Here is a 115,343-nt window from a genome sequence, read left to right on the forward strand (position 1 = left end):
AGGTTCGTTCTTATCAGCGTCTGTACTTGGATCTACGACTTTAACAGTCACATCAACAGTATCTGTTGAACCATCTGGGTACGTCACGACAACTTTACCTGGCTTGTCACCTGCTGTTGTGGTATCAATTGGTGTTTCAAACTCTACTTTAGTTCCATCTGGTAAATCTTTCAAGTTTTCAATTGAATCTTCTGCCTTAGGTGTTTCCCCAATGTTAACTGTTTGGTCTTTAACCTTAGGTTCGTTCTTATCAGCGTCTGTACTTGGATCTACGACTTTAACAGTCACATCAACAGTATCTGTTGAACCATCTGGGTACGTCACGACAACTTTACCTGGCTTGTCACCTGCTGTTGTGGTATCAATTGGTGTTTCAAACTCTACTTTAGTTCCATCTGGTAAATCTTTCAAGTTTTCAATTGAATCTTCTGCCTTAGGTGTTTCCCCAATGTTAACTGTTTGGTCTTTAGCCTTAGGTTCGTTCTTATCAGCGTCTGTACTTGGATCTACGACTTTAACAGTCACATCAACAGTATCTGTTGAACCATCTGGGTACGTCACGACAACTTTACCTGGCTTGTCACCTGCTGTTGTGGTATCAATTGGTGTTTCAAACTCTACTTTAGTTCCATCTGGTAAATCTTTCAAGTTTCAATTGAATCTTCTGCCTTAGGTGTTTCCCCAATGTTAACTGTTTGGTCTTTAGCCTTAGGTTCGTTCTTATCAGCGTCTGTACTTGGATCTACGACTTTAACAGTCACATCAACAGTATCTGTTGAACCATCTGGGTACGTCACGACAACTTTACCTGGCTTGTCACCTGCTGTTGTGGTATCAATTGGTGTTTCAAACTCTACTTTAGTTCCATCTGGTAAATCTTTCAAGTTTTCAATTGAATCTTCTGCCTTAGGTGTTTCCCCAATGTTAACTGTTTGGTCTTTAACCTTAGGTTCGTTCTTATCAGCGTCTGTACTTGGATCTACGACTTTAACAGTCACATCAACAGTATCTGTTGAACCATCTGGGTACGTCACGACAACTTTACCTGGCTTGTCACCTGCTGTTGTGGTATCAATTGGTGTTTCAAACTCTAATTTAGTTCCATCTGGTAAATCTTTCAAGTTTTCAATTGAATCTTCTGCCTTAGGTGTTTCCCCAATGTTAACTGTTTGGTCTTTAGCCTTAGGTTCGTTCTTATCAGCGTCTGTACTTGGATCTACGACTTTAACAGTCACATCAACAGTATCTGTTGAACCATCTGGGTACGTCACGACAACTTTACCTGGCTTGTCACCTGCTGTTGTGGTATCAATTGGTGTTTCAAACTCTACTTTAGTTCCATCTGGTAAATCTTTCAAGTTTTCAATTGAATCTTCTGCCTTAGGTGTTTCCCCAATGTTAACTGTTTGGTCTTTAACCTTAGGTTCGTTCTTATCAGCGTCTGTACTTGGATCTACGACTTTAACAGTCACATCAACAGTATCTGTTGAACCATCTGGGTACGTCACGACAACTTTACCTGGCTTGTCACCTGCTGTTGTGGTATCAATTGGTGTTTCAAACTCTACTTTAGTTCCATCTGGTAAATCTTTCAAGTTTTCAATTGAATCTTCTGCCTTAGGTGTTTCCCCAATGTTAACTGTTTGGTCTTTAGCCTTAGGTTCGTTCTTATCAGCGTCTGTACTTGGATCTACGACTTTAACAGTCACATCAACAGTATCTGTTGAACCATCTGGGTACGTCACGACAACTTTACCTGGCTTGTCACCTGCTGTTGTGGTATCAATTGGTGTTTCAAACTCTACTTTAGTTCCATCTGGTAAATCTTTCAAGTTTTCAATTGAATCTTCTGCCTTAGGTGTTTCCCCAATGTTAACTGTTTGGTCTTTAACCTTAGGTTCGTTCTTATCAGCGTCTGTACTTGGATCTACGACTTTAACAGTCACATCAACAGTATCTGTTGAACCATCTGGGTACGTCACGACAACTTTACCTGGCTTGTCACCTGCTGTTGTGGTATCAATTGGTGTTTCAAACTCTACTTTAGTTCCATCTGGTAAATCTTTCAAGTTTTCAATTGAATCTTCTGCCTTAGGTGTTTCCCCAATGTTAACTGTTTGGTCTTTAGCCTTAGGTTCGTTCTTATCAGCGTCTGTTAATTTCTTAACTGTAAACTTGAACTCTTCTGTAACTGGTTTGCCGTCAACACCCATAACTGGTTTACCATCTTTACCAAGAACAGCCACAGTAACCGTTGATTCACCTTCTTTTGTTGGTATCCCAGTGATTTGGCCTGTTGCTGGATCGTAAGTAACGCCATCTGGAAGACCAGTAACAGTAACTGAACCATCTGTTGGCACTTTGTCAACTTTCACAGTAACTGGTGTAATGGCTTCTCCGACAGTACCTGTTTGATCATCAAGTGGTGTGATAACAGAAGCTGCTGAATTTGGATCTTTAGAGTTTGTTCCGTCAATCTTTTCAGTATCGTCTGGAATACCGTCGCCATCATCGTCCGTATCTGTCACATCTGGCATACCATCACCATCCGTATCACGCTGAACAGTGATTGTAAATGTTTTTTCAACCGTACCTGTTCCATCAGTCACTTTAACAGTTACTGGGAAGTCACGTGTTTCTTCAGTATCTTTCCAGTCTGCTAACTTATCTGGTGTACCAGTGATTTGACATGTTGCTGAGTCATAAGTTAAACCGTCTGGAAGACCAGAAACTTCAACCTTAGCATTCCTATCATCGCTTGTTACCGTAACAGGAATCGGAGCGATTGGTTGACCTTCTGTAACAATTACATTGTCAACCGCTACGGCTGTCTTAGTGGCTGTTTTAGGGTTTTTATCATCCACATCTGGAATACCATCGCCATCATCATCTGGATCAGTAACGTCTGGTGTACCATTTTCATCAGTATCCAATTGGAATTTAGCTATTACTTTATCTTCTGATTTATCTGGATAAGTGACAATTACTGGTACCTCAATTTCTTCTGCTGTTGTACCGTCTGATTTTTCTGGAGCTGTTACAGTCACTGTTCCAGTAGCTTTATCAATGTCAACTTTATATCCGTCTGGTACTTTAAAGTTTTCATCAATCTTATACTCTGTACCATTTGGTGCTGTTTTACCTTCGCCGTAGCTTGGAGTTGATTCTGCTGGTTTCCCTGGAACGACCATTGTATCTTTGTATGAAGGGGCATTCTTTTCCGCTTCAGATTCTTTGATGGTTACTGTAACATCAACTTCGTCTGTTGTTCCATCTGGATAAGTGACAACAACCGGTACTTTAAATTCCCCTTTGGTCATACCATCCGGAATCACTGCACCCTCTTTAACCTTCATTGTAGGTTGGTCTTTAACTTCTTTAGGATAATCAGTTGTTACTTTTGATGTGATTTCATCAGTTGATGGTGCTTGACCAAATGGTTTTTCTAATTTTCCACCTGTCGCTGTGTATGTTGTTGTTGCATCATCTTTAACGTTTACAGTAGCAAAAGTATAAGCTTTGGAACCACCCGGATAAGTTACTTCTACTGGTACTACATATGTGCCTTTCTTAGTAAGAGCTTCCCCTTTTACAACAACTACTCCAGTTGTAGGGTCAATCGTTACCATATTTGGGTCAACAGACATTGCTCCCTCAGGATAAGAGGTTTTAACCGAATCTGGAACTTGACCTGCAACAGTTGTGAATTTTGTTCCTTCCGGTGGCGTTGTATCATTGCCATCTTTGTCTTTAAAGATTGGTTTAGCTGGCTCAGAATCCTTAGCTACAACACCATCTACTGGTTTATACTCGATAAATACAGCAATAAAGGAATCTAATGCTAAAGCGTTACCTAAGCTCTTTGTATTTTGACCTTGTTCAAATAGACCTAATGTAAAGTTTGTTGTCTTAGTGATATCATTTGGTACTGTAAACTTCTCAGGTGTCGCTGTTCCTTCAACGCTTGACTGAATAGTTTGAGGTTCACCTATTGCAACACCATCTCTGAACCATTGCACTTGGTATTCACGTGTTGGCAACAATCCGCCTACTGTTGAATTGGTAACATTACCAGAGACTGCTACCTTATTCGTAGTATCATAATCAACAATATCAAGCATTGGTTGAGGTGCTAAAATAGCAAAGTTCAAGCTGGTAATATTAGTTCCAGACCCCGCAACTACATTTGTAAATAGATTATTCGGATTACCAAACATAGCTTTAGGAAAAGCCGGACTCCAAATATTATAATTAGATAAAATAGGAGATACATATAGGTAGTTCTCATTAATGTGTCTATGTTTTTGACCAATGGTACCATTCCACTTAAGAAGACTACTATTATCTACATCTTCATCTCTAACAACCTTGCCGAATTCTTCGTCTGTAATTGTATGAGAAACTTTTAAACCACTGTTTGCTTTATAAGCACTAACACCATACAATCCCTTAAAAGGAATAGAGTAATTTCCATTTTTATCAACTGTCGTTATGACTGTCTCCGCAATATGAGAACCAACCCCATGTTGGGCCTGGTATTCTGTAAAGACTCTTTCTTGTTCAGCCTTAAAGTCTTCAATAGTATATCCTGGATGGTCTTTTTTCCACTGATCAAGTAAGCGAGTTACTTCATCATTTAAATAAGAAGCAGCTACTTTCACACCATTTGCTGGAACATCATTACCATCTTTTATCCATTGATTAGCAAGCGTCCCAGCAGAATCTCCATTATCAAACCAAGCTAAACCATTTACTCTACCATAGATTCCCCTGTCATGCCATGTACCATCTGCGGTACTAGGAATTTGCGACTCAGCTTCTGGTTTCTTCAACCAGTCTTTAGTTAATTTCTTTTCTTGTAAAATAACTTGAGAATTGACAATCCTATTGACTCCCGCAGTAAAATCCCAAGATTCATTTTTACGGTTAGTACGAGTATGGAAACCATAAATCTTATCCCCTGCTTGAATAATATCATACTTACTAGAATCAGGATTTTCAATCCAGGTTCTTACTGCGAAATTAGCATCTCCTGCTAATTGAAAATGATGTTCTTCACCGTTAGGATCAACTTCCGATTTAGATAAGTCAAACGCAAAGGTTCCATCCGCCAATGTAGTAGTATAGTAAACTTTTGAAACATAGCCTTTTCCGTTTACCCACTGCAAGTAAACTTTAACACCAGCTAGTGGAATATCATCTGAAGCTTGCCCATCAATGCTACCACCATTATCTATCCAAGCTTTACCTGAATAAGTTTGTTTAGCTGAGGAATCTCCGGGGCTATATATCGCATCTTTTTGTACTCTCTTCTGAAGCTCTTCAGACACTTCGCTGACACTATTTTTGTCAACATTAGCTTTTTCAACTGCACTATCTACAGAACGTGTTGTAATTGCAGGAGATACAATTACATTTTTTTCACTGGCTGTCTCTTCTAAAACAGCAACTTTATCTGTATCTTTTGATGAACTATTAGGATCTATGTTGGCACTAGACTCAGGAACCGTACCTCCAACATCAGTATTGACATTTTCTGTGTAATCTGCCAATGCTTCGACTTCTGATTCGGTTGTTTTGTCTACTGACGCTATTGCATCTGTCGCTAATTCTGATTTTGCTGGTTTTACTTCATCTACTATCCCTGCTGATGCAGATTGTTTAAGCTCAATACCTGTAGATGTTGTCTCATCAGCTAGAACAGTTGTCCCAGCCATTCCTAGAAATGTCAATCCAACCAGTACCGATGCTGCACCAAATTTAAATTTCTTAATCGAAAAGCGCTGTTTCGTATGTGCGACATCATAATTTCTTTGCTTATACTTCCTAAGCATAATTTCTCTCCTTTTCAAAAGTAAAATTAGATTAACTAGTAGAAGTTATCTTTCACATTTTACTTTTTTAAAGGTTTTAGTAGTTTACATTATCTTGATAAATGTGAACTATTATTTGAATTTGTATTGTATAATCACATTCGATAAGATTTATAAAGGTGATAATACGTTGGAGAGTTCAGATAACACTAATTTAAAATTTTTAAAGGCTTTCTCTGAATTATTAGAAACGAAAAGCTTTGAACAAATTACAGTTAGCGATTTAGCAAAAAAAGCTCAACTTAGTAGAAGAGCTTTCTATAATCATTTCAATTCAAAAGAAGACTTCCTTAGGGAGTCTATTTTAATAATCTTTGATGATATCACAAAAATTTTAAATAATGATTTATTATATGAAGAAGTAATCCTAAAGGAAATGCTTAGCTACATGTATACAAACAAAGAAATTATTAAGTCCTTTGTTTGTTTTTTTCCAAATATTGACAACATAATTAAAGACTATATCAAAGGAATGATTATACATTCCGATATACCAGACTTAGAGAAACAACTCGAAACAGCATATCAAATTCCATATTCTTTCGCTCTTGATATTTATATCTCAACAATTGAAAGTATCATTTTAAATTGGATAGATAATAATTTTACTGAAAGTCCTGAAAAAATAGCAAAATATATCACATCTGTCGTGAGAATTTAACATTTATAAAAGTTAGAAAAATAAAACTAATACTTCATTTCCTCATCTAATACTTTATAAGGGAGCGTAAAATACACTGTGGAGTTAGCCCAATCCATTATTGATACTTACCAGCCTGAAAGTGTAGAAGATATGCAAAATGCTTTAAAGCATATAGTGTTTATTTGTAAACAGTAGAAAATTAATTTCCTACTTACACACTCCACTTGACAATCCCCTTTATAAAGAAAAAGACGATAGTTTTTCTCCTATCGCCTTTTGTGACCATTTTTATGAAATTTTTTAAAGTTAAAAATAGCATAAAAATCTAGTTATCCGCATAAAAACTGGACTTATCACACTTTATCAAGGTCAAAACCACTCAATTTACTACTAATTTACTACTTATGAATGAGCTTTGATACGACGATTTATCCTTGAAAAGTGAAGATATAAAGATACTTCCAATAAAATTTGAATATTTAATAGGTAGACACTTCAAAAAATGAGGTGTCTATTTTTTTACCCGATTTTGAAAGGAAGTGAACTTATGAAAACAAAAAATCAAGAATCAAAAGGTCGTTCCCCACTCTTTAAGACCATCAAACATTCATTCAGCCAATAAAAAAGAAAGGATAGGTAAAAATATGGAACTTAAATTTGTGATTCCCAACATGGAAAAAACATTCGGCAATTTAGAATTTGCTGGCGAGGATAAAGTCGTTCAGCGAAGAATCAACGGACGGCTAACTGTCTTATCAAGAAGCTATAATCTCTATTCTGATGTTCAAAGAGCAGATGATATTGTGGTGGTGCTTCCTGCTGAAGCTGGCGAAAAACATTTCGGCTTTGAGGAACGTGTGAAGTTAGTCAATCCACGTATTACCGCAGAGGGCTACAAAATCGGCACTCGTGGTTTTACAAATTACCTTTTACATGCTGACGACATGATAAAAGAATAAAGAAAGAGAGGAAAAATGATGAGATTAGCAAATGGCATTGTATTAGATAAAGACACGACTTTTGGAGAATTGAAATTCTCTGCTCTACGTCGTGAAGTGAGAATCCAAAATGAAGACGGGTCGGTTTCAGATGAAATCAAGGAACGTACCTATGACTTAAAATCCAAAGGACAAGGACGCATGATTCAAGTAAGTATTCCTGCCAGCGTGCCTTTGAAAGAGTTTGATTATAACGCACGGGTGGAACTTATCAATCCCATTGCGGACACCGTTGCTACTGCCACCTATCAAGGAGCAGATGTTGACTGGTATATCAAGGCAGACGATATTGTGCTGACAAAGGATTCTAGTTCATTCAAAGCTCAACCACAAGCAAAGAAAGAACCGACACAAGACAAATAGTCGCTAGGTAGAAAGGAGACTTTTTCGCATGAAACAGCGTGGTAAAAGGATTCGCCCATCTGGTAAAGATTTAGTCTTTCATTTTACGATAGCGTCACTCCTGCCTGTTTTCCTGCTGGTTGTCGGACTGTTTCATGTGAAGACAATCCAGCAGATCAACTGGCAGGATTTTAACCTATCACAAGCAGATAAGATTGACATTCCCTATTTAATTATCAGTTTCAGTGTCGCAATTCTTATCTGCTTGCTGGTAGCGTTTGTATTCAAACGGGTTCGCTATGATACGGTTAAACAACTTTACCACCGTCAAAAACTGGCAAAGATGATACTTGAAAACAAGTGGTATGAATCTGAACAGGTCAAAACAGAGGGTTTCTTTAAAGATAGTGCTGGTCGTACAAAGGAAAAGATAACCTACTTCCCTAAAATGTATTATCGACTTAAAAATGGCTTGATACAGATACGGGTGGAAATCACGCTGGGAAAATATCAAGACCAACTCTTACACTTGGAAAAGAAATTAGAGAGTGGCTTGTACTGTGAGCTGACGGATAAAGAGTTAAAGGATTCCTATGTGGAATATACTTTGCTCTATGACACCATAGCCAGTCGTATTTCTATTGATGAAGTAGAAGCTAAAGATGGTAAACTTCGCTTAATGAAAAACGTATGGTGGGAATATGATAAGCTCCCTCATATGTTGATTGCTGGTGGTACAGGTGGCGGTAAAACTTACTTTATACTGACACTGATTGAAGCCTTGCTTCATACAGATTCAAAACTGTATATTCTTGACCCGAAAAATGCTGATCTTGCGGACTTAGGTTCTGTGATGGCAAATGTCTACTATAGAAAAGAAGACTTGCTTTCTTGCATTGAAACATTCTATGAAGAAATGATGAAACGTAGTGAGGAAATGAAGCAGATGAAGAACTATAAGACTGGCAAAAATTATGCTTACTTAGGTCTCCCGGCACACTTCTTAATCTTTGATGAATACGTCGCTTTCATGGAAATGCTGGGAACAAAAGAAAACACCGCAGTTATGAATAAGCTGAAACAGATTGTCATGTTAGGTCGTCAAGCTGGCTTCTTTCTAATACTGGCTTGTCAACGTCCAGACGCAAAATATTTAGGCGACGGAATCCGTGATCAGTTTAATTTCAGAGTGGCTTTAGGTCGTATGTCTGAAATGGGCTATGGCATGATGTTTGGCAGTGACGTACAAAAGGATTTCTTCTTAAAGCGAATCAAAGGTCGTGGCTATGTTGATGTAGGAACAAGTGTCATATCAGAGTTTTATACTCCCCTTGTACCAAAAGGATATGATTTCTTGGAGGAAATTAAAAAGTTATCCAACAGCAGACAGTCCACGCAGGCGACGTGCGAAGCGGAAGTCGCAGGTGTGGACTGATCTTGCTGGCTGGTGTGGCAATAGCCACGCCAGCACTTAACCCCCCGTATCTAATTCCGAGAAACTATTTGAAATAAAAAAGAATGCTGATAAATCAACATTCTCTAACTGTATTTTTTTTATGAAGATATTAACTTTTGTCTGTTTAGCTACCAAAAGGCTACCAATAAATTTGAATTATTTTTAATATGATTTTTAGTAATATACATTATTACTGAGTTTCAATCTTTTTAACAATAGCATAAGGTTATTGTTAAAAAGGTTTACCTCGACAAACTAAAAGATATTATTTAGTTTATAATCGTATTATTTTATTCGCTATATCTTCTACAAACCTCTTATCGTGTTCCACAAATATGAGTGTAGGATTTGCTTCTTTTATAATTTCCTCAATCTGTATTCTTGATATTACATCTAAATAATTCAGTGGTTCGTCCCAAATAAATATATGAGCTGGCTTTGACAAACTTACAGCAATTAAAACTTTCTTTTTTTGTCCATCGCTATAGTTCTTCATATCTATTTCAAATAATTCTCTTGCAAAATCTAATTTTCTAAGAATTGTTTTGCACAATGTTTCATCAACACCTTGCTTATGAATATACTCGTTTAGGCTACCTGTTAAATTGGATGTATCTTGAGGAACATATGATATTTTTAAATTACTTGCTAATTTTACATCACCTGAATACTCGTGATTTAGACCTAATAAAATTTTAATCAAGGTTGATTTTCCGCTACCATTACCCCCATATATAGCCACTATATCACCTTGCTTTATATCAAAACTTATATTACTTAATATCTGCTTTTTTCCATAATATGATGATAAATCGCAAACTGATATTAGAGGATTTTTGTGGTGATGTAACGGATGCAATAATAGACTTTCCTTTGTTTCAATATCTTTTAGTAAATTCTGTTTTTCTTCTATTGCCTTATTTTGTCTATTCTCCAAATTCTTAGATTTTTTCATCATCTTAGCTGACTGATGACCTATATGCCCCTTGTCTGGTTTTACACCTGATACTTTCACGCCGTTTTTAGTATTTTCAACTTTATCAGACCAAATTTGACTTTGTCTTGCAGCTTCTTTTAATCGTTTAATATCTTTTCTTAATTTCTCATTTTGACTAATCTCAAATTGGTCTTTCATCAATTTATTTTCATACCACGATGTAAAATTTCCTGATTGGACATCAATAGAATTCCTGTTAATAGAAATAATATGATTGATACAACCATCTAAAAAATCTCTATCATGTGATATAAGCAAAAAACCTTTTTTATTTTTCAGATATTCACTGACAATTTTTCTTCCGTCCATATCTAAATGGTTTGTTGGTTCATCTATAAGTAAAAAACCATCTTCTCTTGTAAACAAAATAGCTAAAAGGATTTTTGTTTGTTCTCCTTTAGAAAGCGTTTCAAACTTTCTGTAAATAAGACTCTCATCTACCTTTAGCAAATGAAGTTCTCTAAATAATTTCCATTCTTCCTCATCTGATATTAGTTCTCTATATAACTCAATCCCTAATTTTGAAGTATCACTTAAATTGGGTGGGAATTTAATAAAGTCAACACTTTTGCTGATTTTCCCCTTATAAACTTCTTGGTTTAGAAGCAGCTTAAATAGTGTTGATTTCCCAATTCCGTTTCTTCCTATTAGTCCTGTTTTCCAGTTCGTATCAAATGAAAATGATACATTTTCAAATACAGGTTTTACATAGCCATAATATGAGAAAGTAAGGTTTTCAATTTTAATTGTTGACATAAAAACACCCCCTCAAATTCAGATTTGAGTATTTCTTTTTCTAAACTCAAAATATATTCTTTCAATTAGACTCACCTCCTAACAAAATTCTAATTTGTTCTATTATACCAAATTTACTCCTGTCACATAAAGCTAAACAGAAAAATATTACAATCTTGTAATTACTGTATTTCTATTAAGCTTAACTTTGCCTTTTCTCTTGATATAGTCTTCAATATCAAACACATTCTTTTTATCAAAATCTTCAAGTAACTTATAATTCTTGTGCTTTGTAATATCGAACTTATCCGACAAAAATGGTCTGACGCCTCAAAGCTGGAAGATATCTTGCCTCTCGTTTCCTCTATTTTCCCAGCATTTAATAAATGCTTTAGCTTGCTTTTTTTGTTCCCGGCTATTATTCACTTTGTGCTCCCCAACTACCACATTATTTTGATTTATTTAATAAATCCTTTAAAGTGTTAATAATTTTGTTTTTATCTGTTTCTGTCAATTCATACTCTCTCAATAAACTAACAATTTCTTCTAGTCCGTCATCACGTCCTTTTAAAATCTCAAAAGATGTACCAAATATTTCAGCTAATTTTTCTACTGTTTCATCTTTCGGATTTCTCCCTCCGTTTTCCCACCTAGCGTACTGGGCTTGAGCTACACCTAACTTTTCAGCAACTTCTAATTGAGTAAGTCCTGCTTCTAGTCGGGCTTTTTTTATATTGTCTTTTAACATTTTAAAATCCCTTTCGTTTTTCTATTGACTTATAACCAAAATGGTTGTATTATGCTTATATATCCAAAATGGTTATATAAAAACAAAGCATACAAAATAAGTGATACTAGTTAACTTTATGAGTATGCAAAAACACCCCAGAAAGCTCTGCAAAGCGTTCTGAGGCTTTCGTTTTAAACCAATACAATTATACCAAAATGGTAATAAATAGTCCATAAGAAGCGAAATATGGCTAGATTGAGGATGTTATGACATCTATACAATTGGTATTTCCAATCAATAAAATGAACAATACTCATTCTTTTTATTCGCCTAGTTTAGAAGAATATATTCAAGTAAATGATAATGAATTTGAAGATATTAGAAGTGAAGAAATTGAGCTTCGAGCACTTGAACTGCTCTCGACTTTTCTAGACAAGTACTTTAGCTATTTTTTAAACCAATTAAATTGAAGGTTGGGAGGCAAGTGCGAGGGCGCAGGCCGAAGGCAAAGCGCCCGAAGCATGAAGTACTTCCAACCTTCAATTTAAAAGCTGGCGTTTCTAACAGCCAGCAAACCGATACACTTAAGACAACGTCCTAAGTAACGAGTCATTGGCAAAAATCAATAGTAGCAACGAATTACGCAGATTTTAAGTATAGAAAGGAGGCGTTACAGTTGAAAAATACCATTCAATCTCTACGAGAATATCAAAGTCAAGTAGATTTATCAAAACTAGAAAAATCTATTTATATCAGCATTGACAGATTAACAGTAATCTTTGATAGTGAGAACCAATCACTTAGACGAATATTTCGTGAATTACGAAAATCACTCGATAATATAATTCAAGAATTTAGTATTCAAGAAAATCTAAGAGAAGACTATTTTACTCTTTATAAAATGATAAACGAAGATAGTATAAATCTAATTTTCTTTCAACTATCGGATTATGGTGGTTATCAAGTCATACGCCTAGACTTCAACCCAAACTCACTAAAAGAATTTGAGGGGTTACAAGTGTGGAGGCAGATTATGAATTACGCTCGATTAAATCGATTAGAAATTAGACTGTCACGATTAGATCTTGCTTTTGATATCTTTAATAGGCCAGAAATAGTTTTTTTACAACATATCAAAGGAGGGGTTAGTCATAAAATATTCTACGGTAGAGGGGGAAATATAGAAAGTAAATACTGGGGTGCAAGTGGTAGCAACGTTCAAGTACGTTTGTACGATAAGAATATAGAGGTATTAAGTCACAAAAGAGATGATAAATTAAAAATAGAAAGCAAGCCCTTTTGGTGGCGGTTAGAGTTCCAACTTCGGACAAAGGCTATAAACGAAGAAACCATTTCAGAGATTTCTAAACGATTGGAGAATTTTAGCTTTTTTAGTCTTTCAAGTGTTCCAGATGATAGCAAAGCATTTGCTTATATCTTTCTCCATGAACCTGCACTCTTACCCGAATTATTCCCCTATCTGAAACCTAACACTATTAGAGTTAAAAAGACTAGGCTTAGAAAACATTTAAAAGCATTTGATAGTAGCTCATTTTCTTTAGAGCTACAAGATGCACTTAAAGAACAAACCCCACGATTAAATAATGAACTCAAACAATTAATAGGAGAATTCCTAGAACTTACTAGTAAAGGAGAAATTGATTTATGAACGATAAATTAACTATGACAGTACAAGAAATTATGGACTTAGGTTTTTCAAAATGGACTGCTTATAATATTTTACGGCAAGCAAAACATATTATGGTCGAGCGTGGTTTCGATTTCTATAACAATAAAGGACTTGGAACTGTTCCAGTATCAGTTGTAGCAGAGATACTTGGATTGGAGGAACTCCATGTCAAAAACTAGATATACCGGTGTTACGAAAGATGATAAGACTGGCAAATATACTTATTATTTTAAAGCTGGAGTTGACCTAGCTACTGGTAAACCTTATCAAGAACGTAGACGTGGTTTTCAAACCGCAAAAGAAGCCTTTGAAGCACGTACAAGAGCATTGAACAAGGTACAACAAAAAGGAGGAATTAAGCATACTCAATGGACTTTTAAGCAGTTTATGGAAGAAGTTTTTATGCCAAATTATTACGCTACAACAAGTCCGGATCTCGAACACAGACGTCAAGTTATATTCGATGAATTTATTCAATACTTTGGTAAGAAAAAACCTAGAGAAATTACTACTTATGATGTGATTAATTATAGAAACGGTTTATTAGAGAGATATTCAAATTCATATGCAAGAAACAAGATGACTTTGCTTAATCAAGTTTTGAAAACTGCAAAAAAATATGGATTGATTTTTCATGAAATTCCCACAAGTAATATCAGTCCAATTCCAATCATAAAAAAACATATAGATTTTTGGACAAAAGACGAGTTCCAAAAAGTAATACAATGTCTTGATAAAAAGAGTTATTTTGAGCACTTTGTTTATACGCTTTTTTGGCTTTATTATTTTACAGGAATGCGTGTAAATGAGGCGACTGCTCTTTATTGGGAAGATGTAGATTTTGAAAAGAAAACTCTAGCAATCAATCACAACTTACAGTATATAAACCGTGAAAATTGGGTTCGGCGTAACAAACTAAAAACTGAAAGCTCCAGACGAACCATTGGCCTTGATGATAATACTCTAAACGTACTTAAAGAATGGAAAGAACGACAAGCAAAAGTTGACAAGATACCATTCATTCTATCACTTGATGGAAATCCATATCGTAAACGTAGTATTAGAGACCAGATTCTAAAATATTCTAAACGAGCAGGAGTTAAATACATTCAACCAAAAGGTTTAAGACACTCCCATGCGTCATTACTTATTAATGAATATAATGTAAATGCTCTATATATTCAAAGACGATTAGGTCATTCTGATGTCAAAACTACACTTAGCATTTATAGTCATTTATACCCAAACGCTGATTCCGAATTAACAGATAAACTCAATCTGATATCAAGTGATTTTATCGACTAAATCTCTTTGGCTACCAAATTAGCTACCAAAAAAGGAAATACACCTCAAAAAGCCTCATTTTAAAGGGCTTTTTTTCATATTTTCCCACTATTTCTAACAGGGGGGTACAAATCGACAGGAAACAGTCAAAAAAACATTAGAAAATCCTTTGGTTACAAGGGATTTACAAAATTTCAGCGTATGTCAAATGGGCTTTAAAAGTTGACATACGCCTTTTTGATTGGAGGGATTTTTACTGAATGAACAAACTTGGTTACAGCATTTAAAAGAAAAACGCTTGGCTTATGGACTATCTCAAAACCGTTTAGCTGTTGCGACTGGTATTACAAGGCAGTATCTAAGCGATATTGAAACAGGAAAAGTCAAGCCATCAGAGGATTTACAGCAGTCCCTTTGGGAAGCTCTGGAACGCTTCAATCCCGACGCTCCCCTTGAAATGCTGTTTGATTATGTAAGAATTCGCTTTCCGACAACAGACGTACAGCAGGTGGTCGAAAACATCTTACAACTGAAACTGTCCTATTTTCTTCATGAGGACTATGGTTTCTATTCTTATTCAGAGCATTATGCTTTAGGCGACATATTCGTCCTTTGCTCCCATGAACTGGACAAAGGAGTTCTGGTGGAATTGAAAGGTCGTGGGTGCAGACAATTTGAAAGCTATCTTCTGGCACAACAAAGAAGCTGGTATGAGTTCTTTATGGACGTTTTGGTGGCTGGCGGTGTGATGAAACGCCTTGACCTTGCCATTAACGATAAGACAGGGATTTTAAATATCCCTGTACTCACTGAAAAGTGCCAACAGGAAGAATGTATCTCCGTCTTCCGCAGTTTTAAAAGCTATCGCAGTGGCGAACTGGTACGCAAAGAGGAAAAGGAATGTATGGGAAACACCCTCTATATCGGTTCATTACAAAGTGAAGTTTATTTCTGTATCTATGAAAAGGACTACGAGCAGTACAAGAAAAATGATATTCCCATTGAAGACGCAGAAGTAAAAAACCGTTTTGAGATTCGATTGAAAAATGAGCGTGCCTATTATGCAGTCCGTGATTTACTCGTCTATGACAATCCAGAGCATACCGCCTTTAAAATTATCAATCGGTATATCCGTTTTGTAGATAAAGACGATTCCAAACCTCGTTCTGATTGGAAACTGAATGAAGAATGGGCTTGGTTTATTGGGAACAATCGTGAACGATTAAAACTAACCACAAAACCAGAGCCTTACTCCTTCCAAAGGACGCTGAACTGGCTATCTCATCAAGTTGCCCCGACCTTAAAGGTTGCGATTAAACTTGATGAAATCAACCAGACGCAGGTTGTAAAAGACATTCTCGACCATGCGAAACTGACAGACCGACACAAGCAGATTTTGAAGCAACAGTCAGTAAAAGAACAGGACGTGATAACAACAAAAAAATAACTCAAATACAAATTCATTGAATATAGAGAGGAGAACATTTTTATGAATTTTGGACAAAACCTTTATAACTGGTTTCTATCAAACGCTCAATCACTGGTGCTTTTAGCAATCGTTGTGATTGGCTTGTATCTTGGCTTCAAGCGTGAGTTTAGCAAACTGATTGGCTTTTTAATTATTGCGATTATTGCGGTTGGCTTAGTCTTCAACGCTGCTGGAGTAAAAGACATTTTACTAGAGCTATTCAATCGCATTATTGGTGCTTAAATAAAACCGTTCTTTTGTGGAATATAAGTGGTTTTCTTATGTTCCGCAAAGGAATGGTACACCAAACGAAGTGCGGTAGGGATTTTTGAATCTCTACAAAGAAAGGACGTGAATATATGGACGATATGCAAGTCTATATTGCGAATTTAGGCAAATACAATGAGGGCGAATTGGTCGGTGCGTGGTTTACCTTTCCCATTGACTTTGAGGAAGTCAAAGAGAAAATCGGCTTGAATGATGAATATGAGGAATACGCCATTCATGACTACGAGTTACCCTTTACGGTTGACGAATACACTTCCATTGGCGAACTCAATCGACTATGGGAAATGGTATCGGAATTACCCGAAGAATTACAATCGGAGCTATCTGCTCTGCTCACTCATTTTTCAAGCATTGAAGAACTAAGCGAACATCAAGAGGATATTATCATTCATTCCGATTGTGATGATATGTATGACGTGGCACGCTACTACATTGAAGAAACGGGTGCTTTAGGCGAAGTACCAGCTAGTCTTCAAAACTATATTGATTATCAAGCCTATGGTCGGGATTTAGACCTTTCAGGAACGTTTATCTCAACCAATCATGGGATTTTTGAAATCGTCTATTAAATCTGTCGGTACATTACTACTGGCAGATTTTCTATTTTACGGGGTGGCTCAATCAGCTACCCCTATTTTTTATGAAAGGATTGATTACATGAAGAAAATACGAAGCTATACCAGTATCTGGTCTGTGGAAAAGGTACTGTATTCTATCAATGATTTTAGACTTCCGTTTCCCATAACCTTTACGCAAATGACATGGTTTGTCGTGTCACTCTTTGCAGTGATGATACTTGGCAACTTGCCCCCTCTTTCCATGATAGAGGGAGCATTTCTCAAATACTTTGGGATTCCTGTGGCTTTCACATGGTTTATGTCTACAAAAACTTTTGATGGTAAAAAGCCTTATGGATTTTTGAAGTCTGTCATTGCTTATGCACTGCGACCAAAGCTGACCTATGCAGGAAAAAAAGTAACGCTTGGCAGAAACCAGCCACAAGAAGCCATTACAGCAGTTAGGAGTGAATTTTATGGCATATCCAATTAAATACATTGAAAACAATCTCGTCTGGAATAAAGACGGGGAATGTTATGCTTACTATGAGCTTGTTCCTTACAATTACTCATTTCTAAGTCCAGAACAGAAAATACAAGTGCATGATTCTTTCAGACAGCTTATCGCACAAAATCGTGATGGCAAAATTCATGCTTTACAAATCAGTACAGAATCCAGCATACGTTCTGCACAAGAGCGTTCCAAAAATGAAGTCACTGGCAAGCTCAAAGCGGTTGCCTATGACAAAATCGACCAACAGACAGACGCTTTAATATCCATGATTGGCGAAAATCAAGTGAACTACCGTTTCTTTATCGGCTTTAAGTTGCTTCTCAACGATCAGGAGTTTTCTATGAAAAGTCTTACCGTTGAAGCAAAAAATGCTTTGTCTGATTTTGTCTATGATGTGAACCATAAGCTGATGGGCGATTTTGTTAGTATGAGTAATGATGAAATCCTGCGTTTTCAGAAGATGGAAAAGCTCTTAGAAAATAAAATCTCTCGTCGTTTCAAAATCCGCAGGTTAGATAAGGACGACTTCGGCTATCTGATTGAACACCTTTACGGACAGACAGGCACTGCCTATGAAGAGTATGAGTACCATCTATCAAAGAAAAAGCTGGATAATGAAACGCTGATTAAATACTATGACTTGATTAAGCCTACTCGCTGTTTGGTGGAAGAAAAACAGCGATATTTGAAAATCCAGCAGGAAGATGAAACCGTCTATGTAGCTTACTTTACCATTAACAGCATTGTCGGAGAACTGGACTTCCCGTCCTCTGAAATCTTCTACTACCAGCAACAGCAATTTACATTCCCGATTGATACGTCAATGAATGTGGAAATTGTAGCGAATCGTAAAGCCCTATCTACTGTCCGCAATAAAAAGAAAGAACTGAAAGACTTGGATAACCACGCTTGGCAAAGTGATAATGAAACCAGCTCCAATGTGGCGGAAGCTCTGGAAAGTGTGAATGAGCTGGAAACCAATTTAGACCAAAGCAAGGAATCTATGTACAAGCTGTCTTATGTGGTAAGGGTATCAGCAAATGATCTTGACGAACTCAAACGTCGTTGTAATGAAGTGAAAGATTTTTATGACGATTTAAGCGTAAAACTGGTACGACCATTTGGGGATATGCTCGGCTTACATGAAGAATTTTTACCTGCCAGCAAGCGTTATATGAATGATTATATTCAATACGTGACCTCTGATTTCCTCGCTGGTTTAGGTTTTGGTGCTACTCAAATGCTGGGGGAAAATGAGGGGATTTATGTTGGCTACAGCTTAGATACTGGACGCAATGTCTATCTGAAACCTGCTCTTGCCAGTCAAGGGGTTAAGGGTTCAGTAACCAATGCGTTAGCGTCGGCTTTTGTTGGTTCGCTGGGTGGTGGTAAATCCTTTGCGAATAACCTTATCGTCTATTATGCGGTGCTTTATGGGGCACAAGCAGTGATTGTAGACCCAAAAGCAGAACGTGGCAGATGGAAAGAAACCTTGCCAGAGATTTCCCATGAAATCAATATCGTCACTCTGACTTCTGATGAGAAAAACAAAGGCTTACTTGACCCTTATGTGATTATGAAAAATCCCAAAGATTCTGAATCACTGGCTATTGATATTCTGACATTCCTTACGGGGATTTCCTCTCGTGATGGGGAACGCTTCCCAATCCTTAGAAAAGCCATTCGTGCAGTAACCAATAGTGAAGTACGAGGGTTGATGAAAGTGATTGAGGAATTACGGGTTGAGAATACGCCACTAAGTACCAGTATAGCCGACCATATCGAAAGTTTTACAGACTATGACTTTGCACATTTATTATTCAGTAATGGTTATGTGGAGCAGTCTATCAGCTTAGAAAAACAACTGAACATTATACAGGTTGCGGACTTGGTACTTCCCGACAAGGAAACTTCCTTTGAGGAATATACCACTATGGAGCTTTTATCCGTTGCTATGCTGATTGTCATTAGTACCTTTGCTTTAGACTTTATCCATACAGACCGAAGCATTTTCAAGATTGTAGATTTAGACGAAGCATGGAGCTTTTTACAGGTAGCACAAGGAAAAACACTATCTATGAAGCTGGTTCGGGCTGGTCGTGCTATGAACGCTGGGGTATATTTCGTGACCCAAAATACAGACGACCTCTTAGATGAAAAACTGAAAAATAACCTCGGCTTAAAATTTGCATTTCGTTCCACTGACCTTAACGAGATTAAAAAGACCTTAGCCTTTTTTGGTGTAGACCCAGAGGACGAAAACAATCAGAAGCGATTGCGTGATTTGGAAAACGGGCAATGCCTTATCAGTGATTTATATGGTCGTGTCGGTGTGATACAGTTCCACCCTGTATTTGAAGAACTGCTCCATGCCTTTGATACCAGACCACCTGTGCGAAAAGAGGTGTAAATGTGAAACCATCAATAGTAAACAGAATAAAATCAAACTGGACGCTGAAACGTCTAGGTAAAGTGGCAATGACAGTGGCTTTCACACTTGTGATTGCCATTTTTCTTTTAGCCATGCTGGGAACGGTGGTTCAAGCTGCGGGCTTGGTAGATGATACGGTCAATGTGGCAAATGAATACAGCCGATACCCACTTGAAAACTATCAACTGGATTTTTATGTGGATAATAGCTGGGGCTGGCTTCCGTGGAACTGGTCGGACGGGATTGGAAAACAGGTCATGTATGGACTATATGCCATTACCAATTTTATTTGGACAATCAGTTTGTATGTTTCCAATGCGACAGGTTACTTAGTACAGGAAGCCTATTCCTTAGACTTCATTTCCGCTACAGCAGATTCCATTGGTAAGAATATGCAGACCTTAGCTGGTGTGAGTGCAAACGGATTTTCAACAGAGGGTTTCTATGTTGGATTCCTCTTACTCTTGATTTTGGTTCTTGGGGTTTATGTTGCCTATACGGGACTGATAAAGAGAGAAACCACAAAGGCAATTCATGCCATTATGAATTTTGTGCTGGTGTTTATCCTATCGGCTTCCTTTATTGCCTACGCTCCCGACTACATTAAAAAAATCAATGACTTTTCATCAGACATCAGTAATGCCAGTTTATCACTTGGCACGAAGATTGTCATGCCCCATTCCGATAGTCAAGGCAAGGACAGCGTGGACTTAATCAGAGATAGCCTGTTTTCCATACAGGTTCAGCAACCGTGGCTACTGCTTCAATACAACAGTTCAGACATTGAAAGTATCGGTATTGACCGTGTGGAAAGCCTGCTCTCCACCAGCCCAGATTCCAACAATGGCGAAGACAGAGAAAAAATTGTTGCGGAAGAAATTGAAGACAGAAGCAATACCAATCTAACCATTACAAAGACCATTAACCGTTTAGGTACAGTCTTCTTCCTATTTGTCTTCAATATTGGGATTTCCATATTTGTATTCCTATTAACAGGAATCATGATTTTCTCGCAGGTACTTTTTATCATCTATGCTATGTTTCTGCCTGTGAGCTTTATTTTAAGCATGATTCCATCATTTGATGGTATGTCAAAACGAGCCATAACAAAGCTCTTTAATACCATTTTGACACGAGCTGGAATCACATTGATTATTACGACAGCATTTAGTATTTCAACCATGCTCTATACCTTATCGGCTGGTTATCCGTTCTTTTTGATTGCTTTTCTACAGATTGTGACCTTTGCAGGAATCTACTTCAAGCTGGGCGATTTAATGAGTATGTTTTCTCTACAGAGTAACGATTCTCAAAGTGTGGGAAGTCGTGTGATGAGAAAACCTCGTATGCTTATGCACGCTCACATGCACCGTCTACAGCGGAAACTTGGACGTTCCATGACTACTCTAGGGGCTGGGTCTGCCATTGTTACAGGTAAAAAAGGACAGTCGGGTTCGGGGAGTTCTGCAAGGACACAAGCAGATCACTCCCGACCAGACGGAAAGGAAAAATCAACACTTGGAAAACGTATCGGTCAAACCATCGGTACAGTAGCTGATACCAAAGACAGAATGGTAGACACTGCTAGTGGTTTGAAAGAACAGGTTAAAGATTTGCCGACCAATGCAAGATATGCAGTATATCAAGGAAAATCCAAAGTAAAAGAGAATGTCCGTGATTTAACCAGTAGTATTTCTCAAACCAAAGCGGACAGAGCCAGTGGACGCAAGGAACAGCAGGAACAAAGGCGAAAAACCATTGCGAAGCGTCGCTCTGAAATGGAACAGGTCAAACAGAAAAAACAGCCTGCTTCTTCTGTTCATGAAAGACCGACTACAAGACAAGAACAATATCATGATGAACAGACCTCAAAACAGTCTAATATTCAGACTTCATATAAGGAATCTCAACAAGCCAAACAAGAGCGTCCAGCAGTTAAGTCCGATTTTTCAAGTCCAAAAGTGGAACGCCAAGGCAATACCGTTCAAGAAAAAACCGTTCAAAAGCCAGCAACTTCAACCACTACAGCAGATAGAACTTCACAACGTCCAATCACAAAAGAACGTCCGTCTACTGTTCAAAGAGTACCACTACAAAATACAAGAAGTAGACCACCAATCAAAACCGCCACCATTAAGAAAGTCGGTAAGAAACCATGAAGTTGAAAACTTTAGTGATTGGTGGTTCTGGATTATTCTTGATGGTCTTCTCACTGCTTCTGTTTGTTGCCATTTTATTTTCAGATGAACAGGACAGCGGAATTTCCAATATTCATTATGGAGGTGTGAATGTTTCCGCAGAAGTGCTGGCTCATAAGCCTATGGTAGAAAAATATGCCAAAGAATATGGCGTTGAAGAATATGTCAACATACTTCTTGCGATTATACAGGTGGAATCGGGCGGTACTGCGGAAGATGTTATGCAGTCCTCGGAATCCCTCGGTCTTCCACCTAATTCATTGAGTACAGAAGAATCCATTAAGCAAGGTGTGAAGTATTTCAGTGAATTATTAGCCAGTAGCGAAAGGCTCAGTGTAGATTTAGAATCGGTTATCCAGTCCTACAATTATGGTGGTGGTTTCTTAGGGTATGTGGCTAATCGTGGAAATAAATATACCTTTGAACTGGCTCAAAGTTTCTCAAAAGAGTATTCAGGTGGCGAAAAAGTGTCTTACCCCAATCCCATAGCCATACCTATCAATGGGGGCTGGCGATACAACTATGGCAATATGTTTTATGTGCAACTGGTAACGCAGTATCTTGTCACAACAGAGTTTGATGATGATACGGTACAAGCCATCATGGACGAAGCACTGAAATATGAGGGCTGGCGATACGTTTACGGTGGAGCTTCCCCGACTACTTCTTTTGATTGTAGCGGACTGACACAATGGACGTATGGAAAAGCTGGAATTAACTTACCACGAACCGCACAACAGCAATATGATGTGACCCAGCATATCCCACTATCGGAAGCACAAGCTGGCGATTTGGTTTTCTTTCATTCTACCTATAACGCTGGCTCTTATATTACTCATGTTGGGATATACCTTGGCAATAACCGTATGTTTCATGCAGGCGACCCAATCGGTTATGCCGACTTAACAAGCCCCTACTGGCAACAGCATTTAGTGGGAGCAGGACGAATCAAACAATGAGAAAGGAAGATTTAATGATGAAATTTAGAAAAAATCAGAATAAAGAAAAACAGATACCAAAGGAAAAGAAACCTCGTGTCTATAAGGTCAATCCTCATAAAAAGGTTGTGATTGCCTTGTGGGTACTTTTAGGGCTTAGTTTCAGCTTTGCGATATTCAAGCACTTTACAGCTATAGATACTCATACTATTCACGAAACAACTATCATAGAAAAGGAATACGTTGATACTCATCATGTAGAAAATTTTGTAGAGAACTTTGCGAAAGTCTACTATTCATGGGAGCAATCCGATAAGTCCATTGATAATCGAATGGAAAGTCTAAAAGGCTATCTGACAGATGAACTTCAAGCTCTCAATGTTGATACAGTACGCAAAGATATTCCTGTATCGTCTTCTGTAAGAGGATTTCAGATATGGACGGTAGAGCCAACTGGCGACAATGAGTTTAATGTAACCTACAGTGTAGACCAGCTCATTACAGAGGGAGAAAATACAAAGACCGTCCACTCTGCTTATATAGTGAGTGTCTATGTAGATGGTTCTGGAAATATGGTACTGGTTAAGAATCCGACCATTACCAACATACCTAAGAAATCAAGTTATAAACCAAAAGCCATTGAAAGTGAGGGGACGGTTGATTCCATTACAACCAATGAAATCAATGAGTTTTTAACGACGTTCTTCAAGCTCTATCCTACAGCGACAGCCAGTGAACTTTCCTACTATGTGAATGACGGGATATTAAAACCAATCGGAAAAGAGTACATCTTTCAAGAACTGGTAAATCCTATTCACAATCGTAAGGATAATCAAGTCACGGTATCGCTGACAGTGGAGTATATCGACCAGCAGACCAAAGCAACGCAGGTATCTCAATTTGATTTGGTACTTGAAAAGAACGGGAGTAATTGGAAGATTATAGAATAACAAATATTGGTACATTATTACAGCTATTTTGTAATCACGTACTCTCTTTGATAAAAAATTGGAGATTCCTTTACAAATATGCTCTTACGTGCTATTATTTAAGTATCTATTTAAAAGGAGTTAATAAATATGCGGCAAGGTATTCTTAAATAAACTGTCAATTTGATAGTGGGAACAAATAATTGGATGTCCTTTTTTAGGAGGGCTTAGTTTTTTGTACCCAGTTTAAGAATACCTTTATCATGTGATTCTAAAGTATCCGGAGAATATCTGTATGCTTTGTATGCCTATGGTTATGCATAAAAATCCCAGTGATAAAAGTATTTATCACTGGGATTTTTATGCCCTTTTGGGTTTTTGAATGGAGGAAAATCACATGAAAATTATTAATATTGGAGTTTTAGCTCATGTTGATGCAGGAAAAACTACCTTAACAGAAAGCTTATTATATAACAGTGGAGCGATTACAGAATTAGGAAGCGTGGACAAAGGTACAACGAGGACGGATAATACGCTTTTAGAACGTCAGAGAGGAATTACAATTCAGACAGGAATAACCTCTTTTCAGTGGGAAAATACGAAGGTGAACATCATAGACACGCCAGGACATATGGATTTCTTAGCAGAAGTATATCGTTCATTATCAGTTTTAGATGGGGCAATTCTACTGATTTCTGCAAAAGATGGCGTACAAGCACAAACTCGTATATTATTTCATGCACTTAGGAAAATGGGGATTCCCACAATCTTTTTTATCAATAAGATTGACCAAAATGGAATTGATTTATCAACGGTTTATCAGGATATTAAAGAGAAACTTTCTGCCGAAATTGTAATCAAACAGAAGGTAGAACTGTATCCTAATATGTGTGTGACGAACTTTACCGAATCTGAACAATGGGATACGGTAATAGAGGGAAACGATGACCTTTTAGAGAAATATATGTCCGGTAAATCATTAGAAGCATTGGAACTCGAACAAGAGGAAAGCATAAGATTTCAGAATTGTTCTCTGTTCCCTCTTTATCATGGAAGTGCAAAAAGTAATATAGGGATTGATAACCTTATAGAAGTTATTACTAATAAATTTTATTCATCAACACATCGAGGTCCGTCTGAACTTTGCGGAAATGTTTTCAAAATTGAATATACAAAAAAAAGACAACGTCTTGCATATATACGCCTTTATAGTGGAGTACTACATTTACGAGATTCGGTTAGAGTATCAGAAAAAGAAAAAATTAAAGTTACAGAAATGTATACTTCAATAAATGGTGAATTATGTAAGATTGATAGAGCTTATTCTGGAGAAATTGTTATTTTGCAAAATGAGTTTTTGAAGTTAAATAGTGTTCTTGGAGATACAAAACTATTGCCACAGAGAAAAAAGATTGAAAATCCGCACCCTCTACTACAAACAACTGTTGAACCGAGTAAACCTGAACAGAGAGAAATGTTGCTTGATGCCCTTTTGGAAATCTCAGATAGTGATCCGCTTCTACGATATTACGTGGATTCTACGACACATGAAATTATACTTTCTTTCTTAGGGAAAGTACAAATGGAAGTGATTAGTGCACTGTTGCAAGAAAAGTATCATGTGGAGATAGAACTAAAAGAGCCTACAGTCATTTATATGGAGAGACCGTTAAAAAATGCAGAATATACCATTCACATCGAAGTGCCGCCAAATCCTTTCTGGGCTTCCATTGGTTTATCTGTATCACCGCTTCCGTTGGGAAGTGGAATGCAGTATGAGAGCTCGGTTTCTCTTGGATACTTAAATCAATCGTTTCAAAATGCAGTTATGGAGGGGATACGCTATGGCTGTGAACAAGGATTGTATGGTTGGAATGTGACGGACTGTAAAATCTGTTTTAAGTATGGCTTATACTATAGCCCTGTTAGTACCCCAGCAGATTTTCGGATGCTTGCTCCTATTGTATTGGAACAAGTCTTAAAAAAAGCTGGAACAGAATTGTTAGAGCCATATCTTAGTTTTAAAATTTATGCGCCACAGGAATATCTTTCACGAGCATACAACGATGCTCCTAAATATTGTGCGAACATCGTAGACACTCAATTGAAAAATAATGAGGTCATTCTTAGTGGAGAAATCCCTGCTCGGTGTATTCAAGAATATCGTAGTGATTTAACTTTCTTTACAAATGGACGTAGTGTTTGTTTAACAGAGTTAAAAGGGTACCATGTTACTACCGGTGAACCTGTTTGCCAGCCCCGTCGTCCAAATAGTCGGATAGATAAAGTACGATATATGTTCAATAAAATAACTTAGTGTATTTTATGTTGTTATATAAATATGGTTTCTTGTTAAATAAGATGAAATATTTTTTAATAAAGATTTGAATTAAAGTGTAAAGGAGGAGATAGTTATTATAAACTACAAGTGGATATTGTGTCCTGTATGTGGAAATAAAACACGATTAAAGATAAGGGAAGATACTGAATTAAAAAAATTCCCCCTCTATTGTCCGAAATGCAGACAAGAAAATTTAATTGAAATAAAGCAGTTCAAAGTAACTGTGATTACAGAGCCAGACGCAAAGACGCAGAGCCGATAAAATGAGATTAATACAATCTCATTTTATCGGCTCTTTCCGTTATGTATGGATTCTTTTAATTAGTCTTCGATGTTTCTTGCTTCGTTGATACCGCTGGCTAAAGATTCCATTAAGGATAGTTCTTTGTCTGTAAAGCTATCCATGTATTTCTCTATCTGTAATCGTCGGGTGCTTTTTACCAAGTTATTAGCAGGTAAGAAAAATTCATCAACGGAAACATGAAGTAACGATACAAGGTCATAAAGAACTTGTATGCTGGGGTGTTGCCCTTTATTTTCAATATTAGTTAAGTACCGTGGGTCAATTTCAATCAATGCTCCCACTTGTTCACGAGTTAAACCTCGTTTCAATCGAGCTTCTTTAATGGCTAAACCAAAGGCTCTAAAATCATATTTATCTTCTTTTTTACGCATAGTAGACCACCTCTATACATTTTATTGTTCCTACTGAATTAAAAACAGGTATAGAAAAACGTGTTATATGGTTTATAGGTTTATATTTAATAAAAAGCACTACTAAACGCCAATAAAAAAAACCGTTATATGGTAGTGCTATTTACGCTGTTAAAATATTGTATATTACTTCCAAATGGCGGTTTGTTGGAGGTCAACGTCGCCATGAAGTACATCATATACAATAAATTTCCTTACATTGGGTTCTTGTCAAAAAAAGTCGTCTATCTGCAATAGATAAGTACGTCCACCAATGTGGTTTTATAAATCATATAGATAGAATAACAGAAGCATGTAAACAGAGAAATAAATCTGTTTATATGCTTTTTTGGCTATTCAGAACTTTTTTACAAAGTTTATTTATCAGTAATGCAACAAATCCCCCTTTCACATTGGGACTAAGAGTGAAAGGAGATAAACGAGCAAGGCTCACTTCCTTTCCTAGACAGAAAGGGGGTGAGAAACATGAAACCATCTTCTTTTCAGACCACAATAGAAAATCAGTTTGACTATATCTGTAAACGTGCTATGGAAGACGAGCGAAAGAATTATATGCTTTATCTTTCAAGGATTGCAAAGCGTGAGGTGTCCTTTTCGGATGTTGGCGATTATCTTGTTAGCCAGTTTGCGACAACAGATAACTATTCAACTGACTTTCAGATTTTTACACTCAATGGGTTATCAGTAGGCGTTGAAAATGATTTGTTGAGTGAAGCATTACGTGAGTTGCCAGACAAGAAACGTGAAATTCTACTGCTGTTTTACTTTATGGACATGAGCGATTCAGAAATTGCAGACCTGTTGAAATTGAACCGTTCTACTGTCTATCGGCATAGAACCAGTGGACTAGCCTTAATTAAAAAGTTTATGGAGGAATTTGAAGAATGAAAACACAATATCCTATGATTCCCTTTCCTCTCATTGTAAAGGCAACAGATGGCGATACCGAAGCGATTAACCAGATTCTACATCATTACAGAGGGTACATAACGAAGCGTTCCCTACGACTTATGAAAGATGAATATGGCAATCAAAGTATGGTCGTTGATGAAGTCTTACGTGGAAGAATGGAAACCAGACTGATTACAAAGATTTTGTCATTTGAAATTAAGTAATATCCTCTCTCCTTTCGTGGAAGCGTGCTAAACCATTCCACGCTTCCCGAACAGGGAGGTTTGTTATTCCACCAAAGCATATTGAGCTTTCAATGTGTTTTGATAGGCTAACGAGCCATTGTTCTTTGAAAACTGAATAAAAGTAATCGAATACGTTTCGATAAGAAAAGAGCCAACGGAACTAACCGCCATGACCTATCTTATAAAGATAGCGAGCGATTCATGTTAGTGATCCGAGAAGCAATCTTTAGCAGGATTGCCTGCAACGACATTCTTATCGTGATAATGATACTCCCATACAGTCAATAGTCCGAGCGTGATAAAACCGTCGCAGGCAATGAGTATGGCTACATGAGAACCATGCAGGGGTGGAACTCCCGTGAGCTTTGCTAAAGCTGTTCGATTGCTGGTAAAACAACTTTTATGAAATCCAAATAAGTGATTTGGAAAGGAGGATTTTATGAAGCAGACTGACATTCCTATTTGGGAACGTTATACCCTAACCATTGAAGAAGCGTCAAAATATTTTCGTATTGGCGAAAACAAGCTACGACGCTTGGCAGAGGAAAATAAAAATGCAAATTGGCTGATTATGAATGGCAATCGTATTCAGATTAAACGAAAACAATTTGAAAAAATTATAGATACATTGGACGCAATCTAGCGTCGCCAAAGGGTCTTGTATATGATAAAATAGTATTAAGTCGTATCAAGGCTCTTTCCATAAAGGAAAGGAGCAAATGCCATGTCAGAAAAAAGACGTGACAATAAAGGTCGAATCTTAAAGACTGGAGAGAGCCAACGAAAAGACGGAAGATACTTATACAAATATATAGATTCATTTGGAGAACCGCAATTTGTTTACTCGTGGAAACTTGTGGCTACAGACCGAGTACCAGCAGGAAAGCGTGATTGTATCTCACTTAGAGAGAAAATCGCAGAGTTACAGAAAGACATTCATGATGGTATTGATGTTGTAGGAAAGAAAATGACACTCTGCCAGCTTTACGCAAAACAGAACGCTCAAAGACCAAAGGTTAGAAAAAACACTGAAACTGGACGCAAATATCTTATGGATATTTTGAAGAAAGACAAGTTAGGTGTAAGAAGTATTGACAGTATTAAGCCATCAGACGCTAAAGAATGGGCTATTAGAATGAGTGAAAATGGTTATGCTTATCAAACCATCAATAACTACAAACGTTCTTTAAAGGCTTCATTCTATATTGCTATACAAGATGATTGTGTTCGGAAGAATCCATTTGACTTTCAACTGAAAGCAGTTCTTGATGATGATACTGTCCCTAAGACCGTACTAACAGAAGAACAGGAAGAAAAACTGTTAGCCTTTGCAAAAGCTGATAAAACCTACAGCAAAAATTATGATGAAATTCTGATACTCTTAAAAACAGGTCTTCGTATTTCAGAGTTTGGTGGTTTGACACTTCCAGATTTAGATTTTGAGAATCGTCTTGTCAATATAGACCATCAGCTATTGAGAGATACTGAAATTGGGTACTACATTGAAACACCAAAGACCAAAAGTGGCGAACGTCAAGTTCCTATGGTTGAAGAAGCCTATCAAGCATTTAAGCGAGTGTTAGCGAATCGAAAGAATGATAAGCGTGTTGAGATTGATGGATATAGTGATTTCCTCTTTCTTAATAGAAAGAACTATCCAAAAGTGGCAAGTGATTACAACGGCATGATGAAAGGTCTTGTTAAGAAATACAATAAGTATAACGAGGATAAATTGCCACACATCACTCCACATAGTTTGCGACATACATTCTGTACCAACTATGCAAATGCAGGAATGAATCCAAAGGCATTACAGTACATTATGGGACATGCTAATATAGCCATGACGCTGAACTATTACGCACATGCAACATTCGATTCTGCAATGGCAGAAATGAAACGCTTGAATAAAGAGAAGCAACAGGAGCGTCTTGTTGCTTAGTAGTACAAATGAATTTACTACTTATTTACCACTTCTGACAGCTAAGACATGAGGAAATATGCAAAGAAACGTGAAGTATCTTCCTACAGTAAAAATACTCGAAAGCACATAGAATAAGGCTTTACGAGCATTTAAGAAAATATAAAAAGATAATTAGAAATTTATACTTTGTTTATGTAAAAAAATATAATTCATAACACTATTTTTTTCCATTTTCTGATTTTAGTTCTAAAAGTTCCAAAAGGTGCAACTGTATTTACATGAATAAACTTATATACTTCCCAAGTGGCGGTTTTAGTCGCTTCATCAGCCCATTTTCTCATATGTGGTTTAAATAATTCTTCTTCACTCAACGAATCAATCATTGCATATATAGAATTAATATTTTCATTTAATTTTGCTTTCAACTCTTGCAGAGATAAATGAGCGTAGGTATCTGTGAACCACTGATATAATTCACCAAGCTGATTCCATTTAAATTCATCCGATGGTGTTTTTACTTGAAGCCCCTTTCTTTCATCTTCTTCCCATTTAAGAACCAAACTTGTCCATCCAACCTGATATGAAAGGTTTTCTGCTGGAGTTCTATCAACTTCATCAACTCTCTTGTCTTTTAAATTTTCTGGAATATTATCAAATTCTGAAATATATTTCTCAAATGTTTTCTCTATTTCAGCTTTTAGTTCTTCTTTATTGTAGTATGTTCGCAAAAAATCATCTCCATTCTGATTTATCAGTACTCTAAATTAAACAGGTCTTATTTTCTCCTTTACCTCTTCAAAAAAATATTATATTTCTATATCTTTTACGAATAAAGCTTTTAAAAGACAGTGACTATTCTCAGCAATATTCTGATTGTAAATAAGATTATATTTATTAACATCCACGAATTCTCTTCTTTTCTATTATTATACTATCTTTCTCTAAATTTTAAAATAAGGATATTATTTTACTGATTTAAAAATACTAAATTTAAAATATATAGTATCAATATATAGAACTCAAACTTCAACGACCATCTAGGTAATAATTTAGGGGGTATGTTTATTTCCACAAACTCTTCTTCTATGGAAACAAGTCCATACCCCTAGGGTTTATGGAAATAAATACTCTCTCAATCACGCTATCACATCAAGATACTCAGCTTAAACTCTCACTCTGATACTTCCCCTACATACGACAAAAAGCCTTAAAATTAAGGCTTTTTACTATTTCCATTTATCAAAGAGTTCTAGGCTTTAACAAGCAGAGCAACACACTCGACATGATGTGTCATTGGGAATAAGTCTACTGGTTGAATTTTTACTAAATGATACCCTAATTCTTCAAATAGTTTGATATCACGCGCCATTGTCGCTGAATTACAAGAAATATAAGTGATTTTATCTGCTTTTGTTTGGGCAGCAGAATATACAAAACTCTCCGTTAATCCTTTTCGTGGTGGATCAACCATTATAACAGTTGGTTTTATACCTTCTTTAAGCCACTTTGCCATTGCATTTTCAGCCGAATCAGCAACATAGGTACTGTTAGTTATCCCATTTCGAGTAGCATTTTCTTTGGCATCACTTACTGCTTTTTCAACAACTTCAACACCATAAACATGTTTTACTTGTTTAGCAACAGATAAGCCAATTGTTCCTATACCTGAATAGGCATCAATAACGATATCCTCTGAGTTTAAATCTGAAAAATCGATTGCTTTTTGGTACAGTTTTTCAGCCATTTCAGTATTAACTTGGTAAAAAGATTGGGCTGATATAGCGTAAGTATTTCCTAACATTTGGTCCTCAATAGTATCAGAACCATATAGAGTACGAAATTCTTTCCCAAAAATAACGTTGCTATTACGATCATTAATATTTTGCATAATTGAAACAACAGAAGGAAAGGCAGATACCAACTTTTCAATCATTTGGTCAATGCGGAATATTTTAGGACGTGTTGTCACCAAAACCAACATTAATTGCCCTGTATAATGTCCTCGACGAACAACGAGATTTCTAATTAAACCAGATTGCTGCTCTTCGTCATATGGTTTAACATCAAATTTTCTTAATAAATCTCGTGTAAAATTAATCAGAGCATCAATCTCTTTTTCCTGAATTAAATAATCTTCAATGGATACCAGAGTATGTGAATTTTTTCTGAAAAAACCTGTCTCTAGCTGTCCATCAACACGACGAACTGGTACCTGAGCTTTATTTCGATATGCCAAAGGGATTGTCATACCAAGAGTAGGTTCTACTAAAACATCAGATATATGAGCAATTTTATAAAGGTTATCAGCTACTTGTTTTTGTTTAAATAACAGCTGTTGTTCATAAGTAAGATGTCCCAAATCAGCAATCCCTGTACGTAAATAGGTATAGTCTAATCCTTCATTTCGGTGAGGAGAAGTCGTTAAATATTCCTCAACTTTTCCATATCCTATACGCTTACGTAATTTCAAGATGCGCATCTTAATAATCTCACCTGGAAGAGCATTTTCAACAAAGAAAACAAAGCCATCTACTTTGGCAATACCCATTCCCTCATGGCTAATGTCGCTAATTTCAGTTTCAATAATATCATTTTTATGTAACATAATTTTCCTTTTATATCTATCATTTGAAGTCTTTAGTTTATACACTAAAGATAAAAATAGAGTGACAATAAATCACTCTATTATATCATAATTAAAAATGTTAACGCAGTCCCATTTTCTTTAGGATCTTTTTGTACTTAGCAAAATCAATTGTTAACCCTTGACCACCATACTGGTCATAATCATCTACCCAATCTCCTTCTCTTGGAATTGTCATTTGCTTAATACCATTTTTAGCATCTGATAAAATTGGAATGCCATCTGTTAGGACAAAGCTATAAGATAAATTACTTGAAGTTAAAGCATAGGCTTTACCGATAGCAGCAGAACCTGTAAAGAGACGACGTGGGTCTTTTATTTGAGAGACAATAGCTCTCATAACTTGTTGTTGACGTTGTGTTCGACCAAAGTCCCCATCATCGTCTTTTCTGAAACGAGCATAATTTAGAAGGGTCCTTCCATCCATGTACTGAATCCCAACCTTAATTTTTTGGCTAGGTACAACGCCATTTTTCATCCTTAAATCATCAGGAACTTTAACTGAATCAGCAGATTGTCCACCGACAAGTCCAAATTTAGCATTAATCTTGACACCATTAGGAAACAGTGTATCAATAGCATCTGCAAATGTCTCAAAGTCAACCATAACATAATATTTTATATCAATATCAAAATGATTTTTCAACGTTTGTCGAACATACTCTGCTCCTTTATGATTATCTTGTTCTCCCAAATTAAAAGACGCATTTAATTTCATATCATAGTAACCTTCCGTACTATAATTAGGAATATTGACTAAGAGATCTCGCATAAAACTCACCATCTTAACCTTATTATCCTTGTTACCAACATTAGCAACCATTATGGTATCTGTTCTCGCATCAGTAGATCTCTCGCTGACACGTTTATCACTACCTAAAATTAAGATATTAGTCCCATCAACAGCATCTTTTCCCTTAAAATCTTCAATAATTGCAGGGCTATAATGTGACTTCCCATTATTCACATCACGCATTCCTTTAACAAACATGAAAACCATACCTGATAAAACAATTAGTAATATAATACCTATGAACTTTAGGAAACCCTTAAATTTTTTTTTCTTTCTAGGGGGGGTTATAGCCTTTGGAGGGAAAGGCGCCATAACCTTCACCCTCTGTTTTTCTTTTCTGGCCCTTTGTTTTTTCTTCTTCGGAGCTCTCTCTTCTTGATAAATTGGTAAACCTTGTGAGGTTAGCTGAGGCTCTGAGTAAAAATCGTCATCTTGATAATAAGAATCAGAATAAGGTTCCTCATAATAAGAATTAGTTGGTGGACTTTCTGTCCTTCTCTGTGGTCGTACTGCTGTTTTTTTATAATGAAGGTACTGAAATTCCATCTTTTCACGTTCATTAAGATAATGGATGTTTTTTAAAAGATAGTTATATCGTAGCTCTTCATGATGATTTAGCTGACCGTAATTATTTCTTGACATATTTTCAGGTGATTTACTTTCAATAATAATAGTTCATACTACCAAACTGTGATAACTTAGTTAGATAAATTAACCAGTGACTCTCCAATTACAGTAGCTATTTTTTGTGGTGTAAGATAATCGGTATCAATAATCATATCAGACAAACCACTATAGAGTAACATGCGTTTTTGATAAATATCATAAAATTCTTCTTTTGAATGGTTTAAAAATAATGGTCTTCTATTCTTCTCATCTTTTTTTATACGATGATATAAGACTTCAAAACTTCCTGTTAAAAGAATATTATTATGACGATTTAAAGTTAAAAGACGACGATTTTCTTCAAGGAGTACAATACCTCCTCCACTAGCTATCACAAGTCCTTCATTTTTTTTCTTTAAAAGTTCGTTTAAAAATTGAGATTCTAAAGCACGAAAGGAGGCTTCTCCTTCTTCTGTAAAAAATCGGGAAATTGACATACCAATATGTTTTTCAATCAGACTATCCATATCAATTACTTCATTTTCTAAGCAGTTGGCAACACTAGTCTTGCCAACTCCCATGAATCCCAATAATACCTTAGGCATTAACTAATCCCTCCAAATGTTCTAAAAAGTTAGGATAGCTTGTATTAATAGCTTCTTCACCAGATAAATCTACTTCGCCTTCTTTGACCAAGAGAGCAGCAATAGCTATCATCATTCCTATTCTATGATCTCCATGACAATCAAGTGAAGCAGCGTGAAGAGGGGTATTACCACGTATAATCATACCATCTGCTGTAGCAGTAATATCAGCACCCATCTGTTTTAGCGATTCGACAACGACCTGAATCCGATCTGTCTCTTTCACCTTTAATTCCTGAGCATCTGCTATGACTGTGGTGCCTTGAGCTTGTGTTGCTAAAAGAGCAATAATAGGTAATTCATCAATCAGACGTGGAATCATAGCCCCAGAAATATGAGTAGCTTGTAGATGAGAGTAATCAACTGCAAGGGTTGCTGATTTTACTTGATTATCAACCGAAGATAACTTAATTTTTCCACCCATTTTACTGACGACATCAAGGATTCCAGTTCGTGTCTCGTTTATACCTACGTTTTCTAAAATAATATGACTGTTAGGAATAATAAGACCCGCTACTATCCAAAAGGCAGCACTCGAAATATCACCAGGAACTCTTATATCTTGTCCTACTAAGCTCTGACCGCCATTGAGTCGAATTTCTTTATCTTTAATATCCAAATGTCCACCAAATTGCCGAATCATGTCCTCAGTATGATTCCTTGTTTGCTCTTTTTCTACAATGAGAGATTCTCCCTTAGTTTGTAAAGCCGCAAAAATTAAAGCTGATTTTACTTGTGCAGAAGCTACGGGTAAATGGTAAAAAATAGGTTTTAATTTTTTTGTACCTTGAAGTTTTAATGGTGGTAAATCACGGTTAGTTACTCCCGAAATTCTAGCTCCCATTTTGCTTAAAGGCAATGCTATACGATCCATAGGTCTCTTTGACAAACTATTGTCTCCAACCATCGTCACTTCAAACTCTTGACCAGCTAACACACCTGCTATCAGACGCATTGAAGTACCAGAGTTTCCCATGTCTAAGAGATTATTCGGTTGTGTTAAACCTGCAAATCCTTTGCCATAGATAGTGATTATCTCGCCATCGTCTTCAATTAGAACCCCCATTTGTTTAAAAGCCTCTATAGTTGATAAAACATCCTCGCCTCTTAAGACATCAACAATTCGGGTAACTCCCTGAGATATACTCCCAAAAATAATAGCCCTGTGACTTATTGATTTATCGCCAGGAACACGGATGGTTCCCTTGAGAGTATTTGCATTAGTCAGTAATTTCATGATAACTCCCAAAATCTATTTTGCTATTATTGTATCATAATATATGCTATATTTTGAATTTTTTATTTATACTATAGCTCCTCTATATAGCTGTAACATCTTTTATAAATTAACTTCACATGTCATACATCATTATGTTATAATATTGTTACAAAAATCACATTTTAATTTTCAGAATGCATTTAAAAATAAACAGCTACTATTTTATGTTATTTTAGAGGTTAACAGATGAAAAGAAAACAGTTTATAAAATTAGGAATTGCAACCTTACTAACGGTTATTTCGCTTTACACACCAATAAACCTAGCTACAAATCATACCACAGAAAATATTGTTACTGCTCAAGAGTATAAAACAAAAGAGAATGGTACTTTACCTTTTAAACACAAACGACAATTGGTTTTAGGAGAGTTGGATGACAAAGGTCGTGCCACATTCGCACATATTCAGCTAAAAGTTAAAGATGAACCCAAGAAAAAGAGAGTAAAACGTTTAAAAACAACCCCTGTTGGATGGCACAATTTTAAATTCTATTATAATGATGGTACTCAAAAAGCTTGGCTAATGAGCCGAGGCCGTCTTATTTGCCACCAATTTAGTGGACTAAACAATGAAAGAAAGAATTTAGTTCTAATGACGAATTGGCTAAATACTGGAAACTACAATAGCACGAATTCATCTAACCCTGAGAGCATGCTATTCTATGAAAAACAACTAAAGACTTGGCTTTCGACTCATAAAAACTACTACTTAGATTATAAAGTAACACCAATTTATCAAAATAATGAACTAATTCCAAGAAAAATTGAATTAAAATATGTTGGTATTGATAAGACTGGGAAATTATTACCTATTTTTATCGGAAACAAATCCACTCAAGATCAATTCGGCATCAGCACTGTTACCTTAGAGAATACCTCACCAAATGCTACCATTGACTACCTCAGCGGAAAGGCTCAAAATACTGTCTTATCAGCTAAAGAACAAAGAAAACTTATCGCTAAGCACGAAGAAGAAAAACGACTTGCAGAAAAGAAAGCTGAAGAGGAAAAAGCTGCTGCTGAAACTCAGAAAAAACTGGAAGAAGAACAAGCAAGGCTTGCTGCTGAAGCTCAAAGGAAGCAAGAAGAGGAGCAAGCAAGGCTCGCAGCTGAAACTCAGAAAAAACAAGAAACTCTAGTACAAGAACAAACTAGTCAAGGCTACAAACGTGACTATAGAGGGAGGTGGCATCGTCCAAATGGACAATACGCTTCAAAAGCAGAAATCGCTGCTGCTGGATTGCAATGGTAGAACTGTTTATTAGACTTCCTGCGAAACTAAAATCCTAGTTCACGGTTGATCATTCCAGCAATCAAATTCATTCGTAATCCAAACCGTTTGCGTCGATTTCGATAGGTTGTTGAAAATATTTTAAACGTTTTTACTTTGGCAAAAATATTCTCAACCTTGATTCTCTCTTTGGATAGCGTATGGTTATAGGTTTTATCTTCAAGAGTTAGTGGCTTAAGTTTGCTTGATTTCCTCGGAGTTTGCGCTTGTGAATACATCTTCATGATCCCTTGATAACCACTGTCTGCCAAGATTTTAGCAGCTTGTCCGATGTTTCTGCGACTCATTTTGAACAACTTCATATCGTGGCAATAGTTCACTGCAATATCCAAAGAAACAATTCTCCCTTGGCTTGTGACAATCGCCTGAGCCTTCATAGCATGACATTTCTTTTACCAGAATAATTCGCTAGTTGATTTTTTAGGACGATTGATTTTACCTCTGTTGCATCCACAATCACCGTATCCTCAGCACTAAGATGAGTTTTTGAAATCGTAAAACCACTTTGAATAAGAGTTGATTCAACCCATTGACTTCGACGGATTAAGTTGCTTTCGTGAATGCCAAAATCAGCCGCAATTTGTTCATAAGTGCGGTATTCTCGCATGTATTGAAGAGTAGCCATGAGGAGATCTTCTAAGCTTAACTTAGGGGTTCGGCCACCTTTTGCGTGTTTACGTTGATAAGCTGTTTTTAACACAGCTAACATCTCTTCAAAAGTAGTGCGCTGAACACCAACAAGGCGCTTAAATCGTACATCAGTTAATTGTTTGCTTGCTTCATAATTCATAGAACTATTGTACCATATTTTGTTTCGCAGGAAGTCTATTATCAAATCAATTCTATTATTATAATGTGTACATAAAAACCATCTTGCATATGCAAGATGGTTTTTATTATATTTTCAACTGTTTAATAATCTGAGACTATTTTTTTAAGTTGTAGAATGATTTGATACCTTTGTATTGAGCAACTTCACCAAGTTGGTCTTCGATACGAAGTAATTGGTTGTATTTAGCAATACGGTCAGTACGTGATAATGAACCTGTTTTAATTTGACCAGCGTTAGTTGCAACTGCGATATCAGCGATTGTTGAATCTTCAGTTTCACCTGAACGGTGTGATACAACCGCAGTGTAACCTGCTTCTTTAGCCATTTCAATGGCTTCGAAAGTTTCTGTCAAAGTACCGATTTGGTTAACTTTGATAAGGATTGAGTTAGCAGCTTCTTCTTTGATACCACGTGCTAAGTAATCAGTATTTGTAACGAAGAAATCGTCACCAACTAATTGTACACGTCCACCAAGGCGTTCTGTAAGAGCTTTCCAACCATCCCAGTCGTTTTCATCCATACCATCTTCAATAGTGATGATTGGGTATTTGTTAACCAATTCTTCAAGGTAATCGATTTGTTCTGCAGCAGTACGAACTGCTCCACCTTCACCTTCGAATTTACCGTAGTCGTATACTTTACGTTCTGCATCGTAGAACTCTGATGAAGCACAGTCAAAACCAATCATGATTCCATTTTCGCCAGCTTCGTAACCAGCTGCTTCAATAGCTTTAAGAATAGTTTCTACACCATCTTCAGTACCTTCAAATTTAGGTGCAAATCCACCTTCATCACCAACAGCTGTTTCAAGACCACGTTCTTTAAGGATTTTCTTAAGAGCATGGAATACTTCAGCACCCCAACGAAGTGCTTCTTTGAAAGTTGGTGCACCAACTGGCATAATCATGAATTCTTGGAATGCGATTGGAGCGTCTGAGTGAGAACCACCGTTGATGATGTTCATCATTGGAGTTGGAAGAACTTTAGTGTTGAATCCACCAAGGTAGCTGTAAAGTGGTACTTCAAGGTAATCAGCTGCAGCACGTGCTACGGCAATAGAAACACCAAGAATAGCATTTGCACCTAATTTACCTTTATTAGGAGTTCCGTCAAGAGCGATCATAGCACGGTCGATAGCTTGTTGGTCGCGTACATCATAACCAATGATTGCTTCTGCAATAACGTTGTTTACGTTGTCAACAGCTTTTTGTGTTCCAAGACCACCGTAACGAGACTTGTCGCCGTCACGAAGTTCAACTGCTTCGTGTTCACCAGTAGAAGCTCCTGAAGGAACCATACCACGTCCGAAAGCACCTGATTCTGTATAAACTTCTACTTCAAGTGTTGGGTTACCGCGTGAGTCAAGGACTTCGCGTGCGTAAACATCAGTAATAATTGACATTACAATACTCTCCTTATGAGTTTTAATTTTTTACATATTCATAATATCATAATCTTTAGTTAATAACAAGGAAAAACCCAGTGAAACCGCTTTATTACGTGATTTTTGATAAAAAAATCACTAATTCTTTTCAAGTTTACCTGTGCTAATGCAACCCTTTTAGGTTATAATAAAATTAGCAAATTCAAGGAGAAATTATGACTGAACTTGACAATAAAATCCTACAAAAAGCAAGTGGTGAAAATCGTCTTGATCCTGATCAACAACGTTACTACCTTGGTACTTATAAAGAAAGAGTTGTGCTCCACTTAAGTTTAAAAGAGGCACAAGAAGAAAAGTTTCAACTTGCTATAACATCTGCTCTTAATAATCTGATACTTGAATATCCTAATCTTAGTTTAAAATTATCACCAAATCTCCCTACTGATGTTCAAATGTTCTACATGAAGTTAGCTAACCGTCTATCACTAGCTGCTACGATTGTTAATGAAGCAAATGCCAATTCTCCATTTGGTATTATTATACATAGTGATAAGGCTGAAAACGTTGAATGGAACGATTTTGAGACACAATTCCCTGATTTATTCAATTCACCAAAAAAAGAGGAGTCTCCTAAAAAAAGTCTATGGCAACATTTCTTTAGTCAAAAATAACAAGGAGGTCTAATGGAAATTTGGGATGCTTATGACCAATATGGGTTCATTACAGGTCTTACACTTAATAGGGATCAAAATATCCCACAAGGCTTATTCCACTTAGTTGTTGATGTTATCCTTTTTCATGAGGATGGTGACGTATTGATGATGAAACGGCACCCTAAAAAGAAAGCTTTTCCTGCTTATTTCGAAGCCACCGCTGGCGGATCTGCCCTTAAAGGAGAAAATGCTAAGCAAGCTATTCTAAGGGAACTCAAAGAAGAAACTGGTATCGTTCCTCAATGTCTAACCTTTCTTAATAGAGAGTGGTTCTCTGAGCGTTCTTACTTTGTAGACCATTTTATCGCAAAATATAATGGTGCAAAAGATATAATTACATTGCAAGAAGGAGAGACCGTTGACTATATCTGGTTAAAACCAGAATATATTGATTTATTTTTATCTAAAAACAAATTAATACCCTCTCAAATAAAACTCTTAAAATCCTTAATCTAAAAACTAGGCTTAATAAAGGCCTAGTTTTCATTTGCATCAATAATATCAAATACCTTAAGCAAATTTTTTTCATTAATCTGATACGCAGCTTCTTCTCTGACAATTGGTTTTGCACAAAAAGCAATTCCTACCCCAGCGGATTTGATCATTGGTAAATCATTGGCACCATCTCCCATTGCGATGGTTTGTGAAAGGTCTAAGTGATTTTCAGAAGCCCACTCTTTTAACTTTATTTTTTTCACTTCTTTAGTGACAATCTCTCCCTCAACTTCGCCAGTGAGAAAACCACCTTTGACACCAAGACGATTCGCTTTGACATAATCAACTTGTAATTGCTTAGCTAAGATATCAATCGTCTCGTGAAAACCTCCTGATACAAGACCAACTTTCATCTGACGCTTGTGACACTCTTTAATCAATTCATAAGCCCCTGGAGTAAAATGTATTGAGGATAATATATCTGTCAAAATAGTAACAGGCAAACCTTTAAGTAGCGCTACTCTTTTCTTCAAAGCTTCTTCAAAATCTAACTCGCCACGCATTGCAGCGTCAGTCAGTGCAGCAACCTGTTTCCCCACCCCTGCTTCAATAGCTAATAAATCAATAGCTTCTTCCATTATTAAGGTTGAATCAACGTCCATGACTAACAAACCTTTAATCATTTAAAACCTCCAAAACTTTTTTACTATTGTACCTTAAAATTAGCACCTTTCATAGATAGCAATTAAAAAAAGAAGAGTACTAACTCTTCTTTTTTAGAAACGAATACGTTCTTGTGTCTTTTCATAAGACGTCACAAAACGGTCAGTTACACCTGGTTCCACAGTCTCAAGTGCGTATGAAATTTCATCGAAAGATGCTTTATAGTTATGTTCAACTTCAAATAAGTACAAAGCTTGTTCAAAGCTCTTTTGCACATTTTGTTCAAAACTACGATAACGGTTTGAATACTGTAGTAACTGCTCTGTGAGAGTCGCATCTTGAACAACTAGATATGTAGCTTGCTCTAAATTAGCGATAGCATTTGTAGTCACATCATTTAAACGTGAAACAGCCTCAATATCAATACGACCGCGACTGAGTTCATTAATAAGTGCCTCAATTTGAGAACTTGTTGTAAAGAAAGTGCTTAAGAAGTCTTGCGGGATTCCTGGAAGATTGCGTTTTTCCATGAAACGTTTAATCATATGGAGCTTGTTAACATACTTATCCATATTTTGGCGTGCTCGTGTCTCAACGCTTTCAATAGTTTTAACGGCTTCAAAAACTTCCATTTGATTTTCTTCAACAGTAGTCAATGTTTTCAACGTACGCTCAAATAAAATTTGTAGATGAGTATAAGGTGAAGCTTCTTGACCAAAATTTTCTACAGAAGGTAAAACCTTTGTTTCAATTTCTTCCAAATCATTTGTGAAGGAACGTAAACTTAAGCTTTCATTTTCATTTAAGATATATTTAGCAGATAATCGTTTGATTTCATGCCCCAGTTGTTCATTGTTAGATTTTGCATGAGCAAGGAATTGAGGAATAATTTTACTATCCTTATGAGCTACTTTATAAGCAGCAATCTCACGTTCAAAAATATCATAAAGTTTATCAATTTTTTCTTGAATATGTTCATTTTCATCGCGAGCACGATCTAGATCCAAACTAACTAAACCATCTGAATTCGAACGAATAGCCTCACGAACTTCTTGAAAACGTTGTTCAATATCCTTTTCAGGGAAATGGTAGTTTTCCTCTAAAAGACGACGATATCCTGTCTCCAAATCATCTAACTGATCTGGAAAATCGTCTTCTAATTTAGCAACAATAGCTGGAATTTGTTCTGTAATTTGCCCTAAAGCAATCGTATGCTCCTCTGCTTTATTCAAAACTTCAGAAGCTTCAATCGGGTCACCAGTTGAGTTTAAGGTCACAAAATGTGAAAATTCAGCCTCGATATTTTTCAACTGCTTTTCAATTTCTGGCATGGTTGTCCCGTAATTATCTTCTTTTTCAGAAATTGATTTTTGAAGTGTTTCGTATAGGTCCAAAGCATGTGTTACACGGGCACTATTTTTCTCTTCTTGCTCTTTTAAAACTTCTAAAGCTTCACGAATCGAAACAATATCTTCTTCTATAATAGTTAGCTGACTATCAACATTATCAATCTCGTGCTTAGCACGCACAAAATTAAATGAATCATTAAGATTTTCAGCTTCAACTAAATGAAAATCAATATCTTTAAATGAATTAGTTGATAAATCAGTCCATTTTTGGTTCCATTCTCTAAAAGTTGATTGACTTTGGCCAATCAAATGAAGCAATTTGACTTGCTCAATCTCCTCTTGCACAGGAAGGTCAACTAACTCTTGTTTTCTAGTTTCTAAGTTTGCAATTAATGTATCATTACGTTTTCTTATTACGACGCCGACTATGTAGGCAATAATCACAAGCAGGACTATAGCCACAAGCAGCAATATGATTCCGCTCGACATTCAACTCTCCTTATAATGGTCTAATTTTCTAAAAATCTACTATAACGTTAAGATTATAGCATACTTGAACTGTTTTTCAAAGCTATCTTTGGACTAGATATCTAAGTTACTATAAACAGCATTAGCTTCAATGAATTCACGTCGTGGTTCTACTCGATCTCCCATTAGCATATCGAAAATCTTATCTGCTTCTGCTGCATCATCAACTGAGACACGTGCCATCAAGCGGTTTTCAGGATCCATTGTTGTTTCCCAAAGTTGATGGTCATCCATCTCACCTAGACCTTTGTAACGTTGTACAGTAGGTTTTGAACGTCCTGAACTATAGGTATCTAGAGCTTGACGTAATTCCTCTTCTTGATTGACCCCTGGCTGAATATAAGCTTTAATCTCACTTCCTACTTTGACACCATAGATTGGTGGTTGAGCGATATAAACATATCCTGCTTCCAAAACAGGTCGCATAAAACGATAAATCAGAGTTAAAAGTAAAGTTCTGATGTGAGCTCCATCAACATCGGCATCAGTCATAATGACTAATTTTTGATATCTGACTTTTGATACATCAAAATCTGCACCAAATCCAGTTCCCATAGCTGTGAAGAGACTTCGGATTTCTTCGTTTGCTAAAATTTTATCCATTGTAGCTTTTTCAACGTTTAGAATCTTACCCCTAATCGGTAAAATTGCTTGAAACTCACGATTACGTCCTGATTTTGCAGACCCTCCCGCAGAATCTCCCTCCACTATAAAAAGTTCATTCATCTCAGCATTATTAGATGAGCAATCAGCCAGTTTCCCAGGTAAGTTTGAAATCTCTAAGCCTGACTTTTTACGTGTTACTTCACGCGCCCGTTTTGCTGCAATACGGGCTTTAGATGCCAAAATTCCTTTTTCAACAATCTTCTTAGCTACTTGTGGATTTTCTAATAGGAATCGATTGAAAGCTTCGCTAAAGAGACGATTTGTAATTTTAACAACTTCAGAATTTCCAAGTTTTGTTTTAGTTTGTCCTTCAAATTGTGGATTTGGATGTTTAACAGATATAACTGCTGTTAAACCTTCACGAACATCTTCTCCAGTTAAATTATCTTCATTTTCTTTGAGAATCTTATTCTTTTTAGCGTAATCATTAATCACACGTGTCAAGGCAGTACGAAATCCTTGTTCGTGCGTTCCTCCTTCATGAGTGTGGATGTTATTTGCAAAACTCATAACAGTCTCTTGATATCCAGTAGTATACTGCATTGCTACTTCAACTGAAATACCATCTAATTCACCGTCAGTATAAATAGGATTTTCCAAAATCACTTCTTTGTTCTCATTGATAAACTCAACGTATGAACCTATACCACCTTCATAGTGATATTCTTTTTCAACTTCTTGACCTTCTCGCTTGTCTGAAATGGAGATTCTTAGTCCACGATTTAAAAAAGCTAATTCCTGAATACGTTTGGCTAATTTATCAAAATCAAATACAGTGGTTTCAGTGAAAATTTCTGGGTCAGGCGTAAAGTGAACTGTTGTTCCTGATAAGTCAGTATCACCGATAATTTCAAGATCATTAACAACAACACCGCGTTGGTATTCTTGATAATGAACCTTGCCATTTTTATAAACCTTGACATCTAATTGTGTTGACAATGCATTAACAACAGATGACCCTACACCATGTAAGCCACCAGAAACCTTGTATCCGCCACCACCAAATTTACCACCGGCATGGAGAACTGTAAAAACTGTCTCTACAGCTGGTCTTCCAGTTTTTTCTTGGATATCTACCGGAATACCGCGACCATCATCAACAACTGTAATAGAGTTATCTGGTTCAATGTAAACTTTAATATGTCCTGCAAATCCAGCTAAGGCTTCATCAATTGAGTTATCAACAATTTCCCATACAAGGTGATGAAGCCCTTCTTTCGAAGTCGAACCGATATACATGCCTGGACGCATGCGAACAGCTTCTAAACCTTCTAATACTTGAATCTGACTTGCGTCATATTCTTGAGCACGTTGTTCCATATTCTTTGTTTCTTCTGTCATTTACTCTATTATCTCCATCAATGATTTTGACCCATCGACTAATAAGGTATCAAAACCAGCCGATTCTCCTGCTTGCTTATCTATATCACGATCGCCTATTACTAAACAATTATCAATTTGGTATTTTTCTTTCAAATAAAGCATACTCTCGGGACTAGGTTTCCTTGAAAAGCCGTTATCAGCAGTCACTACTTCTGTAAAATAGTCAATAATTTCTGTTTTTTCCAGAATAACTATAACTTGATTATCACGATGAGACACCAAAAAATTACGACTACCTTGTCTTTGAATTTTCGCTAAAAGTTCTTTTGCCCCTTGGAATAGAATTGGTGTTTCCAAAACCTTAGCTTCATTAGCCTTATACTCTTTTAAAAAATCAGCTTCTTCAGGGATAAAATATGCAATTGCATCTGCTGTTGACTCTTTTAATTTTTGATACACACTATCGTGGTCTGCTTGATATCCAAATTCTTTCAAAGTCTCTACAAAAGCACGTGTGGAACTTTCGTAATTATCAAGTAGTGTACCACCCAAATCCCAAATATAATCATGATAATTCATACCCTTTATTATATCATATTATTACGATTTTTTATAGCTACCACCTTACTTAATTAACTCACTCCTCTAAAATATTTCGATTATTAAAAGGCTGGATTATCTTTCCAACCTTTTTTTGTTATATACTACGATACTTCAAATGTGATCCATTAGCCTTGGCCTGACGAACTGTATTTTGATAAGACATGGATAAGACCAATCCAATTCCAATAAGATTACTTAGTAATGAACTTCCACCTTGCGAAATAAACGGAAGTGGGATTCCTGTTAGAGGTAATATACCAACTGCTGCACCAATATTTTCCAAAACATGGAAAACAATCATCATGATAAAACCAGTTGATATAAAAGTATAAAATTGATTATTAGATTCAATGGTGATCCTTAACATACGGTAAATGATAATGAGATATAACCCTAAAACAATCGCCGAACCAATGAAGCCAAAATTCTCAGCAATGACAGTAAAAATCATGTCACTTTCACGAACAGGAACCGAGAGCTCTAAAATATTAAAACCTTTACCTGTTACCCCGCCACTTCCAATTGATACCATACCCTGTGTTTGTTGATAAGCAATTGAGTCTGCAAAACTAAATGGATCAATCCAAGCAGATAAACGGTTGATTTGATATGTATCCATCCCCAAATTATAAAACCATTCCTTGCCGTTTGGTGAGATAAAAATCATCAAAAAGCTAGCTATAAAAAGAACGATAGTAGATAAAATTGGCAAGATTATCCACCAAGATATGCCCGATAAAAGGATTAAACCTGACAAAATGGCAAGGAAAACTAATGCTGTTCCTAAATCTTTTTGTAACATTAGAAGAATCATCACTGGCAATGTAACCAAACCAAACAATCCTAGCAACTTCCAATCATCTTGAAAAGTTTTGCGATTTTTCTGATGAAAACTAACAGTTATTCGAGATAACATTAAAATATAGGAAATCTTCATAAACTCTGACGGTTGAAACAAAGTTACCGAGCCAATGGTCACCCAATTTTTAGCACCTGTTGCCGCAAAAAGCTGTGGACTATAAAAAATTAAGGGAAGAACCATTAGGGTTAGTCCTAAAGCATACAGATAGGGCGTGGCTTTCCATAAAAATTCAGTACTGAAAAGCATAACGACAAATGCAATAATACACCCCATAATAATCCAAGACACCTGCTGAAACATCGCGATATAGATATTAGAAGGATAATCATTCATCGTTGCAACATAAATTGAGGCTAAACCAATCATTAATAAAAAAAATACTGGTATCACAACAGCATAATCAATTTGCCCTTTAAAATAGTTTGATTTTTGTGACATAGGACTTCCTTTTTTATTCATGGTAATTATTATAACATTTTTTCAGAATCTGACTTATATTTTTTGCAATAAAAAATGCAACTCAAATCATTATGAGTTGCAAATATTAGGAGATTGTTCTTCATCAGTAAAACAAAGAACATGAAAAGAAAAGTTTATTTAGGATATTTAAAGTATACAAAGTTCACCTTAAACAAAACTTAAATAATCTTATTTAAGTTTTGTTATTTTCTCAACACTAGTCTAAAGAATAAAATCCTTCCTAACATCTCAAAAAAGGTTTTAATATGTCCCCTGCCAACTTCTCTACCATTAAAATAGGATATATTAAAGGTTAAAATACACGATACATCCATAATAAAAAGCATATTTTTTTATTTTATTCTATTTTAAAATACTTTTTGGGGCGAATTTTGGTCCGTTATTATGATAACTTCCTCAGTACATCAAGCACTCTCTCAACTGTAACAACCTCTTCTTCTCTCACTTCTTCGTGTAGTAACACATAATCAAATATCTTTCCGTTTTTACGCACTATCGCTACTGTGTTCCCTGAAATATAGCCTTTATCAATCGCTTCTTTAAACTCATCTATATCTGTTCTGATAGACAAAAAGATAACAAATAACCGCTCGTTAAATGAGCGGTTATTTGTTACTTCAGTTTTTCTTTGACAGCATCTTTAGCATCATCTGCTAGTTCTTTGCCTTTAGCAATTGTTTTTTCGATAAATCCTTTTGCTTCTAACTCTTTATCACCGGTTATTTTGCCAAAGCCTTCTTTAGCACCACCTTTTGCTTGATCTAATTTTGATTTTAGTTTTTCTTGTGACATACTGCACCTCCTTATTATTTTTATTAATCATAACATCTATATCTTTCTTTAGCAAATAAAAACAAGAGTCGCTAGTGTCAGGCGACTCTTGTTTTAGTGATTATCTCATGGTTATGCGAGTATGGATGTATACTATAAAAATAGACAACACTTTGTGTGTTATAACCTGTTTTAAAAGACACAAAAATCTCTGAAGGAAGAATTTACCGTCTGATGAAGAATATGGCGCTCCCTAAAATGGCTACCGTTAAGACAAAAACAGCTCTTAAAAAGACTCAAAAAACGTATCCTCAAAACTTACTCAACCAGAAATTTAATCCTGATAAACCTAATCAAGTATGGTCTACTGACTTCACCTATATTTCTATTGGATATAAGAAATATGTCTATCTCTGCGCAATAATTGATCTCTATTCTAGAAAATATATTGCTTGGAAATTGAGTCATCGTATGGATGCAAAGTTAGCATGTGACACTCTAGAATTAGCTCTTAATAAAAGAAAGATTGAAGGAACACTTCTCTTTCATTCCGACCAAGGGTCACAATTTAAGGCCAGGGAATTTAGAAAAATAATTGATGACAACAATATCATGCATTCTTTTTCTAAACCTAGATATCCTTATGATAATGCCGTAACTGAAGCATTTTTCAAGTATTTAAAGCATAGACAAATCAACCAAAAAAATTATCAAAATATCAAACAGGTTCAATTAGACTGCTTTGAATACATTGAGAATTTTTATAACAATTACATCCCACATACGGCTAATCTAGGACTAACCCCTAATCAGAAAGAAGAAAATTATTTTAACGCAATAAAATAACACGGTTTTCTGTCTACTTATTTGACATTAGTCCAATAGTATGATTATTACTCAAGAGATTATTTTTATTTTAAATATAAAATAATTTTCACCATGTAATATTTCATACTTTATATTATACTTATTAAGTATATTCTTTACTATATTTAATCCTAATCCATTACTATTATCCAATTTTAGATCAAAACTAGCATCTAAAATTTTATTTTTATCATATGAGTTTTCTATAAGTAACCAATCATTAGCTATTTTGATATTAATTATTCCATTTCGATTAGTATATTTTACTGCATTGCTAATCAAATTAGAAAATACAATATTTAGTGCCGTTTTTCCTATATAAATATTATAGTCTAATAATTCCTTATTAATATTTATTTTTTTTTGATTTACTAAGATAGAGTATTTTTCTAATACTTCATCTAATGTATCACCAACATTTAAATATTCTTCATCATTATTCAAGTCTTTTATAGAATAAAAAGATAATATTTGCGAGACATTCTTTGTTAAGTTATCTACAATATTAATACACTCACTGATATAAAAGTCTCTATCTTTATATTTTCCGATATTATATTTCATATTCTCAAGTAATATCTTTAGGCTGGAAAGAGGAGTTTTAAGTTCGTGGGACGCCCCCTTAAAAAAATCATATTTCAATTTTTCTAACTTTAAAATTTCCTTATTTTTAAATTCCAAATCATTAATTGTATTCAATAAAGCACAATATAAGTCATTGATTTGCTGTTTTAGTTGTCCAATTTCATCATTAGAACTAATTTTCAATCTTGTTTCTTTGTCAAGTTTTATCATTTTATCAGTAACCATAGTTATTTCTTGTATATTGTTTTTTATAGATTTAGCATAAATTAAAGAAATAACAATGGAAAAAAGAAATGATATCGATAAAGAATATGGTAAAAACTTAAGGCTCAAGTCTTTCGCGTCTTTTTGCATATCAGCTGTTGAAACAAATTGAAGATGTATTTTTTTGCCATCATGAAGTTTAATTTCCCTTTCTTCAATTATTAAAGAATTACTATCACTTTTTACATTAACATTTATATTATCATTTATTTGTAATTCATTTTTGTTATTATTTTTTTTTATAAATACCTTTATGTCACTACTTTTAGAATAAAGCTCCAAAGTTTGGTCTAAATATTTTAACTCTTTTCCATTCATATTTTTAGAAATTTCATCTGCCATAATGTGGATTTTTACTTTCCTCGTCTCCAAATATGTTTTAGGAAAGATAAAAAAGAATAATGAATGAACTAATATAATTAGTATTCCAAGAATAGAAAATATTTGTATGAACATTTTTGGGAATATTTTTAATTTCTTCATTTTCTCTCCAATTTATATCCTACATTTCTTATAGTAGTTATACAGTCTAATTGTAATTTTTTTCTAAGTTCTTTTATATATACATCTACTACTCGATCATAAGGGATCTCTTCGCTATCCTTCCAGACATAATCAATAATTTGCATTCTTGTTAAAACTTGTCCATCATTATCCAATAAACATTTTAGTATTTCGAGTTCTTTTGCATTTACATCTATTTTTTCATCATTTATTTTAGCTGTATAACTATTAAAATTTACCGAAAGATTCTTATATTCAAACTTCTCTAAATGTCCAAAATTCTTCTTAATTAAAGAATCTATTCTAGCCTTTAAAACAGGCAATGAAAATGGTTTTTCTACATATCCATCTACTAAATTAGTAAATGCATCAATTTTATATTCTTCATCACTAAATGCAGTCAAAATTAGAATTGGTAAATTGCTTTTCTTTCTAATTTCTTTCAACACTTCTAAACCATTTATAAAAGGTATCTGAATGTCTAAGATAACCAAGTTTATATCACTATTAAATTTTGACAAGGCTTCCCTTCCATCTTTAGCCTGAATAACAGTATATCCAAATTCTGAAAGGTATTCACTTATTCCCTCTCTTATCAACTTATCATCTTCAACAGTTAATATTTTCATAGATACCTCCATTTAAATCTATACATAATATTATACAGTATATTATTTGATTTTTATAAGTCAAAAAACATTCGGTGATATAAATCACCGAAAATTTTAATTATTATCAATTAATAACTCTTTTGGATTCTTTCTTAATGTATAAATTGAAGAAAGAATCAATGATACAAGAAGTACAAAACTCATAAATATAACTACATAAATTATGAATTTAGGTAATACATTTATATCTAAACCTGAAAGAGTCTTGTTGAATCCTTCAGCTTCTGCCCCCCCGCCTAATTGACTAGATGCAGATTGTCTAGCTATTTGTTTAGCTATATCGCCAGTAACTTTATTCAATATATTATTCCCTAGCTTATCAGCTGTATATTGAGCTAAGAAATAAGATCCAAGAAGTGCGGGAATGGATATAAATACCATCTCGATTATAAATTGACCAAAAATTTCTAATTTAGATATACCTAATGATAGTAATACTGCTATTTCTTTCTTTCTGGCATTCATCCATAAGAAAAGTAATAATGAAACTACAACTCCTGCAAATATTAATGAGCCAACAAATAATTTGTTTGAAATAGAATAGATACCGGATATAGATTGTTGCAGCGCAGGATAATTTGATGAACTTTTAATCAAATTATATTCTCTCCAATTTATATCTAGTTTCCCAAGATCTTTTATTACACTATCAAGATTCTTATCACCTTTTACAAAGAATGTTGCATCTTGGTATACGGCTGTATCTTCTGTATTACCATAAACTTTAGCAGCTGAATGAACGTCAGTGATTAGTGTATTTTCGTATAGTTCTTGTGCTGCACTTACCCCACCGCTATTATGACCATCAAATAAACCTTTAATTTCTACTTCTACAGTTTCATTTGCAACTTTTTCATTGTCAGCATCAAACAAATTAGATTTTATTTTTATTTTATCTCCAACTTTGAGATTGTTTTTTTTTGCCAAATCTTTATGCATTAAAATTTTAATTTTATCTTTATTTTCTAAATGCTTTCCTTCTACTAACTTATATGCTTCTGATACAAATTTTGTTTCTTTTGCTGAGTCATTAACCCCTGTTAACATAACTGTTCTCTTAAAATTCTTTGCTCTTTCAGGTGATTGATTTGCAAGTGTATCTTGAGTTTCAATTATATCATGATCAACTAGGTCTGCGACGCTGTTTATTCTTTTTACATAGGAGTCTATACTGTTTGTTTGAGATATCTTTTTAATATCTTCACCTTTTACATTTCCTCCACCCCTAGGTGTTCCTGGATTTACTTGTCTATTTATTTCCATAGAAAAACTGTTTGTTATATTAGCAAATGTTTCCTTAGAAGCTCTATCTGTGGCATCTTTAATAGATAAACTAATGATGCTTAAAGTTGCCATTGATAGAATAACTAATATAATAATTAATGATTTTAAGCTTTTTCTAGTTACATAAGCAAATGCATTTTTTATCATTATTCAACCTCCAAATTCATTTTATTTACTTTTTTCAACTTTTTACCACTTAGTTCTAAAATGATATCCGCAGAATCTGCTACTTCCTTACTATGTGTTACAACTATTACACATTTATTTCTATCTTGAGCTAATTCCTTTAATATATTAATTATTTCTCCAGCAGTAACACTGTCTAGGTTACCGGTAGGCTCATCAGCTAGTATTATTGGGGCATCTGATACCAGTGCCCTAGCAATAGCTACCCTTTGTTGCTGACCACCAGATAATTTCATAACATTTCTTTTTATTTGTTTTTTATCTAAACCTAATTCGAACAAGATACTCTCATCTACTGATTTATTTACTAGTCTAATATTTTCAATCGGCGATAAATAATCTATTAAATTATAATTTTGAAATACCAAAGATATATTATTTTTTCTGTGATTACTATATCCTTTCTTTTCTATATCTTCATTCTTAAACAAGATTTTTCCTGTTTGAACTTTATCAAGTCCTGCAAGTAAGGAAAGAAGTGTGGATTTTCCTGTTCCTGACTTCCCTACTATCGCATAAAACTTTCCAAGTTCAAATTTTTGATTTACTCCTGACAAAACTTTTTCTTTAGAATTTGCGTAACTGTAATTTACATTCTTTATTTCTAATATATCCATTATTTTCTCCTAACTTATTTTTGATAATATTTCTTTTGGTTTCTTAAATAATATTAATGAAGAGGCCATTACAACTGATAAAACAATAATACTTATTAATATTAAATAACTTTCTGCAAGTGTTGTTATGTTTAACATAAAACTGCTTTTATTTATTAAACTTCCACCGAAAATCATTGAGTTCTCTGAGTTAATAAATCCTTCTACAATTACTTTTAATAGTAGATTCCCTAAAAATAAGGAGGATATTATACTTGGTATTGATATGAATATTAACTCAAATATAAATTGCCTTATAATTTGTATCTTAGTTGTTCCAATAGATAAAAATATACCTATTTCATAAATTCTTTCTCTTAACCATAGAATCAAGATTAATGAAAGAACAACTATTCCACCTAACATAATCGAATAAGTCATTATTTTAATTATATGTTTTATTCCACTCACTGACTCTAAAGACTCTTCGAATGCTTTATTATCTTTCTTAATAGAATACTTTGACTTATCAATTTTAAAGTCTTTCAATTTCTTTAAGGCAAGCTCTGTAGATTCTAAACTACCAGAATACATTAAAATTTTATTTGCAATTCTATTATTCTCTGATTTATTTAATATTTCTTGGCTAGTTGAATAATCTACAAAAACCATATTTTCGCTAAAATCAGATGATAATCCTGTATATGTTTCCTGTTTTTTACCAGAAAAGATTCCTATAATTTTAAATTTATGACTTTTTATTTTTCCACTTTTTTCCGTATCTAGTAATTCAAGATCAATTTCATCACCCAATTTTAGTTTGTTTTGTTTAGCAAATTCTTCATGAACAAGAATTGAATTCTTATCATTTTCTTCTATATTTTTTCCTTCTTTAAAACTAAATACTCCACTACTAAATAAAAGATTTCTTTTAGTATTACTTGTAGCTTCTAGTGAAACAACATTTTTAAATTCGTCAGATAAATCTTCTCTATTTATACTTTGCTTACCACTAACTACTTTAAGATCTTTCAATTTTGCTAATCCATCATATTGAAATATTTTTTCTTCAACCTCTTTTATTTTTTCAATATTCTTAAATTGATTAATATTAAAATATTTACCATCTTTTTTTGTAATTGATATTGAAGAATTAGAACTTTCATATAAAGCCTTTTCTATTTCATTACTTGATTTCATTATTGTTAAACATGAATACAAGCAAGAAAGAACAATTGTTAAAATAGCAAATATAATAAGTGTTCTATTTTTTTTTCTGGTAATATATGCTATAGCATTTTTTATCACTTCCTAATTACTCCTCTCTATTTTTACTCCGCAACTATTGCATCCACTGGATTAATATTTTTACATCGCCTACAACTAATGTTTTTAAAACTATTTCCATTAAAATTTCTTCATTTGACAAACTATCTCAATGATAGAACCGTTTATATATGAAGTTACTGAATTTCGTATCTATTTATTCAAAGGAAAATCTCAAATAACTCATTATGAAGAATGCGATACGAAATCTAATTCTCATGTTTATATAGTTTTATTATCAAAAACTACCTAATGCTCTATTGAAAAAACTAGACTTAGGGTAGCGATGATAAACAATGAACTGATGTCTGGTTAAGGAAATAGTTATTAAGCAATACAGATTTTATGATGCATACTGGCTGTTTCAATAATCATCCCGTACTTGACAGTACCTATCTAATTTTACATAAGTTCACCTCCCAATTTAGCTTACAATAAATAGACATTTAACTCTTAAAGCGAAGAATTACGTTTACTAGTAAAATTATCAATCTATAAGTTACTAGACACCAGTGACAAAATAGTGTTGCCTAAATACTAGATTACATACCTTTTATGAAACGTTTATGAAATAAAATTTTTTCCATATTATATTAATTTTTTTATTTTCAAAAGAGCTATGCTAATTTCTTTTATCCCTTACTCTAATCCATTTATATGAAATTCAGTTGTAAAAATAAAGTCTTATGCTAACATAGTAGTTTATGTTTTATTAACGTTCTTTTGGGCGGCATTGGAGCGCATAAATTTTACGCAGGAAAAATAGGCCAGGTTTTTTTATATATTATTTTTAGAATTACCTTTATTCCTGGAATTATCGACCTTATCGAAGCTTTGATGGCTCTCGGAAAACAAACTGATGAATATGGAAATATCATCGTTTAATGAAACAAAAAGCCTCACGCTCAATTTTTGGTCGAGGAGAGCGTGAGGCAAGACAGTATAAGAAATAAGCATTAAATGGCTCGTTTTCTTGTAGCTATTTTAGCAAATTTAGAAAGGTTAAGCAATCTGAACGGCTCCCTGTCAAGTAGACAGTCAAATAATAAAAGATAAGTTATGCAACCTGATTCCTGAATTCTAGAGGAGTCAGGTTGTTTAATTTTGATTGATAACGTTGTGTGTTGTAGAATTCGATATAACGTGCCACATCATTGACCAACTCATCATAAGAGTTGTATTTCTTAAGGTGGTAAGACTCAGTCTTGAAAAACCCAAAGAAACTTTCAGTTGGTGCATTATCAATACATTTGCCAATCCGGGACATGGATAAGGTCAGACCAGCTTGTTGTATGATATAACGGTATTCTTTGGAAGTATATTGACTACCTCAATCGCTATGGATGATAGGTGTGGCTCCTGGATTGAGCTCTAGCCCCTTTTTAATGGTCTTCATAACAAGTGGATTTCATTGTTGTGACTAATCTCATAAGCGATAATAGAACCGTTATACAGGTCTTTAATCGCACTGAGATAAGCTTTAGCTCCCAGACCGTATTGAAGATAGGTGACATCTGTGCACCATTTCTGGTTATGAGCTGTGGCTGTAAATTCACGATTAAGAATATTTTCTTCGTAAAATCTGTCACCAGCTTTTGTACAAGCATGGCTAACACGACGAATGACTGAACTAATCCCCAGAATGTTCATCAATCAACGAATCCGTTTCTTGTTTTAAGTTGTCCCAAGTTGACGATTAATAAATGTTGTCATACGGCGATAACCTAAGATACCATTGTAGAGTCTATGAAGTTCCTTGATTTTAGCCATTAGCTTTGTATTTTTTGTCTCAAAATCTGTTTTTTGACGATTGAGCCACTTGTAATAGCCTGAACGAGACCCCTTCAAGAGTTGGCATAAGGCCTGAATAGGCACATTAGATTCCTCATCGTAATAATTCTTGATTACTTGGAACTCCGCTAAATGCTTACCTAGTCTTACCGTCTGTTTCCTCGTTTGATGTCTTCTAACTTTTTTAGTAAACTAACCTCGATTTCTAAGAGACGATTACGTTCCTCCAATTGTTTAATCTTGAGTTAAAGTTGCTCAATCTCGGTTAAATCAGGCCTACTCTCCAACCCTTTCACACGTCTATCAACCAAACCTTGTGAGCCATTCTTCTCAAGCTTACGCACCCAAGAATAAATTTGTTGGTAGGAAACACCAAACTTCTCAATAGCTGCTTGATAGTCTTTCCCATGGGCAATGGTGTAGTTAACAATCTCTACACGTTCTTCAAATGTGGCTTGCCTTCCTTGTTTCATACGGCTATATCCTCTACTAGTGGCTTTCAAGTCTTCACCACTAGTATACCGTTTTATCCACTTTTGGAGAACGGAGCGACTTGAGATATCATACCATTTACAAATATCTCTAAGAGAGCCTTTTCCATCAAGGTAGCCTTGAACACCCTGTTCTTTAGCTAATGTGGAGTATATCAATGGCGTATTTCCGTAAACGCGACAACGGGTGGGAATATCGAATATCGTATAAACATATAATAGGAAATATATTACTTTGCAATATTACTTCCACTAAATATCAACAAGTCATAAATCATTATAGTCAAACGCATGTGCAAGATACAGTAAAGCGTTTTAACATACATGTAAAAGCCTGCGTATCCATGGCTGTTCACGAGGGATATATAGAAAAAAATTTTTGTTTATTCACTAAGGTTAAAGCAAAAAATAAGGGGCGTAAATAGAGATAAAATTTCTTGAAACCAATGAATACTTACGCTTGATAAAAATTTGTAAAGAAAATCACAACATCAATCGTATGCAGCGTTATACCTCATCGCTAAAACTGGCATGCGCTTCGCTGAATGTTTAGGTTTAACAGTTAATGATATTGATTACACTAACAAATATTTATCAATTAATAAAACTTGGGATTATCATTTCAACCAAAGATACCTGCCAACAAAAAACCAAAGTAGTATCAGAAATATACCAATTGACAATGATACATTATTTTTTTTGCATGAATTTACAAAAAATTAAAACGACAGATTATTCGACAAACTTTCAAATAATGCAGTCAATAAAACTATCCGAAAAATAACTGGTCGCGAGGTACGAGTGCACTCTCTCAGGCATACATTTGCAAGCTATCTAATTTCCATCTCTCAAGTTTTAGATCACGAGAATTTAAATATCACTTTAGAAGTTTACGCACATCAATTACAAGAACAAAAAGATAGGAACGATAAACTTAATCAGAGAAATTTGGGGCGAATTTGGGGCAAAATAGCTCTAAACCGCTATTTACATGCAATGAATATGTCCCCTGCCGGAATCGAACCAGCAATTACTCCTTAGGAGGGAGTTGTTATATCCATTGAACTAAGGGGACCTAGTAAAAAAACTGCCCACAGGCAGATTTTTTACGTCTTGGTTGTCCAGTTTTAAAACATAGTTACTATCCTCAAACAACCAAGCATTTTTAAAATCTGATCATCAAAATTAACGACGGATTTCTTTAATACGTGCAGCTTTACCTTGCAATGCGCGTAAGTAGTAAAGTTTAGCACGACGTACTTTACCATAACGAACAACTTCGATTTTATCAACACGAGGAGTGTGAATTGGGAATGTACGCTCTACACCGATACCACCAGAAATTTTACGTACTGTGTACATTTCTGAGATTCCTTGACCTTTACGTGAGATAACAACACCTTCAAAGATCTGAATACGTTCGCGAGTACCTTCGACAACTTTAGCGTGAACACGTACAGTATCACCAGCACGGAACTCAGGGATATCAGAACGAAGTTGACCTTCTGTCAAACTTTGAATTAATGGATTCATTTTTATTCTCCTTCTCTTACTAATCTTAAGTACTTGTCTCAGCGGATTAGCCGTTTTTTGTGCGTCCATCACACACTCTCACAATTCTACCAAATTTTAACCTACTTGTAAAGCTATTTTATCTAGAAGAACAAGGTGTCATCCTTTAGAATAGTTATTTGTATATTATTTAAATTTGATTTACTGTTTCTAGGTTAGCTTTTTTCAGATTTTTGAGAGTTTAATTCATTTAATATTTGATTTTTTAAGCTACGTTTTCTATATTAGCTTTCGTGTCACTTAACTCTTTCCCATAAAGTTGAAATCCACATCAACTTTTTATCTTATAATGCATTTCACCATCGCGACTTAAATGCTTGTAGACATTATCCTAACCTAAGTTCCTACACATTCAATTGGATTTTACAGTATTTTAATGACAATCATAAAATCAATTTCTTTGAAGAAATTATATTAGCCACATAATTTTTGCATTCATAAAATTGACAAACTCCATTTTTATAAACTTTAAGAGAATAAAAAAGAGAACGGAATATTCCGTTCTACAAACTGATAAACTCTTTTAAAACTCATCACTAACTATCTAGATTGAGCACCATAAATCGTATGAGCATGTGATATGGAGTAAGCAACAAGACATACAATAACAAAATAAGGAGTGTTGGCAAAGCCAAAGACTTCGCCTCCTATTAAGATAGGACCTAACAGAGTATTCGTTGCACTCCCAAAAACGCTAGTATAGCCTAAAGCAGCAACTAAAATAACTGGCAAACCTAAAATGGGCGCAATAATCACTCCTAAACTTGCTCCGATTGCAAATAAGGGAGTTACTTCTCCTCCCTGATAACCTGCAGCCAAAGTAATAACTGTCAAACACAATTTTAACAACCAATCATAATCATAAAGGTTCTTATTAGTGAAGCTAGCCTCAATTAGATTTGTTCCCAGTCCTGAATATCGTCCAAAATGGAAGATAAACAATAAAAAAGTAGCTAACAATCCAAGTGTGAAAATCCGTTTATATGGGTTTAGCAACCTACTAGAAGCAATTAATTTAGCTTTAGCCAATAAATAAGCAAATAAATTACCACACAGACCAAAACATAGTCCTAAAACCAATAATTTTAGAATAATATCTGGTGTTAACGCCATTGATGTTGCTATACTATGAGAAAATTTTTCTAAACCTAAAGAATGTGAGACGAAATTTGCTGTCAGGGCAGCAATTAAACTTGGTAATACATACGAAACCATTAAACGACCTACTACCAAAACTTCAATCGCAAAAAAAGTAGCAGCTAAAGGAGTCTGAAATAAACCAGCAAAACCTGCTGCCATTCCCATTACTAGGAAAAGTTGAGAAGCGTTTTGTAAACGGCAATATTTTTGAAAGTAGTGTGAAACGGTAGCCCCAATCTGTACAGCAACCCCCTCACGACCTGCACTACCACCAAATAAGTGGGTTAACCAAGTTGTTAATATCACGAGAGGAACAAGACGTTTCGGAATAGTCTCCTCATTACCATGACCTACTTCAAATACCAATCCCATCCCTTTAACACTCTTACCCCCAAATTTTTGATAGACAAAAACTATAAATAAACCAACAATGCTAAGAAAAGGGAGTAGGTAAGCTATATAATCACTTCTAAAGGCTGTCAGGAATAATAGAACACGTCCAAAGACTGCTGTAATAGCCCCAACCACACCACCAATTAGTAAGCTAAAACCTAAAACAAGTACGTACTGAGCATAATTATCAAATCGTTTAATCACCGTCTACAATATTCTCCTTTTGATAAACACGAGATTCTGTCATAATGTCTTTGAAAGTTGCTCGTATCACATCGTCAAATTGATGGTTTTGGACTTTCTTCAATACATTGTTAAGCACTTCGTTTTCACGATTATTATCTAAAACTGGAAGTCGATGTTTCTTTTTAAATGCTATGACCTCTAAAATTAGACCCATTCTAGTTTCTAAAAGGCTTACTAATTGCTGATCTATTTCATCTATTTCTTGACGAATCTCTTCTAATTCCATATCTATATCTCATATTCTAGTTACAAAAGATGGTAAAAAAGTTAAAAAGACGACTCGTGTTCGTCTTTTTGGTAGCTTAGTTAAGTTTAGAAGCAATTTCTTCAGCAAAAGCTTCTAAGTTTTCAATGTCTTCGTCTTCTGCCGCTAAATCAACTTTAACACAATCAGCACCTTTTTGTGCTCCTGTTAATGCGAATTGAGCCTCGAACTCATCAACAGATTTGCAGAAGTAATCATAGAAAGTATCACCTGAACCCACTACGCCGTAAACTTTACCAGATAAATCAACCTCTGCTAAATCTTCATAAAAGTCCACGATTTCATCTGGTAAATCTCCATCACCATATGTATAAGTGGCAACAATTGCAATGTCAGCATCTTCAAAATCTGCAGCATCAACCATCGTACACTCTTCTACTTCAACATCTAGACCCAAGTCACGTAATTTATCAGCAACAATGTCAGCAATTTCTTCAGTATTTCCGGTCATGCTAGCATAAACAATCTTTGCTAAAGCCATATCTTCCTCCACTTGTAAATTACCACTATTCTATCATATTTTTAAAGAATCGTGAAGGTTATTTTAGATAGCTGTCATAGTTTTCTTGTAGCTTATGTAGTAAAGTATCTTTCTCTGAATCACTTGTAAAGGAGGCCTTCACAGCGTTTTGATTGAAAACAAGAAAGTCTTCTATTTTCGTTCCAAAATAAGTTACGAAAAGACTATATTCTTTCGTCAAATTTGTATCGGAAACAGTACGATTATCTGTATTAATTGTAATCTTACCTCCAGCATCATAAAGTTCTTGATAAGGAAAACTTTGAATACTTGAGGCTGCTTTTGTTTGTAAATTGCTAGTTAAACACATCTCTGCTACAGCATCTTCTTCGACAAATCGCTTTATTAAATCCCTCTGTCCTGTTAAAGCTGTCACATGTCCCATACGCTTAATCCCTAAATTTAAACTATCCGCAATATGCTTAGCACAACCACACTCACCTGCATGTAAAGTCATCGGGTAACCTGAGCGTTTTACTTCCTGAATAAGATCTACTAAACTATCTGTTGGATAGGAAAATTCATCACCTGCAAAATCAAAACCTACCAGGCCTTTGGGAGCCAAATCAACAATGTGTTTAATAATGTCCTTGGTCGTTTTATGAGACGATTGGCGCATACCGCAAACAAGGGCGCGTGCAACGATATTAAATTCTTTCTGAGCGTCTGCTAAACCTTCTAAGACTGCAAGGACTGTATCACTTGCAGTTAAACCTTTATCCATAGAGAGTTCTGGCGCAAAACGAATCTCAATATAAATAACATTTTCTAAAGCTGCCTGTCTAGCAACATCATAAGCAGCAAAACGTAATGCTTCCTTCGTTTGAAGAAGCGGTCTGATAAACTCAAACGTTTTAAGGTAATCTACCAAGCTTTCTGTTTGAGCTGGAGCTATAACATATTTTCTTAATTCTTTATCACTACTCGGCAGTATTATATCAGCCATATTAGCCAATTTTCTAATAGCTGGTAAAGAAAGTGAGCCATCTAGATGACAATGCAACTCCGCCTTAGCCAATTCTTTTAATACTGCTTGTGTCATAATTTATCTCCTATTAAAAAGCATTTTTACTATATTAACAAAAGTTAGCTAAAAAGCAATACATTTACAAAATATTATTATAAAAAAGATTATTAGTTAGCAGTATCCGAATTTTATAAAAAAATAACATACCATCATATAAAAATAAACAAACATTGTGACCGCTATCTTAATTTCTTTCCTCAATAAAAGATTTAAGCTATAATATAGTCAACAATATAGCCTTGTTCTTCACTAAAAGACAAAACAGTTAGGTAGGTAAAAAATGATTATTTTTCAACAAATTCTTGATAAAATCAAAGAGTACGACACCATCATTATCCATCGACATATGAGACCAGACCCTGATGCTCTTGGTAGCCAAATCGGCTTAAGGGATATCATCAGGCATAATTTTCCAAAGAAAAAAGTACTTGCTACTGGTTTTGACGAACCCACTCTCGCTTGGATTGCTAAAATGGATCAAGTGACCGACCAAGACTATCAAGGCGCTCTTGTTGTTGTTACAGATACAGCAAATACCCCACGCATTGATGATGAACGTTATAAAAAAGGTGACTTTTTAATTAAAATTGACCATCATCCAAACGATGAAGTCTATGGAGATCTCTCTTATGTAGATACTAACGCCTCTAGTGCAAGTGAAATTGTGACAGACTTTGCTCTTTCTTGTGATTTGTTGTTATCAACAAGTGCAGCAAGAGTTCTATATAATGGTATTGTAGGAGATACAGGACGCTTTTTATATCCTGCTACCACAAGTAAAACACTGAAGATTGCTAGCAAACTTCGTGAATTTGACTTTGATTTTTCTGCAATGGCACGTCAAATGGATTCCTTTCCTTTCAAAATTGCAAAATTACAAGGCTTTATTTTTGAGCAACTTAAAATTGACAAGAACGGCGCTGCATGCGTTACTTTAACACAAGAAGACCTAAAACGCTTCGATGTAACAGATGCAGAGACTGCTGCAATCGTTGGTGTACCTGGAAAAATTGATATTGTAGAAAGTTGGGCAATTTTCGTTGAACAAAGCGATGGGCATTATCGTGTGCGCCTACGTAGTAAGTCACACATCATTAATGAAATAGCTAAACGTCATAATGGTGGCGGACATCCTTTAGCCAGCGGAGCTAATTCTTATAGTTTGGAAGAGAATCAAGCTATTTACCAAGAAATCCAGGAAATACTTTCTTTATAATTTTACTTTTTTTATCAAAACACTTGTCAAGACTATTCTTATTTGATAGAATAGAGTGGTTAATAACTATGACTCAGACGAGTTATGGCAGAAAGGAAATTTTTAAAGATGAAAAAAGACATCCATCCAGATTATCGTCCAGTTGTTTTCTTAGATACAACTACAGGTTACAAATTCCTTAGTGGTTCAACTAAATCAACTAAAGAAACAGTAGAATTCGAAGGTGAAACTTACCCACTTATTCGTGTGGAAATCTCATCAGATTCACATCCATTCTATACAGGACGTCAAAAATTCACTCAAGCAGATGGACGTGTGGACCGTTTCAACAAAAAATATGGTCTCAAAGACGCAAACGCTGCTCAATAAGCATAGCATTAATTTTAAAAGCACTTCTATTAGAAGTGCTTTTTTCTATGTTTGAGCCTATCACGTACAAAGAAAAAAAGATGATATCGTATCCGATATCATCTTTTAAATATTAATGAGACATAAGGTCTTGGGCAACTTCACGTCCAGACATTTTAGCTGGGAAGTATGTTGGCCAGTTTTCCATTTCCTCAAATAATTTTTCTTGGCTTTCTGAACCCCAGAAGATATGGAAGTGTTCAGCTTTATTCGGTTTAATACCATGGTCACTAAATTGGATATATTTGAATTGACCAGCATCTTTTTCTTTAGCTTCAAAGAGATAACGTACTCCACGATTACCTTTTTTATAAGTTAAGATTTTGTAACCTGCATATTTGTATGTAAATGTTTGTGATTTACCATTACGTACAAAGGTCATTTGATGTTTTTTACCATCAATCTTGATTGATTCTACGTCAGTCTTGTAACCTGCTGTATAATATTTTTTGTACTCTGCAGCAGTCATATCTTTTTTAGATTTAGCTTTGTAATCCCAAACTGGATCAAGTGTCCCATCTTGAAGAAGAGGATATACTGATTGCCAATTACCAGAGTAATCTGTCAATTTACGGTCTTTAACATCTTTAGTTTTAAAGTAACCTGTTTCAACTGTTTTAGTTTTATCTTCTTCAGGAGCTACTTCTTTACCTGCAACATCTGTTGTCTTTTTAAGAACTTTCAAATTACGTCTCATAACTGAGAAGTAATCTTCGCCAGCTGCCATTTCTTTTTTAGAAAGTCCTTCAAGTGGACTAAGCACAGCTGTTTTCACGCCAACTTCATCTGCTAAAGTTTTAGCAACTTTATTTGAAGCATTTTCTTCAAAATAAATGTAGTTGATGTTATATTTCTTGATGTATTTAGCTAATTCGCCTAAACGTTTTGATGAAGGTTCTGCATCTGGAGTAAGACCAGCAATTGGAACTTGATTTAAACCGTAATCAAGCGCCATGTAACCAAACGCTGCGTGTTGAGTCACAAAACTCTTTTGTTTAGCATTTGACAAACCATTTTTGTATTCTTTGTCAAGCTCTTTTAATTTTGCAATGTAAGCATCTGCATTTTTGTTAAATGAAGCTGCATCTTTTGGATAAGCTTTGACAAATTTATTACGGATGTTTTCTACAACAGAAATCGCACGTTCTGGAGACAACCATACGTGTGGGTCAAGTTCATGATGATGCCCTTCATGACCATGTCCTTCATGTTCTTCACCTTCTTCTTCGACGCCTTTAGTAAGTAACATATCGCCAGTACCTTTAATAGTTGTTACTTTTTTGGATTTAACTGACTTAGCTACTTTTGGAGCCCAAGTTTCCATGTTATCATCCATGTAAACAAAAGCATTTGAATCTTGGATGGCAGCGATGTTTTTAGTTGATGGTTCAAAATCATGCGGTTCTGTACCTGCTTTAATTAACATAGATACATCAGCTTTATCACCAACGACATTTTTTGTAAACTCATAAACTGGGTAAAAAGTTGTTACCACTTTAAGTTTACTATCAGCCCAAACTTGTTTAACTTGAACAAGTTGCCAAGCTGCAAACATAGCTACAAAGCTCATCAATAAAAGAAATTTCTTTCTCATTTTTTCTCCTTTTTATTTAACCCGTTATTTACCGGTTAATATTTTACTAGTAAAGTATAGCACGATATTTTTTTTTTGCAAGTTTTATATACTTATGCAAGCGTTTTTATCTTAAAAAACCCGGAAAATATTCCGAGTTTTTTAATCTCCCATTGAAAAGCGATTTGTCATTAAATTACTTGCATCAAATAGAATACGATTTAACAATTCTTGGCTTTCTTTTTGGATATAGTCACTCATTTCTTGATTTTTCTGTTGAAAATCAATCTCTTTATTCTCAGCAACTTCTCTATCAACACCGTTAATATGTGCATGTCCTTGAGCCATCGTTCTCTCGATATAGCTTTCAATATCAGCTTCATGTTGATAAAAGTGTGGATCTGCTAGAGCTGCAATTAAACGATTGGTCCAATAAAAATTATCTGTTGAAGCATCCTTGGTTGTATTCGAAAAATAGTTTGGTACAGTCTCAACTTGTGTAAACAACGGCACCATGGTTGCAAATGGCATAGAGCCATAAGATAACCATTGAACACCTGTCGTTTCAAGTGATTTATTTGGTCGTAATTGTAGAATAGACGTTTGACTAGTTCGGTTGATACCAATTGAACGAAAAGCTCTCCTACTTACCGCATCCCCTTCTGGTCCATATGGGTCATACACACTGTCTTGATAATGATCACTCAACACATATTTAATATCCTCAACAGTAATTTTTCGGTAAGGCTTTTGACACCAGGGAATAAACAAGCTACGTGGATCCTGTTCAATTTCAGGATTTAAAAAACGCTGCATTGCCCAACTTCTTGGTGTGTTGTAATGACGATCTTTATCACGTTGGCTACCAAAAGCATATCGAGGATTGAAATGCTCATTAGAATAGGTCAAATCTAAATGGTATTGTTCGATAAACTCTTTCAAATCACTAGAGCACATGTAGTCATCACAGTTATTAAATTCAAAATGATCAATTCCTAGTTGGTTAGGATTAGTAACATAAACATCATCAGGTACGCGACGAGCAATCCAATGATGCCCACCAATTGTTTCTAACCACCATATTTCTTCGGTATCTGAAAAAGCAATACCATTTGATTCATAGGTTCCATATTTTTCCAAAATAGCACCTAAACGCTCCACACCTTCTCGCGCTGACTGAATATAGGGAAGCACTAAAGTGAGTATATCCTCTTCCCCTATACCATCTGAAACCAAAGGATCTGCACCCAAAACGCGGGAATTCGTTGTAATAGTTTCTGTAGCACTCATCGCTACATTTTTACTGTTAATACCGGCTTCACCCCATATACCATCTTTTCCCAATGCGTCCGGTACTGAAGTATAAGGAAGTGGGTTATCTGGTAAATCTACTTCAAAATTTGATAAAACTGATTTGTAATGACGCGGTTGATCTTTAGATGTCATTACCTTTAATTTTTTGGGTGTGAAATCGCCATTAACAGAGTCTTCCGTTCTAGCGATCATAGTCGAACCATCATAAGAAGCCTTTTTACCAACCAATATTGTTGTACAAGCCATGTGAATATCTCCTTCTATAATTCATCTGCAATTTTATTTATTTTCCGTAAGCGATGGTTAACGCCACTCTTACTCAGAGGCGTTTCTAAACTGTCTGCTATTTGTTGAATAGAGTAATCTGGATGAGCCACACGCACCTGAGCTACTTGTCTTAAATCACTAGGCAGTGCATCAAAACCAATAGTATCCATAATCTTGATAATATTATTGATAGTCTTCATACTAGCTGTGATTGTTCTAGCAATATTAGCTGTTTCAACGTTGTTAGCACGATTAATATCATTACGTGTCTCACGTATCATTTTAATCTCTTCAAAAGCATCTCTAGCTTCCATGGCATCAATGACTATCAAGAAATCCATAATATCTTCTGCTTTTTGCAAATAAGTTACTGCTCCATGTTTATGTTCAATAACCTTTGCATCTAACATAAATTTTTTCATAAGATTAGCTAAGTCTTGTGCATGGTCTAGATAAACAGAAAAAATTTCTAGTTGATATTTCCCAGAATCAGGTTCTCTAACAGTACCCGTTGATAAGAATGCTCCCCTGAGATAAGCTCTTCCATTTTCATCATTGTCCAATATAGAGTGTTCAATACCAGTTTCAATACCAAAAAAAGCATCAGCCAACTTCAAATCAGCAAGAATAACATCAACTTTTTCTTCAATAAAAACAGTATACACACGATTCTTTCGTAAGTTCGTTTTTTGATGGTATTTGATTTCTGGCTGCAAATGATAATGTTCTTCTAGCATGCTATAAATATGACGAGCAATTTTAGCATTTTCTGTAGTAATAGAAAGGTTAAGGCCGTGGTTAGCTAATCCTAAACTACCTGACATTTTGATAATAGCTGACAGTTCCATCTTATTTTCACTCTTATGACCTAGCAGCTCTTCTTTGACTTTTACTGTAAAACTCATAAATGTGTTCCTACTAAATTCATTAGTTCCTCAACAACGAAGTCACCATGATGGAAGGCTCCACCTTTTTCTAATTTTAAAAAGTTAGACGAGATGACACGTCTGGCATGTTTTCTAAGCCCTGAAAAATCATGTTCAACCTGTACCAAATACTCATCAAAATGATTGTTTTCCATATAAGACTCTGGCACTTTTTCAATATTAACCAAAACTGTATCGATAGCATCTTGTCCTAAATGACGTTTCAATACTTCAACGTGGTCTGCGTCTGTAAAATGCTCAGTTTCACCACGTTGTGTCATAATATTGCATACATAAGCTACCTCTGCCCGAGTTTCTAAAAGAGCTTGTTTAATTTCTGGAATAACTAGGTTAGGTAAAATAGAGGTGAAAAGTGACCCTGGCCCCAACACAATCATATCACTTTCTAAAATTGCATCAACAACTTTGCGGCTGGCCGTAGGAGTCTCTTCATTATAAGTATTAGTGACATACACATGGTCAATCATGCCTTTATAATCGGCTATTTGACTCTCTCCAACCACTTCATGGCCATCTTTAAAAACAGCATGCAGAGTGAGCGGATGTTCACTAGATGGATATATCTTTCCTGTTGTATGAAAGAACTGTGTTAAACTCTGCATAGCGTTATAAGTTGAACCTTGCATTTCAGCAACACCAGCAATAATAAGATTTCCTAAAGGATGACCTGCAAAATCCCCATCACCTTCTGCAAAACGATATTGGAAAATTTGTTCGTAAAACTTCGGCATATCACTCAAGGCAACCAAAACATTTCTTAGATCTCCTGGTGGTGTTAGTTGCATAACTGAGCGCAACTCACCTGACGAACCACCATCATCTGCAACCGTGACAACCGCTGTAATCTCAACATCTTCTAAGCGAAGACTTTTCCAAATAACTGGAATTCCCGTTCCTCCGCCGATAACGGTTATTTTAGGTTTTCTCATGAACGATTTACCGTCTCCTTACGCTTATTTTTATCACGATGGCTTTCATTAACTGTCCAATCTGCTTTTAAATCTTCTGATAATCTATGAGCAAAAGCGGTGCTACGATGTTGCCCACCTGTACATCCGATTGCCACAGTCAAAACAGATTTCCCTTCATTTTGATAGCCTGGTAAGATTGGCTTTATTAAGGCAAGAAGATGGTCATAAAAATCATCTGATTCATCAAAACTCATGACATAGTCATAAACCTCAGTATCTAAACCTGTCTTATCTCTTAATTCTGGTTTATAGTATGGATTTGGTAAAAAACGCACATCGAATACTAAATCCGCATCCAAAGGTATACCATATTTAAAACCAAAACTCATAACTTCGATACGAAAAGAACTTTGACTATCTTGATTTGAGAATTCTTTAGAAATGACCTTACGTAGTTGTCTTGGTGTTAATTCACTAGTGTCCACAACGTTCTGACTCATACTTTTAAGCGGTGCTAATAGTTCTCTCTCTAGAGAAATACCATCTAACACTCTGCCGTCGGCAGCAAGAGGGTGGCTACGACGTGTCTCTTTATATCGTGACACTAGCTCGGTGTCAGTAGCATCTAAAAATAGAATCTTAAAGTTAATATTATCATTAATTTCAAGGCTATCCAAAATAGAGTTAATTTCTCTAAAGAAAAGACGACTACGCATGTCAACTACCATAGCAATCTTGCTTGTATCTCCTGATTGTGCTGCTAATTCTAAAAACTTAGGCACTAGAGTAGGCGGCATATTATCTATTGTAAAATATCCTAAATCTTCAAATGACTGAATAGCCACTGTCTTTCCTGCCCCACTCATACCTGTTACAATCACAAGTTTGATTTGTTCGTCTGACATTACGATTACCTCTTTCTCTTATGTTTTATGCCATTATACCACAAATGGCTAGCAATTAGGATTTTACTTCAGAGGAAAAGAAACTCATTCTAAATAGTAAAATCTTGTCGGAATGCTCCCAAATTTGGTAAACTAGACCCAAAGGAGTTTATTATGCTTTATGAAGTAACCTCATCAAACACTCAAGGCGTTGATGGAAAAGTTTATCTCTCCAATGGAAAAATTGTGGAGACCAATCACCCTTTAAATCATTTACCAGGATTTAATCCTGAGGAATTAATTGCTTTAGCATGGTCAACATGTTTAAATGCAACTATAAAAGCTATTTTAGAACAAAAAGGATTCAAAGACCTAAAATCTCGCGTTGATGTTACTTGCCAGCTCATGAAGGAAAAGCAAGTAGGTAAGGGATTTTATTTCCAAGTTAACGCTGTTGCTAGTATTGAAAAACTGTCATTATCTGATAGTAAGCTAATCGTTAACAAAGCACACAGCAGATGTCCGATTTCAAAATTAATTTCAAATGCTAAAACAATCAATCTAGACACTGTTAAATGGTCAGTTTGAATCTTTACAAGTTAGTGCTTTCATATTATAATAAAACACGTGCATAATCGAGTATTTCTCGGACTGGTTCGAAAACTTCCCAGAATAAAAAACTAAGTGACTGAAAATATGATTGAATTTAGAAAACTAAATTCATTTTTTCGTGTGATCTTGGTAACTGCCAAGATCTTTTTTATTGCCATGACTATTGTTAATAGTTTCATAAAAGCATAGAACATTCACTAATATTAAAAGAAAGGAGACAAATGAATAAAGAAAAAATTATTATCGATTGCGATCCCGGTATTGATGATACCTTAGCACTGATGTATGCTATTCAGCATCCTAAGTTAGAAGTTGTTGCTATTACTATAACAGCAGGCAATTCGCCTGTTGAGCTAGGACTAAAGAATACCTTTGTAACGCTTGAATTACTAAACCGTCACGACATTCCAGTTTATGTTGGTGATAACTTGCCTTTACAACGTGAATTTGTATCTGCTCAGGATACTCATGGAATGGATGGCCTTGGAGAGAATAACTTTACATTGGCGCAACCAATTATCTTTCAAGAAGAATCAGCAGATTGTTTTTTAGCAAACTATTTTGAACACAAAAATGATACTTCTATTATAGCTCTCGGACCTCTGACCAATATCGCTCGAGCCTTACAAACTAATCCCAAATTAGGCAAACATTGCAAGCGATTTATTAGCATGGGAGGAAGTTTTAAATCACATGGCAATTGTTCTCCAGTTGCTGAATACAACTATTGGTGTGATCCTCATGCTGCACAATATGTATTTGAAAACCTTGACAAAAAAATAGAGATGGTTGGACTAGACATCACACGTCATATTGTATTAACCCCCAATCATTTATCTTATATGGAGCGTATTAATCCAGACGTATCAAGTTTTATCCAAAAAATCACAAAGTTCTACTTCGATTTTCACTGGCAATATGAGCATATTATTGGATGTGTGATAAATGATCCTTTAGCTATTGCTTACTTTGTTAATGAAAATATCGCTACTGGTTTTGATAGCTATACCGATGTTGCTTGTCACGGAATCGCCATGGGACAAACAATTGTAGATCAGTATCATTTTTATAAAAAAGATGCTAACAGTAAGATTTTAACCTCAGTCAATACTAATTTATTTTGGAATGATTTTATGACCGTCCTATTACATGCACAAAATTCAGTCATCATTGAAGACTTAGAAATGTTAGGACTTAACAAATGACAAAATCACCTGCTCGTTTAATTTCATTTATCTCAATCGCTATCGCCATCAACCTTGTTGGGGCTAATTTAGCTCTATTTTTACGCCTACCTATCTATCTAGATACTATAGGTACATTGTTAATAGCAGTTATCCTGGGACCATGGTACGCTGCCAGCACTGCTTTTCTCAGTGCACTCATCAATTGGATGACTACTGATATTTTTTCACTTTATTATTCACCAGTCGCCATCGTGGTTGCTATCATTACGGGTATCTTGATTAAAAGGAATTGTAAACCCTCTAGCCTATTGTGGAAATCACTGATTATTTCTTTACCAGGAACTATTATTGCTTCAGTTATAACAGTTATCCTTTTTAAAGGAATTACCTCTAGTGGCTCAAGTATTATAGCACAATTCTTACATGGAATTGGATTAGACATGACAAGTAGTTTGATACTTGTTCAAGTTGGAACAGATTATATGGATCGACTAATCAGTCTTATCCTTGTCTTTTCGACAATCACATTGTTAAAAAAACATAGTCCCAATTTAATTAACCAACGATTCTAAAGACCATAATAAAAAAGCGCACTAGCTAGCGCTTTTTTATTATGGTTTGATACGATGTAACATACGTGGGAATGGAATAGCTTCGCGAATATGTTTGGTACCAGCAACAAAAGTTACCATACGTTCAATACCTATACCAAAACCGCCATGAGGAACAGAGCCGTATTTACGAAGGTCAAGGTAAAAGTCGTATTCTGATTTATCCATACCTAGTTCATCCATTTTAGCCACAAGAGCATCGTAGTCGTCTTCACGCATTGAGCCGCCAATGATCTCTCCATAACCTTCTGGAGCTAGAAGATCAGCACAAAGAACGCGTTCTGGATTTCCAGGAACTGGTTTCATATAAAATGCTTTAAAGCTTGCTGGGTAATTCACTACAAATGTCGGCACTCCAAAGTAATTAGAAATCCAAGTTTCATGTGGTGAACCAAAGTCATCACCATGCTCTAAATGTTCATAATCTGTATCTTCATCTGCTTCATGCTCTTGAAGAAGTGTAATAGCATCATCATAAGAAACACGCTTGAATGGCTCTGCGATATAACGTTTGAGAGCCTCAACATCACGTTCTAAAATATCAAGTGCTTGAGGCGCACGATTTAGAACGCCTTGGATCAATGCTTTAACATAAGCTTCTTGGAGGTCAAGTGATTCCTCATGTGACAAGAAAGAATACTCAGCATCCATCATCCAAAATTCTGTTAAATGGCGACGTGTTTTAGATTTTTCAGCACGAAAGACTGGACCAAAGTCGAAAACTCGGCCTAGAGCCATTGCTCCAGCTTCAAGGTATAATTGACCAGATTGGCTAAGAAATGCTGGTTTCCCAAAATAGTCTGTTTCAAATAACTCTGTTGAATCTTCTGCTGCATTTTCTGATAAAATTGGGCTATCAAATTTGATAAAACCATTTTGGTCAAAGAATTCATAAGTTGAATAAATAATAGCGTTACGAATTTGCATAACAGCCATTTGTTTACGAGAACGCAACCAAAGATGACGGTTGTCCATCAAGAAGTCTGTCCCATGCTCTTTAGGAGTTATAGGATATTCATGTGACTCTCCAATGACTTCAAGGTCAGTAATATCAAGCTCATAGCCAAATTTTGAACGTTCATCCTCTTTAACAATCCCTGTTACATAAACAGATGTTTCTTGGTTGAGACGTTTAATAACGTCAAATTTTTCAAGACCTGATTCTTCACCATATTTTTCAATGAAGTTTGGTTTAAAAGCGACACCTTGGAAAAAGGCAGAACCATCGCGCAACTGTACAAACGCAATCTTACCTTTACCTGATTTGTTAGCAACCCAAGCACCAATAGTAACTTCTTGACCAACATAATCTTTAACATCAACAATTGAAATAAGTTTTTTTGACATAAGTTTCTCTCTATTTTTATTTAATTAATTTCATTACTTCCCATAAAGACATGCAGTCTACGAACAGCTTCTTTAAGGGTTTCAAGATCTGTAGCATAACTCAGACGAACATTTTCCGGCGCTCCAAAACCAGCACCCGTTACTAAAGCAAGTCCAACTTCTTCAAGAATGGCATCCGTGAATGCTGTAACATCCGTATATCCTTTCATTTCCATTGCTTTTGTAACATTTGGGAAAAGATAAAAAGCACCTTGTGGTTTAACAACCTCAAACCCAGGGACCTGACACAACAATGGATAAATGATATTAAGGCGTTCTTCAAATGCTAGCCTCATTTTTTCAAATGACTCTTGAGAACCATTTAAAGCCTCAATAGTAGCATACTGTGAGACAGCCGTAAGGTTAGAAGTTGTTTGACTGACTACTTTAGACATTGCCGCTATAATATCATGATTACCCACTGCAAAACCAACACGCCAACCTGTCATCGCATAAGTCTTAGAAACTCCATTTATGACTATCGTTTGGTTTCGAATAGACTCTGAAAGGCTTGAAATAGGGGTAAAAATATTGCCATTGTAAACCAATCGACCGTAAATATCATCTGCTAAAATTAGGATATCATGTTCGACTGCCCAATTTCCAATAGCCTCCAACTCCTCAGCTTTATAAATCATACCTGTAGGATTTGATGGACTATTAAGAAGTATGACTTTTGTCTTATCAGTCCTAACAGCTTCTAACTGTTCCACAGTTACTTTGAAGTGATTAACTTCTTTTGCTGTGACAAAAACTGGCTTACCTTCAGCCATCTTAATCTGATCAGCATAAGATACCCAATAAGGAGTCGGAATAATTACTTCATCACCGGGATTCAGTACTGTCATAAAGAAAGTATAAAGGATAAACTTAGCACCAGTTCCCACAACCACCTGATTAGGTTTAAGGGAGTAGCCATAAAAACGTTCAAAATACGCATTAATTGCTGACTTCAACTCCGGCAAACCACTTGATGGTGTGTAAAAACTTGCACGTCCATCTGTTATAGCCTCAATAGCCGCTTGCTGAATGTTTTTAGGAGTAGCAAAGTCAGGCTCCCCTAAAGTTAAACTAAGAATATCTCTTCCTTGTACTCTGAGTTCTCTTGCTTTAGCTCCCGCAGCTAAAGTAACACTCTCTTCCATATTGAGTACACGTTCTGACAAATAGGTCATTACTCCTCCTTTTATCAACGTACTACTATTATTTAATCTTGAGTCGCACTGTCAAAATCTTATTTTTAGACAATGATCTTTACCATTATATCAAAAATTTAGCCATTTCAGTCAAGACCTTGTTAATTTTTTCCTTAGAAATTTCAAAATCTCTACCAAGAGAATGCATGATGGTTTGTCCATAAGATTTAATAACCAATCTGCTATCCAAAATAATTACCGCTGACTTTTGTTCTTCTCTCCTTGTAGTACGTCCCAAGGCCTGTTTTAATTTTAAGACAGTCATTGGTAAAGAATAGTCATAAAAGAAGTTTTTCCCCTCTTTTGTTAAACTCTGCGATAGTTTCTGGATAAAATAGTCTTTGGGATTATCAAAAGGCAATCGCGTGATAACTTCAATAAGACGATCACGATGTACAAAGTCAACACCTTCCCAAAAAGATCCTGTACCTAAAAGAAGATTGCTTTCTCCACGATCAAAACGTTTTTTAACGTTATAAGCTAAGCCATTTTTATCTTGAGTAAGATGTTTTATCTCCCACTTATCCAAATAATCAGATACCATAAACATTGTCTGTTTAGAAGTTAATAAGACTAAGGTAGGCTGCTTTAACGTCATTATATCTTGTAAACGCTTGGCTATTTCGTAAGCATACTGTTCCGGTGATAAATCAAGTATATTGGGCATAGAGGTATCAATCCATACTTTCTGATTGGCATTTTTCTCATGCGCTATCTTTTCTGTACTTATACTTGAAAATCCTCCTAAAAGATCTGACAAGTAGACTTTGGGACTGATTTGTAAAGTCGCTGATATCATATAGGTCTTTTTTGTGGGGGGGAGGAACTTTGAAAATTTAAGAAAATCTTCTCTCGCCCCACGTAAAATGGTTAAACGCTTCTCATTGACTTTGTCAGTTTCAAACCAATAGTTAGTATAAGTAGCTGTGAAAAAAGTTTGTAACTCATCTAATCCTACTACTTCTAAAGCGTTTATACTATTTTTTAGACGTTTCAACCAGGTCTCTGAAAATTCAAAAGAATTATGACGATAAAAAAGTTCTACTGCATGACTTAGCTCATAAGAGATACTTTCCAGAAGGCGCTTTTGTAATAATGGAATAGAACTATCAATTATTTTTTGAATAACCTGCAATTGGTGACTAATATCAAGTTGCCCACGAGAAAAATTTTCCAGTCCCAAAACAAGTTTCTGAGCTTCATCAAAAACTAAAACCTTCCCCTTTGCAAAATCTTTGTCATCCTGAACACGCTCAAGAAAATAAGCATGATTGATAATAACAAGTTGACTTTGTGCAACTTTATCATAACTGCGTTTCCAAAAATCCAGATCATAAAAAAGTGATGATTGAGTCACTTCTCCATCGTGTTTTAGCTGGTCAAAGTAAGATTCTAATCGTTGTTTTTGTTTAATTTCATCCAAATCACCTGTAGTCGTTTCCGTCAACCACACTAGCAGTTGCATTTTAAAACGATTTATCAATCGATTTCGATCCTGCACTTGGAGGCTCTTATAAAACGCATCTAACTTCAAGTAATTTCTCGGTCCTTTGATACTGTGACAGGGAATATGAAAAAGTTCTTGAATGTGCTTTATTTCTTTAGCCATTATTTGATCTTGCAAAATCTTTGTTGGAACAGATACTATTATTTGTTGTTTTTGAGACTGATCCAATAAAGGCAAGAGATAACCATATGTTTTACCAAGTCCTGGTTGAGCTTCTAAAAACGTTGTTGTTTGATCATTAAAATGCGCTTTAACCAAGTCAGCAAAAACAACTTGCTTAGGGCGAGCATCCATACCTAACAAAGCCATGTTAACTTGAAAATCACTAGATAATTTCTTAGGCTTTCCAACAGCTTTTTCCTTTTTTAAGACCAATCCTTGCCAGAAATAATATTCTTTAGGATTAACGAAATCAGCTTCTTGATAAGCTTCTTCAATCAATAAATAGGATTCGAACAAAAGATTATCAGCAAATGTTAAAATGGTCTCCAACACTTCTTTAGGTAAACTACTAATTTTAGCTTTTAACTTAATGAATAACTGTGCTGTAGCTCTTGCATCTGCAATAGCAGTGTGCGCATCTGTTAATTCAATATTTAAGCTTTCTGCTAATGCCCCTAAAGAATATTTTTCTAAACAGGGATAAAATACTTGTGATAATTCTACTGTATCTATCCTTGGTGTACGTAACTCGCAGCCTTCTAAAAATAGTTGCTCAGCCAATAAATTTGCATCGAACTTTACATTGTGGGCAACAAAAATACAATCTTCAATCAATTGATAAATGTGATGCGCCACTTGACCAAAATCCGGAGCTTTAGCCAACTGCTTATCCGTAATACCTGTCAAATGAACAATATGCTCATCCAAAGATTCATGAGGATTAACATCTGTTTCATAACTATCAATAATTTTATTTCCTTGGATAATAACAATCCCAACCTGAATAATAGAAGCATTGGGACCTGCTCCAGTAGCCTCCAAGTCAACTACTGCATATTTTCTAAGTTTTTTCTGGGTCATAGTAAGTCTATTATAGCACGCTATATCTATAAAACAAAACATGACTATACCTCAAAGATGCCATCACTCCAATAACCAAGATAAGATAATTTTTTAAGAAATATAAAAAACACTGTGAGTGAAACTCACAGTGTTAGCATTAATCATTTTTAATGGAATACCATACCCCCATCGACAACTATTGTTTGTCCAGTGATATAATTTGAATCATCTCCCGCTAAGAAGCCTACTGCATTAGCAACATCTTCTGGTTCAGACAAGCGTTTCAAAGTGATATCTTTGGCAAACTGCTCCATACCCCATTCATCATCTTTGCCTGCATTCTTACCAACTTCATGGGCAATATCAAACATCATAGGTGTTTTAACAATACCTGGTGCGTAAGCATTGACTGTGATTCCTTCTGATGCTAAATCTTTTGCCAAAGTCTGTGTAATACCACGAACTGCAAATTTTGTACCACCATAAACAGTCAAATTAGGATTCCCTTCACATCCTGCTTGTGAAGTTGCATTTATAATTTTTCCGCCATGACCTAATTCTCTAAAATGTTTCTGAGCTGCTTGGCTTCCCCAAATAGTTCCTCCGACATTGATTGCAAAAGCCTTTTCAAACTGCTCTTCAGTAATAGTGTCAAGAGGAGTTGTTGGGGCAACACCTGCATTGTTAACAACAACATTCAAATCACCAAAAGTATCTACAACTTTTTGGAAAGCATCAAAAACTTGATCACGTTTTGAAACATCTGCTACAACTGCAACAGCATCCTCAGGTGATAGTTTATCAACCGCAGCCTGAGCAGTCTCTTCATTATAGTCTAAAACGCCTATTTTAAAGCCGTCTGCATGAAGACGTTTCGCAATAGCAAATCCAATTCCTTGACCAGCACCAGTAACAATAGCAACTTTTGACATATCTTCCACCTCATATTCTTTAGTCAACCAATTAGGTTGCTCTCAAAAAGTCAGTGTTCTTAAACTAAGTTCAGCTTTAGGCTTGGCTTATTGATTACTTTTATGATACACCTTTATGAAAACGGTGTCAAGAAATTGCTGTGAGATCCCATATTTTATGAAACTAGTTGCCATTTATTTTCCGCCACTCTTTTTTTAACAAAGTCTTGATTTTTTGGTACACTATCATTATGAAAATCTATAAAACAATAAACCACATTGCTGGTGAAAATACTTATTACCTCGTTAATGATCAAGCTGTTATCCTCATTGATCCAGGGAGCAATGGCCAAGAAATTATTGCTAAAATTAAATCCTTTGAAAAACCTTTAGTGGCTATCCTCTTAACTCATACTCACTATGATCATATTTTTAGTTTAGATTTGGTCAGAGATACTTTTGATAATCCACCTGTTTATGTTTCAGAAAAAGAAGCCGCTTGGCTATCTTCCCCAGATGATAATTTATCTGGGTTAGGCCGTCATGATGATATCATTAATGTTATAGCAAGACCGGCAGAGAACTTTTTTAAATTAAAGCAACCCTATCAACTAAATGGTTTTGAATTCACAGTTTTACCAACACCTGGTCATTCTTGGGGAGGAGTCTCGTTTGTTTTCCACTCAGATGAATTAGTCGTTACTGGCGATGCTCTATTTCGTGAAACTATCGGTCGTACTGACTTACCTACCAGTAACTTTGAGGACCTCATTACTGGTATTCGTCAAGAACTATTCACCTTACCTAGTCATTATAGTGTTCACCCAGGCCATGGCATGAATACAACTATTGGCCACGAAAAAAACTTTAATCCTTTCTTCCAATGAACATAAAACGTCACTCTATTTTTCTTTGGTTAACAACAAGTATCCTTGCTATTTTAATGGCCGTCGGGATGACCATTTACTTCAATACTTACCAAGCCTCCCCATTAGCTAGGAGAATTGCTAAAACCGCTACAAACCATAAGAACTACCTTCTTTTTAGAAGCAAGGGTAAGGTAAAAGCAAATATTATTTTCTATCAAGGGGCTCTTGTGGAAGAAGAAGCTTATTCTCAACTTGCTAGAGATTTAGCTGACAAAGGGTATAATACCTATATTTTGAAGACACCTTTAAATTTGCCAGTTTTATCGCCTCATAAAGCTAAAACAATTATTAATCAGAACCACTTAACTAATGTTTACCTTGCTGGACATTCTTTAGGAGGAGTTGTTGCTAGCCAAAATGCCAAAGTAGCCCCTGTTAGAGGGCTCATATTATTAGCTTCCTACCCTTCACGTAAATCCGACCTATCTCATAAAAAGTTAAGAGTACTCTCCATTACAGCAAGTAATGATCATATTTTAAACTGGGAAAAATATGAGGAAGCTAAAAAACGCCTCCCAAATTCAAGTACTTTTCGAACTATTGTCGGAGGAAACCATAGCCGATTTGGTAACTACGGACATCAAAAAGGGGATGGTAAAGCTACCCTTTCTCACAAATCATCTGAAAAACAATTGGCTACGTTTATTTCGAATTTTATCCACTAACATGATATCTACAATTAATAAAAAGAGATGAAATAGATTTCATCTCTTTTTATTAAATCTTAAGGTAACGTCTCATTGATAGGACAGACCCAAGTGAGCCAATAATAATACCAATAATCACCATACCACCAATAATTGCTGGAACCATAATATCCATAGGATACAATGAAACATGGCTTGTCTCAAATTTTGGATTAAACTTGTTAAACACAAATTGATAACCAAAATAGAAAATCAGCGATGGAACGATAGCCCCTAAAATCCCTACCCAAGCACCTTCAAAAAAGAACGGTCCTCGAATATAAGAATTTTTAGCGCCAACTAATCTCATGATTTCAATATCTGTACGGCGTGACATAATCGACATACGAATAGTATTTGAAATCAAAAAGATAGCAAGGACAATTAATAAGGCAACACCACCAAATCCCCATATACGGATGTTATCTGTGAGATTAGATAGTTTTGTTGAATCAATAGGTTCTTTAGTATAATCAACACCTTCAATGCGTCCAATTGCTTCACTGACACTCTTAGAAACTTTTGCAGAACTTGTCCCAACTACGTAAACATCTAACAAAGCATCTTTATAGGTATCATCAATAACATCTGAACCATACTCTTTTTGAACTTCTTTTAATTGTTCAGCTTTACTTGAATAAGTGACTTTCTCTACACCAGAAATACGTTTAATTTTGTCGTAAACTTTATGATAATCAGGATTATCTTTTAGCTTTCCGTCCTTATCTTTGACTTGTTTTTGAGCATCCGTTGAGTCAACATTTAAAAAGGCACTGATAGTAAAATTACCTGAAACATCAGTTGTTAACTTTTCAACATTCAGTAAAACTGATGAAAACAAGCCTACAAGAAGTAAGGTTATGGTAACTGATGTTACAGAAGCAAAAGTCATCCAAAAGTTACGTTTCAAGTTTTTAAGCGATTCCCAGAAATGTCTAAAGAAATTAATCATGATAACCATATTCTCCCTTCTCTTCATCTCGGATAACGCTACCTGCTTCAATCTCAATGACACGATGACGAAGTGTGTTAACAATTTGACTATTGTGTGTTGCCATCAAAACAGTCGTTCCTTGAAGGTTAATACGTTCCAATAGATGCATGATTTCCCAAGCAATTTCTGGATCCAAATTACCAGTAGGTTCATCTGCAATTAATAATTTTGGATTATTAACAATCGCACGTGCAATTGCCACACGTTGTTGTTCTCCACCAGATAACTGTGTTGGAAAAGAACGCATCTTGTGTTTTAAACCTACTAATTCTAGAACTTCTGGCACGCGTTTTTTAATATGACGGCGCTTAGCTCCAATAACTTGCATCGCAAACGCAACATTCTCATAAACTGTTTTTGTTGGTAGTAATTTATAATCTTGGAAGACAACTCCAATACTACGACGTAAAATAGGAATTTGACGACGTTTGAGTTTATTGAGATTGAATTCCCCTACCTTTAATCTACCTGAACTTAATTTTTCTTCACGGTATAGGAGGCGAATCAAGCTAGATTTACCAGCACCTGACGGACCAACTAAATACACAAACTCACCTTGCTGAATTGATAAATTTAAGTTTCTCAAGGCAGTTGTTGAACGGCGATACTTTTTAGTAACACCAGACATTTCTATTAGTGCCATGTTTCTCCTTCATTATTTTTAGTCTTCAATGCGCCACTTAAGGTAGGCATCAATAAAGCCATTGATTTCTCCATCCATAACCTTATCTACCTGAGCAAGCTCAAAGTTAGTACGATGATCCTTCACCATCGTATAAGGGGTGAAAACATAAGAACGAATCTGACTTCCCCAAGTGATTTCCTTTTTATCACCCTTAAGAGCATCTACTTCTTGTGCTTTCTTTTCTTGTTCTAACTGATATAGCTTAGCCTGCAACATCTTCATAGCGCGATCGCGGTTCCCATATTGAGTACGGTCAACGGTAGACGATACCACAATTCCAGTTGGAATATGCGTCAAACGAACACCTGTTGATACTTTATTGACGTTCTGACCACCAGCTCCTCCGGAACGGAAAGTATCCATTTTAATGTCATCATCACGTACTTCTACTTCAATCGTATCATCTAACTCTGGCATCACTTCAACTGAAGCAAATGAGGTATGACGACGTTTAGCCGAATCAAAAGGTGATATACGAACGAGGCGATGAACTCCCATTTCTGATTTCAACAAACCATAAGCATTGGGGCCTTCAAAAGAGAGGGTAACCGATTTAATACCAGCTTCATCCCCTGCTTGATAATCTAATACTTCTACTTTGAAACCATTAGCATTGCCAAAACGGGTATACATTCGTAAGAGTAAATCTCCCCAATCTTGCGCTTCAGTTCCTCCTGAACCAGGATGGATTTCTAAGATAGCATTATTGTGGTCATAAGGCTCAGATAAGAGAAGCGTCATTTCATAAGCACCCATTATCTTATCTAGCTGCATTAGATTTTCTTCTAATTCTTCTTTCAAAGAATCATCTTCGTCAAGCATCTCAAGTAAGAGTTCTGTTTCGTCAGATAATTCTTGCATATTATGGAAAGTATCATACTTACCTTTTAACTCATTCAGTTCTTGAGATGTCTTTTGCGCTGCAATATTGTCATTCCAAAAGTCTGGCTCAGTCATTTGATTTTCAAGAAGAGCAATCTCCTCTTCCAAACGATCTAAGTCAAAGAGACCTCCTGAAGCTAGTCAACTTCTCTTTATTTTCTACTATTTTTTGGCGAATTTCAGCCACTTCCATGAGATTTCTCCAATCTTTGTTAATCTGTTTTATTTTATCATAAGGTTCTTAAAAATACCATAAAAGGCTTAAAATTGCCATTTATGACGGATTAATTCCAACTCTTTTCGGCTATCTTCATCTTTTAAGGTTAAATTACTCATAAACTCCAGTATCTCATCGTTTGGTTTTTTGACAATTTCTCCCAATGCCCATATAGCTGTTGCAGTATGAATAGGGTTATTATTTTTATCAATAATCTCTATTAATTTGACCACTGCGGTTTTATCATGAGCATTTGCTAGCGCAATAATGGCATTACGCTGTAAAATATTTTTACCTCGCCAACTTCCAGCAATCATACCAAATTTTTCTTTAAATTGTCCATTTGATAAACTCAAAAATGGTATTAATTCTGGTTGAGCCAACTCAGGATCAATCTCTGTCGCCAATGGATTATTTATACCTTTGTTATAAGGACAGCAAATTTGGCAAATATCACAACCATAGATAACTGTTTTAATCTTTTTTCGAAACTCTATGTCCATCATTCCCTTATCTTGGGTTTGAAATGATAGACAACGCTTGGCATTCATTGAGCCATCACCAATTAAACAAGAAGTTGGACAGGCATCTAGACAACGACGACAGTCACCACAATCATAATCGACAGGCTTGTCTGGCTCGATCTCTAAATTGGTAATTAATTCTCCCAAAAACATATAAGAGCCATATTCTTTAGAAATAACTAGACCATTTTTTCCTATAAAACCAATACCTGCTCTTTGGGCAACTGCAGTATCAACTAAAGCTCCAGTATCGACCATTGCTTTTTGTTGCAAAGGAAAATCTCGACAGAGCTCTTCAATGCCTTTTGATAGTCTGTCTAACTTTTCGCCGACCACATAATGATAATCAAGCCCCCACGAATTAGGTGTAATTTTTCCTCGTTTATAAGATGTTTTTTGAGGTTGCTGAGGAAGTTTGTGAGGATAAGCAACGCCAATTGAAATAATCGTTTTAGCCGATTCTAAAAGCCTTTCAGGGTAGATACGATCCTCTATGACTTTATGTTCAAATCCTGAATTGCGCCCCTCTTCCACAGAAGCACGCAATGACTTTTCCAAATAATCAAAGTTATCTGCCGTCGTAAAACCAATTTTAGAGATACCAATTTCTTTTGCTAATTTTTGAATTTCTGCCTTTATGTCCATAATATTATTTTAAGTCAATTTAATAAAAGAGACAAGGTAAGAAACTGAAAAATTAAATCCTACATATCAATTAGTAAATTACTTAAACACTAGTCATCATATTCCTGAAAATGACGATAAAGGTGATCTAAGTCTTTAATCTCTTTGGTTAACTTTTGTCCAATAGTTGTATCTTTTACAAGAATCCTATCCTTGGCTTCTTCTACTAATCGCTTCGTATCAATGATATAGTTGGTTCCACTTAAAACTTCCTCAATGGATGTAAAAGGAAGGTGTGAAATTAATTGTATCCCATAGCTATTATAAATCAAAGTGTAGCCAGCTAAACCTGTATTTTTCTGATAACCTTTGGCAAAGCCACCATCAATTACTAACATCTTACCATTTGCTTTTATCGGTTGCTCACCATTTTTTTCTTTGACTGGCGTATGACCATTGACAATATGCCCAAACTTAGGCAAATCAAACTCTTGTAAAAGAGCAGTGCAAATATCATCTTTATCTCTCAGTTTAAAGTAGGGATTTTTTCTTTCTTGATGAGTTACTTTGTCGGAAACATAATAGCGCTCAAAAGTAGTCATGGCATTCTTACCAAAAAGAGAAGAATTTTCACCACACCAAAGATACCAAATGATATCTGTCGCCAAATCATCATGTTTCTCTGGTCTAGCATATGCTAGACGTATTTGACTTTCAAATAAATCCAGTAAATCCCTACCACCATAAGTTTTTCCTGCAATTTTAAAGCTTTTAAAATCACCATTACTATGCATTGGTATGCAACCATGGAATAAAAGATTATCATTATATGTTAAATACATACTTCCTTTTTCAAATAGGAAATCAATATGTTTCTTTAAACTTTCAGAAGTCTGGAAGGCTATCATCAATTGTTGTAAAAGCTCTTCTTCCTCACTTGTTAATCGACTGGGATTTTTCGAATCAATGCATCTACTATTAAAATCTTTAAGTTGATGCACAACTTCCTTAATAGATATACTTAAATCTTTATAATTTACCTGGTTAATAAGTTGCCGATTATGCATTTGAAATTCTGGACGCCTGTCAATCAATTGGGCTTCCAATTTAAACTGTAAAATTGCTGTTGCTTGTTGTATCATATTTAACAAGTCTAGTTCATCTGGATGAGTCATTTCCTCTCCATCTAATATAGGAACGAAAGAAGGTAGAGGTTCATAGTAACGGCGTGAGTAATCAACCAAGCGACGCAAATTGATACCATATCGGTCTTCAATTAAAGTAATATTATTATAACGTGCAGCAATACGGATAACATTTACCATACAAAGGTAAGAACCAGATGCTGCTCCCATCCAAGTGACATCATGGTTCCCCCATTGGATATCCAAATTTGGAAAAGCCATTAACCTATTCAAGATACGATCAGGATACCTACCACGATCGTAAATATCCCCTACAACATGTAAATGGTCAATAATCAAAACTTGAATTGTTTGGGACAATACTATAATTAAATCTTCTACTTGGTCTAATTCAAATAATTTTTCAATAATAGTATCAAAATAGCTTTTCTTCTCTGGGTTACGGTCAATCTCAGCTAAAAGTTCTTCGATAATGTAAGCAAACTTACCTGACAATTGCTTACGTACTTTAGATTTTGTATATTTACTAGAAAAATATTTTAAAACTTGTATTTGTAACGGAATCATTTCCCATAACTTCGTTTTATAAGCACTTGCTGACAAGTTCATTTTATCGAAGGCTAATTTTTCCTTTGGGTAATAAAGCAGTATACAAAAATCATCTAAATCAACAGCAACTATTTTCTGCCAATCAAAACAGTCTAATAATTTAGCTCTAATAGACCCTGCACCTGTCCGTAAGAGATAATCAACAGCATCGTATTCCCCGTGTAAATCACTAATAAAATACTCCGTCCCTTTGGGTAATTGACAAATAGCTTCTAAATTGATCATTTCTGTTACGATATCTTCTTTTCGAGGAAATTTTTCTTTCAAGAGCTTATAAAAATTAGACATGAGACCTCCTTAAGGCACCTTAAATATAAAACTTCTAAACACACTTATGAAAGCGCATTCTACAATGACATATCTATTATAGAATGACTCTAAAACTATTTCAAAAATTTACTGTTTAACTCTTTGAACTACAATATGGTACAATACCCTTATGACCAAACTTGCTATCATGAGTGATTTACATATTGACCTCAATCATTTTTCTACCTTTGAGACGAAAACGTTAATTAATTTGCTTAAGAAAGAAAAAATTGATCACCTCCATATCGCTGGAGATATATCTAATCATTTTACTAAAGATACACTTCCCTTTATCAATAACTTAAAAAAGCATATTAAACTTAGCTATAATTTAGGAAACCATGATATGCTTGATTTAACAGAAACAGAAATCCAACGTCTTGACTTTCAAACCTATCGATTTGACAAAAAAATGCTACTAGCTTTTCATGGCTGGTATGATTACAGCTTTTCAAATAATAGAGACATCAAGGATGTTGAAAAATTTAAAAAGACTTTTTGGTTTGATAGACGTTTAAAACGTCCAAATAATGATGTAACTATCCAAGCATCAATTTTAAAACGCTTAGACGAAATATTAGCAAAAGTCGATTCTTCAAATATCATTATTGCTATGCACTTTGTTCCCCATAAACAATTCACGATGACTCATCCTAGATTCTCTCCTTTTAATGCTTTTTTGGGGAGTCAGGCTTATCATGATTTATTCCAAAAATATCATATCAAAGATGTTGTTTTTGGTCATGCACACCGCTCATTTGGCGACGTTAAAATTGGAGAGACTACTTATCATTCTAGACCACTTGGATATATTAGAGAATGGAATTTAACTATTGACTTTGTCAATCAGAATCCCAATCATAACCCTAATTTAACCTGGAATCTTAGCAAAAGGTATAATGCCGTTAAGCATTTGGATAGTTTTGAAAACTATCCAAAAAAATATTTTGAAGACGAATTACGCAACTCTATGACAATATTTGATTGCTAAAAAACTCACTTAGATATTCTAAGTGAGTTTTTTTATCAGCTAAACTAAATAGCTTTTTCGTCTTGTCCTAATTTACGTTGGATAAATTTAACAATTTCCGTTAACACTACCATCAATAAACTTCCGATAACTACAGTTAACCATTGTGTTGAACTTAAATGAGTTACATGGAAAAGTTTATTAAATCCAGGAACAACAATAGTCACCATCAAAAGAATGAAAGCTACTGGAATAGACCAGTTAAAGGTTCTATTTTTAAAAGCTCCAACTGTAAAGATTGATTGGTAAACTGACTTAACGTTAAATGCATGTACCAATTGGATTAAACCAAGCGTTGCAAAGGCCATCGTAAGGGCATCTGCGTGAATCATGCGATAACCAGCATGTTCTGGATACATCAATGCCCAACCATAGACACCAAGTACTAAGATAGTTTGTAAAATACCTTGATAGATAATAGCTCCCATAACACCACCATCAAAGAAGTTTGACTGGCGACCACGAGGTTTATGTGTCATAACTCCTGGTTCAGCTGGCTCAACTCCAAGAGCGATGGCTGGAAGAGTATCTGTTACCAAGTTAATCCAAAGAAGGTGAACCGGTGCAAGTACATCCCATCCTAATAAAGTTGCAAAGAAAATTGTAAATACCTCTGCCATGTTGGCTGAAAGAAGATACTGAATAGATTTTTGGATATTTGAGAAGACTTTACGTCCTTCCTCAACAGCCACAATAATAGTTGCAAAATTATCATCAGCAAGGACCATATCAGAAGCACCTTTGGAAACTTCCGTACCAGTTATTCCCATACCAATACCAATATCTGCTGTTTTTAGCGATGGAGCATCATTAACACCATCACCAGTCATGGCAACGACTTTGCCATCGTTTTGCCAAGCTTTCACGATACGCACTTTATGTTCAGGAGAAACACGTGCATAGACAGAATATTGTTTAAATACTTTTTGAAACTCTTCATCACTTAATTCATTAAGTTCAGCACCCGTAAAGACATGATCTTCTGTGTCATTTGCATCAATAATACCTAGACGCTTTGCAATAGCTTCTGCAGTATCTTGATGGTCCCCGGTAATCATAATCGGACGAATTCCTGCTTCTTTAGCAACTCGAACAGCTTCTGCCGCTTCTGGACGCTCAGGGTCAATCATTCCCACTAAACCTGAGAATACTAAATCTGACTCAACAATATCAGTCTCTAAAGTTGGAATTTGTGTTTCATATTTATAAGCCATCATCAAGACACGAAGAGCTTGTTTTGCGAGTTCTTTATTGGTATTTAGGATAGCCTCTTTATCTTCAGCCGTGATATCACGAACCAAGCCATTATCTTCAATTTTAGTAACTCGTTTTAATAATTGATCAGGAGCACCCTTGACTGCGATAAAGTAGCGACCATCTGATTCTTTATGAATCGTAGACATTAACTTACGATCTGAATCAAATGGTAACTCAGCTACACGTGGTTCATTTTTCCAAACTTCACGGACATCAAAATTCTTATCTAAACCAAATTGTACCAGTGCAGTCTCTGTTGGGTCACCAATTAATTTTCCTGAAGGATCAATCTTAGTATCGTTGGAGAAATTCATAATACGTAAAGTGTTATTATCAACTGAAATTTCTTCCGAAGATGATTGGAGAACACCATTAGTATACACTTTTTCGACAGTCATTTGATTCATTGTCAGAGTTCCAGTCTTATCTGATGCAATGATTTCTGTAGAACCTAAAGTTTCAACTGCAGGGAGTTTACGAACGATAGAATTGCGTTTAGCAAGAGTTTTTGTTCCCATTGATAAGACAATCGTAACAATTGCAGGAAGCCCTTCTGGAATAGCTGCAACTGCTAAAGCAACTGAAGTCATCAATCCTTCAATCCAACCTTCTTTACGGACAAATATCCCCACTAAGAAAGTAATAACCGCAATAATCACGATTAAGTAAGTCAATAATTTAGAAAGTTGAACTAAACTTTGTTTCAATGGTGTTTCAGATTCATCAGCATTTGCCAACATGTCCGCAATTTTACCAACTTCAGTATACATCCCTGTGTTAGTAACAACACCATATCCTCGACCATACGTGACATTTGAATTTTGATACGCCATATTCACACGGTCACCAATACCTGCATCCTCTGCTACTACTTGAGATATGTCTTTCTCAACAGGTACTGACTCACCAGTTAGAGCTGCTTCTTCAATTTTTAGAGACGCGGCTTCTAAAAGTCGTAAATCTGCGGGAACAACATCTCCTGCTTCTAACATAACGAGGTCACCAGGAACTAGTTCTTTAGAATCCACCTCAATAGTATGACCATCACGACGAACACGCGCAATTGGGCTTGACATATCTTTGAGGGCTTCAATAGCTGCTTCGGCTTGCCCCTCTTGATAAACACCAAAAGCTGCATTTAAGATAACAACCGCCAAGATAATCAATGCATCCGTTAAGCCATGCATACCTTCCGTAATAACAGAGAGAGCTGCAGCAACCAGTAAGATAATAATCATTAAATCTTTGAATTGGTCAAAAAACTTAGCTATTAGACTACGTTTTTTCCCTTCTTCAAGCTCATTGCGACCATACATCTCTAAGCGATTTTTCGCTTCTGTCGTTGATAATCCTTCACGAGAAGATTCTAAAGACGTTAGAACCTCTTCTTGACCTTGTGTGTAAAACAAGGATTTTTTCTGTTCTTTTAACAAAACCTTTCCTCCTTTGGTCTCTCCACAAACAAAAAGAGACCTGTTTTTATGAAAACAAGTCTCGCTGTTTAAGACAACGCCGGAAATTTCTTTCGTAATGACGACATTGCCACGGTAAACCGTCTGCTACTCCCTTGATATGTTAATCATTGTAACAGAAAAAAATCCATTTTTCAATTAATTATCCTTGCTATCACTAATAATCTCAAGGGAAAAAACGAAGTTCATCTAGTCGAAATAAACCACACTGCAGTTTATCAAATAAATGGCTCTCATAAAGAGATCCCAGCGTCTTCAGTAAACGAAATTCATAACGACTACTCTTTTGTTAATGGTAGTTATCTTAATACCATTGAATCCTTAATTCATAATTTGCAAAACAGTCTCCTGTCTCCGTTTGCTTAAGGACATAATTGATATGCAACCTTTGCTGTGACAAATCAAACTGATAGTGACTTGTCTCTGTAATCAAATGTTGAACACCAAGTGGAGTGGGGATATTAACCAAAGCAGGCGTTTCACGATGAAAACGCATTACAGACTTAGGATTTGAAAACCTCGTCATAAGCAATTCCTCATGATTTGCCTTAATAACTACCCTCTCGCCCTCAGCATTAATATAATTCAAATAAACGTAACTTCCTTTTTCAATAAATTGACAATCGTGAATCTCATGAATCATTTCGGTTTCGTTGTCAATTTGAATGTTATTGTTAATTTCTAGTTTCATGACTTCTCTCACTTCTTTTATCCTTCTATTCTACCAATTTCTGACTCAAGTTTCAATTTTTGCTATAATATATATATGAATGAAAAAGTATTTCGTGACCCCGTTCACACTTATATCCATGTAAATAATCAAGTCATATATGACTTGATTAACACTAAAGAATTTCAACGTTTACGACGCATTAAACAAACCTCAACGACTTCTTTTACCTTCCATGGTGCAGAGCATAGTCGTTTTTCACATTGTCTCGGAGTTTATGAACTGGCTCGTAAAGTTACAGAAATCTTTGATGAACATTATTCTGATCTTTGGAATAAAAATGAGTCCCTGCTAACGATGGCTGCCGCCCTACTACATGATATCGGACATGGCGCATATTCTCATACATTTGAGCGTCTCTTCAATACTGATCATGAAGCTTACACTCAGGAAATCATCACCAATCCTACCACAGAGATTAATGCTATTTTACGAAAGGTGGCTCCTGATTTTCCTGATAAAGTAGCTAGTGTTATTAATCATAGCTACCCCAATAAACAAGTTGTTCAATTAATTTCTAGTCAAATTGATTGTGATCGAATGGACTATCTTCTCAGAGATTCTTACTACACTGCTGCTAGCTATGGACAATTTGATTTAACACGAATTTTACGCGTTATTAGACCAACCGATTCTGGAATTGCTTTTGCTCGTAACGGGATGCACGCTGTGGAAGATTATATTGTTAGTCGCTTCCAAATGTATATGCAAGTTTATTTCCATCCAGCCAGTCGTGCTATGGAATTACTCTTACAAAATTTACTAAAACGTGCTCGCTTCTTATTTGATACCCATCGCGATTTTTTTGAACAAACTTCTCCAAATCTTATTCCTTTCTTCACGGATCAATATGATTTACAAGATTATTTAGCCCTAGATGATGGGGTAATGAATACTTACTTCCAATCTTGGATGCAAGCTGATGATAACATTTTGGCAGATTTAGCTAATCGTTTTATCAATCGAAAAGTCTTTAAATCAATTACCTTTGAAGAGTCTGATAAAGAAAATCTAGTTAAAATGAAAGAACTAGTCTCACAGGTTGGTTTTGATCCCGATTATTACACTGGTGTCCATGCTAATTTTGACTTACCTTACGATGTTTATCGGCCTGAACATTCAAATCCACGAACAGAAATTCAAATTATCCAAAAGAATGGACAACTTGCTGAATTATCAAGCTTATCACCGATTGTAAAAGCATTAACTGGATCTAATTATGGTGATCAACGTTTTTATTTTCCAAAAGAAATGTTGACATTAGATAGCCTATTTTCAAGTACAAAAGAAGAATTTCAATCTTATATCACAAATGAGCATTTGACACTCACGAAAGATAATAGCCATTCATGACAAACCCTTTATTTTTTAGTAAGATATAAGGTGAGTATTTTAGGATATTGAATAAAGAGTGGGAGATAAAATGACTTCAATTAAACTTGTTGCCGTAGATATTGACGGCACCCTATTAAATAGTAAGCGTGAAATTACACCTGAAGTGGCTAAAGCTGTTCAAGAAGCAAAATCAAAAGGCGTTAAAATTGTTATTGCTACAGGACGTCCAATCATCGGAGTCCAAGATCTTTTAGAAGAATTGAAACTCAATGAAGAGGGAGATTATGTTATCACCTTTAACGGCGGTCTAGTTCAAGACACAGCCACAGGAGATGACATCATCAAAGAAACCTTAACCTATGAAGACTATCTGGATTTCGAACTGTTAGCGCGTAAATTAGGCGTCCACATGCACGCCATTACAAAAGAAGGAATTTACACAGCAAATCGTGATATTGGTAAATATACAATACACGAAGTAACTTTAGTTAATATGCCGCTCTTCTATCGTACTCCTGAAGAAATGGGAGACAAAGAAATCATTAAACTAATGATGATTGATCAACCTGACATCTTAGATGCAGCAATTGCTAAAATTCCAAAAAAAGTTCTCGATAACTACACTATTGTAAAATCAACTCCTTTTTATTTAGAAATTTTACCCAAAAACGTTAATAAAGGCACTGCACTTCTCCACCTTGCAGAGAAAATGGGATTAACTGTAGATCAAACAATGGCTATTGGTGATGAAGAAAATGACCGTGCTATGCTTGAAGTTGTTGGAAATCCTGTTGTTATGCAAAACGGCAATCCTGAACTAAAAAAAATAGCAAAATATATCACCAAATCAAACGAGGAAAGTGGCGTAGCCTACGCACTACGTGAATGGGTAATAAACTGATGTATCATGTTACCGTTGGAATATCCGAAAAAGAATATGATGCCTTTGCTATTGCATCGTCTCAAACCAATCTCCTCCACTCTTCAAAGTGGGCACAAGTAAAATCAAATTGGCAAAATGAACGTTTAGGCTTTTATAAAGATGACCAATTAGTTGCTGTAGCTAGCATCTTAATTAAATCATTACCACTTGGTTTTACAATGCTTTATATTCCACGTGGACCTATTATGGACTACAGCAATAAAGAATTAGTTAACTTTGTGTTAAAAACACTAAAAAACTTTGGACGAAAGAAACGTGCTGTTTTTGCAAAATTCGATCCAGCACTTCTTCTACGTCAATATCACCTTAAAGAAGAGAATGTCGCCGAAGAGATAGATGAAAGTAGACAGGCAATTGATAATCTTAAGTCAGCAGGTGCCCAATGGATAGGTCCAACGAAAGCCATTTCCGAAACCATCCAACCTCGTTTTCAAGCGAATATCTATACCAAAGCAAATATAGAAGAAAACTTTCCAAAACACACTAAACGTCTGATAAAAGATGCAAAGCATCGCGGTGTTCAAATTTATCGTGCCAACATTGATGATTTACCTAAATTCGCCACGGTTGTAGCATTAACCGAGAATCGTAAAGGTGTAGCTTTACGTAATGAAAACTATTTCCATCAACTAATGACAATTTATGGAGAAGATGCCTATCTCTATTTAGCTAAAGTCAATCTTCCTAAAAGATTAGCGCAATTTAAAGAACAACTTCTTCAAATCCAAAAAGATTTATCAGAAACTCCATCCCATCAAAAAAGTCGCCTGACAAGGCTAAATCAACAAGAAGCTTCTGTTAAACAATATATCCTTGAATTTCAGGAGTTTAGCAAGAAATATCCAGATGAGCCTGTCATTGCAGGAATTTTGTCCATTCGTTTTGGCAATGTCCTGGAGATGTTGTATGCTGGTATGGATGATAGCTTCCGTAAATTTTATCCACAGTATCTCTTGAATGCTAGGGTGTTCGAAGATGCTTTCAAAAACGATATTGTATCTGCTAATCTAGGCGGTGTCGAGGGAAGTCTTAACGATGGTTTAACAAAATTTAAAAGTAACTTCAATCCAATGTTTGAAGAATATATTGGCGAGTTTAATCTAGCAATCAATCCATTATTATATAAATTGGCCAACCTAGCCTATACTATTCGAAAAAAACAAAGACACTCTCACTAAGAAAGGAAACTCATGTATAGAGAAATTACCGCTGTCGAACACGATCGCTTTGTGAGCGAATCCAACCAAACAAACCTACTTCAATCTTCTAATTGGCCCAAAGTAAAAGACAACTGGGGTAGTCAATTACTTGGCTTTTTTGACGGTGAAACCCAAATTGCCAGCGCTAGTATTCTCATCAAATCACTTCCTCTTGGCTTCTCCATGCTATATATTCCGCGTGGACCAATCATGGATTACTCCAATCTAGATATTGTAACTAAGGTCCTTAAGGACCTTAAAGCTTTTGGCAAAAAACAAAGAGCTCTCTTTATCAAGTGTGATCCTCTCATCTATTTAAAAATGGTCAATGCCAAAGATTTTGAAAATTCGCCCGATGAAAAAGAAGGGTTAATCGCCATTGATCATTTACAGCGTGCAGGTGCTGATTGGACTGGTCGGACAACAGATTTAGCTCATACTATCCAACCACGTTTTCAGGCAAACCTATATGCTAATCAATTTGGACTTGATAAAATGTCTAAAAAAACTCGTCAAGCTATTCGAACTTCCAAAAATAAGGGAGTAGATATACAATTTGGTAGCCATGAACTACTTGAAGATTTTGCAGAGTTGATGAAAAAAACGGAAGACCGTAAAGGGATAAATCTTAGAGGAATTGACTACTACCAAAAACTCCTTGATACGTATCCTAATAACTCATACATCACAATGGCTTCGCTAGATGTTGCAAAACGATTAGAAAAAATAGAAAAAGAATGTCAGATAGCCCAATCTGAAAGAATAAAATCACTTGAACTTAATCGTGAGAAAAAAGTTAAACAACACCAAGGTACGATTGATCGATTAAATAAAGAAATTGATTTTCTCAAAGAAGCTCAAAAAGCCTATGACCGAGACATTATTCCATTGGCTGCAACCCTCACTCTAGAATTTGGTAATACATCAGAAAATATTTATGCTGGTATGGACGATTACTTTAAATCTTATTCTGCTCCTATTTACACTTGGTTTGAAACAGCTCAAAGGGCTTTTGAACGTGGAAATATTTGGCAAAATATGGGGGGGATTGAGAATGACTTATCTGGTGGTTTATATCATTTTAAGTCTAAGTTCGAACCAATCATTGAGGAATTTATTGGAGAATTTAACATTCCAGTGAACAGATTGCTTTATAAAGCCTCTAATTATGTCTATGCCTTACGCAAAAAACGTAATAGCTAGTTAGGAAAGGATACTTTTATGGCGCTTAAAGAATTAACAGCTAAAGAGTTCGAAAGTTATTCAGGAAATTACGATTTACAATCGTTTATGCAAACCCCTGAGATGGCAAAGCTTCTAAAAAAACGTGGGTATGACATTACCTACATGGGCTACCAAATCGATGGGAAAATGGAAATCATCAGTATTGTTTATACCATCCCAATGACTGGTGGACTTCATATGGAAGTCAATTCTGGTCCAGCCCATTCCAATTCTAAATATCTGAAACATTTTTATAAAGAACTACAGAACTATGCCAAATCTCAGGGCGCTTTAGAATTATTAATTAAACCTTATGATACCTACCAAGAGTTTACTGGTGAAGGTAAGCCTAAAGGTGCACCGAACACCTATCTTATTGATGACCTGACTAGTATAGGTTATCACCACGATGGGCTTCATATTGGTTATCCTGGCGGTGAACCTGATTGGCATTATGTTAAAAATCTAGAAGGTATCACTCCTCAAAATCTTCTTAAATCTTTCTCTAAAAAAGGACGCCCCTTGGTTAAGAAAGCCATGTCTTTTGGTATAAAAATACGTGTCCTCAAGCGGGAAGAACTACATATCTTTAAGGATATTACTTCTTCTACTTCTGATCGCCGGGACTATATGGATAAATCTCTAGATTATTATCAAGATTTTTATGATAGTTTCGGAGATAAGGCGGAATTTGTCATTGCAACTCTAAACTTTAGGGAATATGATCATAACCTACAATTAAATGCAAAGAAATTGGAAGAACAGATTACAGTCCTTGATAATCACCATCAAAATAATACAGATTCTGCCAAATACCATCGTCAACGTACTGAGCTTGTCAATCAACTAGCTAGTTTAGATAAACGTCGCAAAGAAGTCGAACCTTTTATTCAAAAATTTGGAAATCAAGATGTTGTTTTAGCTGGTAGCCTCTTTATTTATAGCCCGAAAGAAACTGTCTATCTTTTCTCTGGCTCATACACAGAATTTAATAAATTTTATGCGCCTGCAGTTCTTCAAGAATATGTTATGCAAGAGGCTTTAAAGCGTCAATCAACTTTCTATAATTTTTTAGGTATTCAAGGAAATTTTGATGGTTCAGATGGCGTACTTCGCTTTAAACAGAATTTTAATGGTTACATTGTTCGTAAAATGGGTACTTTCCGCTACTATCCAAATCCATTAAAATATAAGAGTATTCAATTACTAAAGAAAATCTTACGCCGAACATAAAAAATAAGCTTACATAAGCTTATTTTTTATGCATTATAGAAAGCATCATTTATTTCTTTACTATTATTGTTTATACAAACAATAATGTTCGTTATTTAGCGAAATTTTATTACCATTATCATTATTTTCTTGCAGCTCTATTAATCAAGTGATAAAATAGTAAAAATTTATCTTCAGGAGGATATTATGGTATCGCTAAAAACGGAAATTGCTGGTTTTAGTTTTGACAATTGTTTGATGAATGCAGCGGGTATTTATTGTATGACTAAGGAAGAGTTATTAGCTATTGAAAATTCTGAAGCTGGTTCCTTTGTTACAAAAACAGGTACCCTTGAAGCTAGAGAGGGAAACCCTCAACCACGTTATGCAGATACTGACTGGGGATCAATTAATTCTATGGGACTCCCTAATAAAGGTATTGACTATTATCTTGATTTCGTGACTGAATTACAAGATCAAGACAATAGCAAAAATCACGTTTTATCATTAGTAGGTTTATCACCAGAAGAGACACATATTATTCTTAAAAAGGTTGAAAACAGTAATTACAATGGCCTAATAGAGTTAAATTTATCGTGCCCAAATGTTCCTGGAAAACCTCAAATTGCTTATGATTTTGAAATGACTGACCTCATCCTTTCAGAAATCTTTAGCTATTATCAAAAGCCATTGGGCATCAAATTACCACCTTACTTTGATATCGTTCACTTTGATCAAGCAGCTACAATTTTTAACAAATATCCTTTAGCTTTTATTAACTGTGTTAATTCTATCGGAAATGGACTTGTTATTGATGATGAAACTGTCGTTATAAAGCCTAAAAATGGCTTTGGAGGTATCGGTGGGGATTTTATCAAGCCTACCGCCTTAGCTAACGTCCATGCTTTCTACAAACGTTTAAATCCTTCAATTAAAATTATCGGAACAGGTGGTGTTAAAAACGGCCGTGATGCCTTTGAACACATTCTATGTGGAGCTAGTATGGTCCAAATCGGAACCGCTTTACAAAAAGAAGGACCAGAAATTTTTCAGCGTGTAAGCAGAGAATTAAAAGAAATAATGGCTGATAAAGGCTATCAATCATTGGAGGATTTTCGAGGACAACTTAATTACCTTTAAAAATAATAAAAGAGCAAACCTTGTTTGCTCTTTTATATTGATTTTACCAATCTTTATCAAATTCACGTTCTTCACGTTCCTCGGGTGTTAAATCATCCTTTACAGGCTTTGTTATGATGTTTCCTTCATTATCTACTTTAGGTTTTATCGTATTCATATATAACTTTAACAGAGCTATCTTTATAATAGCGATAATAACAAAAGCAATAAGGATAATTAATAGTATAGCTTTTTCTGACATTCTCTTTCGCAACCTCTCTTTTAACTTATCTTTTAGGAATTATAACATCACAGTTAAGATAATTCAAGGGTATGCTCTAACACATTTGAAACTCTAAATTCCTTTAATCTCTCTAGTCATTTATTGAGTATTGGATATAAAAAAGAACCTTGTCGCTATCAATAAACATTGATATGACAAGGTTTTTCTAGACGAATTATTTAACAGCGTCTTTAAGAGCTTTACCAGCTTTAAATGCTGGAACTTTTGATGCTGCAATTTCGATTTCTGCACCAGTTTGTGGGTTACGACCTTTACGAGCTGCACGTTCACGAACTTCAAAGTTACCAAAACCGATTAATTGTACTTTTTCACCTTCAGCAAGGTAATCTGCTACAGCTGCAAAAACTGCATCTACTGCTGCTGCTGAATCTTTTTTAGTTAATTCTGTAGCTTCTGCTACTTTTGCAATTAAATCTTGTTTGTTAGCCATGTTAACAAATCCTCCAAATAAATTCTAAACTTATACAACATAAGTTTTAACAGATTATATGATATCTAAAAAAAGGCTTAAGGTCAAGTATTTAACGTCATTTTAGGGCTTTTTCTTAAAAATATCGAAACTAAAATTATCGTTTACTAAATCAATTGCAGTCGCTTTCAAATAAATACCTTCTTTATTTTTTAAATCTTGCAAATTAATATTAATAACCGATTTTTTAGGTTTTATATCTACAAAGTTTGGCAATTTATAAGATGATTTTATATATTGTAACACATCTTTTTCTGGAAGCGGAAGAGTTCCTACTGAAAATGAGGTCACTTTAAGTTGAACAGCGCCATTTGTTAAACGATAAGGTTCAAAATAGATGTATAAAGGCACTTCATAACCTAATAATTGATAAGAGCCTTCAAATAGTATAGAAGATGAAGCAGCATAAATCTTATAATTCATCTTCTTAGTTTGATATTGTTTTAAATAAAGTGCAATTGTCTTATTCAGTTGCGACTTATTGGTCGTAAAAGTACCTACTTTTACTTTATCTTGTACCCCAGTCGAAATTTTTCCTGTATTAGGCTCACGTACTTGAATTAAGCGACTTGCAATCACTGCTGTGAAGGAAAGGTTAATTGCCAACAATAAGAGAAATGCCCATTTCCAGAAATTTAAATTACGGCCAGTTTTTTCTTGTTTCATTTATTTTCTCCATAACGGCGTTAGACATGATTTGATAGCCAATATTATTGGGATGAAAATGGTCTCCAGTAAAGAGAGCATCATTAGTGATACTTGCCTGACTATTTGATGACTCTGTAATACCCTCTTTACCATTTATTCCCTTATAAAGGCGGTCATTAATTGGGACAAAATAAACATTTTCTGAAGCATCAACTACTTCTTTTGTAGCTTTATTCCAATTATCAATAACGGTTTGCATTTTAGTTAATTGTGGAAAGTTTAGGTAAAAAGGATTATAAATGCCTAAAACATAAATAGGCAATTTAGGATTATCTTGTCTTGCTTTTGCAAGGATTTCTTTCAAACGTTCCTTATATGCTTCTGCTGGTTTCTCAAAGGAATTTAGTGATAAATGACTGAGCTCTTTACGAATAACAGCCAAGACATCATTACCACCAACAGTTAGCGTCAATAAATCAGCTTTCTCTAAATCTTTTTCGATTTGAGGATCTGTCGTCATACGTTTTAAAATTTGTTGACTAGTATTCCCAGACACACCATAATTAACAGAAGTCACTTGGTAAGAGTATCGATTATGGAGTGATTCTGATAGCAGTGGAACAAAACCACCTTGAGAGGTTGTATCGCCCACACCTTCGGTCAGAGAATCTCCAAGAGCAACATAGTTAAGTGGGATAACTTTCTTTGTTAGGAAGTCTTTTTTTGTTAATTTAGGATTTGATTTTGGAATGATCAAGGAAAAAATCCCAAAAGATAAAAGAAGACTTACCAGAAAAAAAGAAAGTCCGGTAAGTATTTTTTTCTTATTCATAACGAACCATAACAGCAAATGCATCCTCACCAGTATGAGTTTGGATGATTGAGCCAGTTTCTAAAACGGATATAGGAGCACCTAGAACAGCTAGTTTTTCTCTAAAGTTATTAGCCATATCAGCTTTACCACAGTAGGAGATGCCAATTTCAGCAATTTTTCGTGTTTGGGCACTTTCAACAAAATTATCTAACCATTTGCTGAAGGTCTTTAGACCGCGACCTTTAACAATCGGTACTAATTCATGGTTTGTTAGCTCCATAATTACTTTTATATTAAGCAATGAACTTAGAAGACCCGTTACACGTCCAATACGACCACCTTTTACTAAATTTTCAAGGGTCGATACGCCAATAAATAATTCTGACTTCTGGCGTACTTCTTCCACACGAGCCAAGATGGTATCTAAATCAGCTCCCTCTTTAGCTAATTTCGCAGCTTCTACAACCTGGAATTTTTGACACTGGTCTGTAAAAGTAGAATCAATAACTGTAACATCTGCACCAGCAATATTAGCTCCCTGGCGTGATGCTTCAATAGTTCCTGATAGTGTATGCGTTAAATGAATTGCAATGATATGTTCCACACCTTCATTCATTAATTTTTCATAAATTTCTGCAAAAACACCTACAGGTGGTTGACTTGTTTTTGGCAATTCCTTACTTCCACGCATTAGGTTCAAGAATTCCCCTTGTGCTTTTAAGTCATTGTCTGAATACAAGGTACCATCTATCATAACTGACAAGGGAACAACTGTAATGTCAAGCTCTTTAATAAGTTCTGGTTCAATGGTAATGGAAGAATCCGTTACAATTTTGATTTTACTCATATCCTATCCTATTCTATACTTTAATATTTCAATACCCTTATTATAACAAAATTTAAGTGTATCAACATTAATTTCTCCTAACAATGTTAGCTTTTTAAAGACGTTACCAAAGTTAACTACCAAGTAATTCTTTAGCTTGAGTACGTGCAGTGTCTGTTACATTGTTTCCTGCCAACATTTTAGCGATTTCTTCTACACGTTCTTCATAGCTTAAAAGCCTTACCGTTGAAACTGTTGAAGAGTCACTGGAAATTTTTTCAATAAAATATTGGTAATCCGCTATTGCAATAACCTGAGCTAAATGAGAAATTGCTAAAACTTGTCCATGACTACCAATCTTGTGAATTTTTTGAGCGATAGCCTGGGCCACGCGACCAGAAACTCCTGTATCCACCTCATCAAATACAATGGAAGTTTTATCTTCCTTACGTGAAAAAGCAGATTTAATAGCTAACATCAATCGAGATAACTCTCCTCCTGAAGCCACTTTTACCAATGGCTTAAAGCCCTCTCCGGGATTCGTTGAAATATAAAATTCAACGATTTCGTTCCCTTCTTTATTAAATTTTCCCTTTGTAAATTGAACTTGGAAATCAGCTTTCTCCATATAAAGCTCTGTTAATTCTTGTTTGATTTCATTTTCCAATTGTTTAGCTAGCTTATGGCGCTCTAAACTTAATTGATTTGCTGATTCAATCAAATCGTGTTCTAAAATCTTTAATTCTTTTTCTAAAGCATCTGAGGACTCTTCACTACCTGTCAATAGACTATATTCTTTAGTAATGTTATCAAAATAGTCTAAAACATCATTCACATCACCGCCATATTTTCGCGTTATTGTGTTAATAACATCTAGTCTATTTTCAATTTCTTGTAGTAAACCAGCGTCAAAATCTAAATCATCGATAACGTCACCTAAACGTTTAGTAACTTCTTCAATAACGTAGTAAGCTTCTGAAAGATTGGTGGAAAGATCTTTATATTCTCGATCAAATTCTTCTAAAGCCATAAGGTCATTCATTGCAGAACGAACATTCGATAAACTTGAAAACTCTTCGTTATCTAACATAAGATATGCATTTGTCAAAGTATCTGCAATATTCTTATGATTCATTAATTTATCACGTTGCTTGAGTAGCGTTTGGTCTTCATCTGATTTAAGGGCTACAGACTCAATTTCTGCTATTTGAAATTCTAGCATTTCAATACGTGATTTATTCTCTTGTTCATTTTTTTGCTTATCCAATACGCGTTTACGAAGCTGACGATAAGCATCAAAAAGACTTTGATAACGTTCTTTTATGACATTAAATTCTGTATTACCAAATTCATCTAACATCAGAATGTGCATGTTAGGTTTCATTAGTTCCTCTTGGTCATGCTGACCATGAATGTCTACCAAATAATGCCCCACAGCTTTTAGTGTTGACAAATTCACCATTTGCCCATTAATTCGACTAACGCTGCGCCCATTTTGAAAGATTTCTCGGCGAATAATTAATTCATCTGCTAATTCAATGCCATTTTCTTCCAATAATTGGACTAATGATTGATTTTTTTCAACAGAGAAAAATCCTTCAATTTCTGCTTTGTTAGCACCATGGCGAATCACTTCAACGCTAGCACGGGATCCTAACATCATATTCATAGCATCAATAATGATAGATTTCCCTGCACCAGTCTCACCAGTTAAAACAGTCATTCCTGTTTCAAAATTAAGTGAAATTTCTTCGATAATAGCGAAATTCTTAATAGAAATTTCTAAAAGCATAAGGTCCTCTACTAATCTTTTTTCTCCAACATTGCAATCATTGATTGACGAATGTGATCAGCATCTGCTTCTGATTTTGCAATCAAAAGGAGACTATTATCGTCAGCTGTCAAACTAAAAATATGTTCTTGACAATGTGACATTATGAAGGTTTTAATTAATTGACTGTTACCTGGTATGACATTAATATTGATAAATTGCTCTAAACCTAGTAGCTTATCTGATATTGATAAAATACTTGTTTTAATAGGCTTTGCCACAGCAGTTGTAAAGATAGGGTCGTTTTCATTTGACAAACCGTAAATATAGCGACCTTTTGCTGATGGCACTTTTATAATGCCAATTTCATTCATATCACGTGAAATAGTTGCTTGAGTTAGAGTTACCCCATAAGCTTCCAATCTGCGTAACAACTCATGTTGTGTTTCAACAGCATGGTTAAGAACAATTTGCTTAATTAAATTTAAACGTTCACTCTTCTTCATTTTTCTTAAATTCCTTATGTGCTTTTTCTATAACATCTTGTATTTGGTCAAGCACAAGATTTTGTGGATCTTGACACTTTTGCAAATGCATTAAAAACTCAATATTTCCATGTCCACCTTGAATGGGCGAAAAATCAAGATGTTTAACCGTATATCCATAATCTTTCGTGAAATTGGTCACTGTTGTCAAAACCTTTTCATGAACCAACTTGTCTTTGACAATACCATTTTTACCAATTTGCTCACGACCTGCTTCAAATTGTGGTTTAATTAATGCCACTACTTGTCCACCATCCACTAAAATTTCTTTTAGAGCTGGTAAAATCAAATTAAGAGAGATAAATGAGACATCTATCGATGCAAATTCAGGCAGTCCCTCCTTGAAATCTTCTTTTTGGGCATACCTAAAATTATATTGTTCCATAGAACGAACACGATGATCCTGACGTAACTTCCAAACTAATTGATTTGTTCCTACATCTACTGCGTAAACTAAACGCGCTCCTGATTGTAGCATAACATCAGTAAAACCACCCGTAGAGGCGCCAATATCTATAGTTAGCTTATCTGCAACTGAAATTTCAAAAACTTGTAAAGCTTTTTCTAATTTCAATCCACCTCTACTAACATATTTTAGTTTTTCACCTTTTAGTTTTAATTCAGTATCGTCTGCAACCTTTTCACCTGGTTTATCATAACGTTCTCCATTGATAACGTTAATCACCATTCCTGCCATAACACCACGTTTCGCTTGCTCTCGTGTATCAAAAAGTCCCTGTTTATAGGCAAGAACATCTACCCTCTCTTTAGCCATTCAACCGTAATCCCTCTATTATATCTATTATTTTTCTAGCATTAAAGTTAGCTTTTTTCTCTAGATTTTGAAAAATTGCCTGAGCTTTTTTCAAAGTATCATCAAGTATTTCCTGTGACTTATCCAAACCCAATAAATTTGGATAAGTTGTCTTTTCTGCTACAATGTCTTTATTTGGTGTCTTCCCCAATTCTTCAAAACTAGCAGTCACATCTAAAATATCATCACGTACTTGAAAAGCATGACCGATTAAAAGGCCAGCTTGATGCAGTTTTCCTTTTACTTCTTCCGACTTCTCAGCTAAAATACCTGCTGCAACAAAGGGATAAGCTAACAGGCGTCCCGTTTTATTAATATGAATCAAGCTTAAATCGTCAATAGATAAAACTTTGTTTTCTCCCTTCATATCTAACATTTGTCCACCAACCATGCCAAAACTACCCGCAGACATAGACAATAACTCTATTAACCTAACAGTAACATCAGCTTTAAAACCAGCTTTTACAACTAAATCAAATGGGTCTAAAAAAAGGGAATCTCCAGCTAAAACCGCTGTAGCTTCATCAAACTTTTTATGGTTTGTTAAGCGGCCACGACGAAAATCATCATTATCCATCGCCGGTAAATCATCATGGATTAAAGAGCCGGTGTGAATCATCTCCAAAGCAGCAGCCACATCATAATGACCATCTATTAGTTCAACTCCAAATCCCTCTAAAATTTCTAAAAGGATGCGTGGACGAATACGTTTCCCACCTCCATCAACTGAGTAGAGGATAGCCTTAATCAAATCAGGAGAAACGACACTATGTGTCTGTTTGTAATAACGATGAATAGCTTCATCAATTTTTTCAATAGTAACCATCAAGTATCCATTTCTACTTCCGTTCCGTCAGCTTGCATCACTTTTACAAGCGTCTCTTCAGCTTCTTTTAAAGTTCTTTGTAACTCTTTTGAAATAAGCATTCCTTTTTGAAATTCAGCAATGGCATCTTCTAAGGCAACATCACCTGTTTCTAAACGTGAGACAATTGTCTCTAATTCCTGTAAATTTTCTTCAAATGTTTTCTTGTCTGACATCCTTCACCTCAACTTCTAAAAGACCATCTTGCATCTTAACTTGCAAATGATCTCCTTCATTTATTCCATTAGTAGTAGATACTAAAGTATGGTTTTTTTCGATAATAGCGTAACCACGCGCTACAATTCTAGAACTATCCAATGATATAAGCGCATCTTGAGCCTTTTCAAAACGTGCTAGCTTGCTGTCATACTGACTAGTCATTGTACTTGATAATAGTCGTCTACTTTGCACAACACGCTCTTGGTAAATATGAATACGCTGTTTTAAATCTATGCCTTGCAGTTTTTGATGAAGCAAACCTTGCTTTTGTCTTACTGTTTGTAGTTTATCACGCATAGAATATGTTAACTGCTGATTTAGGTTATCTAATTTTTGAAGGAAACCATCATATAGACGCTCTGGTTGCCTAAAAATAACTGATTGCTTTGATTTTTGCAACCTCTCCTCTTTTGTCCTGATAAGACGAAGGCTAGACTGATACATTCTATTTTCACGTTCAGTAATCCAAGACAAGATATCAATTTTAGTAACCGGTGTAGCAAGCTCAGCTGCTGCAGTTGGAGTTGCTGCTCTGCGATCGGCTACAAAATCTGCTAAAGTTGTATCAGTTTCATGTCCGACACTAGAAATAACGGGAAGACGAGATTCAAAAATAGCTTCTACAACACATTCTTCATTAAATGCCCATAAGTCCTCAATAGAACCTCCCCCACGGCCAACAATTAATAGATCCAAATCCTTTTTCTCGTTAGCTAAAGCAATAGTTTGTGCTATTTCCTGAGCTGCGCCCTCTCCTTGAACTTTTGTGGGGAAAAGTAATATTTCCACTCCTGGAAATCGACGAGATACTATTGTAATAATATCCCGAATAACGGCTCCACTTGGACTAGTCACAACTCCTATTTTTCTAACAAATTGAGGAATTAATTGCTTATGACGATCATCAAAATAACCTGCTTGAGAGAGTTTCTTCTTTAGTTGTTCAAATTGGATAGCAAGAGCTCCTATACCATCCGGTTCTGCTTTTTCAACAATAATAGAGTAGGAGCCGCTTGGTTCATAAAGTTGAACACGGCCAACTACATTAACCTTCATCCCTTCCTCTAATTCAAAACCCAATTTTTTGAAGTGACCTGACCACATTGTGGCCTGAATGACTGATTTATCATCTTTTAAAGAGAAATATTGATGGTTTGGGCGACGACGAAAATTAGACACTTGCCCAGTTAAATAAACCCTCTCTAAATAAGGGTCTTTGTCAAATTTTAATTTTAAATACTTAGTCAGTGTCGACACGGATAAATAGTCTGACATAGCACCTCCTCATGAGAGTTTTATTAACTTCATTATACCAAAAAAACTTAAAAAATACCTATTTGCTCTACAAATAGCTCGATAAAGCAAAAGAAGTGTCATGCTAACACCTCTCTACTTATTTTTTATTTAGATAGTCTAGCCATTTCTTTTGGAATCTCATCACTAATCGTTGTCGGTAGAACAACATAGGCTTCTTTAGATAATCCTTGAGCAATTGCCGAATGTAGATAAACTCCCACTGATACCTTATCTAGAGGAGAGGCTTCTTTAAATTGCGCTAACATACCTGCAATCATACCACACAAAGTATCCCCCATCCCTCCAGTCGCCTGGTAAGGACCTCCTACTATAATTTCTTTTTCGTCTAAATCTTGAAAAATACGCGTATGCGAACTCTTAGCGACTAAAATCGTCCCTTTGGGAAAAGATTTAAGAGCGGTTTGGGTATTTTCTTTTGTCTGTTGCGATACAGCGATACCTGACAATCGCTCCCATTCTTTTTGATGAGGTGTCAACACTAAATTTTTAGCCTTTGTTTGCGGAAACGCACCTTCTGATAACAGAGTCAAGGCTGATCCGTCAAGGATGACACTTTGATGTGATTGAATCTTCTCCATGGTCTGGTTCAAAATTTTTCGAGATGATTCTGATACTCCTAATCCAGGACCAATTACAATAACATCACTTTGAACAATTGATTTTTCCAACCATTTGTAATCATCACTATCAAACGCCATTACCTCTGGTAGTTGACTATGCAAAGAGGGGATATTGCAACTTTGGGTTGCTACAGTAACTAATCCTGCACCAGTTTTGACACAGGCCAAAGCTGCCATTATAATAGCACCTCCATAGGGATAAAAACCTCCTATCAGAAGAACACTACCATAATCACCTTTATGGCTTGATTTAGGGCGTGGCTTAATTAACGCCCTCGCTTCTTGTTCACCAACAATCATAGACTCACACTTCTAAGAGCTGCTTGATAAGTTTGTTCCAAAAGCATTGTAATCGTCATAGGTCCTACGCCCCCAGGAACAGGTGTTATCATACTAGCAACTTCTGCCACTTGTTCAAATACAACGTCTCCAATCAATTTACCATTTTCATCGCGATTCATACCAACATCAATCACCACAGCACCTTCTTTAACGAAGTCTTTTGTAACAAAGTGCCCCTGACCAATCGCAACAATAAGGATATCAGCCTCCTTTGTTACCTCAGAAAGGTTTCGAGTTCTTGAATGTGTCAAAGTAACTGTTGCGTTTTTATCAAGGAGAAGTTGTGCCATTGGCTTACCAACAATATTGGACCTTCCGATGATAACAGCATGTTTTCCCTCTAAATCCACATGGTACTCTCTAAACATCTCCATAATACCAGCTGGCGTACAAGGTACCATCATCGGTCGTCCTGACCAAAGATGACCCGTATTCATTGGGTGGAAACCATCAACATCTTTCTTAGGATCTATTGCTAAAATAATTTTTTTATCGTTAATATGTTGTGGTAACGGAAGTTGAACTAAAATACCATGGATACTTTTATCTTCATTGTATTGATGGATAATATCAATCAGTTCTTCTTGAGAAATGGATTCAGATAATCGTAGAGTCTCACTTTTAAAACCAGCTTCTAATGCAGAGCGTTCTTTATTTCGAACGTACACTTGGCTAGCTGGATTATCCCCAACAAGGATTACAGCTAAACCAGGTATGATACCATGCTGTTCCTTTAACCTTTCAACTTTTCGCCCTAACTCAGCCTGCATTTTTTGTGATAAGGCTTTACCATCTATTAATTCAGTCATTGATACTCCTTCTTCATCCGTTTTTTCTATATTATATCAAAAAATAGCGATTATGCTATTTTATATCGCTATTCATTTTGTATCAATTTTAATCAATAGAAAAGGCAATGAATCCCTCATCGCCTTTTTACATATGACTTATTTAGTACTATTCATTTTAGCACGACAAGCCGACTCAATTGCATTAAGTTTCGATAAACTATCTGCTTCTGTACAACCAATCGTATAAAGGTAACATTTTATCTTAGGTTCCGTCCCTGACGGCCTTAAAGCATACCATGAACCCTCATTAAAATAATATTTTAAACAATTTTGCTTTGGAAAATCCTTATAACCATCCTTGAAATCAATAGAATTCTCCAATGTCATCTCACCTACTTGTAATATTGGGTCCTGTCTAAAATCCTCCATAATACGACTAATACGTTCTTGCCCCTCAGCACCCTCTAACTCAAGAGAAAATTGGCGCTCGTTGTAATAGCCAAATTTATCGTAAATGGTTTGCAAAACGTCTAAAAGTGTTTGCCCTCGTTCTTTATAATAGGCAGTCATTTCTACTACCATCATTGAAGCACTCACAGCATCTTTATCACGTACAAAAGTGCCATAGCAAAAACCAATACTTTCTTCATAGCCAAAGAGATAAGTTTTATCCTTTGAGATATCATATTCATTAGCTTTTCCACAAATATTTTTAAATCCTGTTAAAGTTTCAACAGTTTCAATATTATATTTATCTGCAATAACTTTTGATAGATCACCAGTTACAATGGATTTTACCAATACAGGATGATGTGGCAAATTCCCTAAGGCACATCGTTGTGAAAAAATATAATAGGAAAGAAGTGCCCCTATCTTATTACCATTTAAGAAAATATATTCTCCCTTACTATCTTTGACTTCCAATGCTACTCGGTCACAATCTGGATCTGTGGCAAGTAAGATATCTGCATCAACTGACTTTCCTAGAGATTCTGAATAGGCAAATGCTTTAGGAACTTCAGGGTTTGGATAGCCAACCGTTGTAAAATCAGGATCGGGCATTTCCTGCTCAGGTACCACATAAACATTTTCAAAACCACGGCGTCTTAAAACTTCGCGCACAGGTAAATTTCCTACGCCATTTAAAGGAGTATAAACCACCCGGACTGACTTATCAATATTAGTATCATTAATAGTTAAACCAAGCACTTCTTTTTTATATGCTTCTTCAATACTCTCATCGATATAACTTGCCGAACCACTTGCCAGAGCCTCTTCAAAGGGTATTTGCTTAATTTGCTGATAATCGGTTATAGCATCCATATGATTGGCAATTTGATCAGCAATATCATCTAAAATCTGAGATCCTTCTTTCCAATATGCCTTATAACCATTATAAGCTTGAGGATTATGACTAGCAGTAATCATCACACCCGAAACACATCCTAGAGCACGAATAGCATATGAGCACATTGGTGTTGGGCGAATCCCTTTATAAATATAAGACTTAATACCATTTGCTGCCATAATGGAACAAGTTAATTCTGCAAATTCCTTAGATTGATAACGGACATCATAACTAACTGCAATTCCACGTGCAATAGCTTCAGGGCCATGATCAATAATCGTATTAGCTAATGCTTGTGCTGCTTTCCCCACCATATAAGTATTCATACGATTGGTTCCTGCTCCAAGTTTACCTCTCAATCCCGCCGTTCCAAATTCTAATGTTTTGTAAAAACGATCCTGAATTTCAGATTCATCGCCTTTAATAGCTTCTAAATCTGACTTAATATCTTTACCGAGTGAGTCGTTTTCTAACCACTCTTGATAAATCTCTTTATAATTCATATGAGACATCCTATTCTAAGACCAAAATGGTAAAAATCAGCTCCATGATAAGAGATTTTAGTTCTTCAGGAGCTAACTGAATAGTATCAAATTAACCTTATAAAGTCAACTTATTTTATAAATTAACTACACTTAATATATTTAAAGCATCTAAATTTTTTTCATCACCCTATCATTCTTAGTCTACATTATATATAGACTTACCAACTTCCAAACAATACAGTAACAATTTACTCATAACAATGGAATAATAAAAGTCTAAAACAAGTTGTTTTAGACAATGAAATTATAATACTTTACTTAAGAAATCTCTTGTGCGGATTTCTTTTGTCTGCTCAAATACTTCCTTAGGGGCCCCTTGCTCAACAATAATTCCTGCATCCATAAAAATGACACGATCCGCTACTTCACGTGCAAAACCCATTTCATGAGTGACAATAACCATCGTCATACCAGATTTAGCTAAATCTTGCATAACAGTCAAGACTTCACCTACCATTTCAGGATCAAGAGCTGAAGTAGGTTCATCAAAAAGAAGGACATCAGGATTCATTGCAAGACCTCTTGCAATAGCAATTCGTTGTTGTTGTCCTCCAGATAAGCTAGCTGGATAAGTATTAGCCTTCTCTTTGAGTCCAACTTTTTCAAGTAGCTCATATGCTTTTGTCTGAGCATCAAGCTTAGAAAGCCCCTTTGTCTTAATAGGTGATAAAGTAATATTTTCTAGTACAGTCATATTGGGAAATAGATTGAACTGTTGAAAAACCATGCCCATTTTTTCGCGCATTTTAAAAATATCATTCTTTTTGTCTGTTATATCAATCCCTTCAAAAGTCACTGTTCCCTTTGTTGGTACTTCCAAGAGATTCATTGTTCTTAAAAATGTTGACTTACCAGAGCCAGAAGGGCCAATAATAACCACTACTTCTCCTTGATGAATATCCAAGTCAATGCCTTTTAAAACCTCATTTTTCCCAAAACTTTTATGAAGTCCTTGTATTGAAATAATTGGCTCAACCATCTATTTTTACCCCTTTCCCAAGATATTTCTCCATTTGTTTTAACAAAGCTGAGAGAATCGTTGTCAACATTAAATAGTAAAATGCTGCAAATAATAACGGTGCAACTGGTGAGTAAGTAGCCGTTACAACTGATTGTGCTCCGTTCCATAATTCCATGACACCAATAGTTTGAAGGAGAGCACTATCTTTAATAATTGTAATAAATTCATTCCCTAGAGCAGGTAAAATATTTTTAAAAGCTTGGGGTAAGATAACATAGCGAAGTGTATTTTTAGGTCGAATCCCCAACGAGTAAGCTGCTTCTATTTGTCCAGATGGTACAGCCTCAATCCCTGCACGTACAATTTCCGAAATATAGGCACCACTATTTAAGGAAATGATAATGATACCAGGTAAAAGTCGTGTAAAATCTAAATCTAAAACACCAAAGCTAATCGTTGGTAAATTGTTAAAATGCATCCATGCGAAAGCAATCATAATTTGAACTACCATCGGTGTCCCACGAAATACCCATACATAGAAATTAGCTAATATTGTGAGAAAATGTAAATTAGTACGCTTTACTAAAGCAATTAACACACCTATAATAGTTCCAAAAAAAACAACACATGTTGAAATCATAATGGTTACCATCACACCATAATTAAAATAGGACCAATATTGTGGTAAAAATGAAAAATTCATTGACATCTCCTAAAAAAGTAATTGCCAATAGTCTATCACACAAAGAATAAAAATACAAGTTTAAATAAATATTTTTGGTTTTATTCTATTTTACTGTATATTTAGATATAAAAAAAAGACCTTCAAGGTCTTTTATAATTATCAGTATAATAAATCGTAAATTTCCATTGCGATAAGGTCAATGCTGTCAAATGAATATGATTCACGCGCTTCTACATCACGTAATGTGAAAACAGGACCGTTTTCAGGGTCATTACTAAAAGATACTTCTGCTACAACAACACCTTCACGTTCAAAATTACGTTTTAAATTACCACCATCAGTCGCCATTAATTCGAGGCGATTGATGATTCTCACTAAATGTGATTCCATCTTACTTACTCCTATATATTTTCTAGTCTTTTCTATTTTAACACAAAAGTGACCAAAGCAACATGAAAAGCAACATTTTTACTAACTTTTTAACGATTTTATCGTCTAAAATCCGCAAATAACGATTTTTCTCAGTAGTCATCTATTTTTCAATTTAGCACTCTAATATATTCAGTGCTAAAAACAGAACTTTTTTCTTGATTTCTAGGCTTTAGGTGCTATAATAAAAGCATAAAGTTTGACTATATTTGACTATATACACATCAATAGTTAAATGTCATAAGAAAGGGGTAGCCTATGCTCTGTCAAAACTGCAAACTAAACGAATCAACTATTCATTTGTATACAAATGTTAATGGAAAACAAAAGCAAGTTGATCTTTGTCAAAATTGCTACCAAATTATTAAAACTGACCCTAATAATCCACTTTTTTCAGGTTTAAATCATGTTTCACATGCGCCTGGTGGCATCAATCCTTTCTTTGATGATTTCTTTGGAGATTTAAATAATTTCAGAGCCTTTAATGGCCAAGATTTACCAAACACTCCTCCTACACAATCAGGAGGAAACCGAGGTGGAGGAAACGGTAATGGACGAAATAATAATCGCAACCAAACTGCAACTCCTTCTCAAGCCAAAGGGATTCTAGAAGAATTTGGTATCAATGTCACTGAAATAGCCCGCCATGGTGATATTGACCCTGTTATTGGACGTGACTCAGAAATTATTCGTGTTATCGAAATCCTTAATCGTCGTACAAAAAATAATCCTGTACTTATTGGCGAACCCGGCGTTGGGAAAACTGCCGTTGTTGAAGGACTTGCTCAGAAAATTGTTGATGGTAATGTGCCTCATAAACTTCAAGGCAAACAAGTTATTCGTTTGGATGTTGTGAGTCTAGTACAAGGAACGGGCATTCGTGGTCAATTTGAAGAACGCATGCAAAAGTTGATGGAAGAAATTCGTCAACGTCAAGATGTTATTCTATTCATAGATGAAATTCACGAAATAGTTGGAGCTGGTACAGCTGGCGAAGGTAGTATGGATGCAGGTAATATTTTAAAACCTGCCCTTGCACGTGGAGAATTACAACTAGTAGGTGCTACTACTCTCAATGAATATCGTATTATCGAAAAGGACGCTGCCTTAGAACGCCGTATGCAACCTGTAAAAGTCGATGAGCCTTCTGTTGAAGAAACCATTACTATTTTGAAAGGTATCCAAAAAAAATACGAAGATTATCATCATGTAAAATATAATAATGATGCCATAGAAGCAGCTGCAGTACTATCTAATCGTTATATCCAGGACCGCTTTTTACCTGATAAAGCAATAGACTTATTAGATGAAGCTGGTTCTAAAATGAACCTAACACTAAATTTTGTTGATCCAAAAGAAATTGATCAACGTCTCATTGAAGCAGAAAATTTAAAAGCGCAAGCGACTCGTGAAGAAGATTACGAACGTGCAGCTTACTTCCGTGACCAGATTGCAAAATATAAAGAAATGCAACAACAAAAGGTCGACGATCAAGATACACCTATTATTACCGAAAAAACAATTGAGCACATCATTGAAGAAAAAACGAATATCCCTGTTGGTGATTTAAAAGAAAAAGAACAATCTCAATTAATTAATCTCGCAGATGACTTGAAACAACATGTGATCGGCCAGGATGACGCTGTCGTTAAGATTGCAAAAGCTATTCGTCGTAATCGAGTTGGTCTTGGTAGCCCAAACCGTCCTATTGGTTCCTTTTTATTTGTAGGACCAACCGGCGTTGGTAAAACTGAACTTTCTAAACAACTAGCAATTGAGCTCTTTGGTTCAGCTGATAGTATGATTCGTTTTGATATGTCAGAGTACATGGAAAAGCATGCTGTTGCTAAATTAGTCGGAGCGCCTCCAGGATACGTGGGATACGAGGAAGCTGGACAATTAACTGAAAAGGTTCGTCGAAATCCTTACTCGCTCATCCTTCTAGATGAAATTGAAAAAGCTCATCCTGATGTCATGCATATGTTCTTGCAGGTCCTTGATGACGGTCGATTAACAGATGGACAAGGAAGAACTGTTAGTTTTAAAGATACCATTATCATCATGACCTCAAATGCTGGTTCTGGTAAAACTGAAGCAAGCGTTGGCTTTGGTGCCTCACGAGAAGGTAGAACGAATTCCGTACTAGGTCAACTAGGTAACTTCTTCAGCCCTGAATTTATGAACCGCTTTGACGGTATTATTGAATTCAAGGCTTTAGATAAAGAGAATCTCCTCAATATCGTTGATATTATGTTATCTGACGTTAATGCACGTCTCGCCATCAATGGTATTCATCTAGATGTCACTGATAAAGTGAAAGAAAAATTGGTTGATTTAGGTTACGATCCCAAAATGGGAGCACGTCCATTACGTCGTACCATTCAAGAACATATTGAAGATGCTATCACAGATTACTATCTTGAGAATCCAAGCGAAAAAGAACTTCGTGCTATTATGACTAGCAATGGAAATATCATAATAAAATCTTCTAAAAAAACTGAAGAAAGTACAAAAGGTTGAGTAAGAAACTCAACCTTTTTTCACACTCTTCTCAAAAAATAATAGCCTCTATAAAGCTGTTTCTCTCCTACCTCGTCTTTAAATTTTAATACAATTATTAAGGAAATATTCCAAAAATTTTAGTATAATAAATAAAAAATAATTAAAGCTTTTAAAATCATAAAACACAATCAGGAGAGAGAACTATGACTAATCCTACTTTCGGTGAAAAAATAGATAATGTAAACTATAGGTCACGATTTGGTGTCTATGCTATTATTCCAAATCCAACTCATGATAAAATTATTTTAGTACAGGCACCTAATGGTGCTTGGTTTCTTCCAGGTGGGGAAATTGAAGAAAATGAAAATCACCTAGAAGCTTTAACTCGTGAGTTAATTGAAGAATTAGGTTATTCCGCAACAATTGGCCATTACTATGGTCAAGCTGATGAATATTTTTACTCTAGACACCGTGATACTTACTACTATAATCCCGCCTATATTTATGAAGTTACTGCCTATCATAAGGATCAAGCGCCACTAGAAGATTTCAACCATCTAGCCTGGTTTCCTATCCAAGAAGCTAAAGAAAAGCTAAAACGAGGAAGCCATAGATGGGGTGTCCAAGCTTGGGAAAAAAATCACCATTCTAGGAAATAATTCATACCTTTCTTCCTAAATAGTGTTATAATAAACCTAATAAGAATCAGGGGGAAAATAGTTATGAGACTAATTAATACAACCAGTAGTCATCCTGAACTAGTTCGAAATCAACTCCAAAATACAGATGCAAAATTAGTGGAAGTCTATTCAGCTGGCAACACCGATGTCGTTTTTACAAAAGCACCTAAACATTATGAATTATTAATTTCAAACAAATATCGTGCTATCAAAGATGAAGAATTAGAAGCTATTCGTGAGTTCTTCTTAAAGCGTAAAATAGATCAATCTATTATTATTCAAGAGCAGATGAAATCACTCCATACTGCCAAGTTAATTGAAATTTCATATCCAACAACAGCATAATTAAAAGAAGCCTAATCAAGGCTTCTTTTTTGATGACTACTAAACAAATGTCTTACCAATTTCTTCCATTAAAACTGGTAAGATATTTGTCAAAATATAGCGTTAAATAATTTTTATTAAGCTTCAAAACCTTGAGCTACTGCTTCAGGATAATATTGCTCAATAATTGCTGCACTAGCATCACAAACAGCTACACCATACGAACGCATCTTTGTGGTTGGATCAATACGGCGTGAGCGTTCGCAGACTTCACCTTCAGCGTGTTCAACAGTAAATGCAACACCTTCAAATGATACTGAGTCAGCTGGTTTGTCTGCTTCATCAGCAATTGTTAATTGTGAGACAATCATCAAGAGTGCAATATCGCTATTTAACGCTGTTAATAACGTTTTCACTTCTTGACTAGCATAAATTGTTAAATGTGCTTCTAGAGATTTACCAATAACTTTAGCGTTACGTGCTTCTTCGAGAGCTTTTTGAGCTTGTGTTCGTAACGTCATGAATGCTGACCACTCTTCAAGAATTTCTTCTTGACCAGAGAATGTCTGTGCAACAGGCATTTCTGCTAATTGAACAAACTCCTCCTCCTCATGTTCGAGGTATGACCAAATTTCTTCAGCAGTATGTGGTAGAATCGGAGTCAAAAGTTTTGTAAGTTTAACTA

110 protein-coding genes, 1 tRNA gene, 4 pseudogenes and 1 riboswitch (2 of these 116 running past the window's edge) are annotated in these 115,343 nt (G+C 35.4%); of the genes and pseudogenes, 48 read left to right on the top strand and 67 right to left on the bottom strand.

Translation table 11 applies throughout. From position 1 onward, the window contains the following. Nucleotides 1-648 carry the 5' portion of a Rib/alpha-like domain-containing protein gene (locus EGX70_RS11265; RefSeq protein WP_301182246.1) on the bottom strand. It extends 405 nt beyond the left edge of the window, so only the first 648 of its 1,053 coding nucleotides appear in the window; its start codon is at nucleotides 646-648; its stop codon lies beyond the left edge, outside the window. Continuing rightward, on the bottom strand, nucleotides 645-5,834 hold the full coding sequence (locus EGX70_RS11095) for a Rib/alpha-like domain-containing protein (RefSeq protein WP_301182247.1): 5,190 nt from the start codon (nucleotides 5,832-5,834) through the stop codon (nucleotides 645-647). Before EGX70_RS11095 ends, EGX70_RS11265 begins: the two co-directional genes overlap by 4 nt. A 169-nt stretch (nucleotides 5,835-6,003) precedes the next feature. Between EGX70_RS11095 and EGX70_RS04525 the strand changes: the two genes are divergently transcribed. The 4 genes from EGX70_RS04525 to EGX70_RS04545 all read left to right on the top strand — a co-directional run bounded on the left by EGX70_RS04525 (nucleotide 6,004) and on the right by EGX70_RS04545 (nucleotide 9,291). Continuing rightward, nucleotides 6,004-6,534: a TetR/AcrR family transcriptional regulator gene (locus tag EGX70_RS04525; RefSeq protein ID WP_000445922.1), complete on the top strand. Its 531-nt coding sequence runs from the start codon at nucleotides 6,004-6,006 to the stop codon at nucleotides 6,532-6,534. A gap of 626 nt (nucleotides 6,535-7,160) precedes the next feature. Beyond that, nucleotides 7,161-7,475, top strand: a complete 315-nt coding sequence (locus EGX70_RS04535) for a YdcP family protein (protein WP_000420682.1) — start codon at nucleotides 7,161-7,163, stop codon at nucleotides 7,473-7,475. Nucleotides 7,476-7,490: 15 nt separating this feature from the next. Beyond that, complete coding sequence (locus EGX70_RS04540; protein ID WP_000985015.1) at nucleotides 7,491-7,877, top strand: YdcP family protein; 387 nt, start codon at nucleotides 7,491-7,493, stop codon at nucleotides 7,875-7,877. Nucleotides 7,878-7,905: 28 nt separating this feature from the next. Beyond that, on the top strand, nucleotides 7,906-9,291 hold the full coding sequence (locus EGX70_RS04545; RefSeq protein ID WP_000813488.1) for an FtsK/SpoIIIE domain-containing protein: 1,386 nt from the start codon (nucleotides 7,906-7,908) through the stop codon (nucleotides 9,289-9,291). Between the two features lie 295 nt (nucleotides 9,292-9,586). Here EGX70_RS04545 and lsa(C) read toward each other — a convergent pair whose 3' ends face one another. The 3 genes and pseudogenes from lsa(C) to EGX70_RS04565 all read right to left on the bottom strand — a co-directional run bounded on the left by lsa(C) (nucleotide 9,587) and on the right by EGX70_RS04565 (nucleotide 11,792). Then, nucleotides 9,587-11,065, bottom strand: a complete 1,479-nt coding sequence (gene lsa(C) / locus EGX70_RS04555) for an ABC-F type ribosomal protection protein Lsa(C) (protein ID WP_075227096.1) — start codon at nucleotides 11,063-11,065, stop codon at nucleotides 9,587-9,589. A gap of 147 nt (nucleotides 11,066-11,212) precedes the next feature. Continuing rightward, nucleotides 11,213-11,389, bottom strand: a pseudogene (locus tag EGX70_RS04560) (conjugal transfer protein); the annotation flags it as partial. Nucleotides 11,390-11,492: 103 nt separating this feature from the next. Then, nucleotides 11,493-11,792 (bottom strand): helix-turn-helix transcriptional regulator, encoded by a 300-nt coding sequence (locus EGX70_RS04565; RefSeq protein WP_075227095.1) that lies wholly within the window; start codon nucleotides 11,790-11,792, stop codon nucleotides 11,493-11,495. A 248-nt stretch (nucleotides 11,793-12,040) separates the two neighbouring features. Between EGX70_RS04565 and EGX70_RS04570 the strand changes: the two genes are divergently transcribed. The 16 genes and pseudogenes from EGX70_RS04570 (at nucleotide 12,041) to EGX70_RS04645 (ending at nucleotide 26,674) form a co-directional block, all read left to right on the top strand. Next, the gene (locus EGX70_RS04570; protein WP_075227094.1) at nucleotides 12,041-12,244 is read left to right on the top strand and encodes a hypothetical protein; all 204 of its coding nucleotides are present in this window, start codon (nucleotides 12,041-12,043) and stop codon (nucleotides 12,242-12,244) included. 206 nt (nucleotides 12,245-12,450) lie between these two features. Next, entirely contained in the window at nucleotides 12,451-13,443 is a 993-nt protein-coding gene (locus tag EGX70_RS04575) for a hypothetical protein (RefSeq protein WP_000799122.1), read from the top strand. Further along, a complete protein-coding gene (locus EGX70_RS04580; protein ID WP_000998327.1) occupies nucleotides 13,440-13,643 on the top strand; it encodes a DUF3173 family protein in 204 nt (67 codons plus the stop codon). The genes EGX70_RS04575 and EGX70_RS04580 overlap by 4 nt, the downstream gene beginning before the upstream one ends. Further along, entirely contained in the window at nucleotides 13,630-14,769 is a 1,140-nt protein-coding gene (locus EGX70_RS04585; protein ID WP_000047856.1) for a site-specific integrase, read from the top strand. Before EGX70_RS04580 ends, EGX70_RS04585 begins: the two co-directional genes overlap by 14 nt. A 78-nt stretch (nucleotides 14,770-14,847) precedes the next feature. Beyond that, nucleotides 14,848-14,967: a conjugal transfer protein gene (locus tag EGX70_RS04590; protein ID WP_079261586.1), complete on the top strand. Its 120-nt coding sequence runs from the start codon at nucleotides 14,848-14,850 to the stop codon at nucleotides 14,965-14,967. 22 nt (nucleotides 14,968-14,989) lie between these two features. After that, nucleotides 14,990-16,195, top strand: coding sequence for a MobT family relaxase (gene mobT, locus EGX70_RS04595; protein WP_000398284.1), 1,206 nt, complete (start codon nucleotides 14,990-14,992; stop codon nucleotides 16,193-16,195). A 42-nt stretch (nucleotides 16,196-16,237) separates the two neighbouring features. Then, the gene (locus EGX70_RS04600) at nucleotides 16,238-16,459 is read left to right on the top strand and encodes a hypothetical protein (RefSeq protein WP_001009056.1); all 222 of its coding nucleotides are present in this window, start codon (nucleotides 16,238-16,240) and stop codon (nucleotides 16,457-16,459) included. Between the two features lie 116 nt (nucleotides 16,460-16,575). Next, nucleotides 16,576-17,073, top strand: coding sequence for an antirestriction protein ArdA (locus EGX70_RS04605; RefSeq protein ID WP_000342539.1), 498 nt, complete (start codon nucleotides 16,576-16,578; stop codon nucleotides 17,071-17,073). An 88-nt stretch (nucleotides 17,074-17,161) separates the two neighbouring features. Then, nucleotides 17,162-17,554, top strand: a complete 393-nt coding sequence (locus EGX70_RS04610) for a conjugal transfer protein (RefSeq protein ID WP_000723888.1) — start codon at nucleotides 17,162-17,164, stop codon at nucleotides 17,552-17,554. After that, nucleotides 17,538-19,985, top strand: coding sequence for an ATP-binding protein (locus EGX70_RS04615; RefSeq protein ID WP_000331160.1), 2,448 nt, complete (start codon nucleotides 17,538-17,540; stop codon nucleotides 19,983-19,985). The genes EGX70_RS04610 and EGX70_RS04615 overlap by 17 nt, the downstream gene beginning before the upstream one ends. A 2-nt stretch (nucleotides 19,986-19,987) precedes the next feature. Further along, the gene (locus EGX70_RS04620; RefSeq protein WP_000804748.1) at nucleotides 19,988-22,165 is read left to right on the top strand and encodes a CD3337/EF1877 family mobilome membrane protein; all 2,178 of its coding nucleotides are present in this window, start codon (nucleotides 19,988-19,990) and stop codon (nucleotides 22,163-22,165) included. Next, nucleotides 22,162-23,163 carry a lysozyme family protein gene (locus EGX70_RS04625; protein ID WP_000769868.1) on the top strand — a complete coding sequence of 334 codons (1,002 nt, stop codon included), beginning with the start codon at nucleotides 22,162-22,164 and terminating at the stop codon, nucleotides 23,161-23,163. The genes EGX70_RS04620 and EGX70_RS04625 overlap by 4 nt, the downstream gene beginning before the upstream one ends. Beyond that, on the top strand, nucleotides 23,160-24,092 hold the full coding sequence (locus EGX70_RS04630) for a conjugal transfer protein (protein ID WP_001224318.1): 933 nt from the start codon (nucleotides 23,160-23,162) through the stop codon (nucleotides 24,090-24,092). The genes EGX70_RS04625 and EGX70_RS04630 overlap by 4 nt, the downstream gene beginning before the upstream one ends. Before the next feature lie 313 nt (nucleotides 24,093-24,405). After that, nucleotides 24,406-24,453 (top strand): annotated as a pseudogene (locus EGX70_RS11290) (hypothetical protein); the annotation flags it as partial. A 15-nt stretch (nucleotides 24,454-24,468) separates the two neighbouring features. Then, the gene (gene tet(M) / locus EGX70_RS04640) at nucleotides 24,469-26,388 is read left to right on the top strand and encodes a tetracycline resistance ribosomal protection protein Tet(M) (RefSeq protein WP_000691736.1); all 1,920 of its coding nucleotides are present in this window, start codon (nucleotides 24,469-24,471) and stop codon (nucleotides 26,386-26,388) included. Nucleotides 26,389-26,506: 118 nt separating this feature from the next. After that, a complete protein-coding gene (locus EGX70_RS04645; RefSeq protein WP_000336323.1) occupies nucleotides 26,507-26,674 on the top strand; it encodes a cysteine-rich KTR domain-containing protein in 168 nt (55 codons plus the stop codon). 59 nt (nucleotides 26,675-26,733) lie between these two features. Here the strand turns inward: EGX70_RS04645 and EGX70_RS04650 are convergent, their stop codons facing one another. Beyond that, a complete protein-coding gene (locus tag EGX70_RS04650) occupies nucleotides 26,734-27,087 on the bottom strand; it encodes a helix-turn-helix transcriptional regulator (RefSeq protein ID WP_001227347.1) in 354 nt (117 codons plus the stop codon). Between the two features lie 504 nt (nucleotides 27,088-27,591). Here EGX70_RS04650 and EGX70_RS04660 point away from each other — a divergent pair. Both EGX70_RS04660 and EGX70_RS04665 read left to right on the top strand, forming a co-directional pair. Continuing rightward, entirely contained in the window at nucleotides 27,592-28,014 is a 423-nt protein-coding gene (locus EGX70_RS04660; RefSeq protein ID WP_000804885.1) for a sigma-70 family RNA polymerase sigma factor, read from the top strand. Continuing rightward, the gene (locus EGX70_RS04665; RefSeq protein ID WP_000857133.1) at nucleotides 28,011-28,241 is read left to right on the top strand and encodes a helix-turn-helix domain-containing protein; all 231 of its coding nucleotides are present in this window, start codon (nucleotides 28,011-28,013) and stop codon (nucleotides 28,239-28,241) included. The genes EGX70_RS04660 and EGX70_RS04665 overlap by 4 nt, the downstream gene beginning before the upstream one ends. Before the next feature lie 225 nt (nucleotides 28,242-28,466). On the opposite strand, the gene EGX70_RS11190 is transcribed toward EGX70_RS04665, so the two are convergent. Then, on the bottom strand, nucleotides 28,467-28,718 hold the full coding sequence (locus EGX70_RS11190) for a hypothetical protein (RefSeq protein WP_001845478.1): 252 nt from the start codon (nucleotides 28,716-28,718) through the stop codon (nucleotides 28,467-28,469). Between EGX70_RS11190 and EGX70_RS04675 the strand changes: the two genes are divergently transcribed. Both EGX70_RS04675 and EGX70_RS04680 read left to right on the top strand, forming a co-directional pair. Beyond that, nucleotides 28,702-28,905, top strand: a complete 204-nt coding sequence (locus EGX70_RS04675; protein WP_000814511.1) for an excisionase — start codon at nucleotides 28,702-28,704, stop codon at nucleotides 28,903-28,905. The genes EGX70_RS11190 and EGX70_RS04675 overlap by 17 nt on opposite strands. A gap of 81 nt (nucleotides 28,906-28,986) precedes the next feature. After that, complete coding sequence (locus tag EGX70_RS04680; protein WP_001291561.1) at nucleotides 28,987-30,204, top strand: tyrosine-type recombinase/integrase; 1,218 nt, start codon at nucleotides 28,987-28,989, stop codon at nucleotides 30,202-30,204. A 191-nt stretch (nucleotides 30,205-30,395) separates the two neighbouring features. On the opposite strand, the gene EGX70_RS04685 is transcribed toward EGX70_RS04680, so the two are convergent. From EGX70_RS04685 to aroA, 5 genes are all read right to left on the bottom strand, one after another. Then, on the bottom strand, nucleotides 30,396-30,914 hold the full coding sequence (locus EGX70_RS04685; RefSeq protein ID WP_001261523.1) for a ClbS/DfsB family four-helix bundle protein: 519 nt from the start codon (nucleotides 30,912-30,914) through the stop codon (nucleotides 30,396-30,398). A gap of 521 nt (nucleotides 30,915-31,435) precedes the next feature. Further along, a complete protein-coding gene (gene rlmD, locus EGX70_RS04690; protein ID WP_000902645.1) occupies nucleotides 31,436-32,791 on the bottom strand; it encodes a 23S rRNA (uracil(1939)-C(5))-methyltransferase RlmD in 1,356 nt (451 codons plus the stop codon). A 100-nt stretch (nucleotides 32,792-32,891) separates the two neighbouring features. Next, on the bottom strand, nucleotides 32,892-34,265 hold the full coding sequence (locus tag EGX70_RS04695) for an LCP family protein (protein ID WP_000089337.1): 1,374 nt from the start codon (nucleotides 34,263-34,265) through the stop codon (nucleotides 32,892-32,894). A gap of 56 nt (nucleotides 34,266-34,321) precedes the next feature. Beyond that, nucleotides 34,322-34,834: a shikimate kinase gene (locus tag EGX70_RS04700; RefSeq protein WP_001127193.1), complete on the bottom strand. Its 513-nt coding sequence runs from the start codon at nucleotides 34,832-34,834 to the stop codon at nucleotides 34,322-34,324. After that, nucleotides 34,827-36,110: a 3-phosphoshikimate 1-carboxyvinyltransferase gene (gene aroA / locus EGX70_RS04705; protein WP_000772013.1), complete on the bottom strand. Its 1,284-nt coding sequence runs from the start codon at nucleotides 36,108-36,110 to the stop codon at nucleotides 34,827-34,829. The genes EGX70_RS04700 and aroA overlap by 8 nt, the downstream gene beginning before the upstream one ends. Before the next feature lie 228 nt (nucleotides 36,111-36,338). Between aroA and EGX70_RS04710 the strand changes: the two genes are divergently transcribed. After that, a complete protein-coding gene (locus EGX70_RS04710; RefSeq protein ID WP_000823922.1) occupies nucleotides 36,339-37,403 on the top strand; it encodes a DNA/RNA non-specific endonuclease in 1,065 nt (354 codons plus the stop codon). A gap of 26 nt (nucleotides 37,404-37,429) precedes the next feature. On the opposite strand, the gene EGX70_RS04715 is transcribed toward EGX70_RS04710, so the two are convergent. Both EGX70_RS04715 and eno read right to left on the bottom strand, forming a co-directional pair. Then, nucleotides 37,430-38,232 (bottom strand): IS5 family transposase gene (locus tag EGX70_RS04715; protein WP_123947962.1). Its coding sequence is split into 2 segments (ribosomal slippage): nucleotides 37,430-37,836 and nucleotides 37,836-38,232, totalling 804 coding nucleotides; the frame shifts between segments, so codons are not numbered across the junction. A gap of 136 nt (nucleotides 38,233-38,368) precedes the next feature. Further along, a complete protein-coding gene (gene eno, locus EGX70_RS04720; RefSeq protein ID WP_000022830.1) occupies nucleotides 38,369-39,676 on the bottom strand; it encodes a surface-displayed alpha-enolase in 1,308 nt (435 codons plus the stop codon). Between the two features lie 197 nt (nucleotides 39,677-39,873). Here eno and EGX70_RS04725 point away from each other — a divergent pair, with 197 nt between their 5' ends. Both EGX70_RS04725 and EGX70_RS04730 read left to right on the top strand, forming a co-directional pair. Next, nucleotides 39,874-40,329 carry a YueI family protein gene (locus EGX70_RS04725; protein WP_000137373.1) on the top strand — a complete coding sequence of 152 codons (456 nt, stop codon included), beginning with the start codon at nucleotides 39,874-39,876 and terminating at the stop codon, nucleotides 40,327-40,329. Nucleotides 40,330-40,341: 12 nt separating this feature from the next. Further along, nucleotides 40,342-40,827, top strand: a complete 486-nt coding sequence (locus EGX70_RS04730) for an NUDIX domain-containing protein (protein WP_000409124.1) — start codon at nucleotides 40,342-40,344, stop codon at nucleotides 40,825-40,827. A 20-nt stretch (nucleotides 40,828-40,847) separates the two neighbouring features. Here the strand turns inward: EGX70_RS04730 and serB are convergent, their stop codons facing one another. The 7 genes from serB to EGX70_RS04765 all read right to left on the bottom strand — a co-directional run bounded on the left by serB (nucleotide 40,848) and on the right by EGX70_RS04765 (nucleotide 48,072). Next, the gene (serB, locus tag EGX70_RS04735) at nucleotides 40,848-41,489 is read right to left on the bottom strand and encodes a phosphoserine phosphatase SerB (protein WP_000589685.1); all 642 of its coding nucleotides are present in this window, start codon (nucleotides 41,487-41,489) and stop codon (nucleotides 40,848-40,850) included. A 93-nt stretch (nucleotides 41,490-41,582) separates the two neighbouring features. Next, a complete protein-coding gene (gene ezrA / locus EGX70_RS04740; protein WP_000094336.1) occupies nucleotides 41,583-43,307 on the bottom strand; it encodes a septation ring formation regulator EzrA in 1,725 nt (574 codons plus the stop codon). Between the two features lie 93 nt (nucleotides 43,308-43,400). Further along, nucleotides 43,401-45,353, bottom strand: coding sequence for a DNA topoisomerase (ATP-hydrolyzing) subunit B (gene gyrB, locus EGX70_RS04745; RefSeq protein ID WP_123947964.1), 1,953 nt, complete (start codon nucleotides 45,351-45,353; stop codon nucleotides 43,401-43,403). Further along, nucleotides 45,354-45,914: an HAD-IA family hydrolase gene (locus tag EGX70_RS04750; RefSeq protein WP_001106189.1), complete on the bottom strand. Its 561-nt coding sequence runs from the start codon at nucleotides 45,912-45,914 to the stop codon at nucleotides 45,354-45,356. A gap of 118 nt (nucleotides 45,915-46,032) precedes the next feature. Next, complete coding sequence (locus EGX70_RS04755; protein ID WP_123947966.1) at nucleotides 46,033-47,238, bottom strand: FtsW/RodA/SpoVE family cell cycle protein; 1,206 nt, start codon at nucleotides 47,236-47,238, stop codon at nucleotides 46,033-46,035. A 424-nt stretch (nucleotides 47,239-47,662) separates the two neighbouring features. Beyond that, nucleotides 47,663-47,851 carry a hypothetical protein gene (locus EGX70_RS04760; RefSeq protein WP_000027835.1) on the bottom strand — a complete coding sequence of 63 codons (189 nt, stop codon included), beginning with the start codon at nucleotides 47,849-47,851 and terminating at the stop codon, nucleotides 47,663-47,665. A gap of 41 nt (nucleotides 47,852-47,892) precedes the next feature. Beyond that, on the bottom strand, nucleotides 47,893-48,072 hold the full coding sequence (locus EGX70_RS04765) for a CsbD family protein (RefSeq protein ID WP_000076709.1): 180 nt from the start codon (nucleotides 48,070-48,072) through the stop codon (nucleotides 47,893-47,895). Between the two features lie 177 nt (nucleotides 48,073-48,249). On the opposite strand from EGX70_RS04765, the pseudogene EGX70_RS04770 reads away from it, so the two are divergent. Continuing rightward, nucleotides 48,250-48,897, top strand: a pseudogene (locus EGX70_RS04770) (IS3 family transposase); the annotation flags it as partial. 51 nt (nucleotides 48,898-48,948) lie between these two features. On the opposite strand, the gene EGX70_RS04775 reads toward EGX70_RS04770, so the two are convergent. The 5 genes from EGX70_RS04775 to EGX70_RS04795 all read right to left on the bottom strand — a co-directional run bounded on the left by EGX70_RS04775 (nucleotide 48,949) and on the right by EGX70_RS04795 (nucleotide 54,316). Further along, a complete protein-coding gene (locus EGX70_RS04775; protein ID WP_000734168.1) occupies nucleotides 48,949-50,250 on the bottom strand; it encodes a HAMP domain-containing sensor histidine kinase in 1,302 nt (433 codons plus the stop codon). After that, nucleotides 50,247-50,900 carry a response regulator transcription factor gene (locus tag EGX70_RS04780; RefSeq protein WP_000699093.1) on the bottom strand — a complete coding sequence of 218 codons (654 nt, stop codon included), beginning with the start codon at nucleotides 50,898-50,900 and terminating at the stop codon, nucleotides 50,247-50,249. Before EGX70_RS04780 ends, EGX70_RS04775 begins: the two co-directional genes overlap by 4 nt. Nucleotides 50,901-50,996: 96 nt before the next feature. Next, a complete protein-coding gene (locus EGX70_RS04785) occupies nucleotides 50,997-52,373 on the bottom strand; it encodes an ABC transporter permease (protein WP_123947968.1) in 1,377 nt (458 codons plus the stop codon). Beyond that, complete coding sequence (locus tag EGX70_RS04790; protein ID WP_000353149.1) at nucleotides 52,373-53,029, bottom strand: ABC transporter ATP-binding protein; 657 nt, start codon at nucleotides 53,027-53,029, stop codon at nucleotides 52,373-52,375. Before EGX70_RS04790 ends, EGX70_RS04785 begins: the two co-directional genes overlap by 1 nt. Before the next feature lie 9 nt (nucleotides 53,030-53,038). Beyond that, nucleotides 53,039-54,316, bottom strand: coding sequence for an ABC transporter permease (locus tag EGX70_RS04795; RefSeq protein WP_000594366.1), 1,278 nt, complete (start codon nucleotides 54,314-54,316; stop codon nucleotides 53,039-53,041). A 741-nt stretch (nucleotides 54,317-55,057) separates the two neighbouring features. Here EGX70_RS04795 and EGX70_RS04800 point away from each other — a divergent pair. Further along, nucleotides 55,058-55,219, top strand: coding sequence for an NINE protein (locus EGX70_RS04800; RefSeq protein WP_000508794.1), 162 nt, complete (start codon nucleotides 55,058-55,060; stop codon nucleotides 55,217-55,219). A gap of 172 nt (nucleotides 55,220-55,391) precedes the next feature. On the opposite strand, the pseudogene EGX70_RS11195 reads toward EGX70_RS04800, so the two are convergent. Then, nucleotides 55,392-56,754 (bottom strand): annotated as a pseudogene (locus EGX70_RS11195) (IS3 family transposase); the annotation flags it as partial. 20 nt (nucleotides 56,755-56,774) lie between these two features. Here EGX70_RS11195 and EGX70_RS04825 point away from each other — a divergent pair. Together EGX70_RS04825 and EGX70_RS11200 are read left to right on the top strand one after the other, a co-directional pair. Next, complete coding sequence (locus EGX70_RS04825; RefSeq protein WP_001872365.1) at nucleotides 56,775-57,041, top strand: hypothetical protein; 267 nt, start codon at nucleotides 56,775-56,777, stop codon at nucleotides 57,039-57,041. A 106-nt stretch (nucleotides 57,042-57,147) separates the two neighbouring features. Further along, on the top strand, nucleotides 57,148-57,339 hold the full coding sequence (locus EGX70_RS11200) for a hypothetical protein (protein ID WP_253257588.1): 192 nt from the start codon (nucleotides 57,148-57,150) through the stop codon (nucleotides 57,337-57,339). A 280-nt stretch (nucleotides 57,340-57,619) separates the two neighbouring features. Here the strand turns inward: EGX70_RS11200 and EGX70_RS04835 are convergent. The 6 genes from EGX70_RS04835 to add form a co-directional block, all read right to left on the bottom strand. Further along, nucleotides 57,620-57,691 (bottom strand) — tRNA-Arg (locus tag EGX70_RS04835). A gap of 110 nt (nucleotides 57,692-57,801) precedes the next feature. Next, nucleotides 57,802-58,149, bottom strand: coding sequence for a 50S ribosomal protein L19 (rplS, locus tag EGX70_RS04840; protein WP_001068667.1), 348 nt, complete (start codon nucleotides 58,147-58,149; stop codon nucleotides 57,802-57,804). A gap of 579 nt (nucleotides 58,150-58,728) precedes the next feature. Next, entirely contained in the window at nucleotides 58,729-59,925 is a 1,197-nt protein-coding gene (locus EGX70_RS04845) for a voltage-gated chloride channel family protein (protein ID WP_000595708.1), read from the bottom strand. Further along, nucleotides 59,918-60,193, bottom strand: coding sequence for a chorismate mutase (locus EGX70_RS04850; RefSeq protein ID WP_000418127.1), 276 nt, complete (start codon nucleotides 60,191-60,193; stop codon nucleotides 59,918-59,920). The genes EGX70_RS04845 and EGX70_RS04850 overlap by 8 nt, the downstream gene beginning before the upstream one ends. A 76-nt stretch (nucleotides 60,194-60,269) precedes the next feature. Continuing rightward, nucleotides 60,270-60,713, bottom strand: a complete 444-nt coding sequence (locus tag EGX70_RS04855; RefSeq protein WP_001162136.1) for a flavodoxin — start codon at nucleotides 60,711-60,713, stop codon at nucleotides 60,270-60,272. Nucleotides 60,714-60,771: 58 nt separating this feature from the next. After that, nucleotides 60,772-61,794 (bottom strand): adenosine deaminase, encoded by a 1,023-nt coding sequence (gene add, locus EGX70_RS04860; RefSeq protein ID WP_000189639.1) that lies wholly within the window; start codon nucleotides 61,792-61,794, stop codon nucleotides 60,772-60,774. Between the two features lie 265 nt (nucleotides 61,795-62,059). Between add and EGX70_RS04865 the strand changes: the two genes are divergently transcribed. Both EGX70_RS04865 and EGX70_RS04870 read left to right on the top strand, forming a co-directional pair. Then, the gene (locus EGX70_RS04865; RefSeq protein ID WP_000583238.1) at nucleotides 62,060-62,995 is read left to right on the top strand and encodes a bifunctional oligoribonuclease/PAP phosphatase NrnA; all 936 of its coding nucleotides are present in this window, start codon (nucleotides 62,060-62,062) and stop codon (nucleotides 62,993-62,995) included. Between the two features lie 108 nt (nucleotides 62,996-63,103). Then, nucleotides 63,104-63,364 carry a type B 50S ribosomal protein L31 gene (locus tag EGX70_RS04870; RefSeq protein ID WP_000710757.1) on the top strand — a complete coding sequence of 87 codons (261 nt, stop codon included), beginning with the start codon at nucleotides 63,104-63,106 and terminating at the stop codon, nucleotides 63,362-63,364. A 112-nt stretch (nucleotides 63,365-63,476) separates the two neighbouring features. Here the strand turns inward: EGX70_RS04870 and EGX70_RS04875 are convergent, their stop codons facing one another. The 5 genes from EGX70_RS04875 to rapZ all read right to left on the bottom strand — a co-directional run bounded on the left by EGX70_RS04875 (nucleotide 63,477) and on the right by rapZ (nucleotide 69,320). Then, nucleotides 63,477-64,997 carry a zinc ABC transporter substrate-binding protein AdcA gene (locus tag EGX70_RS04875; RefSeq protein WP_001227406.1) on the bottom strand — a complete coding sequence of 507 codons (1,521 nt, stop codon included), beginning with the start codon at nucleotides 64,995-64,997 and terminating at the stop codon, nucleotides 63,477-63,479. A 141-nt stretch (nucleotides 64,998-65,138) separates the two neighbouring features. Next, the gene (locus tag EGX70_RS04880) at nucleotides 65,139-66,536 is read right to left on the bottom strand and encodes a C69 family dipeptidase (protein ID WP_000752452.1); all 1,398 of its coding nucleotides are present in this window, start codon (nucleotides 66,534-66,536) and stop codon (nucleotides 65,139-65,141) included. Between the two features lie 14 nt (nucleotides 66,537-66,550). Then, the gene (gene whiA, locus EGX70_RS04885; protein WP_000011316.1) at nucleotides 66,551-67,462 is read right to left on the bottom strand and encodes a DNA-binding protein WhiA; all 912 of its coding nucleotides are present in this window, start codon (nucleotides 67,460-67,462) and stop codon (nucleotides 66,551-66,553) included. After that, nucleotides 67,459-68,433, bottom strand: coding sequence for a YvcK family protein (locus tag EGX70_RS04890; protein ID WP_123947970.1), 975 nt, complete (start codon nucleotides 68,431-68,433; stop codon nucleotides 67,459-67,461). Before EGX70_RS04890 ends, whiA begins: the two co-directional genes overlap by 4 nt. After that, nucleotides 68,430-69,320 carry an RNase adapter RapZ gene (rapZ, locus tag EGX70_RS04895; protein WP_001278848.1) on the bottom strand — a complete coding sequence of 297 codons (891 nt, stop codon included), beginning with the start codon at nucleotides 69,318-69,320 and terminating at the stop codon, nucleotides 68,430-68,432. Before rapZ ends, EGX70_RS04890 begins: the two co-directional genes overlap by 4 nt. A gap of 153 nt (nucleotides 69,321-69,473) precedes the next feature. Between rapZ and EGX70_RS04900 the strand changes: the two genes are divergently transcribed. The 3 genes from EGX70_RS04900 (at nucleotide 69,474) to EGX70_RS04915 (ending at nucleotide 71,670) form a co-directional block, all read left to right on the top strand. Beyond that, nucleotides 69,474-69,887, top strand: coding sequence for an OsmC family protein (locus EGX70_RS04900; protein WP_000965180.1), 414 nt, complete (start codon nucleotides 69,474-69,476; stop codon nucleotides 69,885-69,887). Between the two features lie 57 nt (nucleotides 69,888-69,944). Next, a riboswitch (PreQ1 riboswitch) is annotated at nucleotides 69,945-69,989 on the top strand. Between the two features lie 143 nt (nucleotides 69,990-70,132). Next, on the top strand, nucleotides 70,133-71,116 hold the full coding sequence (locus EGX70_RS04910; RefSeq protein WP_001031097.1) for a nucleoside hydrolase: 984 nt from the start codon (nucleotides 70,133-70,135) through the stop codon (nucleotides 71,114-71,116). Then, nucleotides 71,113-71,670 (top strand): ECF transporter S component, encoded by a 558-nt coding sequence (locus EGX70_RS04915; protein ID WP_000167491.1) that lies wholly within the window; start codon nucleotides 71,113-71,115, stop codon nucleotides 71,668-71,670. The genes EGX70_RS04910 and EGX70_RS04915 overlap by 4 nt, the downstream gene beginning before the upstream one ends. A 39-nt stretch (nucleotides 71,671-71,709) precedes the next feature. On the opposite strand, the gene asnS is transcribed toward EGX70_RS04915, so the two are convergent. The 4 genes from asnS to EGX70_RS04935 form a co-directional block, all read right to left on the bottom strand. Beyond that, a complete protein-coding gene (gene asnS / locus EGX70_RS04920) occupies nucleotides 71,710-73,056 on the bottom strand; it encodes an asparagine--tRNA ligase (RefSeq protein ID WP_000038475.1) in 1,347 nt (448 codons plus the stop codon). Nucleotides 73,057-73,076: 20 nt separating this feature from the next. Next, nucleotides 73,077-74,270 (bottom strand): pyridoxal phosphate-dependent aminotransferase, encoded by a 1,194-nt coding sequence (locus EGX70_RS04925; protein WP_000221826.1) that lies wholly within the window; start codon nucleotides 74,268-74,270, stop codon nucleotides 73,077-73,079. A gap of 85 nt (nucleotides 74,271-74,355) precedes the next feature. Then, on the bottom strand, nucleotides 74,356-76,821 hold the full coding sequence (locus EGX70_RS04930; RefSeq protein ID WP_000192260.1) for a bifunctional DnaQ family exonuclease/ATP-dependent helicase: 2,466 nt from the start codon (nucleotides 76,819-76,821) through the stop codon (nucleotides 74,356-74,358). A gap of 149 nt (nucleotides 76,822-76,970) precedes the next feature. Then, nucleotides 76,971-77,735: a (S)-acetoin forming diacetyl reductase gene (locus tag EGX70_RS04935; RefSeq protein WP_000048144.1), complete on the bottom strand. Its 765-nt coding sequence runs from the start codon at nucleotides 77,733-77,735 to the stop codon at nucleotides 76,971-76,973. Nucleotides 77,736-77,965: 230 nt separating this feature from the next. On the opposite strand from EGX70_RS04935, the gene EGX70_RS04940 reads away from it, so the two are divergent. After that, nucleotides 77,966-78,601, top strand: a complete 636-nt coding sequence (locus EGX70_RS04940; RefSeq protein WP_000708402.1) for an MBL fold metallo-hydrolase — start codon at nucleotides 77,966-77,968, stop codon at nucleotides 78,599-78,601. After that, nucleotides 78,598-79,308, top strand: a complete 711-nt coding sequence (locus tag EGX70_RS04945) for an alpha/beta hydrolase (protein WP_001022575.1) — start codon at nucleotides 78,598-78,600, stop codon at nucleotides 79,306-79,308. The genes EGX70_RS04940 and EGX70_RS04945 overlap by 4 nt, the downstream gene beginning before the upstream one ends. 52 nt (nucleotides 79,309-79,360) lie before the next feature. On the opposite strand, the gene ftsX is transcribed toward EGX70_RS04945, so the two are convergent. From ftsX to EGX70_RS04970, 5 genes are all read right to left on the bottom strand, one after another. Next, on the bottom strand, nucleotides 79,361-80,290 hold the full coding sequence (gene ftsX / locus EGX70_RS04950) for a permease-like cell division protein FtsX (RefSeq protein ID WP_000236202.1): 930 nt from the start codon (nucleotides 80,288-80,290) through the stop codon (nucleotides 79,361-79,363). Continuing rightward, complete coding sequence (ftsE, locus tag EGX70_RS04955; protein WP_001173889.1) at nucleotides 80,274-80,966, bottom strand: cell division ATP-binding protein FtsE; 693 nt, start codon at nucleotides 80,964-80,966, stop codon at nucleotides 80,274-80,276. The genes ftsX and ftsE overlap by 17 nt, the downstream gene beginning before the upstream one ends. Nucleotides 80,967-80,984: 18 nt before the next feature. Continuing rightward, nucleotides 80,985-82,083 (bottom strand): peptide chain release factor 2 gene (gene prfB / locus EGX70_RS04960; RefSeq protein WP_011324939.1). Its coding sequence is split into 2 segments (ribosomal slippage): nucleotides 80,985-82,010 and nucleotides 82,012-82,083, totalling 1,098 coding nucleotides; the frame shifts between segments, so codons are not numbered across the junction. 68 nt (nucleotides 82,084-82,151) lie between these two features. Further along, nucleotides 82,152-83,276 carry a tRNA epoxyqueuosine(34) reductase QueG gene (gene queG / locus EGX70_RS04965; RefSeq protein ID WP_000351637.1) on the bottom strand — a complete coding sequence of 375 codons (1,125 nt, stop codon included), beginning with the start codon at nucleotides 83,274-83,276 and terminating at the stop codon, nucleotides 82,152-82,154. Between the two features lie 89 nt (nucleotides 83,277-83,365). After that, nucleotides 83,366-85,297, bottom strand: coding sequence for a fructose-1,6-bisphosphatase (locus EGX70_RS04970; RefSeq protein ID WP_000064640.1), 1,932 nt, complete (start codon nucleotides 85,295-85,297; stop codon nucleotides 83,366-83,368). A gap of 151 nt (nucleotides 85,298-85,448) precedes the next feature. On the opposite strand from EGX70_RS04970, the gene EGX70_RS04975 reads away from it, so the two are divergent. Next, entirely contained in the window at nucleotides 85,449-86,309 is an 861-nt protein-coding gene (locus EGX70_RS04975) for a metallophosphoesterase (protein WP_123947972.1), read from the top strand. Nucleotides 86,310-86,353: 44 nt separating this feature from the next. Here EGX70_RS04975 and EGX70_RS04980 read toward each other — a convergent pair whose 3' ends face one another. Together EGX70_RS04980 and EGX70_RS04985 are read right to left on the bottom strand one after the other, a co-directional pair. Then, the gene (locus EGX70_RS04980; protein WP_123947974.1) at nucleotides 86,354-89,038 is read right to left on the bottom strand and encodes a calcium-translocating P-type ATPase, PMCA-type; all 2,685 of its coding nucleotides are present in this window, start codon (nucleotides 89,036-89,038) and stop codon (nucleotides 86,354-86,356) included. Nucleotides 89,039-89,381: 343 nt separating this feature from the next. Next, nucleotides 89,382-89,768, bottom strand: a complete 387-nt coding sequence (locus tag EGX70_RS04985) for a DUF1934 domain-containing protein (protein WP_000764120.1) — start codon at nucleotides 89,766-89,768, stop codon at nucleotides 89,382-89,384. Nucleotides 89,769-89,843: 75 nt separating this feature from the next. On the opposite strand from EGX70_RS04985, the gene EGX70_RS04990 reads away from it, so the two are divergent. The 6 genes from EGX70_RS04990 to EGX70_RS05015 all read left to right on the top strand — a co-directional run bounded on the left by EGX70_RS04990 (nucleotide 89,844) and on the right by EGX70_RS05015 (nucleotide 96,860). Beyond that, nucleotides 89,844-91,160, top strand: coding sequence for an HD domain-containing protein (locus tag EGX70_RS04990; protein ID WP_001003543.1), 1,317 nt, complete (start codon nucleotides 89,844-89,846; stop codon nucleotides 91,158-91,160). A gap of 70 nt (nucleotides 91,161-91,230) precedes the next feature. After that, entirely contained in the window at nucleotides 91,231-92,043 is an 813-nt protein-coding gene (gene yidA, locus EGX70_RS04995) for a sugar-phosphatase (RefSeq protein WP_000200668.1), read from the top strand. After that, nucleotides 92,043-93,263, top strand: a complete 1,221-nt coding sequence (locus EGX70_RS05000) for an aminoacyltransferase (RefSeq protein ID WP_001865557.1) — start codon at nucleotides 92,043-92,045, stop codon at nucleotides 93,261-93,263. Before yidA ends, EGX70_RS05000 begins: the two co-directional genes overlap by 1 nt. A 12-nt stretch (nucleotides 93,264-93,275) precedes the next feature. Then, the gene (locus tag EGX70_RS05005; RefSeq protein ID WP_000285514.1) at nucleotides 93,276-94,487 is read left to right on the top strand and encodes an aminoacyltransferase; all 1,212 of its coding nucleotides are present in this window, start codon (nucleotides 93,276-93,278) and stop codon (nucleotides 94,485-94,487) included. Between the two features lie 18 nt (nucleotides 94,488-94,505). Beyond that, nucleotides 94,506-95,741: an aminoacyltransferase gene (locus EGX70_RS05010; RefSeq protein ID WP_001185388.1), complete on the top strand. Its 1,236-nt coding sequence runs from the start codon at nucleotides 94,506-94,508 to the stop codon at nucleotides 95,739-95,741. A gap of 186 nt (nucleotides 95,742-95,927) precedes the next feature. Further along, nucleotides 95,928-96,860: a dihydroorotate oxidase gene (locus EGX70_RS05015; RefSeq protein ID WP_000254060.1), complete on the top strand. Its 933-nt coding sequence runs from the start codon at nucleotides 95,928-95,930 to the stop codon at nucleotides 96,858-96,860. 43 nt (nucleotides 96,861-96,903) lie between these two features. On the opposite strand, the gene EGX70_RS05020 is transcribed toward EGX70_RS05015, so the two are convergent. From EGX70_RS05020 to EGX70_RS05100, 17 genes are all read right to left on the bottom strand, one after another. Further along, the gene (locus EGX70_RS05020; RefSeq protein ID WP_001290370.1) at nucleotides 96,904-97,101 is read right to left on the bottom strand and encodes a hypothetical protein; all 198 of its coding nucleotides are present in this window, start codon (nucleotides 97,099-97,101) and stop codon (nucleotides 96,904-96,906) included. 196 nt (nucleotides 97,102-97,297) lie between these two features. Further along, nucleotides 97,298-97,573, bottom strand: coding sequence for an HU family DNA-binding protein (locus EGX70_RS05025; RefSeq protein ID WP_001284634.1), 276 nt, complete (start codon nucleotides 97,571-97,573; stop codon nucleotides 97,298-97,300). 102 nt (nucleotides 97,574-97,675) lie between these two features. Further along, a complete protein-coding gene (locus EGX70_RS05030) occupies nucleotides 97,676-98,278 on the bottom strand; it encodes a YpmS family protein (RefSeq protein WP_000806954.1) in 603 nt (200 codons plus the stop codon). Beyond that, nucleotides 98,253-99,092, bottom strand: a complete 840-nt coding sequence (locus EGX70_RS05035) for an SGNH/GDSL hydrolase family protein (protein ID WP_001035227.1) — start codon at nucleotides 99,090-99,092, stop codon at nucleotides 98,253-98,255. Before EGX70_RS05035 ends, EGX70_RS05030 begins: the two co-directional genes overlap by 26 nt. Further along, nucleotides 99,085-99,921: a DegV family protein gene (locus EGX70_RS05040; RefSeq protein ID WP_000034838.1), complete on the bottom strand. Its 837-nt coding sequence runs from the start codon at nucleotides 99,919-99,921 to the stop codon at nucleotides 99,085-99,087. The genes EGX70_RS05035 and EGX70_RS05040 overlap by 8 nt, the downstream gene beginning before the upstream one ends. A gap of 112 nt (nucleotides 99,922-100,033) precedes the next feature. After that, nucleotides 100,034-101,692 (bottom strand): DNA repair protein RecN, encoded by a 1,659-nt coding sequence (gene recN, locus EGX70_RS05045; RefSeq protein ID WP_000923619.1) that lies wholly within the window; start codon nucleotides 101,690-101,692, stop codon nucleotides 100,034-100,036. Between the two features lie 11 nt (nucleotides 101,693-101,703). Continuing rightward, nucleotides 101,704-102,177: an arginine repressor gene (locus EGX70_RS05050; RefSeq protein ID WP_000747940.1), complete on the bottom strand. Its 474-nt coding sequence runs from the start codon at nucleotides 102,175-102,177 to the stop codon at nucleotides 101,704-101,706. Further along, nucleotides 102,164-102,991: a TlyA family rRNA (cytidine-2'-O)-methyltransferase gene (locus EGX70_RS05055; protein WP_001041040.1), complete on the bottom strand. Its 828-nt coding sequence runs from the start codon at nucleotides 102,989-102,991 to the stop codon at nucleotides 102,164-102,166. The genes EGX70_RS05050 and EGX70_RS05055 overlap by 14 nt, the downstream gene beginning before the upstream one ends. Continuing rightward, a complete protein-coding gene (locus EGX70_RS05060) occupies nucleotides 102,984-103,856 on the bottom strand; it encodes a polyprenyl synthetase family protein (protein WP_000256279.1) in 873 nt (290 codons plus the stop codon). Before EGX70_RS05060 ends, EGX70_RS05055 begins: the two co-directional genes overlap by 8 nt. Continuing rightward, nucleotides 103,856-104,071: an exodeoxyribonuclease VII small subunit gene (locus EGX70_RS05065; RefSeq protein WP_001280900.1), complete on the bottom strand. Its 216-nt coding sequence runs from the start codon at nucleotides 104,069-104,071 to the stop codon at nucleotides 103,856-103,858. Before EGX70_RS05065 ends, EGX70_RS05060 begins: the two co-directional genes overlap by 1 nt. Further along, nucleotides 104,049-105,389, bottom strand: coding sequence for an exodeoxyribonuclease VII large subunit (gene xseA, locus EGX70_RS05070; RefSeq protein ID WP_001286937.1), 1,341 nt, complete (start codon nucleotides 105,387-105,389; stop codon nucleotides 104,049-104,051). Before xseA ends, EGX70_RS05065 begins: the two co-directional genes overlap by 23 nt. Nucleotides 105,390-105,514: 125 nt before the next feature. After that, entirely contained in the window at nucleotides 105,515-106,351 is an 837-nt protein-coding gene (locus tag EGX70_RS05075; RefSeq protein ID WP_000634981.1) for an NAD(P)H-hydrate dehydratase, read from the bottom strand. Continuing rightward, nucleotides 106,348-107,202: a bifunctional methylenetetrahydrofolate dehydrogenase/methenyltetrahydrofolate cyclohydrolase gene (locus EGX70_RS05080; protein ID WP_000137498.1), complete on the bottom strand. Its 855-nt coding sequence runs from the start codon at nucleotides 107,200-107,202 to the stop codon at nucleotides 106,348-106,350. The genes EGX70_RS05075 and EGX70_RS05080 overlap by 4 nt, the downstream gene beginning before the upstream one ends. A gap of 138 nt (nucleotides 107,203-107,340) precedes the next feature. After that, the gene (locus tag EGX70_RS05085; RefSeq protein WP_001106845.1) at nucleotides 107,341-109,035 is read right to left on the bottom strand and encodes a phospho-sugar mutase; all 1,695 of its coding nucleotides are present in this window, start codon (nucleotides 109,033-109,035) and stop codon (nucleotides 107,341-107,343) included. Nucleotides 109,036-109,321: 286 nt separating this feature from the next. Next, entirely contained in the window at nucleotides 109,322-110,056 is a 735-nt protein-coding gene (locus tag EGX70_RS05090) for an amino acid ABC transporter ATP-binding protein (RefSeq protein ID WP_000230131.1), read from the bottom strand. After that, entirely contained in the window at nucleotides 110,049-110,741 is a 693-nt protein-coding gene (locus tag EGX70_RS05095) for an amino acid ABC transporter permease (RefSeq protein WP_001011647.1), read from the bottom strand. The genes EGX70_RS05090 and EGX70_RS05095 overlap by 8 nt, the downstream gene beginning before the upstream one ends. 141 nt (nucleotides 110,742-110,882) lie before the next feature. Then, nucleotides 110,883-111,113, bottom strand: a complete 231-nt coding sequence (locus EGX70_RS05100; RefSeq protein ID WP_000443582.1) for a DUF1797 family protein — start codon at nucleotides 111,111-111,113, stop codon at nucleotides 110,883-110,885. A 297-nt stretch (nucleotides 111,114-111,410) separates the two neighbouring features. Between EGX70_RS05100 and EGX70_RS05110 the strand changes: the two genes are divergently transcribed. The 3 genes from EGX70_RS05110 (at nucleotide 111,411) to EGX70_RS05120 (ending at nucleotide 114,679) form a co-directional block, all read left to right on the top strand. Continuing rightward, complete coding sequence (locus EGX70_RS05110; protein ID WP_000882549.1) at nucleotides 111,411-113,672, top strand: ATP-dependent Clp protease ATP-binding subunit; 2,262 nt, start codon at nucleotides 111,411-111,413, stop codon at nucleotides 113,670-113,672. 185 nt (nucleotides 113,673-113,857) lie between these two features. Continuing rightward, entirely contained in the window at nucleotides 113,858-114,313 is a 456-nt protein-coding gene (locus EGX70_RS05115; protein ID WP_000184292.1) for an NUDIX hydrolase, read from the top strand. A gap of 63 nt (nucleotides 114,314-114,376) precedes the next feature. Further along, nucleotides 114,377-114,679 carry a DUF1827 family protein gene (locus EGX70_RS05120; protein WP_001237035.1) on the top strand — a complete coding sequence of 101 codons (303 nt, stop codon included), beginning with the start codon at nucleotides 114,377-114,379 and terminating at the stop codon, nucleotides 114,677-114,679. Nucleotides 114,680-114,795: 116 nt separating this feature from the next. Here the strand turns inward: EGX70_RS05120 and ileS are convergent, their stop codons facing one another. Further along, nucleotides 114,796-115,343, bottom strand: partial view of an isoleucine--tRNA ligase gene (gene ileS, locus EGX70_RS05125; RefSeq protein ID WP_000768155.1) — the final stretch only. Its footprint extends 2,245 nt past the window's final position; only the last 548 of its 2,793 coding nucleotides appear in the window; the start codon falls outside the window, past its right edge — the gene reads right to left on this strand; it ends in the stop codon at nucleotides 114,796-114,798.

The organism is Streptococcus sp. FDAARGOS_522, assembly GCF_003812445.1.
Lineage (GTDB): Bacteria > Bacillota > Bacilli > Lactobacillales > Streptococcaceae > Streptococcus > Streptococcus agalactiae.

Bases quoted from the DNA above. Each gene is read 5' to 3' on its own strand.
- EGX70_RS11095 (WP_301182247.1), bottom strand. From the start codon at position 5,834: ATGCTTAGGAAGTATAAGCAAAGAAATTATGATGTCGCACATACGAAA.
- EGX70_RS04535 (WP_000420682.1), top strand. From the start codon at position 7,161: ATGGAACTTAAATTTGTGATTCCCAACATGGAAAAAACATTCGGCAAT.
- EGX70_RS04540 (WP_000985015.1), top strand. From the start codon at position 7,491: ATGATGAGATTAGCAAATGGCATTGTATTAGATAAAGACACGACTTTT.
- EGX70_RS04545 (WP_000813488.1), top strand. From the start codon at position 7,906: ATGAAACAGCGTGGTAAAAGGATTCGCCCATCTGGTAAAGATTTAGTC.
- EGX70_RS04565 (WP_075227095.1), bottom strand. From the start codon at position 11,792: ATGTTAAAAGACAATATAAAAAAAGCCCGACTAGAAGCAGGACTTACT.
- EGX70_RS04570 (WP_075227094.1), top strand. From the start codon at position 12,041: ATGACATCTATACAATTGGTATTTCCAATCAATAAAATGAACAATACT.
- EGX70_RS04580 (WP_000998327.1), top strand. From the start codon at position 13,440: ATGAACGATAAATTAACTATGACAGTACAAGAAATTATGGACTTAGGT.
- EGX70_RS04585 (WP_000047856.1), top strand. From the start codon at position 13,630: ATGTCAAAAACTAGATATACCGGTGTTACGAAAGATGATAAGACTGGC.
- EGX70_RS04600 (WP_001009056.1), top strand. From the start codon at position 16,238: ATGAATTTTGGACAAAACCTTTATAACTGGTTTCTATCAAACGCTCAA.
- EGX70_RS04605 (WP_000342539.1), top strand. From the start codon at position 16,576: ATGGACGATATGCAAGTCTATATTGCGAATTTAGGCAAATACAATGAG.
- EGX70_RS04610 (WP_000723888.1), top strand. From the start codon at position 17,162: ATGAAGAAAATACGAAGCTATACCAGTATCTGGTCTGTGGAAAAGGTA.
- EGX70_RS04615 (WP_000331160.1), top strand. From the start codon at position 17,538: ATGGCATATCCAATTAAATACATTGAAAACAATCTCGTCTGGAATAAA.
- EGX70_RS04625 (WP_000769868.1), top strand. From the start codon at position 22,162: ATGAAGTTGAAAACTTTAGTGATTGGTGGTTCTGGATTATTCTTGATG.
- EGX70_RS04630 (WP_001224318.1), top strand. From the start codon at position 23,160: ATGAGAAAGGAAGATTTAATGATGAAATTTAGAAAAAATCAGAATAAA.
- EGX70_RS04650 (WP_001227347.1), bottom strand. From the start codon at position 27,087: ATGCGTAAAAAAGAAGATAAATATGATTTTAGAGCCTTTGGTTTAGCC.
- EGX70_RS04660 (WP_000804885.1), top strand. From the start codon at position 27,592: ATGAAACCATCTTCTTTTCAGACCACAATAGAAAATCAGTTTGACTAT.
- EGX70_RS04665 (WP_000857133.1), top strand. From the start codon at position 28,011: ATGAAAACACAATATCCTATGATTCCCTTTCCTCTCATTGTAAAGGCA.
- EGX70_RS04675 (WP_000814511.1), top strand. From the start codon at position 28,702: ATGAAGCAGACTGACATTCCTATTTGGGAACGTTATACCCTAACCATT.
- EGX70_RS11190 (WP_001845478.1), bottom strand. From the start codon at position 28,718: ATGTCAGTCTGCTTCATAAAATCCTCCTTTCCAAATCACTTATTTGGA.
- EGX70_RS04680 (WP_001291561.1), top strand. From the start codon at position 28,987: ATGTCAGAAAAAAGACGTGACAATAAAGGTCGAATCTTAAAGACTGGA.
- rlmD (WP_000902645.1), bottom strand. From the start codon at position 32,791: ATGTTACATAAAAATGATATTATTGAAACTGAAATTAGCGACATTAGC.
- EGX70_RS04695 (WP_000089337.1), bottom strand. From the start codon at position 34,265: ATGTCAAGAAATAATTACGGTCAGCTAAATCATCATGAAGAGCTACGA.
- EGX70_RS04700 (WP_001127193.1), bottom strand. From the start codon at position 34,834: ATGCCTAAGGTATTATTGGGATTCATGGGAGTTGGCAAGACTAGTGTT.
- aroA (WP_000772013.1), bottom strand. From the start codon at position 36,110: ATGAAATTACTGACTAATGCAAATACTCTCAAGGGAACCATCCGTGTT.
- EGX70_RS04710 (WP_000823922.1), top strand. From the start codon at position 36,339: ATGAAAAGAAAACAGTTTATAAAATTAGGAATTGCAACCTTACTAACG.
- eno (WP_000022830.1), bottom strand. From the start codon at position 39,676: ATGTCAATTATTACTGATGTTTACGCACGCGAAGTCCTTGACTCACGC.
- EGX70_RS04725 (WP_000137373.1), top strand. From the start codon at position 39,874: ATGACTGAACTTGACAATAAAATCCTACAAAAAGCAAGTGGTGAAAAT.
- EGX70_RS04730 (WP_000409124.1), top strand. From the start codon at position 40,342: ATGGAAATTTGGGATGCTTATGACCAATATGGGTTCATTACAGGTCTT.
- serB (WP_000589685.1), bottom strand. From the start codon at position 41,489: ATGATTAAAGGTTTGTTAGTCATGGACGTTGATTCAACCTTAATAATG.
- ezrA (WP_000094336.1), bottom strand. From the start codon at position 43,307: ATGTCGAGCGGAATCATATTGCTGCTTGTGGCTATAGTCCTGCTTGTG.
- gyrB (WP_123947964.1), bottom strand. From the start codon at position 45,353: ATGACAGAAGAAACAAAGAATATGGAACAACGTGCTCAAGAATATGAC.
- EGX70_RS04750 (WP_001106189.1), bottom strand. From the start codon at position 45,914: ATGAATTATCATGATTATATTTGGGATTTGGGTGGTACACTACTTGAT.
- EGX70_RS04755 (WP_123947966.1), bottom strand. From the start codon at position 47,238: ATGTCACAAAAATCAAACTATTTTAAAGGGCAAATTGATTATGCTGTT.
- EGX70_RS04765 (WP_000076709.1), bottom strand. From the start codon at position 48,072: ATGTCACAAGAAAAACTAAAATCAAAATTAGATCAAGCAAAAGGTGGT.
- EGX70_RS04775 (WP_000734168.1), bottom strand. From the start codon at position 50,250: ATGAAGAAATTAAAAATATTCCCAAAAATGTTCATACAAATATTTTCT.
- EGX70_RS04780 (WP_000699093.1), bottom strand. From the start codon at position 50,900: ATGAAAATATTAACTGTTGAAGATGATAAGTTGATAAGAGAGGGAATA.
- EGX70_RS04785 (WP_123947968.1), bottom strand. From the start codon at position 52,373: ATGATAAAAAATGCATTTGCTTATGTAACTAGAAAAAGCTTAAAATCA.
- EGX70_RS04790 (WP_000353149.1), bottom strand. From the start codon at position 53,029: ATGGATATATTAGAAATAAAGAATGTAAATTACAGTTACGCAAATTCT.
- EGX70_RS04825 (WP_001872365.1), top strand. From the start codon at position 56,775: ATGGCGTATTTCCGTAAACGCGACAACGGGTGGGAATATCGAATATCG.
- EGX70_RS11200 (WP_253257588.1), top strand. From the start codon at position 57,148: ATGCGCTTCGCTGAATGTTTAGGTTTAACAGTTAATGATATTGATTAC.
- rplS (WP_001068667.1), bottom strand. From the start codon at position 58,149: ATGAATCCATTAATTCAAAGTTTGACAGAAGGTCAACTTCGTTCTGAT.
- EGX70_RS04850 (WP_000418127.1), bottom strand. From the start codon at position 60,193: ATGGAATTAGAAGAGATTCGTCAAGAAATAGATGAAATAGATCAGCAA.
- EGX70_RS04855 (WP_001162136.1), bottom strand. From the start codon at position 60,713: ATGGCTTTAGCAAAGATTGTTTATGCTAGCATGACCGGAAATACTGAA.
- add (WP_000189639.1), bottom strand. From the start codon at position 61,794: ATGACACAAGCAGTATTAAAAGAATTGGCTAAGGCGGAGTTGCATTGT.
- EGX70_RS04865 (WP_000583238.1), top strand. From the start codon at position 62,060: ATGATTATTTTTCAACAAATTCTTGATAAAATCAAAGAGTACGACACC.
- EGX70_RS04870 (WP_000710757.1), top strand. From the start codon at position 63,104: ATGAAAAAAGACATCCATCCAGATTATCGTCCAGTTGTTTTCTTAGAT.
- EGX70_RS04875 (WP_001227406.1), bottom strand. From the start codon at position 64,997: ATGAGAAAGAAATTTCTTTTATTGATGAGCTTTGTAGCTATGTTTGCA.
- EGX70_RS04880 (WP_000752452.1), bottom strand. From the start codon at position 66,536: ATGGCTTGTACAACAATATTGGTTGGTAAAAAGGCTTCTTATGATGGT.
- whiA (WP_000011316.1), bottom strand. From the start codon at position 67,462: ATGAGTTTTACAGTAAAAGTCAAAGAAGAGCTGCTAGGTCATAAGAGT.
- EGX70_RS04890 (WP_123947970.1), bottom strand. From the start codon at position 68,433: ATGAGAAAACCTAAAATAACCGTTATCGGCGGAGGAACGGGAATTCCA.
- rapZ (WP_001278848.1), bottom strand. From the start codon at position 69,320: ATGTCAGACGAACAAATCAAACTTGTGATTGTAACAGGTATGAGTGGG.
- EGX70_RS04900 (WP_000965180.1), top strand. From the start codon at position 69,474: ATGCTTTATGAAGTAACCTCATCAAACACTCAAGGCGTTGATGGAAAA.
- EGX70_RS04910 (WP_001031097.1), top strand. From the start codon at position 70,133: ATGAATAAAGAAAAAATTATTATCGATTGCGATCCCGGTATTGATGAT.
- EGX70_RS04915 (WP_000167491.1), top strand. From the start codon at position 71,113: ATGACAAAATCACCTGCTCGTTTAATTTCATTTATCTCAATCGCTATC.
- asnS (WP_000038475.1), bottom strand. From the start codon at position 73,056: ATGTCAAAAAAACTTATTTCAATTGTTGATGTTAAAGATTATGTTGGT.
- EGX70_RS04925 (WP_000221826.1), bottom strand. From the start codon at position 74,270: ATGACCTATTTGTCAGAACGTGTACTCAATATGGAAGAGAGTGTTACT.
- EGX70_RS04930 (WP_000192260.1), bottom strand. From the start codon at position 76,821: ATGACCCAGAAAAAACTTAGAAAATATGCAGTAGTTGACTTGGAGGCT.
- EGX70_RS04935 (WP_000048144.1), bottom strand. From the start codon at position 77,735: ATGTCAAAAGTTGCTATTGTTACTGGTGCTGGTCAAGGAATTGGATTT.
- EGX70_RS04940 (WP_000708402.1), top strand. From the start codon at position 77,966: ATGAAAATCTATAAAACAATAAACCACATTGCTGGTGAAAATACTTAT.
- EGX70_RS04945 (WP_001022575.1), top strand. From the start codon at position 78,598: ATGAACATAAAACGTCACTCTATTTTTCTTTGGTTAACAACAAGTATC.
- ftsX (WP_000236202.1), bottom strand. From the start codon at position 80,290: ATGGTTATCATGATTAATTTCTTTAGACATTTCTGGGAATCGCTTAAA.
- ftsE (WP_001173889.1), bottom strand. From the start codon at position 80,966: ATGGCACTAATAGAAATGTCTGGTGTTACTAAAAAGTATCGCCGTTCA.
- queG (WP_000351637.1), bottom strand. From the start codon at position 83,276: ATGGACATAAAGGCAGAAATTCAAAAATTAGCAAAAGAAATTGGTATC.
- EGX70_RS04970 (WP_000064640.1), bottom strand. From the start codon at position 85,297: ATGTCTAATTTTTATAAGCTCTTGAAAGAAAAATTTCCTCGAAAAGAA.
- EGX70_RS04975 (WP_123947972.1), top strand. From the start codon at position 85,449: ATGACCAAACTTGCTATCATGAGTGATTTACATATTGACCTCAATCAT.
- EGX70_RS04985 (WP_000764120.1), bottom strand. From the start codon at position 89,768: ATGAAACTAGAAATTAACAATAACATTCAAATTGACAACGAAACCGAA.
- EGX70_RS04990 (WP_001003543.1), top strand. From the start codon at position 89,844: ATGAATGAAAAAGTATTTCGTGACCCCGTTCACACTTATATCCATGTA.
- yidA (WP_000200668.1), top strand. From the start codon at position 91,231: ATGACTTCAATTAAACTTGTTGCCGTAGATATTGACGGCACCCTATTA.
- EGX70_RS05000 (WP_001865557.1), top strand. From the start codon at position 92,043: ATGTATCATGTTACCGTTGGAATATCCGAAAAAGAATATGATGCCTTT.
- EGX70_RS05005 (WP_000285514.1), top strand. From the start codon at position 93,276: ATGTATAGAGAAATTACCGCTGTCGAACACGATCGCTTTGTGAGCGAA.
- EGX70_RS05010 (WP_001185388.1), top strand. From the start codon at position 94,506: ATGGCGCTTAAAGAATTAACAGCTAAAGAGTTCGAAAGTTATTCAGGA.
- EGX70_RS05015 (WP_000254060.1), top strand. From the start codon at position 95,928: ATGGTATCGCTAAAAACGGAAATTGCTGGTTTTAGTTTTGACAATTGT.
- EGX70_RS05020 (WP_001290370.1), bottom strand. From the start codon at position 97,101: ATGTCAGAAAAAGCTATACTATTAATTATCCTTATTGCTTTTGTTATT.
- EGX70_RS05025 (WP_001284634.1), bottom strand. From the start codon at position 97,573: ATGGCTAACAAACAAGATTTAATTGCAAAAGTAGCAGAAGCTACAGAA.
- EGX70_RS05030 (WP_000806954.1), bottom strand. From the start codon at position 98,278: ATGAAACAAGAAAAAACTGGCCGTAATTTAAATTTCTGGAAATGGGCA.
- EGX70_RS05035 (WP_001035227.1), bottom strand. From the start codon at position 99,092: ATGAATAAGAAAAAAATACTTACCGGACTTTCTTTTTTTCTGGTAAGT.
- EGX70_RS05040 (WP_000034838.1), bottom strand. From the start codon at position 99,921: ATGAGTAAAATCAAAATTGTAACGGATTCTTCCATTACCATTGAACCA.
- recN (WP_000923619.1), bottom strand. From the start codon at position 101,692: ATGCTTTTAGAAATTTCTATTAAGAATTTCGCTATTATCGAAGAAATT.
- EGX70_RS05050 (WP_000747940.1), bottom strand. From the start codon at position 102,177: ATGAAGAAGAGTGAACGTTTAAATTTAATTAAGCAAATTGTTCTTAAC.
- EGX70_RS05055 (WP_001041040.1), bottom strand. From the start codon at position 102,991: ATGGCTAAAGAGAGGGTAGATGTTCTTGCCTATAAACAGGGACTTTTT.
- EGX70_RS05060 (WP_000256279.1), bottom strand. From the start codon at position 103,856: ATGGTTACTATTGAAAAAATTGATGAAGCTATTCATCGTTATTACAAA.
- EGX70_RS05065 (WP_001280900.1), bottom strand. From the start codon at position 104,071: ATGTCAGACAAGAAAACATTTGAAGAAAATTTACAGGAATTAGAGACA.
- xseA (WP_001286937.1), bottom strand. From the start codon at position 105,389: ATGTCAGACTATTTATCCGTGTCGACACTGACTAAGTATTTAAAATTA.
- EGX70_RS05075 (WP_000634981.1), bottom strand. From the start codon at position 106,351: ATGATTGTTGGTGAACAAGAAGCGAGGGCGTTAATTAAGCCACGCCCT.
- EGX70_RS05080 (WP_000137498.1), bottom strand. From the start codon at position 107,202: ATGACTGAATTAATAGATGGTAAAGCCTTATCACAAAAAATGCAGGCT.
- EGX70_RS05085 (WP_001106845.1), bottom strand. From the start codon at position 109,035: ATGAATTATAAAGAGATTTATCAAGAGTGGTTAGAAAACGACTCACTC.
- EGX70_RS05090 (WP_000230131.1), bottom strand. From the start codon at position 110,056: ATGGTTGAGCCAATTATTTCAATACAAGGACTTCATAAAAGTTTTGGG.
- EGX70_RS05095 (WP_001011647.1), bottom strand. From the start codon at position 110,741: ATGAATTTTTCATTTTTACCACAATATTGGTCCTATTTTAATTATGGT.
- EGX70_RS05100 (WP_000443582.1), bottom strand. From the start codon at position 111,113: ATGGAATCACATTTAGTGAGAATCATCAATCGCCTCGAATTAATGGCG.
- EGX70_RS05110 (WP_000882549.1), top strand. From the start codon at position 111,411: ATGCTCTGTCAAAACTGCAAACTAAACGAATCAACTATTCATTTGTAT.
- EGX70_RS05115 (WP_000184292.1), top strand. From the start codon at position 113,858: ATGACTAATCCTACTTTCGGTGAAAAAATAGATAATGTAAACTATAGG.
- EGX70_RS05120 (WP_001237035.1), top strand. From the start codon at position 114,377: ATGAGACTAATTAATACAACCAGTAGTCATCCTGAACTAGTTCGAAAT.